We start from the raw sequence: 85,545 nt of genomic DNA, 5'->3' as shown, positions 1-85,545 counted from the left end.
TTCGGATGGGGCGCCCGGCCCCGGAGAAAGCAAGACTACCGGGTTGTCCAGTTTTTCAATCGCCTGCTGAACCGTTTCGGCTGCGATATGATTTCGGTAAATGGTTACGTGGTGACCGAGTGAACGGAATTGATCCACCAGGTTGTAGGTGAACGAATCAAAATTATCGATAAAGACTATGTTCGCCATGATGTTCACTCCTGATGGGCTGCTTGAATGGCTGAGATAACCGCCTGGGCTTTACCGCGGGTTTCGTCGGCTTCCGATTGCGGGTCGGAATCGAACACCACGCCCGCGCCGGCCTGCACCTGGGCAATGCCGTTTTCAACGTAGGCTGAGCGAATCACGATACAGGTATCCAGCGTTCCTTCGCCGGTCAGGTAACCCACGGCGCCACCGTAACTGCCACGGCGGGCCTGTTCGACCTGACGGATCAGCTGCATGGCTCGAATTTTTGGCGCACCGGTTAAAGTACCCATATTCATACAGGCCTGATAGGCATGCAGTGCATCCAAGTCCTCTCGCAACTGGCCGACCACACGCGACACCAGATGCATCACATGGCTGTAGCGATCAACTTTCAGTAGATCGGCGACGTGGCGGGTACCAGCCTCTGAAATACGGGCAACGTCATTACGGGCCAGGTCGACCAGCATCATATGTTCTGCGTTCTCTTTTTTATCGCTACGCAGCTCAAGCTCAATCCGGCTGTCGAGGTCAAAGTCAATCTGGCCGTTAGGATACTTGCCCCGGTGGCGGGTACCGGCGATGGGGTAGATTTCTACCTGGTTAGTGTCGGTCTCATATTTCAGTGCACTTTCCGGAGAGGCACCAAACAGGGTGAACAGTTCATCCTGCATATAGAACATGTAAGGGCTGGGATTACTTTGCTTGAGCTGTTTATAAGCAGCCAGTGGTGACGGGCAGGGCAGGGTAAAGCGGCGCGACGGAACCACCTGGAAGATATCGCCTTTTACCACGTACTGCTTAAGATCCTGTACTACCTGACAGAACTCTTCATCGGAGATATTGGTGGCAACGTCAACCTCGGTCAGTTTGTTGGCGTTCGGTAGCGGTTTGAGGCTCTGGCACTGCTGCGCGATCTGGTCTAACCGTTCGGTCAGCATCGCGCAGTTTTGTTGGTTATCGCCAAACAGGGTGGCATGGGCAAAGCAGGTTTGTTGTTGGTGGTCGACCACCAGCATGGTTTCCGCCACGTAGAAGACATAATCCGGGCACTGGTTAATGCTGTCAGCACCACCCAGCGGCTCAAAGTTGGCAACCAGGTCATAGGCAAACAACCCGCCCAGGAACAGGGCAAACTTATCGTGTCCGGACAGATCAAAGCTGTGCTGGACCAGGCGCAGGGCGTCGAAGCTGGACGCTTCACGTAAACGGGAGTCTTCGTCCAGACTGTCGTCAGGCTGACCAAAAGTCAGGATCAGTTGATTTGGCTCAGGGCGTTCTGCAATACCATCCACCAGATTGTGGCTGATGATATCCAGAAGCTGACGGCCGTTATCACTCAACGCGTTCATGGTCACCTGATGACCATTGCACACGATACGTACCGCAGAGTCGACGATCAGTAAGCTCTTTAGATTCTGTTTTGAGTCGATTTCAGCCGACTCCAATAACAGGCTATCGGTTTTGTTCTCGCACAGAGTGTGAAACAAGCGGGTCGGATCCTGGGTATAGGGCACCGTATTATCGATAGTGGAAATTGCTGCTTGCTGTTTTATTTGTATGGCCTTGTTCACAAGACCTCCTCAATTCTTTTTGACCTGCTTTGTACATATTGGCACAAAGCGTAACCATGCCCAATTAGGATTTTAACCATTCTGTTGAATTTTTATGCAATCAAATTGGGTATGACGAAAAAATGAAAAAAGCCCGCGTTGTAAGCGGGCTTTTCGGATTCAATTCTATAATTTAGAAGTACACGTTAGCCCACCAAGAACTTGTCCAAGTGCGCCACCAGTTCAGCTCAACATTGACTGCAGAGCGATTGATTTGCCGGTTTTGGTTAAATTCTTGTAACATGTTGAGCCTTAAGTCAGGTACTTTGTTGTTGCGTACTAGTTAACTAGTGCAAGCGGTTAAAGTCAAGCGAAAAGATAGGAATTAATGAGAATTGATCTACACAGTCACACTACGGCGTCCGATGGGCGATTTAGTGTTGAACAATTAATCGACAGGGCGGTGGGTTTTGACATCAATGTACTGGCGATTACGGATCACGATACAACAGAGGCGCTGGCTCCGGCCCGTCGCTATATCGAAGACAAACAGTTGCCTATCCGGCTAATTAATGGCATTGAGATTTCAACTTGCTGGCAAAATAAAGACATTCATATTGTCGGGCTGAATATTGACCCACAGCATCCACAATTAACCGCGTTAATTGAGCAGCAACAGCAGCGCCGGGTAGCACGCGCGGAGCTGATGGCCGAACGCCTGGCCAAAGTGACCCAGCCAGAGTTGTTGCAACAGGTTAAAGGCATCGCCGGTGATGCACCCATTACCCGGGCCCATTTTGCCACCTGGCTGGTCGAAAATGGCTATGCGAAAACTATGCAACAGGTGTTTGTAAAATATATGACTCGAGGAAATCCCGGCTATGTGCCGCCAAACTGGTGCAGCATGGCAGAGGCTGTTGGGGCGATTCATGCTGCGGGAGGCAAAGCGGTGTTAGCCCATCCGGGGCGTTACCAATTAACGGCAAAGTGGGTAAAACGTCTGCTTACGGCGTTTGTTGAAGCGGATGGTGATGCGATGGAAGTGGCACAACCGCAACAAGCGCCTCAAGAAAGACGCAACTTAGCCGATTATGCTATACAATACAAACTATTAGCATCACAGGGCAGTGACTTTCATTATCCCTCTCCCTGGATGGAACTGGGCCGGAATCTCTGGCTGCCCGCTGGAGTGGAGCCCGTTTGGACCGATTGGGGATTAGACTCTTGATCCGCATTCACTTTCCCAATCGCTATAGAGTCGAGAGACTCGATAATGAGGAATGACAATGAGCCAATTTTTTTACGTACACCCTGATAACCCACAAGCACGTCTTATCAGTCAGGCAGTGGCAATTATTCGCAATGGCGGCGTGGTGGTTTACCCAACCGACTCAGGTTATGCGCTGGGTTGCCAGTTGGAGAATAAGCAAGCGCTGGATCGTATCTGCCAGATCCGTCGTCTGGATGATAAACACAATTTCACGCTGTTGTGTCGCGATCTGTCGGAATTGTCGCTGTACGCCAGGGTAGACAACACTGCGTTCCGGTTGTTGAAGAACAACACGCCTGGCCCATACACTTTCATTTTCAAAGGGACTAAAGAAGTTCCGCGCCGCCTGATGAACGCCAAACGCAAAACCATCGGTATCCGGGTGCCCGATAACCGTATCGCACTGGATCTGTTGGAAGCGATGGGCGAGCCAATGATGTCGACCTCGCTTATTTTGCCGGGTAATCAACATACCGAATCAGACCCGGAAGATATTCGTGACAAGCTGGAGCATGCGGTGGATGTGATCCTCAATGGTGGCTACCTGGGTGAACAGCCGACCACGGTGGTTGACTTTAGTGACGGTGAACCCGTGATTGCCCGCATTGGTGCCGGAGACCCGACGCCGTTTGAATAAGGTTATAGGCAGATAACCACTGCAAAATATAATGCTTTTTTGGTGATCATTTGCGATAATGTGCGGCCGCAAAATTGCCGCATCTTTATCGACGTCTGAGAAGACGACACATAGGTAACTAAATGAACGAAAAACTACAGAAGGTATTAGCACGAGCAGGTCATGGCTCTCGCCGAGAGTTGGAAGCGCTGATTAAGGCCGGACGCGTCAGCGTCAACGGTGTCGTCGCCAAGTTGGGAGAACGACTTGAAGACGAAAACGCCGTAGTCCGCATCGACGGACATGTTGTATCGGCCAAAGCACAAGAAGAAGTGATCTGCCGCGTATTGGCTTACTACAAGCCAGAAGGTGAGCTGTGTACCCGTCACGATCCTGAGGGTCGTCGCACTGTATTTGACCGTTTGCCAAAAATTCGCGGCTCACGCTGGATTTCGGTCGGCCGTCTGGATGCTAATACTTCAGGTCTGTTGTTGTTTACCACCGATGGCGAGTTGGCCAATCGTCTGATGCACCCGAGCCGTCAGGTAGAGCGTGAATATCTGGTGCGCGTATTCGGTGAAGTGAATGAACACAAGATCCGTCACCTGGTAAACGGCGTTGAACTGGACGATGGTCTGGCTCGCTTTGAAGACGTGGTTTATGCCGGTGGTGAAGGTATGAACCATACCTTCTATGTGGTGATTAACGAAGGCCGCAACCGCGAAGTTCGTCGTTTGTGGGAATCTCAGGAGTGTACCGTCAGCCGTCTGAAGCGGGTCCGTTACGGTGAAATCTACCTGGACAAAAAACTTCCTCGCGGCGGATGGATGGAGCTGGACCTGAAAGAGGTCAACTATTTGCGTGAGCTGGTAGAGCTGCGTCCTGAAAAACAAACCATGCTCGACCTGAACAAAGACAACACCTCTCGTAAGCGTGAACGCGCCCGCAGCCAGAAGATCCGTCGTGCGGTGAAACGCCATGAAGAACGGGTGAATAATCCACAGGGTCGCGGCAGCAGTAATTCCACCAAACGCCGCAAGCCTGCTGGCAATCAAGGTGGCCGCAGTCAGAATCGTCGCGGCGGTAAACCGCAGCAGTAACATTATCCGGCGAGTTTTCGCCAGTCTGGCTGAAGCGCCAAATAAAAAAACGCAGCGAAAGCTGCGTTTTTTGTATCGGTTAAACCACTCAGAGCGTTTGATTGAGCTGGTAATAACGACCTTGCTGCTGCATCAGTTGCTGATGGCTACCGTATTCGACAATTTCACCCTGTTCGATCAGGCAGATCGCATCCATCTTATCCAGGTGAACAAGCCGGTGGGTAATAAACAGCACCGTTTTGTTGCTGAAATGCTTAGAAAACAGCGCCATAATCTGCTGCTCAGTCTGCTTGTCCAGCCCTTCGGTCGGTTCGTCCAGCAACAGGATAGGGGCATCATGCAGCAGTGCGCGGGCAATGCCGATACGACGTTTTTCAGCGCCGGACAGTTGCCGTCCGCCGTCACCCAGCCAGCAATCTAGGCCTGGTGCATCCAACAGTTTGCCAAGCCCGACTGACTGGAGTGTGCTTTCCAGCAGCGCATCGTCGGCATCAGCTTTCGCCATGGTCAGGTTGTCGCGTAAGCTACCGTTCAGGATATCGACACGCTGACTGACCACCCCGACGGCACTGCGCAACTGGCTTTCGTTCCACTCGGTTAATGGCCGGCCTGCGATAGATACCGTGCCTTGCTGAGGGTCCCAGTAGCGGGAGATCAGCTGGATTAAAGTTGACTTGCCGGAGCCAGTCTGACCGACAATAGCGACTTTCTGCTGGGCGGCGACGTCAAGGTTGACCTGCTTTAATGCCGCTTGTTGGCTGTCCGGGTAACAGAACTCGACGTTATTAAAGGCGACAGAATAAGGCTGGTCAATCTCACTAACCTGGTCGGAGAAACGCACCGTCGGTTCGGACAGGATCACTTCGTTGAGTCGCTTGGCAGACGTTAGGGTCTGGCCAAGGTGCTGGAAGGCACCGGCTATCGGCATCAACAGCTCAAAACTGGCCATGGTAGCAAACGCCATCATCGCCACCATAGGATCAGGCGCCTGTCCGGCGACACCGCCAGCAGCCAGCCAGAGGATCAACACCAGCGCCCAGCCGTTTGCCAGCATCAACAGTGCCTGAGCCAGACCGCTGAAATGGGCGTTAACTTTCTGGTTTTGCAACAAACTGGCCTGGGCGGCAAAGATTTTGTCGCGATAGGCTTTTTCTGCGCCAAACAGAGTCAGCTCACTGTAACCCTGTAACCAGTCCAGTGTGGTGATACGCAGTGCGGCTTTATTCTGAGTCAGGTCGCGGCCGTTATTTTTACCCAGCCGGTAAAACAGTATCGGCCAGGTGATCAACAGTACCAGCAGGATAGCGCCCAGCAGCAGACCGAGTTGCGGATCGAACCAGGAAAGCAGGGCGGTAATGGCAGCAATGCCCAACACGCCAACGGTGACCGGGCTGATCAGGCGCAGGTAAACGTGATCCATTGCATCAACGTCGGCGACCAGGCGGTTTAGCAGGTCAGCATCACGCAGACTACCGATCCGGCCAGGGATCAGAGGTGCTAGTTTTTTAAAGAAAAACAGCCGTAAATCGGTCAGCAGCTTAAAGGTGGCGTTGTGGCTGACCACCCGCTCACCCCAGCGACCGGCGGTGCGGCCGATCGCCATGCCGCGAATAAAGGCACCCGGCAGCATGTAGTTAAAGGTTTCCCGCGCCACGGTCAGGCCAGCTACCGCTGCAGCGGAGATAAACCAACCGGACAGGGTCAGCAGGCCAATCGACGCAAACAGGGTGAACATGGCCAACAACATACCCATTGTCAGGCCGAACCAGTGTTTTTTGTACAGTTTTAGGTAAGGGAGTAAATCACGCATCTAAGTTTCCCTTCTGTTCGACATCAGTTTGTTGACTGGCTGCCAGCATCTGCTGAAACAGGCCTTGTTGCTGTTGTAAAGTGGCAAAATCGCCGCTTTGCACGATGTGACCATCCTGCATGACCAGAATCTGGTCCACCTGCTGTAAGGGTGCCAGCTGGTGCGTCACCATCAGGCTGGTTTTGCCTTGGATCTGCTGCGACAAGCTCTCCATTACCAGTCTTTCACTGCGGGCATCCAGGCTTGCCGTCGGCTCGTCGAGCAGCCAGAACTGGCCGTTTTGCAACATCGCACGGGCCAAAGCCAGTCGCTGCGCCTGACCCACAGACAAACCGCCGGAGCGGTCAGAAATCGGGTAATCCAGACCATGACGGTCGACAAATTCATCCGCCTTGGCGTCTTTGACCACCTGTTGAATCTCAGCATCGGATACTTGCCTTTTACCCAGAGTAATGTTTTCACGGATGCTGCCATGCAGCAAAAGAGGGTTCTGGCCAACCCAACTAATGTTTTGTCGCCACTGGGCGATGTCCGTCTTATTCAGCTCCTGCCCGTTAATGGTCAGGCTGCCCTGATACGGCAGAAAACCAAGCAGGGTATTAACCAGGCTGGTTTTGCCCGCGCCGCTTGGGCCTACCAGGGCGGTGGTTTTATCCAGCGGCAGGGTAAAGCTAAGCGGCCCGGCCAGCTTCTGACCGTCCGGGCTGAAAATTTCCAGCTCTTTGGCTTCAATGGTGACCTGTTTACTATCAGAAATCGGTTGATTGCCACCGGTCAGCGTCGCCGCATCGATCTGCAAAAACTCCACGATGCTTTCCGCGGCGCCCACCGCTTGCTGCTTGGCGTGATAGTAAGTCCCTAAATCGCGCAGTGGCTGATAAAACTCCGGTGCCAGGATGAGGATAAACAGTCCGGCTAACAGAGATACGCCGGCTCCGTAATGGCCGAAGTCGAGCTCTCCGATATAGCTGAAGCCAAAGTAAACTGCGGTGACTGCGATAGAAACCGAAGTAAAAAATTCCAGTACCGCTGAAGAGAGGAAGGCGATTTTAAGCACGTCCATGGTTCGGGTACGAAATACCTCTGAGGCACCTTGCATGATTTCCGTTTCGGCTTGAGTACGGTCAAACAGGCGAATGGTGGTCATCGACTGCAGGCGATCATAAAAATGGCCGGACAGACGTTGCAGCGCTTTGAAGTTTTTGCGGTTGGCATCAGCGGCTTTCATGCCGACCAGTGCCATAAAAAACGGAACCAGCGGAGCCGTCAGCAGGAAAATTAATCCAGCCGCCCAGTTGACCGGAAAGACCACGATCAGAATGACGAATGGGATCATCACCGACAGTGACATTTGTGGTAAATAGCGGGCGAAGAAGTCGTGCATATTTTCCACTTGTTCCAACACCAGGGTAGCCCAGGCGCCAGCCGGTTTGCCCTTGATGTAGGCGGGGCCAAGCTCACGAAGCTTATCTAAAATTAACTGGCGAATGTAAATACGGATTTCCGCGCCGCAGTGGAAACCGGCAATCTCACGGCCCCAGGCACAACCCGCGCGTAAGGCGATGATCACTGCCAGACCGGCGAAGTGAGGTAACAGGGTGACTTTGTCGACCTGGTCAATGATCAGCTGACTCAGAATAGTGGCCAGCAGAGCAGCCTGACCCAGCAGTAACACGCTTGACAGCAAACCCAGACCAACAGCCAGCATCATCCAGCGTTTGGCCAGTTTGCTCTGCTGTTTAAGCCAGGCATTCAAACTGCGTTGTTTCTTTTTATCCATTTTAGAAAGGCTTAATGAGAATTGTTATAGGAGAAAGCGGGCATTATACAAAAGAAAACCCAGCGGGAATACCGCCGGGTTTTAAGGTTTTGAATCTGGGTACAAAAAGGTGACTTAAGCAACCGATTCCTGACTGTCCAGATAGCGCTCGGCGTCCAAAGCGGCCATACAACCGGTTCCCGCCGAGGTAATGGCCTGACGGTAGGTGTGATCCATCACGTCGCCAGCGGCAAATACGCCCTCGATACTGGTCTGAGTAGCGTTGCCTTCCAGGCCGGACTGCACCTGAATATAACCGTTTTTCATCTCGAGCTGGCCCTGGAATATGTCGGTATTTGGCTGGTGGCCGATGGCGATAAACACGCCCATGACATCCAGATCTTCAGTGGCATCAGACTGAGTGTCTTTAATGCGTACTCCGGTGACCCCCATGTCATCGCCCAACACTTGATCCAGAGTTCGGTCGGTATGCAGGATGATATTCCCATTTTCTACTTTGTCCATCAGGCGTTTGAGCAGAATTTTTTCTGCGCGGAAGCCTTCACGGCGGTGAATCAGGTGCACTTCCGAGGCAATGTTAGCCAGGTAGAGCGCTTCTTCCACCGCGGTATTGCCGCCGCCAACCACGGCCACTTTCTGGTTACGGTAAAAGAATCCGTCGCAGGTGGCACAAGCCGATACGCCGCGGCCTTTAAAGGCTTCTTCAGACTCTAGGCCTAAGTATTTAGCCGATGCACCGGTCGAAATAATCAACGCGTCACAGCTGTATTCACCGCTGTCGCCTTTAAGGCGAAATGGACGCTGGCCCAGTTCTACCTGATTGATATGGTCAAAGACGATTTCGGTTTCAAAGCGCTCTGCGTGCTCTTTCATCCTGTCCATCAGGGCAGGACCGGTGAGACCTTCCGCATCACCTGGCCAGTTTTCCACTTCGGTGGTGGTGGTCAACTGACCGCCTTGTTGCATACCGGTAACCAGTACCGGTTTCAGATTGGCGCGCGCTGCGTATACCGCGGCGGTATATCCCGCTGGGCCCGAACCAAGAATGAGTAAATTACAGTGTTTGACGTCGCTCATTTGCGCTCCATTCACGATGACGTTATACGTTCGCCGTTTTGCCAACCTGATCTGCGAGATATGACAGGCAAAAGCGGGATTCAGATAACCATCGATTGTAGGTAAATCGCCGCGGGATTTAAAGCGTTGCTGAGCAATGCCGATCAATAATTTTGTTATAGATTAGAACGACTGCAATAGTCTGTTTAAGCCGTATAAATCACTGGAATCCCCTGTGGGGTATAGACCCGCCGATTGCTGCCAGTGATCCGTACTGGTTTTTGCATCTGTCGATGAAGAAAACTGGTGGATATCACCACAAAATAGCCTTTAACCAGATATACATCTTAAAAATTAATGTAATTTGGAATTATAGATGGTGAAAATTTGATTTTGCCAGATAAATGCGTATGCTTGGTTGTTAATTGCTTGTTAACAAAAACAGCAGGAAATGTAATGTGATTAAGGAGTAGATGATGTTACATCAGCACGAAAAAACCCTACATTTGACTCAGCTAAGCCAGGACGCGATTGCTCAGTTATCGCCATCTTTTGCCGAACTGCCCAACACAGATCACGCCGATGGCCAGTACCGCCTGCGTCGTTACTCCGTGGTACGTTACCTTGATGGCGTGGTCGTGGAGCAGGACAAACATGACTTTGTTCAGAGTGACGATATTAACCGTTTTCAGGGTAACGTAGTTCGCCAGTTTGAACCCATTCTGCGCTCGACACTGACCAGTGAAGGCATGCGCGAAATGTGTGAGCTGTTTATGGCCAGCAATGGTTTATCCAACGGCCAGGAAATCGAAATCCACCAGATCAGAATTGCTGCCGTGTTTGATGAAACTCAAGTCGCCCCAGAAGGCGTCCACCAGGATGGCTTCGACCATATCGCTTTGGTCAGTATCAACCGTCAAAATGTCGAAGGCGGTGAAATAATGCTTTATCAAGATCGTCATGAAGCGCCGTTCTTCCGTAAGGTACTGAATAATGGTGAAGTGGCTCTGCTAGATGATGCCAAATTGTGGCACAACGCTAGCCCGATCCGGTCGATGAAAAACGGCCAGCAAGGTCATATGGATCTGTTTGTATTAACCGCAAAAGGTGCTGAGCATGCATTTCACTCCTGAACAAGCCAGAAGCCAATTCCGGGCATTATCGCAACGTCATAATGACTTGCCGGTGACTTTTCTCGACGGCCCCGGTGGCTCGCAGGTGCCGACCAGCGTGCTGGACGCCATGTGTGATTATCTGGGCCAGTACAACGCCAATCTCGGTGGCCACTATTTTTCCAGCCGGATTACCACTGAGCTGATGCAACGTGCTCGTGAGTCGGTACAGGCGCTGCTCAATGCCGAATCGTCCGGCAATATTGTATTTGGCGCCAATATGACCTCGTTGACGTTTCAGCTCAGCCGGGCGATCAGTCGCGACTGGCAACTGGGCGATGAAGTGATCGTCACCGCGCTGGATCATTACTCAAACGTCTCCAGCTGGCAGCAAGCCGCCGAAGACAAGGGGGTTACCCTTCATCAGGTGCCGGTGACTGAAGCGGACTGCAGCCTGGATGTGGATCACCTGATCAGTCTGCTGAACCCGAACACCCGCCTGGTGGCGCTGACTTATGCATCCAACACCACTGGCAGTATTGTCGATGTGCATAAAGTCGTGCAGGCGGCCCATAAAGTTGGCGCGCTGGTGTATGTGGACGCGGTCCACTATGCGCCGCATCACCTGATTGATGTGCAGGCGCTGGGCTGTGATTTCCTGGCCTGCTCGGCATATAAGTTTTTTGGCCCCCACGTCGGGATTGCTTATGTTGCCCCGCAATGGCTGCATGCATTAGAGCCCTACAAAGTGGAACCTGCAACCAACATTGGCCCGGGCCGCTTTGAAACCGGAACCCAGAGTTTTGAAGGCTTAGCCGGGGTGATCGCGGCAATCGACTATCTGGCCCAGTGGGGCAAGCCGGGCGATAAGCTGCGTCAGCGCCTTGCAGACAGTTTTCGTGCCTATAACCAGCACGAGCAAGCGCTGAGTGAGCGTTTCCTGGCGCGTCTGGCCAAGCTGGATGGCGTTAAACTGTGGGGCAGGGATGTGGCAGACAGTGAGTTACGTACGCCGACATTTGCGCTGACGTTCGAGCGTTTCCCGCCGGAATTGGTGGCTCAGGCACTGGGTGAAAGCAATATCTGTGTCTGGAACGGCCACTTCTACGCTCTGGGACTGGTGCGCCAGTTAGGGCTGGAATCCACTGGCGGTGTGGTGCGGATTGGCTTTATGCACTACAACACCCTGGAAGAAGTCGATCGACTGTTCGACGCACTCGAATCGCTGTAGTAGTGGAATTGGATTGAAAAGCCGCCCTCACCAGATGGTCAGGGCGGCTTTTTTAGATTTCGCCACTAGCTAACTCATTTTTGCTTCTACTGCTTTGGGTGAATAGCCAATAGTGTCACAGTTCAACTGATCCGAATGTAACTTGTAACTATAAATTTTTATATACAATGAGACTAGTTTAAACGCTTTATAGAGTGTTGGTATTGCTTGGGCGTTTGCCCAAACTCACCTTTAAATAAACGAATAAAGTGAGAAATATTGTTATACCCGGTCTCATAGGCTGCATCAGTCACCGACATGTATGACAAATGACGTTGTGCGGCTTTAAGGCGTGCTTGAGTCAGATACTGTTTGGGAGTTTGTTCAGTCATCATTTTAAACCTTTGCGAAAAGCTTGAAAGCGACATCCCCACTTCTTCTGCGACCTGAGACAATGACAATTGCATCCCCTCAGTTGAACTCATTAAGCGTATTGCGCGATTAATCGGATGAGTTTGACTTACAGTAATGATACTTTGGCACGTATTGCTCCGCAGAAGCTCAAATACTAACTCTTGGCCTGTCAATTCTATCAAAAACTCCATGCCCGCTTCTTGTTCATGAAGAATATCCAGCATCCTTTTATGCAGTGCCTCCACCCGTTTCTCGATAGGGTTGACCACAAAGCTCTTTGAGTCCAGAGCGCTCAAGGAGCTATCGACTTCTAAGTAATCGGACACACGCTGAGCTACTTTTTCTATGAGCAGTTGGTTGAACTCATAAACCAAAGCCTTGGTGTATTCTGGCATCTTCATATGGATATTGGAGTTTGGTGAGAGTAATACAAACTCGTCGCTTTGATAGTCAAAGGCTTCTGACTGGTTAACTCGTACGGATTTTTTCCCCTGTATTATGGTGCAAAGGCGCGGTGCTTCATATGAATGATATTCATCATGAAAGTCTTTAGGGAGAGTGTAATAGAGTAATTTGATCTGACCTGCATTCAGCGCATACTCTCGCTCTGCGATGCGACCAAAGTTGCGTAACGCGTGCATAATTGGTGTTTTACTCCGATTATGATGGAGGGAGTCATAATAGGCAGGAGAAAATATTTCGGTATTGATCTGGGTTAGATTACCCTACATCATTTATAAACAAAACTGCAGGCTAACTTTTTACCTGCAGTTTCAAAACCTTAGTCGAAGTCTTAGGCCTTATAATGCCGCGGCTAAGATGCCAACAATCTCTTCATGTGTAGCTTGTTTCGGGTTAGTGAAACCACAAGCATCTTTGAGCGCGTTTTCTGCTAGCACATCAAAATCATCAGATTTCACGCCGAGATCTTTCAGACCTGCAGGAATATTAACGTCTTTTGATAGTTGACGAATAGCGTCTAGGCCTGCGTTTGCAGCTTGTTCATTACTCATACCAGTCGTGTTGACACCCATTGCACGTGCAACATCAGCTAAGCGTTCTGGTGCAACATGAGCATTATATTGCTGAACATGAGGAAGCAATACTGCGTTACAAACACCATGTGGTAGGTCATAGAAGCCACCTAATTGGTGGGCAATGGCGTGAACGTAGCCAAGAGACGCATTGTTAAATGCCATACCTGCCATAAACTGTGCATATGCCATATTATCACGTGCTTCTAGATTGTTGCCGTTGGCAACCGCCTCACGTAAGTTCGCTTGAATCATTTCAATCGCTTTTATTGCAGATGCATCTGTTACTGGTGTAGCTGCTACAGAAACGTAGGCTTCGATTGCGTGGGTTAGCGCATCCATACCTGTTGCTGCTGTAAGTGAGGCGGGCTTGGCTAACATTAGCTCAGGATCATTTACTGAGATAATTGGCGTGACGTGTTTGTCAACGATAGCCATTTTAATATGACGGGCTTCGTCAGTAATAATGCAGAAACGGGTCATTTCTGATGCGGTGCCAGCAGTCGTATTAATCGCTATAAGAGGAAGTTGCGGCTTTTTAGACACATCCACTCCTTCGTAATCTTTAATTTCGCCGCCATTGGTCGCTAGCAGAGCAATACCTTTTGCGCAGTCATGAGGAGAACCTCCACCAAACGAGATAACGCAATCACAACCATGTTCTTTTAACAACGCTAGACCATTGTTTACGTTTTCAATGGTTGGGTTAGGTTTAGTTTCGTCGAAAACCACTGTAGCGACTTGCACATCGTCAAGTAACGTTTTCAGTTTGTTTACCGCCCCAATTTTGTTTAGAACGTTGTCTGTAACAATCAGAGCTTTACGAAAACCATGACTTTTAATGACTTTTACTGCATCAGCAAGGCAACCTGCCCCCATTAGGTTCAAAGATGGAATATAGAATGCGTTTGACATGCACTACCTCGTTTAACTTTAAAAAAACTATTTATCTAAGGCCAATGAATCGGCCCGATCTACTGAACTCAGGTTAGCAGCGGTAGTAACTTTGAAACTAGCGCTGATTTTATAGAAATAGTCGTTTTTTTAGTTAAGCAGTTCGATGTGACATAACTATTTGATATTTAAGTGCTAGATATATGAGAAGGACTTCAAAGAAGTGGCAATATAGGTCGAACAAGGCGCAGTTGGGGTTGAAAATTAACTAGCAGAAAATTAATAAATTTTTGAAAGGAGACCGGCTTTGACTAACTTAGTTCATGAGTAAATCCTAGCTAAAGCGATCAAAATTCAGACGATATATTGAGTTTCGGGCATTTCTAGCCCTGCGAGCCTGCTAACTTGGTTGAGTAAGTGTTGTTCCCATAAGTAATACCTAAATTACTTATGGGTATTGTGCAGAAATTCAGACCTCAACCCTGGAATGAACCAATACTACGAACCATGTTGACATATTGATTATCAAGATTGGTATTCATTATATTTTTGTGGGAGGGGCAAGTTAGCGAGAAGTGCTATGAAAAGCAGTGAGAACTTGCGTTTTTCCGCTTACACGGGCGAGCATGCCGCCCGTGGGTAATCATTGTCGCTGTCTATTCGCTATCGCTGACTTCCACTTCGTATGAGGTGAATTTACGGATATTGATCACGCCAGTATCAAATATCAGGTATTGCCCTTTGATGCCTTGCAGGATGCCGCTGACTATCGGGTTCTTATCAAAGTTGTGCGAGACAATTTTCACCGGATGCTGCTCCACCGGGTATTGAATGGCAGTGATTGGCGCATCGAGGATTTCTATCGCATCGTCACCAAACTGCTGTCTGATTTCGGCGATTTTGTCTTCCACCAGAGGCAGCAGAGTGGCAAATTGCTGTTCCAGTGGCAGCGGTTCGCCATCGCCTTTCAGCAGCGCTCGCCAGTTGGTTTTATCGGCGATATGTTTGGCTAGCTCAACTTCAATCAAACCGGAAATCCGGCGGGTTTTCACTTTAAATATCGGCATTCCCTGAGTGGCGCCCTGGTCGATCCAGCGGGTCGGGATCTGATTGTGGCGAGTGATGCCAACTTTCAGGCTCGAGGTGTTAGACAGGTAAACATAGTGGTCGATCATACAATTCTGTTCGCCCCATTCCGGCTCGCGGCAGGTGCCTTCATGATAGTGACAGGTTTCGGGTTTCATAATGCACATATCGCAGCTGGCGAGCTTTTTCATGCAGACGAAACAGTGCCCCTGAGAATAGCTCTTCTTGGTTTTTTTGCCGCACGAGCAGCAAAAGATATTGCCGGTATGGCTAAGGACTAACTGCTTTCCAATATAAGGGTCCAGGTCGATCAACTGATCGCCGACCGGTAGCTGATAGTGAACGGTTTGGTCTAAGTCAGAACGCAGTTTGTTGAGCGTTCCTGTGGCTAGTATTGGCATGACATTACTCATAGTTATTCTGATTGGCCCAGTGTAACAAAATTTCCGTTTTTGCTCAGGGTGCATCGCGGCTTTTCTCCATAGCTCTGCAGGTTTTCAGTGCCGTGAGAAACTATCCCGCTGCAGGGTACCAAGCTCGCTATGTAATTGTTCTCGCCGGTGTTGCGCATTTATCGATCTGACTCTGAAATTTCAACACTGGTGAGATAAGTAATAGTATTAATCGTCAAGACCGGTCATATAATTGTGGTTAAGTAAAACCAATCCCGTCTCGAGTAACTTTATAGCAATCAGGGTGTTCCGTTGAAGGTAGTGCATAAGTCAGTCATAGTCCTGGTGGTTCTGACCATAGCCGCGATACAGATTTATAACCTGTATGGCGATAAGAAAGTGTACCGAGTTTCGCCGGAGCGATTGATTTTTCTGCCCACTGACGACAGATACAACCAAGGCACCTCAACGGCCACCATGACGGTTGAAGATGACAAAGTCGTCATTGACTGTGTACTGCGAAGCAGTCCTTATCCCTGGCCCTATTGTGGGATCTCTATACATGTTGACCAGGACCCGACGGTGGGGCTGGACTTATCCAATTACCATACCGCTAGGATCAATATCGATTTTGCCAATCTCGATGATGGTAGCCAGCCACGGATGCGCTTCTATCTGCGCAACTATAATCCGGAATATTCGGTACCGGACAACGAATACACTCATAAATACAACGGCTTAGAGTATCAACCTGGCGTGGGGCGGGGCGCGATTGATATCCCTATCAATCACTTACAGGTAATGACCTGGTGGCTGGCCGACAACAGTATCTCTATTGACCACTCCGGGCCGGAGTACAGCCGGGTGAACAAAATTGAATTCGCATCCGGTTCGGCGGCCGGGATCGGTCGCTATCGGATGACGATACATAGTATTGAGTTGGTCGGCTCCTATATCCAGGCCGATGACTTTTTCCTGTTGCTGCTGGGAGTATGGGTGAGTTTGGCGATCGGTTTTAGTGTCAACGAGATACGTCGCAGTCGCCGTCTGGTCATGCAGGCCCACTCGCGCCACAACCATCTGAAAACGATCAATGATTCCCTGCGGGCACAAAATATCCAGTTCGCGGAACTGGCCCATCGTGATGCGCTGACCGGAGCGATGAACCGCCATTCTGTGAAAGACTGGTTTGATGCCTTACTCGACAATCACTATCCACGCAAGCCTGTGATGTCGATTCTCTATCTGGATTTAGACCATTTTAAACGGGTTAATGATGATTATGGTCATTCGATAGGCGATGACATTTTGCGCGAATTTACCATGGTGGTGTTAAAAGAGTTAGACAGTAGCCATAAGCTGGTGCGTTGGGGAGGGGAGGAATTCGTCGCCTTCTGTCCAAACCTGACCTTAGAGCAGGCGCTGGATACCGCTGAGAAAATCCGCCGCGCGGTCGAGCAGCATTTCTGGGTCCATGGCGATCCGCTAACCACCAGTATTGGCGTAGCGCAGCTCAGTAATGAACGGCTGACCGAAACCTTAGCACGGGCTGATGATGCGCTGTATAACGCCAAAGGCAATGGCCGCAACCGGGTGGAAAGTGGGGTAGCTGCATAGTGCCAGGTTCGGTTATCGTCTCCATTTGATGACAGTACCTGGTGACAGGCAGAATCAATACGGGCTATTGGTTCTGCTCAGCTGACATGTTCTCTAGGGCAGGTTCGATTACCGCTTCTTCGGTGTCAGTCGAACTGGCCAATGCGTCTTCATTGCTGCTGGGAATCGGCTCTTTTGGACCGAGGAATTTCGGCTCAGCCCCGATGATGTAAAGATCCAGGAAGGCTTTGGTGCGAGCCAGCACTTCCCGCAGGCGAATCTTTAGTCCTGACTTAGTTTGCGGCCCGGGTACCGCGAGACATTTCGCATTGATGTTGTGGTAATTGGAAATAAACAATGCCCGTTCACAGTGGAACTGCTGAGAGATAATCAGGAAATTATCGGTGTCGAAAATCTCTTTGGCCCGCACGATAGAATCCAGGGTACGAAAACCGGCGTAATCCAGAAAGATGTTCTGCTCCGGGATGTTGGCGGCCAGCAGATCACGTTTCATGGTCCAGGGTTCGTTGTATGAGCGATGAGCATTGTCGCCGCTGAGCAAAAAGTTATCGACTTTATGCTGCTGATGACGCTCGATCGCGGCGTCAATGCGGTGGATATAGTAATCGTTGAGAGTTTTACCCAGGTATTTGCTGGTTCCGAGCACCACGGCAACGTTAAAATGTTCTACCTGATCGAGACTCTCAATCACGTCCCCTTGCGCCTGCAGGCTTACCCAGCGATCGATCAACACCACAAAGCTGACCATCAACAGCATGGTCATGGTCAGCCAATAGATAATGCGTTTGCGTTGTCGTCGGCAGAAGTACTTTGCCGAGCGTAGCCTGAGTAACAAGGTCACTAAATTTGCCGATTTCTCTGTGCCCACATCCCTATGATAATAAAGCATGCTAGCACGACTGAAAACATCATACCAAGGTGGAGGTTTCTAAGCGTGCTGGTAAGGTACGGGGTTGCTTTAATAATCACCAGTCCGTAGCCAAAGGCGTTCACCAGCACAAACACTAAGGTACGGACAATAAAGTGCTGGTTGCGCATCAGTCGGCGTAACAGGGCGTTGATCTCACCGCCCAGCATAACCAGGCAGCAGGCGATCAGTGCTGCAGAAATTTCAGGCAGGTAAGGGGCCAGAAATTTTCCGGCTGGAACCAAATAATCCATCATAAGTAAAAAGCCCCAGGTTAGCTGGGGCATGTCCTCTTGTCAGAAAATTAAAATGCAGTGCGTTTGTAGCGACGGTAAACTGGTTGCCAGAAGAGGTCTTCAATTTTCGCTTCCAATGTTTCGTCGGTAATCTCCGGCGCAACGCCCTGCTCAATGGCTTTTTTCGCTACTGCAAAGGCAATTTTCTTAGACACTGAGTGGATCGCTTCTAAAGGTGGTAACAGAGGACCACGGCCATTAATGGCCATTGGCGAACAGGTCGCCAGTGCTCGGCTCGATTCCATCAGCATTTCGTCGGTCACGCGTTTGGCTTTCACTGCCAATACGCCCAGGCCGATACCCGGGAAAATGTAGCTGTTGTTGCACTGGGCGATATTGTAGGTTTTGTCCTCAAACACCACCGGATCAAACGGGCTGCCGGTTGCGACCAGCGCCTGACCTTTGGTCCAGCGAAGGATGTCGCTTGGTGTCGCTTCAACCCGGCTGGTCGGGTTAGACAGCGGGAAGATGATCGGACGTTCACAATGCTTATGCATCTCTTCGATCACTTCCTGGGAGAACAGTCCCGGCGCGCCGGATACACCAATCAGTACTGTCGGTTTAGCGTTGCGCATCACGTCCAGCAGCGAGAAACCGGTACCTTCACTCTGCCACGCTTTGGTCGCTTTGTTTTTTTGTACCAATCGTTGCTGGAAATCCAGCAGATTCGGCATACCCTGTTGCAGCAGTCCCCAACGGTCGACCATAAAGACTTGCGAGCGGGCCTGCTCATCGCTGATCCCTTCAGACACCATTTGCGCGATGATGGCTTCGGCAATGCCGCAGCCTGCTGAACCTGCACCCAGGAAGGTGACACGCTGCTCAGATAGTTTGCTGCCGGCAGCCTGGCATGCGGCCAGTAATGAGCCGACCGTTACTGCGGCGGTGCCTTGAATATCGTCGTTGAAACAGCAGATACGGTTTTTGTAGCGCTTGAGCAACGGCATGGCATTTTTCTGGGCAAAATCTTCAAACTGAACCAGTGCTTGTGGCCAGCGGCGTTGGATCGCCTGGATCACTTCTTCGACAAATGCATCATATTCTGCGCCGGTAATACGCGGATGACGCCAGCCCATATACATCGGGTCAGCAAGTCGCTGTGGGTTATTGGTGCCCACGTCCAACACAATCGGCAGGGTATAAGCAGGACTGATGCCACCACACGCGGTGTAAAGCGACAGTTTTCCGATAGGAATGCCCATCCCACCGATACCCTGGTCACCCAAACCGAGAATGCGTTCACCGTCGGTAACCACGATCACTTTAACGTTGTGGTTGGCGGCGTTATTTAACAGGTCATCAATTCGATCCCGGTTAGCGTAAGAGATAAACAGGCCGCGCCCACGACGGTAAATATTGGAGAAGTTTTCACAGGCGGCACCAACCGTTGGCGTATAGATGATCGGCATCATTTCAGAAATGTGATTCTGAACCAGGCGGTAGAACAGGGTTTCGTTGGTGTCTTGAATATTACGCAGATAGATGTGCTTATCCATGTCATTTTCAAAATGACAGTATTGCTGGTAGGCACGTTCCACCTGTTCCTGAATAGTTTCAGTATTTTCCGGTAGCAAACCTTCGAGGTTAAAAGAACTGCGTTCTTCGGCACTGAATGCGCTGCCTTTGTTTAATAACGGAGTGCTGAGAAGTGCCGGGCCGGCGTAGGATATGTAGAGCGGGCGTTTATTATCGTTCGTCATTGGGAGCCTATGAAAGGGGAAAACAGGACGCAAAAATGATAAGGATTAGTAACTGAGATGTAAATAGACCGAAGCTCCAATATCACGCAAATTCGGGTACAATCCGATGTTAATTTCAATACCCGGATTACTTTCATGCATGACCTGCCCATTGCCGCTCTTAAACAACAAGTGAAAACAAACCTGCAACGGCATCACCTGGTGGTTGAAGCGGAGACAGGTTCAGGAAAATCAACCTGTTTACCGCTCTGGGCCGGGGAGCAGGGCAGAGTCTTAGTGGTGGAGCCGCGACGGATAGCCTGTACTTCTCTGGCCCAGTATCTGGCGGCCCAATCCGGGCTGCCTTTGGGAAAGCAGATTGGTTACGCGATCAAGCTTGAACAGCGCTTTAACGAGCAGACGCAAGTGGTGTTTGTCACGCCCGGGGTGGCGCTGCGCTGGTTTGCTGATAACCGACTGGCGGATTTTGATATCGTGATGGTGGATGAGTTTCACGAGCGGCGCTGGGACTGTGACTTGCTGGTCGCCTTGTTGCATCAGGCCCAGTCGCATCGGTTGATCGTGACCTCTGCGACCATGGAAGGTGCCCGGTTATCCGGTTATCTTAATGCCAAGCGTCTGATCGCCGAGGGCAGGAACTTCGCAGTATCGGTGCAGTACCTGGCGAGCGAAAGCCACCATATGCCAGATAGTCGTGGCCTTGAGCGACGTGTGGTGGCGGCAGTGGAAACCGCCCTGCAGCAAACCAGCGGGGATATTCTGGTGTTTTTGCCAGGCCGTAAGGAGATACAGCAGTGTGGCTCTGCTTTGTCGCATTTCGACGATATTCTCATCACGCCACTGCACGCCAGTGTCTCTGACGAGGAGCGGGACCGGGCATTAAATCCGCAGCCGCTACGTAAAGTGGTATTGGCCACCAATGTCGCCGAGACTTCACTGACGATCCCTAATATTTCCGCAGTGGTAGACAGCGGACTGGAGCGCAGAAATATTCAGCGTAATGGCCGCACCACCCTCAGCTTGCAAGCCATTTCAAAAGCCAGTGCCGCTCAGCGCGCCGGCCGGGCCGGGCGGGTAATGGACGGAATATGTTACCGCCTCTATGGTCAGCATGCGGCGCTGGAAACCGTCACGCCGCCCGAGCTGCAGCGTGAATCACTGACAGAGGCCATGCTGGCAGCCGCGTGTAGCGGATTTCCGCTTGATCAACTGAGCTTTCTGGATCCTTTACACGATAAATCACTAGCCAGCGCCCAATCCATGCTGCGCGATTTGGCGGCGATTGACGACTGTGGCTTAGCCACCGAGCATGGCCGCAAAATCTATCCACTGCCGGTGGATACCCTGTTTGCTGACCTGATCAGCCGAATGCCAAGCCGGGCGCTGCAAGAAGCCATGGTCGACCTGGCGGCCGCGTTGTCGGTTCCGGCGAGATTGTATCGTCTGTCTGCAAACAGTGACCTGCTGGAGCGATTGGATCAGCAAGAACCACTGGGGTGCGATGCCCAACTGGTTATCCAACTGGTGCGGGGCAATGATTTTGACGGGGTGAGTGTTGATTCCGATGCCCTTCGCGAAGCGCGTGGACTGTCAGAGCAGATGCGCGAGGTGTTCGAGCTACCTCAGTTGTCGGTGGCATCCCGGTTTGACCGCAGCCAACTGGTCAGCGAAATCGCCCGTTTGCATCCGGAACTGCTGTTTGTTCGGCGGGAAAAACGGCGCGAAGCCCTGGCCAATGGCGAGATGGAAATGACGTTAGCCAGAGAGGGCCGGATGAAACCAGACAGTGAAGCCTGCCTGGTGTTAGATAGTCACAGCTTACCGGGCAGAGGCGTAAAGCAAACCCTCAACTTGGCCACGGTCGTCGTGCCCGTTCCGCTGACATTGATTGAACAGCTGGCACTGGGGCAATGGCAGCAAGGCGAAACTCTGTTCGACGGACAGATTCCGCTGACGGAAATGCAGCTGGTCTATGCCGGTCGCACGATAGTCCGGCGCCAGTGCCAGGCAGAAGGGGAGCGGGCAATCAAACCTATGCTGGATGCTGTGCTCACCGAGCAGGTCCTGCCGGGTTTAGCGACAAAACGTCGTCGCGAAATCGAACACTGGAAGCTGTATCTGGAACTTGGCCTGGCAGAAAGTGACGCAGACAAGGAGCTCAGTTTTGAGTCCTGGTTTACCCAACTGTTGATGCAATTAGAGCTACAAAACCTGGACGAATTGGCGCTGTTTGATGAACAGGACTTTCCTTTCGACGGTATACCGGATTGGCAATACGACGAGTTCGCCGAGCGTTACCCATTTGAATTGGCGCTGGGTGACCTTAATCTTACCGTAAACTATTTCGCATCCCGGAAGCTGGTAGAGGTGGTGTATCAGAGTGGATTACGCAGAGGTGAGCCCAAACGCTGGGAGTTACCGAAGTGGAATGGCTGGCGGGTACAATACCGCAAAGCGAGCAGGGTGGTGCAAGTACGCTAGCTGGTTTATTTTACCGGTAGAAATATTAACCAGTTACACTCAAACCTGATCATCCTTGTTCCAGAATTGTTATCACTCTGCGTTTTATATAGCGGAACATCCGAATTTATGGGTATAAAAGATGATTGTTTTATATCCTATTGATATATGCATGGTGATGTTCGATAGTTAGCTTATGTCGGTGAACATTGGTCGGAGAAAACGAATGCAAAATCAATCCAAAGCGTGTGTTGAATTTGACTATACCTCGTTTTTAGGGGCCAACTGCCGTAAAAAATGGACCTTCCTTGAAGCGATCACTAGCTTTTCACCGGTGTTTGGCACTGTGTGGAAAGATACCATCAAAGACACTCAAAGTGTTGAAGATCGTCTTTGGGATCATGCCATGAAGTCCTTGTCTGCTCAGCATACTGATGAAGCCAATCTGATGGCGTTGATCCGGTTAGCAAAGCTAGAGGGAATTGAAGAGATCAAGCTGGTGATGCCTTATACCCTAGACAGTGAGCAAATCGAACTGATTGAGCGCATGACTCACACTAATATCCGTTATCGTGATCAGGACGAATTTACCATCATCCTGTAACTTCACTGTTTTCAATTAAATCTAAATACAGCGAGTTTGCCTGCTGAGCTCGGGCAAATCATTCGTCAGCCCGGTATGAATTCCCGTTTAGACACTGCCCGCAATTATTTAGGTGAATTACTATATAGGTGAACTATCTCGGCAACACGCTGACCAGCGTGACTGCTTAGCAGCAACTGATTCATAGGCTTTAACCGATAAAAGAAAAGCCCCAAAAGGGGCTTTTAAGTGTTTGAGTTGTTTTGAGCTACGTTTAGCTCGCGGTCTCGATTACAGTACTGCCGCAATACCTTTACACAGCGGTAGCATGTTAGAACGAGTCATACCGGCAACACTGATGCGGCCAGAGCCAACAATGTAGATACCAAATTCTTCTTTCAGGCGGTTAACCTGATCTTTGTTCAGACCAGAGAAAGAGAACATACCGTTTTGACGCTCAATAAAGCTGAAGTCAGCTGTTACGCCTTGCTCTTTCAGGGTGGTAACAAACAGCTCACGCATATCCTGAATACGGTCACGCATCTCTTTTACTTCGTTTTCCCACTCCTGACGCAGTTCTGCGTTGTTCAGAATGTGAGTCACTACCGCACTGCCGTGCGCTGGTGGGTTGGAGTAAATAGAGCGGATAATGGCTTTTACTTGAGAGAATGCGGTCGCTGCGACCTGTTCGTTTTCGGCTACCAGAGTAAAGGCACCGACACGCTCGTTATACAGACCGAAGTTCTTCGAGAATGAGCTCGCAACCAGAATTTCTTTGTTGTATTTGGCAAAAGTACGCAGGCCAGCCGCATCTTCTTCAACGCCTTTGGCAAAGCCCTGGTAAGCGAAGTCGAACAGTGGCAGCAGTTGCTTCTCGGCAACCAGCTTCGCCAGTGTTTCCCACTCTTCGGCAGTCGGGTCGATACCGGTTGGGTTGTGGCAACAGCCGTGCAGTAGCACGATATCACCTGCAGACGCTTGCTCCAGATCCGCCAGCATAGCGGCGAAGTCTTTGTCTTTGGTTTCGGCGTTGTAGTAGCTGTACTGAGCTGTCTCGATACCTGCAGCGGTAAATACGCCGTTGTGGTTAGCCCAGGTTGGGTTACTGATCCAGATTTTTACATCGCCCAGCTGACGTTTGATGAACTCGCCAGCTACGCGAAGGGCACCGGTACCACCAGGAGCCTGAGCGGTTTTGGCGCGCTGACTGGTGACGATTTCAGCATCCTGACCAAACAGCAGCTTCTGTACAGCCAGACCGTATTCAGCAGTGCCTTCAATGGTCAGATAAGATTTGGTTTTTTCGGTTTCTACTAAAGCGGTTTCCGCTTTTTTAACCGTTGCCAGAACAGGCGTTTCACCCTGTTCATTTTTGTAAATACCAACACCAAGGTTGATTTTTTCAGTGCGGGGATCCTTTTTAAACTCTTCAGTTAGGCCAAGGATTGGGTCAGCCGGAGCGGCAACTACTTTTTCAAACATAATCGTCATCCATGTGTATCGAGGCGTGATAAAACTAAATCCGGTTAGTTATACCTGTATGGCAAATCAGAGACAATACGTAGCGACAAGAAAAAGGCAAAAACTTGCCAAAACGGAAGTGTTTTCGACTTAGCGTCGATTTTTGCCAGAAATCTTGCATAGAAACGCCGAGCTGAATGCGATTGTTATACGGATGTTAAAGCGGTTTGCGTAATTTCTACCCTCTCGGTTTCATGATTGAATTTGCCGCTGGGTCTTTAACTATATGAACCAGAGGAGAAAAGTACTGGTTACGCCTGGATAAACCAACTGATTCTGTCATCAACAATGATACTTTTAGCCGGTTTAAGACTGAAAACGACTATATAGTGGTATTTTTAGTGGAGGTAGTTTTCACCATTGAGGAATAGTTGCTGTTTACTCCGGGTAGAAAAACACACTCCCTAATAAGCTAATAACACCCCTCCAGATCACCAACCCTTTCAACAATAGTGACTTTTTGTATATTGAATCGAGTGCATGATCAAGAAAATAGAAGAACTTAGTTCCAAAAAATACAAATAGTTAATTATTATAATATCATTACCCGTTATTGGTGGCGCCAGCGAAATTCATTTCATACGGTGAGCCTCAAATCCCACGCTTGCTAGGGCACCAATTCGGAACTGTTGCCAACCCAGGAGTTACGCATGAGTATCAATGCGCATAATTTTATAGTCGATAAGTTGGCAGAAGTGGTCAAAGACAAGCAGCGTCGGCAGCGCATGATGGTGAATGCGATCACTGTATTTGGCTTGGTCTTTCTGGTGGTATTTTGCGTCAACAGCTTTCTGAAAGGGGAGCAGATGCTCGGCAGCATACTGGCAGTGTTTTCCGGCTTGGCTGTATGCAATGTCTATGTGATGAACCGCTGGCGTACCGCCGGACTTATTGGCCTGACCACGATCATCTATTCACTCGGGGTGATTCTTACCGTGACCGGTGGCTATCAATCGACTGGGATTCTCTGGGTCTATCCACTGGTGGCTATTGCTATTTTTATCAACCCGTTTCAAATCGGCTTGTTGCTTAATGCGCTGTTCTTACTGATATTAACCTGGGTGATGTTTTTTAGCCCCTACCAACAGTTATCTGAAGCACTGTATACCGATGTATTTGCTGTACGAGTGGTGATCACTTTAATTGGCCTGGCTGGGATGTGCCATATCTTGATCTACTTTCAGTCCAAGGCCGATGAGTACATCATCAAAATGCATGAAGAAGATGTGGTTAAGCTGGCTTATTTTGACTCGCTGACGATGCTGTCGAACCGGGTTACCTTTCGTTCAATTCTGTACCATTCCATCCAGCGGCACAATTTCCCTGTGTCGGCAATCATCTACATCGATTTGGATAATTTTAAAGACATTAATGATGATTATGGCCATGACTGCGGAGATAAGGTACTGGCAGATTTTGGCAAACAGTTGCGCCAGGTTGCGCTGCGTAATCTCGGAAATGATCTTGGCCCTTATGATGTAGGCCGGTTAGGCGGTGATGAGTTTGCAATTTTCATTGCTGACGCCGAAGATAAAGTCAGAGTTGAGCGCCTGGCCAAACACGTTTTGGCAATCTTTGCCGAGCATCAGCTTGAGAGTTTAAAAGGCCTGAAACACCAGATGGGTGTCAGCCTCGGAGTGGTGTTTGTCGATAATGAAAAAGCCGATCTGATTGAGAGTATCTCAGTGGCAGATAGAGCCATGTACCAAGCCAAGCAGGCGGGCAAGGGAAGAATTACTATCGTTAATGGCTCGGTAGCCAATGCCACTGCTTGAAAACTGTTTCTTGAAAACTATAGTATAGCTTGGTAACTATAGCTTGATAGCCAAGGGCTTACCACTAGCAGTTTGGTACGGTCGCGAGGTCCGATTTCGCTTCAATAGCCGGATTACACAATCAAAAAAGCCGAGCACTAACTGCTCGGCTTTTTTTTGTATTGTGGCTAACAGCGACTTAGAAGTTAGCACTACGTGGCGTACGTGGGAATGGGATTACGTCACGAACATTACCCATACCGGTGACGTAAGAGACCAGGCGCTCAAAGCCCAGACCAAAACCCGCGTGTGGTACGGTGCCGTAGCGGCGCAGATCGCGATACCAGCCCATGTGCTCGGGATCGATTCCCATCTCAACCATACGGGCATCCAGTACGTCCAGACGCTCTTCACGCTGAGAACCACCAATGATTTCACCGATGCCCGGTGCCAGTACGTCCATCGCTGCCACTGTTTTGCCGTCTTCGTTCAGACGCATGTAGAAAGCTTTGATGTCTTTTGGATAGTTTTTAACAATAACCGGTGCTTTGAAGTGCTCTTCCGCCAGGAAGCGTTCGTGCTCTGAGGCCAGATCGATACCCCATTCCACCGGGAATTCGAACTCTTTGCCAGATTTGAGCAAAATGTCGATAGCGTCGGTGTAATCCACCTGCGCAAAATCAGACTTCACAAACTGTTCCAGACGAGTGACAGCGTCTTTGTCGATACGCTGGGCAAAGAACTCTAGGTCATCGCGACGCTCTTCCAATACCGCTGCGAACACGTACTTCAGCATGTCTTCAGCCAGCTTGGCGACATCGTCCAGATCTGCAAACGCGACTTCTGGTTCAACCATCCAGAATTCCGCCAGGTGACGGCTGGTGTTGGAGTTTTCCGCACGGAAAGTCGGGCCGAAGGTGTAAACCTTGCTTAGCGCACAGGCATAAGCCTCAGCGTTCAACTGGCCAGATACGGTCAGGAAGGTCTCTTTACCGAAGAAGTCTTCGTTGTAATCGACGTCGCCTTTTTCAGTACGTGGCAGGTTTTCCATATCCAGCGTTGAAACACGGAACATTTCACCGGCGCCTTCGGCGTCAGAGGCGGTGATCAGCGGCGCTGATACCCAGTAGTAACCCTGCTCGTGATAGAAGCGGTGGATAGCCTGAGACAGACAGTTACGCACGCGCGCCACGGCACCAATCACGTTGGTACGAGGGCGAAGGTGGGCGACTTCACGCAAGTATTCGATTGAGTGGCGAGTCTTGGCCATTGGGTAGGTATCGGCGTCTTCCACCCAACCGACAACTTTAACGGCTGTGGCTGCCAGCTCGAAATCTTGGCCTTTCGCCGGAGATTCAACGATAGTGCCGGTCACTTCTACCGAGCAACCGGTAGTCAGCTTGAGAACTTCATCGTCGTAATTATTCAGATTATTTGGGACCACGGCCTGAATCGGGTCGAAACAAGAGCCGTCATATATGGCAAGAAAAGAGATTCCAGCTTTGGAATCACGACGTGAGCGGATCCAGCCACGGACAGTCACTTCACTGTCGACTGCCAGTTTACCTTTCAACACGTCAGTTACAGGCGCGTAAGTCATTTAATTATCTTCTCCATTGAGGTAAAAACCAACCCAATCAGCTACCTGTGCTGTATCAGTATAAAAAACAACCGAAACATTGAGTTGGATACAACTTTTCAGATTTAGCCGAACATATTACCTCGCTATTTGACAGCTTCAACCTTTATTCGCCATTCGGGCCAGAAATTGTCAAATCCGGGAAGCATATCCAGATGCTTCCCGGCCAATGGCTATAGTGCGAGATTATCGGTTTAACAGAGAGAATTGATTCAGCAGCGTCTCCAGTCGGTCAGACAGTGACTGCAAGTTTTCGCTAATTTGACGGCTTTGCGCCGCTGAGGTGGAGGTTTCATTAGCGTGTTGGGTAATCACTTCAACTTTCTCTGACACTTCGCTATTAATGGCTGTCATCTGTTGTGACTGCTGTTGAATGCTCTCGGCGCGGTTCAGCGCCTGCTGCATTTCGGTCACCACCTCAGTCATGGCAACGGAAAGCGATTCTATATCGGTGGAACGCTGGTGGGCGCTGTTACAGACGGCGTCGACCGATTCCATTGACGCTTCGCTGTCGCTCTGGAACTGGCTGATAATGGAATCGATACTGCCGGTGGCATCTGCGGTGCGACTGGCCAACTGGCGTACTTCATCGGCAACGACCGCAAAGCCTCGCCCCTGTTCTCCGGCGCGGGCGGCTTCTATGGCAGCATTAAGCGCTAATAGGTTGGTCTGGTCAGCAATCCCTTTAATCACCTGGAGAATATTGGAGACTTCGCCGGTTTGGGTGTTCAGGTCTGCCATTCGCTGTTTTACGCTTTCGATGTCGCCGACCAAGCCTTTGATGTCGACGCTGGCACTGTGGGCGCTGGCGGCGCTGGTTTCCACCACAATCGATGTGTGTTTGATCAGGTCGGACGCATTGATGGTGGCGCTGTCAACTTGTTGTTGCTGAAGCTGCATCTGTTCGATATTGGCCTGTACGCTTTGGGTATCCCGCTGCTGATTATTGGCAGCATTATCAGTGGCCTGCGCGACTTTCGTCAGCTGGGTCGAAGCGCTGGCCAGAGCATGCGAAGTCTCCTGCACATCATGCAGACTATCGCTCACCGTATCCAGGAATGAGTCTATGGCATTGGCCAGCTGTCCGACTTCATCACGACGCTCTGAACCAAGACGCAGGGCCAGGTTTTTGCTGCTGCTAACCTGCTGCATAAAGCGGGAGGTTTTCTGTACCGGACGAACAAACATCTTACGGGTCAGAGTCATGGTAATGGCAAAACCGATAAATGCGATCGCTGCCATAATGGCTACCGCTATCATAGTGCGCTGGCTAATCAGGGAATTAATGTGGGATAGGTTGTATTCCAACCGGATAGCACCGAGCACTTCGCCTTCCGGTGCCATATGGCAGGCAACACAATTGGTGCCGCGGTAGTTTTCACTCGCTTTCATCGGCAGGGCGACCACCAGGCCGGTGCCCCAGTCTGCTTTATAGGGCTCGATAATCATTTCACCTTGCAGTACCCGGCGGTCAATATCATCTTGAGGAGACTGATAGGCTTCACCATCACCAAACAGTTTGCGAACCGGGTCGCCACGCAGCACCCGCACTTGCTCGATACCATCTTGCGCCAGGGCTTTTTGTCGCAGTGTCTCTTTTTGCGCCATGGTACCGGTGAGCATCATCATATTCAGGCTGTCGAAATAGTTGCTCGCTTTGTCATGTAACTGTTCACTCAGTACCGAGTTAATCAGGTCACGTTGTTGCAGATATTGGTAAGCGGTAGAGACCGAAAGAACCAGGGCAAAAACAGTCAGAAGGATGGCTAGCAACTTAGTGGTAATACTGGAAGTCATTTTTATAATTATCTGTCTTTAAAGGTAATTGCAGGGAAATATAAACGTTCTGACTTATAACAAGAAAGTGGTAGCGGAAAGAGTGTGACCCCACTCAAAACAAGGTTTATGTAAATGTGATGTATACACGCTGTTTCTGATACGGGTTGTAATGCAACATTAATACTACATCTGGCCAATCCTGGTTATTTATACCATTCACAATGCCAATCAAGAGGGGTTTCTGCTTGAGTCTTGACAGCAGATTCCTTAGTATTGCCTGTCCTAAATTAAGGCTGAGAACCAATATGAAAACAGAGTTATATAAAGAGTTTATGTTTGAAGCGGCGCATCATCTGCCACACGTGCCGGAAGGGCACAAATGTGGTCGCCTGCACGGACACTCTTTTTTGGTTCGCCTCTATGTGGAAGGCGAGGTGGATCCGCACACAGGCTGGGTAGTGGATTTTGCTGAAATTAAAGCGGCTTTCAAGCCAATCTACAATCGCCTTGATCACTATTATCTGAATGATATTGAAGGGCTGGAAAATCCCACCAGTGAAGTGCTGGCAAAATGGATCTGGAATCAGCTCAAGCCAGAGCTGCCGCTACTGAGCAAAGTAGAGATCAAAGAAACCTGCACCGCGGGTTGTATTTATCGCGGCGAGTAAAAAGAAAGCCTTTCCGACGGACTCTCTGCCAAACCGCAAGACATTAAAAAACCGCCTTTAAATAAGGCGGTTTTTTCGTTTAAAGCCATTGATTAACAGGCGCAATAACCAATGGTTAGCAGACCACTTTAATTGCCAGTCCGCCTTGTGAAGTTTCGCGGTACTTAGCGTTCATATCTTTTCCGGTTTCCAGCATGGTTTCGATAACCTTGTCCAGCGAGACACGCGGGTCAGACGAGCGGCGCAGTGCCATGCGAGATGAGTTAATCGCTTTCACGGCGGCAATACCATTACGCTCAATGCAAGGAACCTGCACCTGTCCGGCAACCGGGTCACACGTCAGGCCCAGGTTGTGTTCCATGGCGATTTCCGCAGCCATACAGACCTGCTCCGGGCTACCGCCCATCAGTTCTGCCAGGCCTGCAGCTGCCATTGAACAGGCGACACCGACTTCACCCTGACAACCCACTTCTGCGCCAGAGATAGAAGCATTGCGCTTATACAAGCCACCGATCGCACCAGAAGCGGCGAAGTAGCGGATGTAATCTTTTTCTGTCACGGTTTGGATGAACTTGTCATAGTACGCCAGTACCGCTGGAATAATGCCACAGGCACCGTTAGTGGGTGCAGTGACCACCCGGCCACCGGCAGCATTTTCTTCATTGACCGCGAAGGCGAACATGTTCACCCAATCCACTACGGACATTGGGTCGTTAGTGGTTTTTTCCGAGGTGATCAGTTGCTGACGCAGTGCCGCAGCGCGGCGAGGTACGCGCAATGGACCCGGCAGAATGCCTTCGGTCACCATGCCGCGTTCCATACATTCCCGCATGGTCTTCCACACGTTGGCAAAATATGTACGTGTTTCTTCATCGGAGTGCAGCGCAGCTTCGTTTTTCATGACCAGGGTGCTGATTGACAAACCGCTCTGTTTACATTGGTTCATCAGCTCTTCGGCAGAGGTAAATTCGTAAGGGGCCTTGATTGGGTTAGCGTCTTCTTTGCCGAAGCTTTCTTCATCGACAATAAAACCGCCGCCTATTGAGTAATACGTTTTGGAGTATTCGATTTCGTCATCAATCCAGGCATGGATCTGCATACCGTTCTCATGCAGTTCCAGGTTGGTGGTATGGAAATTCATTCCGCCGTCTTTAGGAAAGTCGACAGTGTGGCAATGTAGGCCGACTGGTAAACGGCCGGTTTCTTCAACGCGAGCGATAAAGCCCGGAATTGAATCTATGTCCACTTTTTCTGGCGAGTTGCCTGCCAGACCCATGATGATGGCAATATCAGTGTGGTGACCTTTCCCTGTCAGTGATAATGAACCGTAAACATCGACGGTGATTTTAGTGATGTCGCGCAATTTTCCCATTGAACGAAGATCATCAATAAATTGTTTACCCGCTTTCATCGGACCCACGGTGTGGGAGCTGGAAGGACCAACGCCGATTTTGTAGATGTCAAATACACTAATCATTTCGATTACCTCACAATCGAGCCTCCGCCAAGGTATTCGGGGAGGCTCTTATTATCGTTATATTTTCATATAACCACGCTGAATCAATCAGCCGTGATTAAAGGGCGCCGTAGATTACCGAAGTAATGGCGGCAAGGCCACAAATAGTTGTGAAAATCTGTGCTAAAGCGCTGGTTTTGTATTTTGCCATTGCAGGTACTTTCTGCATTGCAAATACCGGCATCAGGAACAGGATAGCGGCAATCATTGGCGCACCCATGGTTTCAATCATGCCCAGGATACTTGGGTTGATGATGGCAACAATCCAGGTTGTGACGACGATAAAGATAAGAGACATCTTCTCGATTTTGCTAACCGGAGTCTCAGAGCGAGATTTGATCAGACCAACCAGACCTTCATGCGCTCCCAGGAAGTGACCGAAGTAGCTTGAAGTAATCGCCGCGAATGCCACGATAGGGCCCAGGTAAGAGATCATTGGCGATTCGTGGATGTTTGCCAGGTAAGACAGAACGGAAATGTTTTCTGCTTTGGCGGTGGCCAGCTGTTCAGGAGACAGAGACAGCACTACAGAGAACACGAAGAACATCACGAAGCCCATCAGCATCATGGCTGCACCGCCGGTTATAGCGTCAGTTTTCTGTACCGCTTTGTCACCGTATTGCTGGCGCTGATCTTTAGCGAACTGGCTGATGATAGGGCTGTGGTTAAATGAGAACACGATGATTGGAATCGCCAGCCAGATGATGCTAGGCATTGCACCCCATTCAGGTGAAACGCTCATCATTGAGGTGTTCCATTCAGGGATCAGGTAGACAGACAGAGCCAGCAGGATCACAACCAGTGGGTATACCATGGCAGAAGTGGCTTTAAGCATCAGTTCCTTACCGAATACTACACCGCCGGTCATGGCTGCAATAAGGGCACCAGACAGCAACCAACGAGGGATAGACTCCATACCAATCTGGTTAACCAGGAAAGAGTCAACCGTGTTGGTGATGCCGACACCGTAAATCAGAACGATAGGGTAGATCGCGAAAAAGTAAGCAAAGGTGATCAGGTTCGCGCCGGCCTTACCGAAATGTTCTTCTACAGTATCGGTAATATCCGCATCCGGGTTTTTAGCTGACAGGACAAAACGGGCCAGAGATTTGTGTGCAAACCAGGTCATTGGCGCTGCGATTAGCGCAAGAATTACTAATGGCCAAAAGCCGCCAGCACCTGCTTTGATTGGTAAGAAAAGAACGCCGGCACCCACTGCGGTACCAAACAGGGAGAGACACCAAGTAAAATCTTTATAGGTAAACTTACTTGACGACTGAGTGACCGAAGTCACAGTAGTTGTGTTATTCATACAAAATTACTCATTTATGGGAACAGGAAATAAGTTGAGCGAATTTTGCAGTGTTTATTTACATAAAAAGTAGATCTAGGTCATGTTACGCGTGGGGCTACTTATTGATCTATCAAAAACCTGTTCTCAATCACGAAAATGATGTGCCACACCCTAAAATTACTTATTTGTATAATTAGATAAACTAATGCGAAATGTCAGGGCCGGGTCAACTGAAAATGCCTTCGAGAAACATTCGCAAATAATTGTTATCGGCTATGAATGAATGTTTCTTTATGGGGTGGGTGATGTGCATTTGGTTTACAAAAATAAGGCTACAACTCATGGCCGAGTTGACGTTGTAGCGCGTGGATAATTTGTGCCGTGACACCCCAGATAAAATGGCCCTGGTAGTTGATGCCAAAGATACGATGCAGCTGGCCGCCGACATTAAACGCAGAGCTGTGTAGATGATACGGATCTAATATCACTTCAATTGGCACTTCAAAGATTTCAGCCACCTCGTTAACGTCGATATCGGGCTGATAATCGCTATTGATAAACGCCAGGTAAGGAGTCACGGAAAAGCGGCTGATGGTGGTCAATTGTGGCATGGCGCCAAATACATCGACCAACTTCGGGGCAATACCGACTTCTTCAAAAGTTTCTCTTAGCGCAGTGTCCACTAAGCTGGCGTCAGACTCTTCATACCGCCCGCCGGGAAAGCACACCTGACCCGGATGATGTTTCAGGTGCTTGGCTCTTTTGGTAAACAGTACCTGCAATCCTTGCGGACGTTCAACAAAACCGATCAATACCGCGGCTTTACGTAGCGGCTGGTTGCGAAGGTGGGCCACCCGACGCAATACATCGTTAGGATATGGTTGCGGGGGACGCATCTGAAATTTCTGAATTAGCGTGCTTTTGTCCAGCGAAGACACAACAAACTCCCGATTGATTCGCAGTATTAATCTTTTGTTATACAACAATGTTAATGGATGTGCACCGAATGGCCGCCGGATCTGGCTGATGACCATGGCTGATAGGAGCCGGATAGATAGAGAGGAATGATGATAAATCAGAGAACTAACAACGGCACGCGTGGTGCCGTTGTCAGGTTTAGTCTTTTAGTGTGGGCAGAATACGGCTGACTTTATCCAGCGTTTCCTGATACTCAGACTGGCATTCGCTGTCGGCGACTACACCACCGCCCGCCCAGGCGTAAAGAGTTTGCTGATTGGCGACCAGGGTGCGGATGGTGATGCTGGTATCCATCCGGCCATGTCGGCTGATGTAGCCGATGCTGCCACAATAAGCGGAGCGCCGGTTTGGTTCCAGCTCTTCGATGATTTCCATTGCCCGCACCTTTGGCGCACCGGTGATCGAGCCGCCTGGAAAACTGGCGCGCAGTAGGTCGGTGGCATTATAGCGGTCATCCAGCTTGGCACGAATGGTGCTCACTAAATGGTGCACCGCCGGGAAGCTTTCCACATCAAAAAGCTTCGGTACGTGGACGCTGCCAGGCTTGGCTACCCGGCCGATATCGTTGCGCAGCAAGTCCACGATCATCAGGTTTTCGGCCTGATCTTTTTCGGCGCTGGCCAACTGCTCTGCCATTCGTTTATCTGTAACCGGATCAGCCGAGCGTGGACGAGTGCCCTTAATCGGTTTGGTTTCAATATCCTGCTGATTGAGTTGAATAAAACGCTCTGGCGACACGCTCAAAATTGCCCCTTGTTTCAGGCGCAGGAAAGCAGAAAATGGCGCGCTGTTGCTCGCTTCCAGCTTGCGGTAGGCCTGCCACTCACTGCCTTGGTAACTGGCAGAAAATCGCTGCGCCAGATTGATCTGGTAGCAGTCGCCAGACAGCAGATATTCCTGCACCTTTTCAAACTTGGTTTGATACTCGGCCCGGGTCATATTGGAGTGCCAGTCAGAGGTCAGTTTAAACGGGGAAGGGGGTGGCGCGCTTTGCTCCGTTAACCACTGCCAATGCTGTTCAACTTCAGTGCCAACTACCCAGGCCTGTTGTCGCTGGTGGTCGACCACCACCGCCCAGCTGTACAGCCCGACGGCCATATCATCGAGATCGATATCCTTCTCTGCCAGCTCTGGGAGTGTTTCTACCCGGCGGCCCAAGTCGTAGCTAAACAGACCCAGCACACCGCCAACAAATGGCAACTCAGTGTCAAACTGTATCGATGGTAGCATGCGTTGTTGCAGTTCATTGATCAGCTCAAACGGGTCCTGGTCGCTGATCTGCAGTTGACCATCTATCTCGATATAGCTGCTGTTACCCCGGGTAGTGAGCGTGGCGACCGGCTCGGTAACCAGGATATCGAACCGGTTATCGACATGGCCAGTGGCAGCAGAACGCAGCAACATTGACCCGCATTTGGATTCGATCGGGCTAAATAGCTCTGGCGCGAGGTCAACTCGGTAAGGAATTGATTTGATTTCAATCGATTTTTGGCTGTTGTTATTCATTTGTTTAATTTGTGACAAAGAGTTCGTTCACCACGTGGCGCATAGCGGACAGCAAGAGTATCATATCCAAAACTCAGGCTGCTACTGCCTTGTGTCACCCCAACCAACTGCCATAGAGCCAGTGTCGGAAACAAGCCAGCAGTCGCAAAAGGAAGCATAACTATAAAGAGGCATGCAATGACGGTAATTCGCAAGCAAGATGTGATCAGCAGTGTTGCTGACGCACTTCAGTATATTTCTTACTACCACCCTTTAGATTTTGTCCAAGCCCTAGAACAAGCCTATCACCGTGAAGAAAGCCAGGCAGCGAAAGACGCGATTGCCCAGATTCTGATCAACTCGCGGATGTCGGCTGAAGGCCACCGTCCTATCTGCCAGGATACCGGTATCGTGACCTGTTTTGTGAATGTCGGTATGGGAGTCCAGTGGGATTCAACCGATATGACGGTACAACAGATGGTCGATGAAGGTGTTCGTCAGGCGTACACCAACCCGGATAACCCGCTGCGTGCCTCAGTGCTGATGGACCCGGCAGGCAAACGCATCAACACCAAAGACAACACCCCAGCGGTGGTACACATCAATATGGTGCCGGGTGATAAGGTTGAAATTCAGATCGCGGCCAAAGGCGGCGGCAGTGAAAACAAAACCAAGATGGTGATGTTGAACCCGTCTGATGACATCGCTGAATGGGTTGAGAAAACCCTGCCAACCATGGGCGCAGGCTGGTGTCCACCGGGCATGCTGGGCATAGGGATTGGCGGGACGGCAGAAAAAGCAGCCGTGCTGGCAAAAGAATCTCTGATGGAGCACATCGATATTCAGGAACTGATCGAGCGTGGTCCACAAAATGCAGAAGAAGAACTGCGTTTAGATATCTTCAACCGGGTGAACAAGCTGGGTATCGGCGCACAGGGCCTGGGCGGCCTGACTACTGTAGTCGACGTGAAAATAAAAACCGCACCAACCCATGCGGCCTCTAAGCCGGTGTGTCTGATCCCGAACTGTGCAGCTACCCGTCATGTGCATTTCACTCTGGACGGCACTGGCCCGGCGGATCTGCAGCCACCAAAACTGGAAGACTGGCCGCAAATTACTTGGGAAGCGGGCGCCAATACTCGCCGCGTGAACCTGGACACTGTCACCAAAGAAGAAGCACAGCAGTGGAAAACCGGTGAAACCCTGTTGTTGTCCGGTAAGATCCTGACCGGACGTGACGCGGCGCATAAACGCCTGCAGACGATGCTGGATAACGGCGAAGGCCTGCCGGAAGGCGTTGATTTGCAAGGTAAGTTTATCTACTATGTCGGCCCGGTTGATGCCGTGGGTGATGAAGTGGTTGGCCCTGCCGGACCGACAACCTCAACCCGGATGGACAAATTTACCGACATGATGCTGGATAAAACCGGCATCATGGGCATGATTGGTAAAGCGGAACGTGGTCCTGCGACAGTAGAATCGATCAAAAACCACAAAGCGGTGTATCTGATGGCTGTCGGTGGTGCAGCATACCTAGTATCGAAAGCGATCAAGAAAGCCCGCGTGGTGGCGTTTGAAGACCTGGGTATGGAAGCGATCTACGAATTTGAAGTCGAAGATATGCCAGTGACCGTCGCGGTTGACTCACAAGGCGTGAACGCTCACCAGGTTGGTCCGGACACCTGGAAAGTGAAAATCGCTGAAATGGAATAACATCCGCAGCCAAAACAGGGCAAGTGGCTTGGAAGCTGCCACCACTTGCCCTAAGCTGAATTACAAAAAGTTAATTAAAAATCAGGAGAATATATGCCACGTTTTATTCAGTTTTTACAAATTTTGTTTGCTGTAGTGATCGGTGGTTTTCTCGGCTACGACCTGATTCTGCACGGGGTCAGCATTTTTGATGATAAATACGTCATTATGACCGGTGTGTTGTTGCTACTGTTGGAATTGGCTCTGTTTGTCATCTTCAAGCTGATTGAAGACGATTAAAGCCAGTTTACCGCTATAGAGAAAGCTAAGCCTCTGATATTTATCAGGGGCTTTTTTTAACGTCTCATATTAAGATAATGGGGATATCAGTGTAGAGAGGGGCAGCAATGAAACGAATTGGCCAGGAAGTGAATGATCTTATCAATCGTGGTTTGGATGCCCACTTGCGCGTTGCGGTAACCGGGCTTTCCCGTGCCGGGAAAACCGCATTCATTACCTCTATGGTCAATCAACTTCTGCACACGTCGACTCATGACAACCTGCCGCTACTGGATGCGGCAAGAGAGCGTCGTCTGATTGGCGCGCGCAGGGTGCCGCAATCCAACGTGATGGTGCCTCGCTTTAGCTATGACGAAGCCATGGATCATCTGCAGTCTGATCCCCCTCAGTGGCCAGAGCCCACCCGTGATGTCAGTGAAATACGGCTGGCCATCAAATACCGTTCCCAGAAACGAACCCGAAAATTGTTGGGTAAGGCATCCACTCTCTATCTGGACATCATTGATTATCCCGGTGAATGGCTGCTGGATCTGCCGTTACTGAGCATGAATTTTGAACAGTGGAGCGAAAGCCAGCTCACCAGCATGTGTGATGTTCGTAAACCGCTGGCCGACGCGTGGCAAGCGCAAGTCGCCGAGCTGGATTTAGCCGCTGACGCCGATGAGAAACAGCTCCAGCAGCTTGCAGATCGATACACGGACTACTTACACCAATGTAAGGCGGCCGGATTGCACTGGGTCCAGCCGGGCAGGTTTGTGTTGCCGGGTGAACTGGCTGGAGCGCCGGTACTGCAGTTTTTCCCGTGTCGGCTAAAAGATCAGGACAGCGCGGGAAAACAGAGTAATTACGCGATGCTGAAAAGCAGGTATCAGCAGTATCAACAGAAGGTAGTGAAAGCCTTCTATAAAGACTTCTTCGCGACTTTTGACCGCCAGATTGTATTGGTGGATTGTCTGACACCACTCAACAGCGGTGATACCGCGTTTCAGGATATGCGCGCGGCGCTGGAACAAATCTTAACCAGCTTCCGCTATGGCCGGAATCACCTGCTGAACCGGCTGTTTTCACCCAAAATAGACAAGGTACTGTTTGCCGCCACCAAAGCCGACCATGTAACGCCGGAGCAACATGCCAACCTGGCCAAGTTACTGCAGCAGATGATCCATCCCGCCTGGCAACATGCCGCTTATGAAAATATTGATATGCAGTGCCTGACGATGGCGTCGGTTCAGGCGACGCAAAGTGGTTTTATAACCTCCGGAGAGACGACAATGGCTGCTTTGCAAGGCGTCACTTTGCAGGGCGAACCGCTGACGGTATTTCCCGGTGATGTACCGGGCAAACTGCCCAGTGCTGAATTCTGGCGGAATCAGCGGTTCGATTTTACCGCGTTTCGTCCCGGTATCAGCGACCCGGACCAACCGCTGCAACATATTCGCCTGGACAAAGCGCTGCAATACCTGTTGGGAGATAAACTGCGATGAAAGAAATTAAGTCAAAACAGGTGTTTGACCGCCCGCTGGCTGATAAACCTGAAGAGGTTAATCTGAATCCGCAGCAGCAGTTTGAACCGGCGCAGAAATTTACCCCGGTACAGGTAGAGCAGCAGCAGGACAAGCCGCTGGAAAAACAACTCGAGCAGGTGTTGCGTCCGGCAAAACGTTCACGCTGGTGGCTGAAAGGTATTCTGACGGGCTTTGTTGGCCTGACCGGCTGGCAGCTACTGGACAACCTCTATCAGTCTTACCTGGCTTCCGACTGGTTGTCTCTCGGCTGGTCTGGCTTGGTGGCGCTGGTGGCCTCATTAGGCGTTGGGGCACTGGCGAAGGAGTTATGGCGTCTGCGAGGGCTGAAGCACCACTTCAATGTCCAGGAGCAGGCGGAACAACTGCTCAGCAATGACGGTGTTGGCCAGGGCGAGTCATTCTGTCTGCAACTGGCCAAAGAGTGTGGCGTCAGTGAGGAGTCACCCTATTTTGACCGCTGGAAAAACAGCCTGAATGCGGCTCACAGCGACAGTGAGATATTGCAACTGTACGATGCATTGGTGGTGGCCAAACAAGATCAACAGGCAACCAAAATCGTCAGCCGTTACGCTACGGAAGCGGCTGCTATGGTCGCGATCAGCCCGTTAGCGCTGGCCGATATGCTGCTGGTGGCGTGGCGCAGTTTCCACATGCTGGACCAGCTGGCGAAGGTATATGGGGTTGAACTGGGGTACTGGTCGAGACTGCAACTGTTTAAGACCGTGCTGGTGAATATGGCGCTGGCCGGGGCCAGTGAACTGGTGATCGACGCTGGCATGGATCTGGTCTCGATGGATTTGGCCGGTAAAATTTCCGCCCGCGCCGGTCAGGGCTTAGGGGTTGGTCTGCTGACGGCCAGGCTGGGACTGAAAGCGATGTCTCTGCTGCGGCCTCTGCCGTGGCAAGCGGGCAAGGCAGTGAAAATCAGTACAATCCGTAAGCAGATAATGGAGAAACTTGCAGCAATAACAGTCAAATAGCGCTTTATGTGATTTGCTGTGGCGGAGTTTTCTTGACGGTTTATAGAGGTTAGGCGAAACTACTGTCAACTTTTCCTGACACCTGCCAAATTAGGGATATCTCCGTGCGTCTAGAAGTATTCTGTGAAGATAGATTAGGCCTCACTCGTGAACTGCTGGATATTTTAGCGTCCAAAAGTATCGATCTGAGAGGCATCGAGATCGATGTATCCGGCATTATCTATCTTAATTGCCCCGATATTGACTTTGATACCTTCAGCGAGCTGATGGCGGAGATCCGCCGCATTGCCGGGGTGAAAGACGTACGAAAAATCCAGTTTATGCCGATCGAGCGGCACAATACCGAATTGATCGCGCTGCTAAACAACCTGCCGGATCCGGTCCTGGCCATCGATCTCAAGGGCAATGTCGATATGGCTAACCACGCCGCGATGAGTCTGTTTGGGGCTGACGGCGATGGTCTGATCGGCCAGCCGGTCAGTAACCTGATACCAACTTTCAATTTTGCCAAGTGGGCCGAAGGGCAGATTTCACGCAAAAGAGAAAAGCTGGTGATCAATGGTCTGGATTATCTGATGGAAATCATGCCGGTTTACATCAGCGGAGAATCTGAACAGTCGATTCTGGCCAGCACGGTAATGACCATACGCAATGCCTCGCAGGTGGTTCACTCTGATCACATGTTACCTGAACACAATGAGCTGGGTTTTGAACACTTTGTTGGTGTGTCCAACAAACATAAGGGTCTGATAAGCCAAGCAAAAAAACTGGCGATGCTGGATCAGCCGCTGCTGATCGAAGGCGAGACCGGTACCGGGAAAGAGATGTTGGCCCGTGCCTGTCATCATCGTTCACCCAGGGCCGGTGAACCGTTCCTGGTATTGAGCTGCGCGTCCATGCCGGATGATGTGGCCGAAACGGAACTGTTTGGCCATGCGCCGGGTTCGTTTAATCATCAGCAAGGTCATAAAGGTATCTTTGAACAGGCCAATGGCGGAACGGTTTTCCTCGATGAAATCGGTGAAATGAGCCCGCACCTGCAAATTAAATTGCTGCGCTTTTTACAAGATGGCACTTTCCGCCGGGTTGGCGAAGAGCACGAGGTGCACGTTGATGTCAGAGTGATCGCCTCTACCCGCTATCAATTGTCAGAGCTGGCCGATTCCGGTTCGTTTCGGGAAGATCTTTACTATCGGCTGAATGTTTTAACCCTGAGTATTCCACCGCTGCGGGAGCGCAGTAATGATATCGCCCCACTGCTGGATCTATTTATCACTAAATACATCAATCAGCTGGGGATGCAGCGACCAAAACTGGATCCGCAACTGCTCGATCAACTGGCCCATTACCCATGGCCGGGCAATATGCGTCAGTTAGAAAATATGGTGCTGCGTGCTCTTACTGAGCTGCAGGATGAGACGCTGACACTGGAACTGTTCCATTTGCCGAAGATGGAAACGGTCAGTTCACCGTCGGCCACCATTAATATCGACGGCTCGTTGGATGACATCATGAAGCATTATGAAGCTCAGGTGTTGGAACGTCTGTATCAGACTTTCCCTTCCAGCCGCAAATTGGCAAAACGACTAAATGTATCGCACACCTCAATTGCCAATAAATTGAGAGATTACGGGATTCGCAAAAACTAATGGAACCAGTCAGTACCCCTCAGCGAGTGTATGAGGTGACGGACGAGTTTACCGTTCGCACCGCCGAAATCACCGACGCTGAAAAAATCGTCAGTTACTTTAAGCAAAACAGAAACTACCTGAAACCGTGGGAACCTAAGCGTGATGAAATGTTTTTCACCATCGAAGGCTGGCAGCAGCGGTTGTTTAAACTCAGTGAACTGCATCAGCACGGGTTGGGTTACTACTTAATTATCGTCGACAGGCAGAGCCAGGATGTGCTCGGCACCATCTCTTTTAGTCAGATCAGCCGTTTTCCGTTTCATGCCTGCAGTGTTGGTTATTCGCTGGGTGAGCAGGCTCAGGGCAGGGGAATTATGACCCAGGCACTGCGCCTGGCGGTGGACTATATGTTCACGATTCAGAATATGCACCGTATCATGGCCAGTTATATGCCCAGGAACCAACGAAGTGAGGCGGTATTGCAGCGGCTTGGCTTTCAGCGCGAGGGATTAGCGCGTGACTACCTGTTGATTAACGACAAATGGGAAGACCACGTATTAACCTCGCTGGTAAACCCGGACTGGTTCCCAGAATAATATAGAGAATGACAATGAATCAAAGGCTTGAAAAACAATTAAACCTGCTGATGGAACTGGATCGGCTGAAATCAGTTCTGCGTCGCACCCGAGTAAAAAGTGCCGAAAAACGCCTTGAGAACAGTGCAGAGCATAGCTGGCATGTGGCGACGATGGCCATTTTGCTTGAAGAACACGCCAACCAACCGGTTGACATCGGCCGGGTGGTGAAAATGCTATTGTTACACGATGTGGTCGAGATCGATGCCGGCGACACTTTCGTTTACGACTCAATAGCGGCAGAGCAGCAGGAAGAAAAAGAACGCCAGGCAGCTGAGCGACTGTTTGGTATGCTGCCAGAAGAGCAGGGCGAAGAACTTCTGACCCTGTGGCATGAGTTTGAGAATGCCGAATCGGCGGATGCCAAGTTCGCCAAGGCACTGGATAGAATCATTCCTATGCTGCTTAACTTTCACAATGAAGGTCAGAGCTGGAGAGAACACGGTGTCACACGGGAGCAGGTGTTAACGGTGAACCGTCGTATTGAATATGGTTCGCAGGCGCTGTGGGAAAAAGCCCAACAGATGGTAGAGTTCGCGACAGAACAAGGCTGGCTAAAAGCCTAATTTAAGGAATTACTATGTCATACCTGCCTTTGGACAAATACTCTCGAAAATGGATCTTTACTCATCAGTCGATGCCCGTCCCCGAGGCCGATCTGGAACAGATTAAGCCACTGGAAGCTGCTCGTGCGGCTCAACTCTGGGTTGGTAATATCAGCGCGCAAAGCCCGGATGCTGAGCGGTTTAGTAGTAGTGACTGGCCAATGAAGGCCCAAAGCTGGCAACCCGATCCGGTGGACTGGATGGATGCCTGGGACAGCGATGCCCCCGACATGCCGGAAGAGATCCTGCAACATATCGATTGGCAGGATGATGTGACCGTGTATTTCTGCTATGAGAAATACAATATTATCGAAACCAAATGGTCAATATTTAAGCGCCACTGGAAAAATTTCCTGTTCTTTGATGACGGGCCAATATTAATTGCGCGAAGAAGAAAACAGGCGCTGTGGTTTCAGAATGACGGTATGGTTAAATTAGGCAATAGAGAATAAGTGCTCGAGATATATCATACTGTAATGATTAAATATTAATTAAAGGTGGTTTCGGCCACCTTTTTCGTCTCTGCCTACTAAGAAAATAAATAGCTTTAACAATATAAACGTGTGCTAATAAAGCAAAGGTGCATATAAATTATGTTCATATTGTTAACTAGTTCAAATTATGACCACCTTATTGATGGAATAAGCTGTTAAAACTGGCCTGGTCACTTAATCTACAGGTAGGGCTAGGTAGAATAGGTCAATAAATAAGCGATATATCGGGGGTTATAATTCAGGATCACTTATAAAACTGGCTTCATTACATTCATAGGTATTCAGCCAGGTAAATAAATACTCCTTATAATTAATGTGACAATAATTCCATAAATTGGCACAAATAGTGCGTAACACAATCACAATGGTATTATTTTGACCAGTGAAACACCATATATAGCGTGAGCTTTATAATAGGAAAAAGCAGTGGACTCATTAGTATCACAATTAAAGAAGGATTTTTATGCGCAACTAAGCGCACTCCAGGCTTACACCTTGCCACAGTCTCAGCCCACTTTGTCTTTGCTCACTAAAGAAGAGTTGGCGGAACTGGAAAACATCTGGGTCGAGCTGAAAGTCTGGAAGAAAAAGCAAACCCACTAATAAAAATAACCTTCTACTAGTCGATACTACACCTCAGCGGGCTTGGTCTTCTGGGGTTTTTTCTTGCCTATCACCTTTAATGTTATATTATAACATTTTAATTATGGCCTAAACGTTGAAAAGCGAGGCGATAATCCCCATAGTAAGTCACGAAGTGACACTTAAGATGCCCGGCAGTGGTGCGTAAAAAGACAATAATTTTAAAGTGAGTTTAGCTATGGCAGAAGTAAGAGCCAGAGTCGATTTGAAAGTCGGTGCCCAAAGCGATATTGACGCAGAGATTTTATCTTTCCGTGGCTTGTCGACCGAGAAAGAACACATCGCCATCGTATTCAAACAGGCTGATTTAAACCAGGACGTTCCGCTAGTGCGTATGCACTCCGAATGCCTCACGGGAGATGTTTTTCACTCGTCACGCTGTGACTGTGGAGAGCAGCTTGAAGAAACCATCAACAAAATGGCTTCAGTCGGCGGCATTATTCTTTACTTGCGTCAGGAAGGGCGCGGGATTGGCTTGTACAACAAAATTGATGCGTACAAGCTGCAGAGCCAGGGCATGAACACCTACGAAGCAAACAATCACCTTGGCTTTGGTGATGACTTGCGTGATTTCTCCGAAGCCGCTCAGATGCTGGATGCTCTCAAAGTTAAGCAGATCCGTCTGGTGACCAATAACCCGAAAAAAGTGGCTGATCTCAAGCAACACGGGATTGATATTGTAGAAGTAGTCAATACCTCGGCACACATAAAATCGGGCAATGAAAATTACCTCAAAGCCAAAGCTTCCCACGGCAAGCACGATTTAAAGTTTTAGTGCCGTTTTAACCTCAAAATTCAGAACGATAGAAGCCTCACTTATGTGAGGCTTTTTCTTTATAAAGCTTGCAAATAAATTGTAACTTTGTATTATTCGCATTCGAAAGTGCAAATGAGAATAATTAGCACTCAGTAAATGTAAATTCTTACAGCTCAACAAGGATGCGTAAATGACCGTTCAAAAAGTAGTGGTAGGCTCTATAGCTACGTCTTTAATCGCGTTTAGCGGTTCAACTCTGGCAGCAAATGTTACCCAGCAACAAGTGGTCGAACATTATGCGGACCTGGCTCACGCAGTGTATGCAGATGCCTTAACTACTGCGCAGCGAATGGACAAATCCATCGATCTCTTCCTGGCACAGCCGTCAGAAGATACGCTGTCCGAGGTGAAATCGGCCTGGTTTGATGCCCGTGTACCTTATCAACAGTCTGAAGTGTTCCGTTTTGGCAACCCTGTGGTGGACGACTGGGAAGGGCAGCTAAATGCCTGGCCACTGGATGAAGGATTGATCGACTACGTATCGGACGACTACCAGTATGAGCTGGGCAACGTCGGCGCAAGCGCCAACATCATCGCCAATAGCCAGTTGCAGATCGGCACCACTAAGCTGGATATCAGCACCATCACGCCTGAACTGATCGCCAGCCTGAATGAGCTGGGTGGTTCTGAAGCGAATGTAGCCTCGGGTTATCACGCGATTGAATTTCTGCTGTGGGGGCAGGATTTAAATGGCACTAATAGCGGTGCCGGCCAGCGTCCTTACACGGACTATGTTGTCGGTGAAGCCTGTACTAACGGTCATTGCGATCGCCGTGCAGCCTACCTGAAAGCGGTCTCCCAGTTGCTGGTACAGGATCTGACTTACATGGAAAAACAGTGGAATGCCGATGTAAAAGCGAACTACCGTCAAACGTTGCTCAGCGACAGTGCGGAAAACGGCCTGCGTAAGATGCTGTTTGGTATGGGGTCGTTGTCACTGGGTGAGCTGGCCGGTGAACGGATGAAAGTAGCACTGGAAGCAAATTCTACTGAAGATGAGCACGACTGTTTCTCAGACAACACCCACAACTCGCATTACTACAACGAGCAGGGTATCTACAACGTATACACTGGTCTGTATAAAAAAGACGATGGCACTCTGCTATCAGGACCAAGCATTCACGATCTGGTCGTTCAGAACGATAAAGCGGCAGCACAAGAGATCCAGAAACAGTTCGATACCACCCGCTCACAGGTTGGCCAGTTAGTCCGCTCAGCTGAGAAAGAAAACCAGCATTTTGATCAGTTGATCGCAGCATCAAATGCTAAGGGTAATGCGCTGGTTAACCGCACCATCACAAGCTTGGTTGCTCAAACCGCTGCCATTGAACAAGCCGCCGGCATTATCGGTATCGACAGCCTCAATCCTGATACCGCAGACCATGAATTTTAATGGTCATCCTGTTTAAGTTTAGGGCTCCTCGGAGCCCTTTTGTCGTTCAATTTACACCTGAGAGACGGGTATGAAATTTTCTGTTGTTGCCTCTCTATGGCTTGTGTCCTGCAGTCTTGTCTACGCATATCAGCCGGATTCGGGTGGTGGTACCAGTGTCAGTAAACAAGGTGCCAATGCCTACTCCCAGCCGGCGGCCAACCTGCCGCTGGCAAAAAGACTCGATTTTAGTGTTGGGAACAGCTTTTTCCGTAACCCATGGGTTCAGGCACCAGCCTCGACCGATGCCAGAGATGGCCTTGGCCCGTTGTTTAATACCAATGGCTGCCAAAACTGCCATATCAAAGATGGTCGTGGTCATCCACCTGAGCCGGGAATGGATAATGCCGTGTCGATGTTGGTGCGGCTGAGCATCCCGGCTCAAACGGACCAACAACGGGCCGCGTTACAACAGTCAGGAGTGGTGCCGGAGCCTACTTACGGTGATCAGTTACAGGATTTTGCCCTGCCGGGTCAGCAGCCGGAAGGCAAAATAGAGCTGGCTTATCACTATCTCCAGGAAACTTTTGCCGACGGTAGTGTAGTTGAACTGCGGCGTCCCAACCTGACCATCAGCCAGCTCGCTTACGGAGACCTGCACCCTGATACCATGATGTCGGCGCGGGTGGCGCCGCCGATGATTGGGTTGGGCCTGCTTGAATCAATACCGGAATCGAGCCTACGAGAGTGGGCCCAGCAACAGGCGGACAGCAAAACAGGTATTTCAGGTAAGCTGAATATGGTGTGGGACAGACAGCGCCGGCAAACTGTGGTGGGGCGGTTTGGCTGGAAAGCCGGTCAGCCTAACCTGATGCAGCAAAACGCCGCAGCCTTTAACGGTGATATCGGTCTGACCAGCCGTCTGTTCGAACAGGAAAACTGCACCAGCAGCCAATCCTTATGTGCCAGTTTACCCAACGGTGGCCAGCCGGAAGTAAGCGATAAGGTACTGAAATTTGTTGAGTTCTACTCGCAACATTTGGCGGTCCCCAAACGGCGCAACGGTCAGGACCCGCAAGTGAAGCATGGCCAGGCGCTGTTTAGCCAGGCAGGGTGCGACTCCTGTCACCGGCCATCGGCGGTAACCGATCTACGGGATGATTTACCTGCCATTTCCCAGCAGAAAATCGCACCTTATACCGATCTACTGCTGCACGATATGGGACCGGGACTGGCAGACCATCGCCCGGAGTTTTTGGCCACAGGCAGTGAATGGCGCACAGCGCCGTTGTGGGGAATCGGTTACACCCGTGAGGTAAATGGCCACAGCTATTTCCTCCATGACGGCCGGGCTCGCAATTTGCTTGAAGCGGTGCTTTGGCACGGCGGAGAAGCGCAGTCAGCCAAACAGAGCGTGCTCAATTTTGACAAGAAAGAGCGTCAGGCGCTGCTTGCGTTTCTCAACTCTTTGTAAGGAATAAAGATGAGATTATCTACCGTTACCAGCCTGGGGCTAGGTGCGATGTTGCTTACCGGCTGCCAGACCACAGCACAACCCGCACCAGAGGTATCACTGGTTGCTGACAGCAGCAACCATATCAGCCAGGGCGTCTATTTAGCCGAGTTTCAGGCCACTAGCCGGCTGGCCAGTTCGGCGCAGCAGCTCAGTCAACAGTGGCAAAACTACTGTCAGCAAAACGTTTCGGATACGGATTTGCAGCAGAGCTGGCAACGGACAATGTCAGCCTGGATGGCGCTGCAAGGTCAAGAACGCGGGCCGAATGCGGCACTGGACTTGAGCTGGCAGATGCAGTTCTGGCCGGATAAAAAGAACACCACCGGGCGTAAGCTGACCCAGCTGCTTAAGCAAGAGGGGCTGGTTGACGCTAACTACATTGGCCAGCAAAGCGTTGCCGTTCAGGGCTTAGGTGCTCTGGAGTGGCTGTTGTATGACAGCGAGTCGCCGCTGAAAACTGACCCTAACGCCTGCCAGACCGGTGAAGCAATCAGCGAGTTTCTGGCCGCTAACGCCAGGCAAATTGCCATTGCCTGGCAAACCAATCCATGGCAGCGGGATTCAGATAACCAATGGTACGCCGAGTACATTGCGCTATTGTCCAATCAACTCGATTACAGCATGAAAAAGTTAAGCCGCCCGCTGGCTAACATCGGACAGCCACGGCCGTATTTTGCGGAATCCTGGCGTTCAAAAACATCGATGGCTAACCTGCAGGCCAATCTAGTCGCCATGCGCAGCTTATATCTGGCTCAGAATGGGCTGGATGAAATATTGCGCCAGCGGGGGCGAATTGATTTAGCCGACAGTATTAAACTTCAGTTCGATCATACCTTGGAGAACTGGCCGCAGCAGAGCAGTCTGTTTGACATGTTGAACAGTCGCGAAGGCTACCGAAGTGCCCTCAGCCAATACAATAAACTGGAACAGCTCAAGTTTATGATTCACGAAGAAGTCGCCGTGGAACTCGGCGTAGTAATAGGATTTAACGCAACTGATGGTGACTGATCAAACCCGACGCAATTTGCTTAAAGCCGCGCTGATGGGAGCCGCTGTACCGGCGATGCCTTTTGGCTGTGCTTCCGTTTTTAATGACAAAAATGCGGCGCCTGCACTGATTGGCTGTTCAGTCTCAGGGCGCGATCGCTACAGGGCTGTGGTCGCGGATGCGTTGGGACAACCGCTGCACACTATCGCGCTGCCAGGACGTGGCCACGGCGTGGCCATTCATCCGTCCCGTCGTCAGGCGGTGGCTTTTGCCCGCAGGCCCGGGCAGTTTATGCTGGCGTTTGATTACGCTTCCGGTGAAGTGATCCAGCTAAACCTGGCCAGTGAGAAACGCCATTACTATGGCCACGGTGTGTTCTCTAATGACGGGCGCTGGCTGTTTGCTACCGAAGGCGAGCGAGCGACCAGTCGCGGCATTATTGGAGTGTACGATGCGCAGCACAGTTACCAAAAGGTCGACGAATTAACGGGCTTTGGTATCGGTCCGCATGAAGTGATCGTTATGCAGGATGACACCTTGGTGATTGGCGTCGGCGGGGTGCACACTAAGGGCAGAACGGCGTTAAACATTGACAGCATGCAACCCAGTCTGAGTTACCTTTCGCCGACCGGGCAACTGTTGGATCAGGCCCGCTTGGCGGATCACCACCTCAGCATTCGCCACCTGGCCCATGATGGAGCAGAAACAGTGCTGTGCGGACAACAGTATCGGGGTGAGCCAGACGCCTATCCAGCATTGTTGGCGATGCATAAACGCGGCGGTGAGATTCAACCGCTGCTGGCTGAAGAGGAGCAGTGGGCGCGATTTAATCACTATATCGCCAGCATTGCCGCTACAGAAGATTGGATCCTGGCGACCTCACCACGAGGTAATTGTTATGGCATCTGGTCGAAGCAGACCCGTCAGTTGGTTGAACTGGCAGCGCTTGCTGATGCATCGGGTGTTGTCGTCAGGCGAGGCCGATTTCAGGTAAGCTCTGGGGCGGGACAGGTAGTCGATTTGTCCGGGCCCAATGCACCAATCATTACTGCTAGTCCGGTGATGTGGGATAACCACTGGAACGCTGTTTAAAGCTCGTTGAGGGCGTCGGCAGAGTGACTGCCGGCGAACTCATCTCTGAATATTTTCAATGCGGCTGCACTTAATTTAACCTCCATTCCAGAAATCATTCCTTGCCAGTGTGAATCCAATAAGATTCGATTAGCATACCAAAAATTTAATAACATCAGAGCCTTAAGTGTAGCGGGTGTGAATAACAAATCAGTGAAATGCAATCAGGCTTCTATCGTGTAGTTGCTATGCAAACGATCTTAAAGTTGCGATAGCGTCTCATTCACTGCTGTATTCCTGCTACATTACCGGACAATGTTTGCCATAATTACCAAGTCGAGGACAAGGTAAGGAGACCGTTCATGTCCAAGTACCGTTGGTTGCTATTGTGTCTGGTTATCGTGGTAAACCATGCTTGGGCGTTGGAACGATTTGAGCGGCTAGGTTGGTTTGAATCCAACGCAAAGGTAAACGAATTAGTCCAATATCCAAGTCTGGTCGAACAGGTTTATCGTGAAAACGACGACCATATGATTTGGCTCGACATCCAGCAAAGTAGTCAACTCGAGTTTCAACTCGAAATCATAAAACGCGCCGGGTTCAGCCCGCTCTTTACGCGTCAGCTCAGCTACCTGCAATATTTTCGTGACAGCAACCGTTGGTTCGAATACGACGTGTTAGCCACGGATACTCTACTGCTTTACATGAGCTACGCGGAACAAGCGCCTAAACTGGGCGAACAGTGGTTTTTCGACCACAAGTTAACCAAGCGTCTGGCACCGCCGAGTCATGACGCCATCATGGCGCTGTATACTGCGATGGAGCTACAGCAACTGGATGAACTGGTTGAAGCTTATACCCCTATCTCCGACAACTATCAGGGTTTGGTTGAAAACTATCTGCAACTGAAACATTTTAGCGAAGCGGATTTACCGGTCTATCGTCAGCGTGGACTGGCAAAACCCGGCGACAACCTGACCGGACGCGATAAGCTTATAACCCGGTTGCAGGTCGTGGGGATTGATACCAGCCAGATACGAACCGATGTATCCTGGTATGACGATACCCTGGAGCAGGCGGTTAAACAGTTCCAGCGAATGCATGGTTTGGAAGTGGATGGCATTATCGGCCCGTCGACTCTGCACTGGCTCAATCTGACGCCAAACAAGCGGATGGCAACACTGGCCTTAAACGCTGAGCGTAGCCGCCTGTTACCGGCGCAGAGAGATACCCTTATCGTTGTCAATGTGCCGAGCTTTGAAATCGAGTTCTGGCAGGAGGGGCAGTCGGTGTTTCACTCTAAAGTCGTGGTAGGGAGAACTACGCGTCCAACCCCGATGATGACAGTGAACCTGGATGCGCTAATCCTCAATCCTACCTGGAATGTGCCGTATAAAATTATGGTGAAAGACATTTTGCCGCATATTAAGCGCGACGTGACTTACCTGCAGCGGCATAATATGCAGCTTCTTACTGCCTGGAATGCACTGGAAGAGATCGACCCGGCGATGATTGACTGGTCGATGGTCAACCCGCGTAATTTCCCGTATAAAATCAGGCAACTGTCCGGTAATAGCAATGCGTTAGGTTTGTATAAGTTCCATACTCCAAACGACAGAGCCATTTTCTTGCACGATACTCCAAGCAAGTCATTGTTCAACAAACCTGTCAGGGCTTTCAGCTCAGGTTGTATTCGAGTACAGAATGCCCAGCAGCTGGCGCAGCTGTTAGTTGAAACCCAGGGTTTGGAACAGTTTGATTTGGCACAAGCCCAGCCAAACAGTTCGATACCGTTAAAAAGGCGTATACCGGTTCATATTATCTATCAGACCGCCTGGTTTGAAGCTGGAACCATTCACTATCGGGACGACATCTACCGACTGGATACTGGCGATCATAAAAGCGGCTAAGTTAGTGCCGTTTTTTTGACGCAGGTCTAATTTTTTATTTTGTTATTTTACTCAATAACTAAGCACGAAATTTCCCCTATTTGGTTAAAACTTGCACGATTTATGCATTTGAACTTCGCAACAGAGTTCGGTACTGTCCGGTATCGAAATGAGCGAATCCAGACGTAACAAAGGTAAATTGTGCAGTATTCTCGACGTGAGTTCTTAAAGTTGGCCGGTAGCGGCCTTGTTGTTTTGGGATGTATGCCGGGTGTTGTTCATGCAACGTATCCTGATCAGCCGAGGGTTTTGGCACTGAATAATCTTCATACAGGTGAAACATTAGAAAGTTGCTACTTCAATGGTCAAAATTATGTCACTAGCGAACTGGCCAAGTTAAATCATCTTTGTCGCGATTTCCGCCGTGACGAAGTCCATCCTATGGACAAAAGACTGTTTGACCAGCTGACTCAGATTCAAAACCTATTGGGCACCGAAGCTGAAGTACAGATCATTTCCGGCTACCGCTCTCCTGCGACCAATGAAGCGCTGCGTGCTAAGTCCAGCGGTGTTGCAAAGAAGAGTTTCCATATGCTTGGTCAGGCGATTGACTTCCGGATTCAAGGGGTCGAGCTGAAACGTGTCCGTGCTGCGGCACTCAGTCTGAAAGCTGGCGGGGTAGGCTATTACCCATCAAGCAATTTTGTCCATATTGATACCGGTCCGGTCCGTAGCTGGGCATAAGGTTGGATTTGTAAAACGTTGCCGGTAGTGTCATAGTTCAGCCAACTCAGACAGTGATAAGGTTTAACTATGTCTCTTCAGTATCAAGTAATTCCGGTAACCCCGTTCTCGCAAAACTGCTCAATCGTCTGGTGTGATGAAACCATGCAAGGCATCGTGGTTGACCCAGGCGGTGACGTGGCGGAGTTGAAGCGACAAATCAAACAGTTAGGTGTAGAAGTGGTTAAGCTGGTTTTGACTCATGGCCACTTGGACCATGTTGGTGGCACCGAACCACTGGCCGCGGAACTGGGCGGTGTCGAGATCGTCGGCCCGCACAAAGCCGATGATTTCTGGCTACAGGGACTGGAAGGGCAGAGTCAGATGTTTGGCTTTCCACTGACCAAAGCATTTCGTCCGCAGCAATGGCTTGAAGATGGTGACGTTGTCACCTTTGGTAAGCAGCAATTGCAGGTCCTGCATACGCCGGGCCATACTCCAGGGCATGTGGTGTTGTTCAGCCAGCAAGCGAAGTTAGCATTTGTCGGCGATGTGCTGTTTAACGGCAGTATCGGCCGCACCGACTTTCCGCAAGGGGATTTCAACACCCTGATTAACTCCATCAAAACCAAGTTGTGGCCACTGGGCAAGGATGTTCGATTTGTTCCTGGCCATGGGCCGGAGTCCACATTTGGTTATGAAAGAGCCAACAACCCATTCGTGGCGGATGAGATGCCGCTCTACTGATCATCTATCTGTTTTGGTTCTGGTTCTGCTGCAGCCAAGTAGCGGCGGGCCAGGCCAACAAATTCTTCTGCACTTCTGTCCAAATCCCGAACCGCAATAAAAATATCATAGCCGTAAAATCGCCGTTGATAAGTCATTCGATTCGCCAAAATGGCTAGCAGCCCCTCATAGATCTTGCCTTGGCTACCGCTATACGGCCTAGCGTCAAAGACGATATTTTCAAACTGAGCCTCCTGGCCAAGCTGTTTCGCGCCCAGGTAGAGCAGTGCCCGTTGGCCAAGCAGTATTTCGGCCGCAACACGCGGACAGATCCCATCCAGGTAGGGTGAGTAGTGCTTTAATTTAATGCCTATCCAGGGGAGCGGGGTTTGCCAGCCGTCCTGATCATACTGGCAGATACCGATCTGGCTGATATTGGTCCACTTGACCACCCAACCGCCTTTATAGAGGTGTTGCTGGAAATGTGTGGCGGTGAGGGTATAGCTGACTCGGCTTCGGACGATCAGGATGTAGATATACATTGCCAATAGCAGAAGCACGGTTAACACCAGTGCCAGCTTGGGCGAACTAGGCGCGATAATAATAACGACAATTCCGCAGCAGCCAGCCAGCGCCGCCAGTGCCTTGTTGGTGACCGGTCCAAAAGTAAATGGCTGGTTGCTCAAGTGTCGCGTATGCATGCTAATGTGATCCGCCGCTGCCTCATCTAATCGTGACTATCTCATTCATTTATATGCGTTCTTTTGTATGTGAGATCAGTTAACTGCCTTGATTAAATTGTAGACGTAACTAGGTTTATCGCGCATTTTTACCAGTAAAGCGCTCAGTAACCCTACAAATTGATGGCAAATTTTGCTATAAAACGCGCTTTGATTTTCACCACTGCGTTTGATGCAGTGAATTGGAGAAATACCAGATGAGACTTGCTCATAAGCGCAAAGTGCAGCAAAAACTACAAAAGCGCCTAAAAGTGACTGTGGCTAACCTTGCCACTGCTAATGCCGCTAAACCGTCAACCACAAAGACAGTATCGGCACCGCCAGCCCCAGCACAGCAAGCGCCAGCCAAAGTGGAAACCAACCTGGCTCTAACTCCTAAGCAGCAGCAGGTACTGGAAATTGTTGCCGCTAATGCCGAAGGCATTAACCCTAAGGGTATTGGTCTTGCGGCAGGGCAGGAAGACAGCAAAGCGGCTTCATGGGCCACAGGTGCACTGAAAAAGCTACTGGAAGAAAACCTGGTGGTAAAAGAGCAACTGGCTGCTAACAAAGTTATCTACAAAGCCATCTAAACCCGGCGTTGATGATAAGAAGCCTCAGCCTTGTGCTGAGGCTTTTGCATTTTGGCGTAGGCAAAATGTTAACAATAGTCACATTTTTCACAACATTATCGAAAACATTGCCTGGCAATGTTACGTACGTAGTATTCGATTTGTTTTGTGTATTTCTGTGTATATCTAACTGAATAATAAAAACAAAATATCAATTTGAGTTATAGCCTACGTATTACTACGTAATGCTTAGGTCTAACCTTTAAATCAACTAACCACCAATACTGCGTGTTCACGCCGATGTCATCTGATTCGTAAATCTACCATGATACGTCTAAACAATAGTGTCAAAAGACACAAAACAACCAAGGACGTGAAACATGAGTTTGATTCAACAATCTCTTAAACGAATAGCCAAAGGTACAGCGATAGCAGCGGCACTTGCGCTTATGGCGACTTCCGCACAAGCCGCGGAGAAAGTTTACCGCTTAAAACTGGCGGAAACTTGGGGACCGAACTTCCCGATATTTGGTGATGCCACCAAAAATATGGCTAAGATGGCGGAAGAGATGTCTAACGGACGTCTGCAGATCCGCATCGATTCAGCCAACAAACATAAAGCACCGTTCGGTGTATTCGACATGGTCAAATCCGGCCAATACGATATGGGCCACTCAGCTTCCTATTACTGGAAAGGTAAAGTGCCAAATACGCTTTACTTTACTTCTATGCCGTTTGGCATGTTGCCAATGGAACAGTACTCGTGGTTCTACTACGGCGGTGGTATGGAACTGATGGAAAAAGTCTATTCGCCGCATAACATGCTGTCATTCCCAGGTGGTAACACCGATGTTCAGATGGGTGGCTGGTTCCAGAAAGAGATCAATTCCGTGGAAGACCTGCAAGGCCTGAAAATGCGTATTCCTGGTTTTGCCGGTGAAATCCTGGCTGAATTGGGCGCCAAACCAACCAATATCGCACCAGGGGAACTGTATACCTCTCTGGAGCGTCGTACCATTGACGCACTGGAGTGGGTAGGGCCATCACTGGATTTACGCATGGGCTTCCACAAAATCGCACCGTACTACTACACCGGTTGGCACGAGCCAGCAACCGAGCTGCAGTTCCTGGTCAACAAACGTACCTGGGACAGACTGCCGGATGATCTGAAAGCCATTCTCAAAGTCGCAATGAAAACGGCTGCCTACGACATGTTTGCACAGTCTACCTATGAAAGCGGTAAAAACTGGGCAACGATCAAGTCTGAGTACCCGAACGTAATGGTGAAAGACTTCCCACCTGCGGTAATGGATGCGTTGCGTAAAGCGAACGACAAGCTGCTGAAAGATAGCGCTGCAGAGGACCCGCTGGCTAAAGAAATTCAGGAATCACAGGCTAGTTACTTGAAACAGGTCCGCTCCTGGACCGATATTTCAACTCGTGCTTACCTGAACAACCAAGCCAACGCAGAATAATAACTCACTATGTGCGGCAGTCTGACTGCCGCACTCTGCCCAAGAATCCGAATTTAGGCTCTGTTTGTCTGGTTTAAAACGGAGCCATGTGACCAATTCCATGGAGTACGGAATGCGAAGTCTTATCTATATCGAGCGCTTGTTTAATCGCTTTGGCGAGTTTCTCGGCTGGCTCTCGAGCGTGCTATTTATTCTATTGCTCGCCAATGTCGTCTATGACGTGGTGATGCGATATGTGTTTAACGATGTCTCTATCGCTTTTCAGGAAATGGAATGGCACCTGTTTTCCACTGTGTTTCTGCTCGGTATACCTTATGCGATTAAAGCAGGCGGGCATGTGCGGGTGGATATTTTCTATGAGCGGCTGTCATTTCGCGCTCAGGCGATAATCGATCTGTTTGGTTGCGTACTGTTTTTATTTCCCTTCTGCCTGCTGGTGGCCTGGTACGGGATTGACTTTGCCAAAGAGAGTTATGCTCTCGGGGAAACGTCCGGCGACCCTGGCGGTTTACCCTATCGCTGGATAATCAAAGCCATGATTCCGGTTTCCTTCTTGTTTATGGCCATCAGTGGCGTAGGCCTGGTGGTGCATTCACTCAATAAAATATTCAATCCGCGCCTGGTTTTTACCAACAGCAAAGATGGCAAGTAGAAGGGTAGTATCATGATCGGAATTGTAATGTTTTTTGTCGCACTGTTTGCCTTGTTACTGGGCTTTCCAGTCGCGTTTACTTTTGGTGGCATCGCATTGATTTTCGGTGTTTGGTCAGAAGGCATGGATATGTTTGCCTTCATGCCGTACCGCATTGAATCAATTATGAAAAATACCGTACTAATGGCGGTGCCCTTGTTCGTCTTTATGGGTTTGGTATTGCAGAAAACCCGCCTGGCTGAACAACTTTTAGAGTCGATGGGTCGTTTGTTTGGTGGGGTGCGCGGCGGTATCGCCATTTCAACCGTGTTGGTGGGTGCATTACTTGCAGCATCTACCGGGGTAGTAGGGGCATCGGTTGTGGCTATGGGACTGATCTCTTTGCCGGTCATGCTCAAATACAACTATGACAAAGGCCTGGCCTGCGGCACCATTTGTGCGTCCGGCACACTGGGGCAGATCATCCCCCCATCAATCGTGCTGATCCTGCTTGGTGACGTATTAGGCGTTCCGGTTGGTGACCTGTTCAAGGCGGCGCTTTGGCCTGGATTGGTGCTGGTGGGCGCGTATGTTGTTTATATCCTGATTTATGCCAAATTGAACCCGATGGCGGCCCAGGCACTGGAACGGGATGAGTCTATCAGTCGCCGTGAAGAGGTGATCACGGCACTGAAAGCTGTTATTCCGCCGCTGACGCTGATTATCGTGGTGCTGGGCTCGATCTTTGCTGGTGTGGCAACCCCCACTGAATCGGCCGCACTGGGTGGCGCCGGTGCGATTGTCCTGGCAGCGCTGTATCGTCAATTCAGCTGGAAAATGGTTTATGCATCTGCCAAAGAAACCGTCAAAGTCACGGCGATGGTGTTCGCCATCTTGCTGGGTGCGACTGCGTTCTCAATGGCTTTTACCTATACCGGCGGCGACCTGTTAGTCGAAGAGTGGATGACGGCGATACCAGGTGAAAAGTGGGGCTTTTTGATCATTACCATGCTGGTTATCCTGGTGCTGGGCTTCTTTATCGATTTCGTCGAGATCTGTTTTATTATTGTCCCAATGATCTCGCCAGTGGCCGAATTGCTGGGTATTGATATGACCTGGTTTGCGATTTTGATCGCCATGAACCTGCAAACTTCATTTTTGACTCCACCGTTTGGCTTTAGCCTGTTCTATCTCAAAGGGGTGGCACCTGCGGGGGTCTCAACCAAAGATATCTATCGCGGTGTGGCGCCGTTCATCGCCATTCAGATTGTGGTGCTGATCAGCCTGCTGGCCTTCCCGCATCTGTATGGAATGTAGCGTTATTCACAGATTATTGCCGTAAGCTTTCACGATACGGCGCTTACTTGCTACATTGAAACTGCTCCCCTGCAAAAAAGGGGAGCAGTTTTCATTATGGGGAAAGGATGCCTCTTAAAGCCAAGCTAATATTATTGACCATAGTGCCTTTGCTGATCGTAACGTTGTCTATCAGCTGGATATCCTTGTATCAGTCAAAATCACTTGGTCAGAGCGAAATAGAAATCTTCCGTGCCAGCCTGTTCAAATCAAAGGAACGCGCACTGCGAGACAGCATGGAGCTGGCGATCAATGCCATCTCCCATATCTATAATTCAGACCAGTTGGACGAAGCGAGTGCTAAGCAGCAGGTGAAAGCGATCATTTCCCAGCTAAGTTATAGCAATGACGGTTATTTCTTCGTCTATGATGCCGATGGCGTTAACCTGGTTCATCCGGCGATGCCAGAGTTAATTGGTAAAAATCTGCTCAAGTTGCAGGATGAAACCGGCGATCACCTGATTGAAGAGCTGCTGTACCAAGCCCAGTCTGGTGGTGGTTTCCATCAATATTTATGGAAAAAACCGTCCAGTGGCGAAGTGGTGCCTAAGCTCAGTTACGCTACCTGGTTGGATAAATGGCAGTGGATGATCGGCACCGGGCTGTACATCGATGACATCACCGCCGAAGTCGCTTTCATGCAACAGGCGATCAACAGCAACATCGAGACGACGTTTTTCTCCATTGTGGTGATTGTGTTAGTGACCGTCGCGGTGATCATAGTGTTAACGCTGGCTATCAACCTGCATGAACATAAGCTGGCCGATAAAAACCTCAAAGAGCTGGCGTATAAAACGGTGATGTTTCAGGAAGACGAAAAGAAACACTTGGCCAGAGAGCTGCACGACGGGATTAATCAGCTACTGGTCTCAAGCAAGTGCCATCTGGAGCTGCTGGGCAACCAACTGAACGACAGTGACACGCGCTGTCATCTGGATAAATCCCAGCAATCGCTGATGACGGCGATTAACGAAGTCCGGCATATATCTCACCAGCTTCGTCCCAGTGTGCTGGATGATATCGGGCTTGAAGCCGCTCTGACCAGTTTACTGCAAGATTTCCGTTCTCATTCAGGAATTGAAATCGAGTCATTAATGGATACTCAACAGGGCAAACTGCAGTCGGAAGTGGCGACCACTTTGTATCGGGTCACTCAGGAATCACTGAATAACATAGAGAAACACGCCATGGCCAATAAAGTGACCGTGATCCTGCAGCAGATGGGCGCCATGCTGCAGCTCATTATCCGTGACGATGGTGTCGGGTTTGGTGTGAATGATAAAAGCAATCGGCGCGGTATCGGTCTGCGTAATATGCGTGAGCGGGTAGAGTTTATCGGTGGTGACTTTGAATTGATGAGCGAGCCGGGGTTTGGCACCGAAATCATAGTGTTATTAAAACTGGATGGAATAGTAGATGGATAGACCGATCTCAGTATTGATTGTGGACGATCATCAGGTGGTGTTGGAAGGGTTTATGGCCCGTCTAAGTCTGGAACCTGAGATCGAAGTAGTTGGCACCGCCAGTAACGGATCCGAGGCTATTAGCGAAGTCGAGCGGTTAAACCCGGATGTGGTACTGATGGATGTCAGTATGCCGGTGATGAACGGTATAGAAGCCACCCAACTGATCAAAGAGGCCAATCCGGCGGCTAAAGTGCTGATGTTAACCATGCATGATAACCGGGAGTACATCATGCAGGTCATGCAGGCTGGCGCGGTTGGCTATATGTTGAAAGAGATCAGCGCAGAAAAAATGGTGCAGGCGATCAAAACGGTGAATCTGGGCTCAACCTACTTTTGCGAATCGGTCACGCAGACACTGTTTACCCAAGCCGATATTCCGGTCAAATCTTCGCTGACTACCAATCCACTCAGTCGGCGAGAAGAGGCCATTCTCAAGTTTGTTGCCCAGGGGCACAGCAGCAAAAAAATCGCCTCACTGCTCAATATCAGCTACCGGACAGTTGAAACTCATCGGCAAAATATCAAGCATAAACTGAAGCTAAACAATACCGCCGAGCTCGCCAAATACGCGTTGGAAAAGGGCCTGATTCATTAAAGCAGACGATATTCACTAAAATATTGTTATATATATCAAACTGCTGACTTATTCGAATTATCAATTGTATCAATTAGCGTAATATCAGTATCAATAACAACAACTAAGAATCCATTCTTTATGACAGCTTTTAGTCGCACACCGCAGCTTACCTTTACACTCAGAACCAAAACGGTTTTGATCTTTTCAGCGGGTCTGCTTGCCATCATTCTGAGCTGTCTGTTTATTACCCGATATTTCTTTCTGATCAGTCTTGATGATTTGGAACATTCTCAGATTGAAAAAGACAGCAATCAGGCTTTTGCCGTGATTGAAGACATCGAATCCGACCAATTGGAACTCTCTTTTGACTGGGCAATCTGGGATGAGACGTATATTTTGCTTCGCTATGGTGACCACAACTTTGCCAAACGCAATTTATCAGAGGAAGGACTGGATGCGTTGCAGCTGGATATCATCGCTTACCTGAAACCTGATCTGCGCTTGGTCGAAGCGGGTTACCGAAATATGGATAACAGCACCTTCCACCAGGTTTTAAAAACCATGCTGGAAGCTGACGGAGTCCAAGCATTTTTGCAGCAAAGTAAGACGGTCGCTGATGATGACCTCAGCGCTCTCTCAGGGATTGTGCGCCACTACGATGAACTGTGGGTGATGACGCTGACCCCGGTACGCGATAGTGAAGGCAAAGAGAAATCAAACGGTTGGCAGATATGGGCTCAGCATATTTCTACCCGTTTCCCTGATAATTACCAGGGGTTGCTGACTGCAGACAACCAGATCGTCATGAGTGATGAAGCGCCATACCATGGAATTATCGGTGAAGATTCCGAACCTCTGCATATTCACAAAAGTGAAAAAACCTTGTCCGCGATGCGTCCGTTGGTGGATGTCAGCGGACAAACTGTGGCTTATCTCAATACGACCGTTCCCCGTCTGTATTACCTGAAAGGTAACCGGCTTTTCGCCACACTGATATTTTTGTTTGCCGTGGTGTCCGGTGTTATCGCGGTATTGATGACCTGGCTGTTTCGCAGCCACGTCAGTGATCGCTTTTTCCATCTCGAAGCCGAAATTTCACAGTTGTTTGGCGACAGCAAGATTCCCCAAGCAAAAGCGAAAGATGAATTTGAACGTATTTCAGATATGGTGGAGCAACTCGCTCGGGCCTCGTCGGTGGCTGAGGACAAGCTGGCGGAAACCATTCAAAAATTTGATGCCCTTTACCACAGTCACAACCTTGGCATGTTGTTGGTCGTCGACCAGATTATTGTCGATTCCAACCCAACCATGGAACATATGCTGGGCTACGTAAAACACGAATTGCAAGCGTTGGATCTATGTCGCTTATACGAGCAGTGCGACTCGCAAGGTGGTTTCAATGACATGCTCGACAAAGCGTTAAGTAAAGGGAAATCCCGCTTTGAGACCAGCATGCAGCGTAAAGATGGCCTGATCATCCCAGTGCATGTTGAAGTTGCTTCAGTGGAGCAGAAAGGTCAGTTGGCGTTAATGTTATCTATTAAAGACCTCAGTGAGCAGAAGCAACAGGCCGAGTTGATAGAAACCCTGACCAATCGCGATCCTGTGTCAGGTCTGCTTAACCGGCCGTCGCTGATCCGAGCCTTCAAACAACGCCTGATGGATCAGCAGCAGGCAACAGCGGGGCTGTATTTCACCTTTACCCGCCTAAAAGAGATCGCCGATCTGCAAGGGCACGAGTTGTATGATGACATCATTATCAGCATTTCAGCGGAACTGAACCGTCGCTACCCCAATGCCGAGATCGGTCGTATCAGCGAGTATGAATTTTTTGTGCTTGATGAGAGCCAACATCTGAACGAGCGCAAAACCGAGCTGGTGCACAAGTACGCGGATCTCGCCGTGGTGTCCAATATTGAAATGGATTTAGGTCTGCGTGCGGCATTTATTGCGACGCAATACCTACAGGATGGTTTTGATTCGGTTTTGCAAGTGGTGCAGTTTGCAACCCAACAGGAAACCGGTAAATGGAATACTCCACTGTGTATCGTGGATGATCGGACGATAGAAGAAGCGAATGCGGCATACATGCTGGTACGGGATATGCCGGCTGCAATTCGCAATGGCGAAATCTACGCTCAATATCAACCGATAGTGGATAGCCAGACTGGTAAGATTACCGGTTTTGAAGCTTTAGCCCGCTGGGCCCATCCAAGTCTGGGTTTTGTATCACCGGTGAGCTTTATTCCGCTGGCGGAACGTCATAATCTGATTGTGGAGCTTGGCGAAAGTATCTTGGATCAGGCGGGTCAGTTTATTGAAAAGATCAGCCGGCAAATGCCACACGATGAATTTCCGGTCACCATTCATGTCAATCTTTCCAGTCCGCATTTTTATCACACCTCGCTGGAGGGCTATTTGCAGCAACTGTTGGCCCGCTATCGAATAAAACGCGATCAACTGACGCTTGAAATCACCGAGAGCATGCTGATTGGTGCTGAATCTGAAATCATTGAGCGAATGGAAAACATCAAACAGCTTGGCGTGCAATTGGCGCTGGATGACTTTGGTACCGGTTATTCCTCATTCAGTACTCTATGTAACTTCCCGTTAGATATCGTCAAACTCGACAAGTCCTATGTTTCTCCGCTGGAACATAATGCCAAAGCTCAGGTGTTGGTAAAAAGCATCGCCAGTATGTCGCGGGAGCTGGGTTTAGTTACCGTTGCGGAAGGGGTAGAGACGGCATCTCAACACCGTAAACTGAAACTGTGGGGGATTGACGAAATTCAGGGCTATTACTTTTACAAGCCAATGGACGAATCAGACATCATCACTATGCTCATGGATAGATAAAATAGCAGCCGATACAATTTTGCCCGGACGCCAAGCCGGTCAGGCTAACCAGATAGTGTGCTGGTTATTTATACAGTAATTTCTTGCAATCTAGTGGTTACTCTTTATACTGTTTATAAATACAGTATAAAGGAGGGCAAACTATGTTGTGGGACACTATCGAACGTGTAAATCGTTTACGTCAGCAGTCAATGAACAATCCAGAATTTGTCGCCTCTGCCAAAGCGCATCAGCAGGCACTGGAAAAACAGGAAGACGCGGTACCGGATCATAGCGGTTCCCGGCGCAGAGTAAAATCAGCGAAAACCTTAGCTGATATTTATAAGCCGGTCGAATTTCGCTCCTCTGCCGATCATGAGTATCACTAGAATTCACATCAGGCCAGCGTTACGCTGGCCTGTTACTATGTGCTGCAAAGTCGTTGCACCGTGATGAGACATCGATAGAGTTACCCGGCCAGACGGTGAACTATACTGTTCATTATTTAATGAAAACAGAGGGATAACCGAATGGAAATCAACTGGGTAGAGTGGTTTGGTTACCTGGCGTCATTGGTGGTGCTGATCTCGCTGACCATGTCGTCAATTGTAAAGCTGAGAGTGATTAACTTTATCGGCTGTCTGTTGTTTGCGGCCTTTGCCTGGCTAATCAATTCTTATCCGACCATGCTGATGAATCTTGGTATCGCCGGGATTAACGTTTACTACCTCAATAAAATCCTTAGTACTAAAGAAGAGTTCAAGCTGATTCCAGCCACGCTGGGGTCTGAATACTATCAACATTTTATCGCAACCAACCGCCAGGACATTGCTAAGCAGGCTACCGAACAACAACTGGCGGAAGCCGATACGGCATTTTATATATTGCGCAACAATAGCCTTGCCGGTGTGTTAGTGGGTAAGATGGCCCAAGAGGGCGTCATGGAGGTGATCCTTGACTACGTTACTCAGGAATATCGGGATTTTAAAATTGGTCGATACTGCTTTGAGCGCCACCCGGAAGTAATGCAAAACCGCGGTATTCACACTTTGCATGCCTGGTCATCAGACCCAAGCCACCGCCACTACTTACAGACAGTCGGCTTTACCCCCAGTCAAGCCGACCCCAACCATTTTATTAAGCACTTGCAGACATCTTGAATAGCGACAAAGTAAATAGCCGCTTTCCGAGGTTAGCTTGCAGCTGGCGGATTGCAGTTAATTGACGCGGTTATCCCCGGTGCTGAAAGCAATAGTCGGACTGATTTCGGTAAATGAACGACCAGACTCCTGCTGCCATTGGCAAAACGCTGCTGTTGCAGCATTCAGACTGCGCTTGGTCTGCTTACCGCCTTCGATAATTTTTTGCTGCCGTAAGTAAGCTTCCACATCACCGGACAAAATAAAGGTATCCACTCCCAGGTGTCGTAGGGCATAAGGGCCGGTGTTGCCACCGAGTCGATTGCCGTGATTCTTGAGGTACTGCCACAAATCTGTGATTTGCTCGGCTGGCCAGTTGGCAACCATGTTACCGAAAGAGCCGTGTTCTGCGCGTGCTTGATAGATCATTTGTGCATTGGCGGGGATCGACATCACTTTAGCCAGATGACGAATGATTGAGCGGTCGCTGGCTTTCTGTTCCCAATCTTCCACCGAGAGCATCAGTAACGGATCAATTCTGAACTGGAAAAACAGCTGCTCAAAGTTGGGCCATTTGTCTCTGACCAGTTGCCAGGATATACCACTCTGGAATATTTTCATGGTCATTTCCGCCAACCAGCGATCTTCAGGGATCGATGCGATTTGTTGTTGTGTAAGCGGCTGAGATAACAGTTGCTCTAACTGGTTTTCTCCCCCTTTACGCTGGGCCGCACGCTGATATATCTGATCGAATTTTTCCACCATTTCTTCCTTGGTCAAACGAATTTATCTGTCTGAATCTTAGCTAACAATAGTAGCAAACTGCGACGAAAAACTAAGCGGGAAAATCAGCTTTATTTGAGCAAAGTGATGGTTGCGTCAGCCGAAACCTGCCAAAGTCAAACTTCTGGATAAACCATTCGTTTTACGCATAGATATTGATTCGCGGTATTTTATCAGGCTCGCTAAGCTTGGCTCAGAACTTCCCTCACTGAGAAATATTATGAAAAAATATTTGCTATTACTTAGCCTGGTGTCCTCTTCAGTTTTTGCCGTCTGTGAAGAAGGCAATACCATCACAGATGCTGTTGAAGGAGCTGTGATCGGTGGTGTAGCAGGTGCAATTGCTGGCAACGCTTCAACGGGCGCTGCGATTGGTGCCGCTGTCGGCGTGGTTGACGGCGCCTATCAGGATGTTGAGTGTGATCGCGCGATTCGCGATGAGATAGAACGTGAAGCCTGGCGTGGTGAAATCGAAGACGAAATTATTGCCCGTGAGATTGAGGATGAAGTCATCAGTCGTGAAATAGAAGATGAAATCATCGCGGGTGAGATTGAAGATGAGATTATTGCCAGAGAGATCGAAGATGAGATCATCATATCGGAAGTAGAAGATGAGCTGGATGACTGGTAAACCTTCGCGGTTAAATCAGAGTCTGAAAGGCAAAGCATCATCCCCAATCAAATATCCTTCAGAGATAACAATAACTCACCCCTTTTACGGGGTGAGTCTCCTAAGCTGGCATTTTCCGGGCACATATGCCCGGTTTTTTTATGTGTGACGAATCAGTTGTAAGCCGGCAGGCAATGCATCGCCATAGACTTTCTTCGACTCTGTGGCGGATAATTCACTGACTTCATTCATCAGTGTTAACCAGGACTGAGGCGCTTTACACTTGATCAGTTTGTCGACGATCTGCTGGCGCAGATCCGGATTGATATCATACAGGCGGTCGCCGGTTTTCCTCGCCATCATCACTGCGGCAAAAGCAGCATCCGGCTGTTTGAGCCAGTTTTTGTCCAGTAATTTTGGTAGCCACTGTTCTATCTGCTCTCTGGGGAGAACCTTATGCTGACTGCCATACAGCATGGTCCGCGAAGCCAGACGTCCCAGAGCCCACCAGTGAGCCTGCTCAAACTGCTGGGTGTGACAGGCTTTGTTTAAAAACCAACTAGCCAGCAGGGCTTTGTCTTCCAGCTCCAGGTGTTCCAGTGACGCGGCCAGCCGGACCATCGAATCGTAACCCATATCCTGGGCGGCTTTAGCCGATTTGGGATTTTTCATCGCGCCGGGGTGCAGGTACTTGGCGATATCAGCCAGAATGGTTTCCTGCTGCTCCTGGTTGAGTCCGCCAGCCAGCCGGCGCCAGAATACCCACCAATCGGTCCAGCCTTGTGGGTTCTTAAACTGAATCCCTTGCTGATACAACGGCCAGATCTGATCAATACGCCACTGATCGGTGGCGTCACCAAAACCTGGCCGCAGACTGTATCCGGCCAGGCGAAACCAGTTTTTCTCATGCGCTTCACTGCGCCGGCGACGTTTTCGGCCCTGAGACAGCGTATCGAACAGCGGCCTCAAGGTGGCAAACGTCCATTGGTCGCGTTTGCCGAGCCGTTTTTCTAGTGTTTTCGCCAGGGTTTTGATTTCATTGCCCTGGACACTGTTCTTGTTACCGCTGTAAAGGCGGTTAACCAGTTCCAGGCAGGGTTGCAGATTCGTCGCTGCTTCAGCCGTATCGTCGGATTCCGTACCGCCACGGCGCAGTTCAAACTCAAGTTGCCAGCGGCGCTGGTCGTCATCGCTACTGACACATTCCAGCTTCAACGTACCGAGCTCAGTCAGTTGACAGGCTAACTGAACCTCAACGCGCTCCTTTTGGTTGGCCTGCAGTACCGCACCTTCGCTATCTAAGGTACTGATATACGGTGGGAGGGGGTGAAAATGCTCCGACGTTGCCTCGACCATCAGCCCATTTTGTACGCTCTGGTTTTGTCCGACCGTATCGTGTGGAGTGGTGAGCAGATTAAAGCGCACCGGTTCCCCCAAGGTCAGAGCAAAACGTCGGCCACTGAGCCGAATTTCTTGTCCTTCTTCGGTCCCTTTGGCCAGTAAACAGAGCGCTTTACCCGGCGATGATTTTTCTGGCAGGTGCAGAAAGTAAGACCGAGCCGCGCCGCCACCAATTTTAAGCTGCGCCCCCATTCTGGCCTTGGCATAGGCGACCGCGCCGTAAGCTACCGAGAGATCCGGGTGGGGGTTATCAAGCAGGGTCACCGGCTGGCCGCGCCAGGCGCTTAACAGCTCGGTCAGTCGCTCGGTGACCAGGTCGCTGTTAAATACGCCGCCGTTAAGCAGCACCGCCACCGGAAGCGATGCCGGACTGTTATCTGTTTGCCCCAAAGCCTGCTGGCTGGCAATCGTATGCTGATGCAAAAACTCGGCGATATGCTTACTGACTGCAGGGTCGGCGACGTACGGCAGGCCAAACTCCACTACAGCACCACGGCGTTTGTCGGGCAACTCCTGATAAGAGGTAAGGGGAAAGAAGCCCTCCAGAGCAATCTGCAGTACTTCCTGACGACTTAACGCAACACTGCGGGTACCACCGAGCAATTTAGAGCCGCTGCCCAGCATGGTCACTTTGATCTCTTCCGGAGCCTGGCGGGACAACAAACGCTCTTTGGCCTGGCGGGTTTGCTGAATCAGCTTGGATAAATTGGCGGCATTGAGTTTTTTGCTTTGACTAAATCTCTGTTCGGCCAGGTGGGCCAATGCCAGATCCAGGTTATCGCCGCCAAGCATCAGGTGATCACCGACCCCGATGCGATTCAGTTGCAGCTGTTGTTGCTGATACTGGGCTGAGATCAGGCTAAGGTCGGTGGTACCGCCGCCGACATCACACACTAAAATCAGCGGCAGGCTGTGCAGCATGTCATCAGCCTGGTCATGATAACGTCCATACCAGTCGTAACAGACTGCCTGAGGCTCTTCCAGCAGCATGATATTATCAAGGCCGGCGAGTTGTGCCGCTTGCAGTGTCAGGTTGCGCGCCGCTTCGTCAAAGGAAGCGGGAACGGTAACCACCAGCTGTTGCTGCTCCAGTTTATCGCCTGGGTGACGGTGGTTCCAAGCCTGCCGGATATGATTGAGATAGCTGGCACTGGCAACCACCGGAGAGACTTTTTCTACTTCATCTGAACTCACCCAGGGAAGAATTTCAGACTGTCGGTCGACACCGGGATGCGATAACCAGCTTTTCGCGCTCGATACCTGACGCCCGGCCACTTTGGCGCCTAAATCACGTGCCCAGGCACCGATGATCAGCTGTTCAATATCTCCGGCAACCGGTTGGTGTTGCCAGGGCAGAGTCAAATCCTCCTGGCTAAACTGGTTTTTGGCCGGGTGGTAACGGAATGACGGTAACATTGGCCGGCGCACGACTTCGCCGGGGCCGATAAGCTGATCGATTTCAAATATATGCACAGGCTGCTGGGCCAGCGGTGACCCGTTTTCACAGTAGGCAATAACGGTATTGGTGGTGCCTAAATCGATACCGACCAGATAGCGTCCGGATGACGTCGACATAGTGGTTGCCTCATAAATCTGTAGGGTGGCTTAGAGAGCCGTATCAGGATGATTTACATAAAAAACGGCCCGTAGGGGCCGTTATTATGCTCGGATTAGTGGCTGTCGCGGCTGTCGTCGCGAACATCAAATTCCACGTGCCATTTCTGACCGTTATCGCTGGCGATCGCTTCCAGATACAGGGTGCCCAGCTCGGTCACTCTTGATGCCAGGCTGACTGGAACCACTTCTCCCTGTTGTCGTCCATCAGCCACCGGTAGAGTCACCTGAATCTCTGGCAGTTGTTCCAGTTCGTCTTCTTGCCAGTGGTCGAGATGAGTACCCGCCAGATCGTCACGCCGGACGGTGGAACCGAAAAACTGAAAATGGACCGGCTGTCCGATCACCAAACCAAACTGCTGATTGGGAACCTGTGCGCTGGAGCCTTCTTCCATTCCAAACGGTGCCACACACACCGCTTCCAGCGGCGGAGCCATACCTGGAATGGCCGGCATGGCACTTTCGATGCCCACGTAATACGCGGAAGCGATACCACCGCGAATTCGAACGCCTTCGCCCCGGCGTACGGCGCCGTAGTAGGCCGCACCGCGAGCGACAGCGAGATCCAGATCGCCGCCTTGCAGCTGTTTCACCGAGGCTGAGCCGCTGTCAGCCAGCCAGCTGTTAATTGTATCCAGCAGACGTGACGCCAGCAGGTCAGATTTCAGTACGCCGCCGTTGAACAGGATTGCCGTGGGCTTAATAAAGTCATGACTGCTGGGCTCGGCAGACATGCCAGGCATTCCAGGCATATTGGCAAACGGGTCAAATTGCGCCGACTGCTCAGCGGTTCCGGCACCAGTGGCATTGGCTTGCTTGGCCAGAAATGCTGCAATGTGACGCGTGATCCCGGCATCCTGTGCATAAGGCAGACCCATTTGAGTCAGTGCGCCGCGCGGTTTCTGCTGTGGATGTTCACTGATGCTGATCGCAGGGAAGAAGCCATCGACCAGTGTCTGTTGCACCTCTTGTTGCGTCAGTTCGGTTTTCAGTGTTGCACCCAGCAGTTTTGAGCCGCGGCTCGGGACCACTATCGGTATTGATTGCAGCTCAGGATCATTTAACAGCGCTTCTTTGGCATCACGACAGGCATGGGTGATCGCCTGAATTTGCCAGGGCTGCAGATCTTTACCCTGCTCGGCGAGTTTCACTTTCAGTCTGAACGCCAGCGCCAGATCCATGTTGTCGCCACCAAGCAGAATATGTTCACCAACGGCGACCCGGTTCAGGTTCAGGTTACCTTGTTGCTCGGTCACTTCGACCAGGGATAAGTCGGTGGTACCGCCGCCGATATCGACTACCAGGACGATGTCGCCGACTTCGACCTGATCCCGCCAGCTATCGCCGCGGCTATCAATCCAGTGATACAGCGCCGCTTGCGGCTCTTCCAGCAGCGTCAGGTTTTGCAAACCGATATTGCGCGCGGCTTCGGCGGTAAGATCACGCGCCGACGGATCAAACGAGGCCGGTACGGTGATGATCACTTCCTGCTCTGCCATCGGATGGCCTGGATGAACGTGGTTCCAAGCGGACTGTAAATGATCGAGGTACAGTTCCGTCGCACCAAGAGGAGACACTTTTGCCACCTCGTCCGGACTGCCTGCCGGCAGAAAAGCATCGCGACGGTTCAGACCACCGTGGCAAAGCCAGGATTTGGCACTGGCGACCAGGCGAATCGGGGTTTTCGCGCCAAGATGACGGGCAATCGCTCCCACCAGCGCTTTAGGTTCGCTGCTCCAGGGCAGCACGCGTGCAGCCGGATTCAGTTCGTGTTCGTGTGGCTGATACAGGAACGACCCCAACTGCGGTTTGTTTTCTACCGTGCCCGGCGCAGTCAGTTGCGGTATGGCCAGCACCTGCACCTGTGGGTTGTCTGCCTGATTATCCAGGTAGGACAACACGCAGTGGGTGGTTCCCAGGTCAATACCAATGCTGTATGGCAAACCGTTTTGCGGAAGTTGGGTCATTACAGTTCTACCTCTGCTGGAGCGATGATAGAGGCGTCATAATTCTTGGCCAGTTTTGGCAGTCTGATGTCTGTGGCTTGCCAGCCTTTATGAATCAGAGTGCCCGAGTAGGGGGCACTGCCCATGACATTACCGGTCAGGCGAATCTGTTGGGCGTTAAAGCCGTCTTCGATAGTAATGCGGCTCTCTTCGTCTTCGGACCGGATCGGCTGCAGTGTCAGGTATTCGCCCAGTACTTTTTGACCGCCAGAGTGGATTACACGAGCGGCAGCACCGACCTCATCGTCAGAAAAGTGGGTGAGGTCTTCCTGTAGGAAATCGACCAGACGGGCCTCTTGCTGCAGAATAGAAAGCAACTGCAGTGCCGAGTCAGTTGAGGCAGTAGCGAGATTCGATTCGACTTCTACCACCTTCTCGACCACTTTCTCCACTTCGACGACTTTTTCCACTTCGACAATTTTTTCTACCGGCTTTTCTACCTCAACGATTTTTTCGACCGGTTTCTCTACCAGTTTTTCCACCGTTTTAGGTTTACGCAGCGCAGCAACCACCAGTAGTGCGACTGAAGTGGCGGCCAGACCGGCGTGCAGCATATCGAAAGTTTGAGGGATCATTTGTAAATCGAAGTTCATAATGAATTCTCTTGATAGATGACTTTTATTGGCGACGTATGTCGCATCTTTATCTGAATAGGCGCTAAATTGGGCCGAATGGTAACATATTCAAGTCAGAACATAGTGACAATCGTACTTTTGGCCGCTTAACTCGTCGCTTAGTGGTGGTATTTTCACCACGGTGAACACAAAAGAGGCAGCCTGTCATGGTAATACAATAGACAGTCTCGACCAGGTTGGCTAAAACTGCCAAATCGGGCGGTCGTGAGAGGCTTTTTTCCTCCTGCTGAGTCGAGTTTTTCGCTATTGTCCGGTAGAATGGCGCGCTTTATCATTCGAACGTCAATCGAGTTGGCAAATTCTGGTCTGAAAGGGGAACCATGAATCATAACCGGATAGTCTGTTTTGATCTGGAAATGTGCTGTTGGAATCAAGATGGCATTGGCACTACGGGCGAAATCATCGAAGTTGGCCTGGCAGAAATCGATCTGGTCAAAGGGCAGATCGTCAAACGCGCTCAATACTATGTCAAACCCGAGCGCGATTCAGTATCGCCGTTCTGTACTGAACTGACCGGAATCTCCCAGCGCACGATCGATAAGCAGGGCCGGCCGCTGGCTGAAGTGGTCAAATCCATGGTGAAAAACTTTGGTGGTACCAACAAAATTTACGCCAGTTGGGGGCGTGATGACCTGATACTGCAGAGCGAGTGTGCGGAAAAAGGCATTGATGCGCCGTTTTGTGAATTCATTAACCTGGCGACCCTGTACCGGATTCAAAACCGCTTGAAAGACAAACGGATTGGCCACCGGGCCGCTCAGGAAGCCAAACAGATCGAATGGGAAGGGCGGCAACATTCCGGATTTGTCGACGCCTATAACCTGGCCAAGTTGGCTCTGACGATGCTGTAATATCGCTGATGGGGTACTTGTTGGGTTTTTAACAGTATCACTTCAGAGTTGTTTGAGCATCCAGACATCACAACGGTTATGGATGGTGCCGTCCAGAGGGGCGCTTAGGTGCTCGAATCCGGCACGTTCATACAGTTGAATCGCAGCGGTCATGCTTTTTAAGGTATCCAGATAGCAGCGCCGATAGCCATGTTGACGGGCAAACTCCAGGCAGCGCTCGGTCAGTTGGCGGCCAATTCCCAACCCGCGGCTCTCCGGTAGCAGAAACAGTTTTTTCAGCTCACAAAGTTCGGCATCACCAGCGAAAGGGGCCAGCCCACATCCACCGACGATGCGGCCGTCAAGCAGTGCCACTAGGTAAAGCGAACGGTTTTCAACACCATAGTGGCGGCTCATGGCATCCACTTCCGGGTCTCCCGGACCAAATCCTTCACCGACCGCTCCGAACTCAGCGCCCACGGCTTTGATTATTTCACTGATTGCTGGGTCAAATTCAGCTTCAATTGCTCTGATTTCTATGCTCATTATTGCCTCTGTGGTGAGAAAAGCGCGCAGACGATGCTATTTGAATGGCTAATCAATAGCAGATTTCACGACACTTCACTATGCAAAAACACCAATTATGACAATCTCAAGTCGTTATTCGTGCCGAATGGCGGAAAACCTTGCTGAAATTCAGGCGAATTTGCCGCTGAAGCGAGATTTCAATTTGGCTTTAATAGCCGCATTCGTTACTATGTACAGCTATTTGAAAGTACCGAAAATTCCCAAGTGGAACACCTGATGGACACTACCAGAGGGTAGATGAGGAAACAATGCAACATCTAGAAGAGATCATTGCTAACGCGACCGCTGCTATCGATGCCGCGCAGTCGCTTGTCGCACTTGATGAAGTGCGTGTTCAGTATCTGGGTAAAAAAGGTGAGCTGACTGCTCAGCTTCAAAGCCTGGGTAAACTGCCACCGGAAGAGCGCCGTACTGCTGGTCAGGAGATCAACAAAGCAAAAGGTGCTGTTCAGCAAGCTATCGCCGCACGCAAAGATGCGCTGCAGCGTGCCGAGCTGGAAGCGAAACTGGCCGCTGAGACCATCGACGTAACCCTGCCGGGTCGTCGCATTGAGAACGGTGGTTTGCACCCGGTTACCCGTACCGTTGAGCGAATCGAGAAATTCTTCGGTGAGCTGGGCTTTAACGTTGAGTCTGGCCCTGAAATCGAAGATGCCTTCCACAACTTCGATGCGCTGAATATTGCCGAGGATCACCCGGCTCGGACTGATCACGATACTTTCTTCTTTAATCCTGATCTGATGCTGCGTACCCATACTTCAGGTGTTCAGATTCGTACCATGGAAAATGGCAAGCCGCCGTTCCGTTTCATCGCACCTGGCCGCGTTTACCGTAACGACTACGACCAGACGCATACGCCAATGTTCCACCAGGTGGAAGGTATGCTGGTAGATGAAAACGTCAACTTTGCTCAGCTGAAAGGCATTTTGCATGATTTCCTGACTAACTTCTTTGAAGAAGAAGTGGAAATCCGTTTCCGTCCGTCTTACTTCCCATTCACAGAACCTTCTGCTGAAGTTGACGTGAAAGGTAAAAACGGCAAATGGCTGGAAATCCTGGGTTGCGGTATGGTGCATCCGAACGTACTGCGCGCAGTGGGCATCGACCCTGAAAAATACTCTGGTTTCGCGTTTGGTATGGGTATCGAGCGTCTGACGATGCTGCGCTACGGCGTAAACGACCTGCGTGCATTCTTTGAAAACGATCTTCGTTTCCTGAAACAGTTCAAGTAATCCAGAGGTTTTAACACTATGAAATTCAGCGAATCATGGCTTCGTGAGTGGGTAAACCCTGCGGTATCTACTGACGAACTGACACATCAAATTACTATGGCTGGCCTGGAAGTCGATGACGTCCTGGCTGTTGCCGGCACTTTTAGCGGCGTCAAAGTTGGTCACGTGGTGGAGTGCGGTCAGCACCCGGATGCGGACAAACTGCGCGTAACTAAAGTGGACGTTGGCGAAGAAGAACTACTGGACATCGTCTGTGGTGCGCCAAACTGTCGCCAGGGACTGAAAGTTGCGGTTGCGACTGTCGGCGCAGTCCTGCCTGGTGATTTTAAAATTAAGAAAGCCAAACTGCGTGGTCAGCCTTCTCACGGCATGCTTTGTTCATTCACCGAACTGGGTATCGACGTTGAATCTGACGGTATCATGGAGTTGGCACAAGACGCGGTAATCGGTACTGATTTCCGTGACTTCCTGGGCCTTAACGACGTGACGGTCGACGTTGACCTGACGGCAAACCGCGCTGACTGTTTCAGCATTCGCGGCCTGGCGCGTGAAGTCGGTGTACTGAACCGCGCTGATGTAACTGAACCAACGGTTACTGCGGTTGCCCCGGCTATCGATGACACAGTATCGATTGAAGTGAAAGCACCGGCAGCGTGTCCTCGCTACCTGGGTCGCGTGGTGAAAAATGTCAACGTGAAAGCGGAAACGCCGCTGTGGATGCAGGAAAAATTACGTCGCTGTGGCATCCGTTCCATCGACCCGGTTGTCGACATCACCAACTATGTATTGCTTGAGCAAGGCCAGCCAATGCACGCGTTTGATCTGGCGAAGATCGACGGCGGTATCGTAGTCCGTATGGCTGAGCAGGGCGAAAAACTGACGCTGCTTGACGGCACCGAAGCGGAACTGAATTCAGACACCCTGGTTGTTGCCGACCATAACAAAGCGCTGGCGATTGCCGGTATTTTTGGCGGTGAAGACTCTGGTGTCACCGGTGAAACCCAAGATGTATTGCTGGAATGTGCCTTCTTCGCACCGGATCATATCCGTGGACGCGCACGCAGCTACGGCTTGCACACCGATTCGTCTATGCGTTTTGAGCGCGGTGTGGACTACGCCCTGCAAACCAGCGCTATGGAACGCGCCACTCAGTTACTGGTAGAGATCTGTGGCGGTGAAGTGGCTCCGGTTGTGGCGGTAGAAGCTGAGGCCGAACTGCCGACGGCAAATGTGGTTAGCCTGCGCCGTAGCAAACTGGATAGCCTGCTGGGTCATTCAATTGCGGACGCAGACGTGGTCGAGATCCTGACTCGCCTGGGCATGGCAGTAGAAACCACCACCGACGGTTGGGTTGCGACTGCGCCGACCTGGCGTTTTGATATCGCTATCGAGCAAGACCTGATCGAGGAAATCGGCCGTATCTACGGTTACGACAATATCCCGAACCAGCACCCGGCAGCGGCGCTGAAGATGCACGATCACGTTGAAGCGAATCTGCCTCTGAAACGCGTTCGCGACCTGCTGGTTGACCGTGGTTACCATGAAGCGATTACCTACAGCTTTGTTGAACCAGAACAGCAAAAACTGACTGTACCTGGCGTAGAGCCGCTGGTACTGCCGAACCCGATTTCAGCGGATATGTCGGCCATGCGTCTGGGTCTGATCCAGGGGCTGCTGAACACGGTTGTGCACAACCAGAAGCGTCAGCAACCACGCGTGCGTCTGTTTGAGTACGGCCTGCGTTTCATTCCGTGTGAAAGTGCGGAAAATGGCATGCGTCAGGAGCCGATGCTGGCAGGTGTTATTGCCGGTAGCCGCAGTGAAGAGCACTGGGATATTGAAACCAACACGGTTGACTTCTTTGACCTGAAAGGGGATTTGGAAGCGATTCTGGAACTGACGGCGCAAGATAAAGCTTACAGCTTCACTGCCGCCAAACATCCAGCGCTACACCCTGGTCAGTCGGCCGCTATCGTTGTCGATGGTAAGGAAATCGGTGTTATCGGTACTGTCCACCCTGAGCTTGAGCGCAAATTCGGTCTGAACGGCCGTACTATCGTATTCGAAATCGAATGGTCGGCTATCAATGCTCGCATCATTCCAGAAGCGGTAGCACTGTCTAAGTTTCCTTCGAACCGTCGTGATATCGCGCTGGTGGTGAAAGACTCTATTGCTTCTGGCGATGTGGTTGACGCCTGTCTGGAAACTGGTGGCGAATTCGTTAAAGATGCCAAGCTGTTTGATGTCTACGTCGGCAAAGGTGTCGAGGAAGGGCATAAAAGCCTGGCAATCGCCCTGACGTTGCAGTCAGTCGAACGTACTCTGGAAGAAGCGGAAATCGCAGCCAGTGTCGATGCGATTGTTGCCCATGTGGCTGACAAGTTTGGCGCTAGCCTGCGTGACTAACGCTTGATAACAAATGTAAAACCCGCCAGTCAGGCGGGTTTTTTTTCGCTTTTGTTAAGGCTAAGGGCTACAACCACAACTGGTCGATAGTATCTTTACTGTCGAAATTGTGGCGCACCTGAGCCTGCAACAGTTCAGCTGTCGCAATCGCATCGGTGAGCGCGTGGTGGGGCGTGTACGGAGGCAGACCATAGCGGGTACGCGTTCGTCCCAACCGTACCGATTCGGGTTTCCGGCCTTTGATTCGGTTCCACAGTCCACCAGCTACCTTGTGCTGTAGCTGAGTCTCTATCGCCATAGTGTCGACAACCGGAAACTCAATACCTTCCTGTATTCGGTTCCTGAGCGCCCGGTCAAAAAACTCGCGCTCAATGCGGCGGTAGTGAACTACCGGAATCGTACCGGCCATCTGTGCCAGGATCTCCGGAAAAGTTTCCGTGAGATCCGGCGCGTCCATTACCGCACTATGAGTGATGCCGTGAATCACGACCGATTCTTCTGCCAGATTCTGTTGTGGTCTTACTGTCCAGTGTTTCGCCTGATTGAGATAAATCCGATTCAAGTTAAACGGCACCAGACCTATGGTAATAATGTCGTCCTTATTCGAATTAAGCCCGGTAGTTTCGAAATCGATCGCCAGAAACCTGACTTCTTCCAGCGGCGTTGACGGTTCGGGCAGTCCGGCTTGGTAAAACTGTTTTAATGCCGGGTGGCGACTTATTTTCTCCAGCTGGGCAAATTTTCTGGGCCAGTCAATTTTAGGCGGCTGAACAATTTTCTTTAACATATTTGCCTCAACTGAATTTCTTGCTGGCCTGGTAGCGGAATTTCAGAAAATTCTGCGCGTTACTTAAGATCTGAAATGCGTCTTTCAGGTTGCGACGTTCAAAATCCGACAGGTGTTCCGGCTCAATATTGTTGTCAGGATCGATATTGTTTTCTACGTCATACGCCTGATGACGTATCCGCACCATTGAGATAAATTCTAAGGCGTCTTTCAAATCCTGAGCTTTGCCTCTGGGGAGAATACCGGCGTCAATGATATCGTCCAGACGTTCAAATGAGTTCCGCGAGCGTGAGCCCACTGCCAGAGCGTGAACCCGGATCAAATCAGCCAGCGGGGCGGTACCTCGTCGTTTGAGGTTGATGGAGTTATTGTGCTGTCCGTCTTTCTCCATCACAAAATTCTTAAAGAAACCCAGTGGTGGGGTGCGGTTGAGAGCGTTGCGTGCCAGGCAAGCCAGGAAGCGGTTGTTGCGTCTGGCGCGTCGGACGATAAAGCCGTTCAGTTGCTCGGCCCACTTCAAGCGGCCGTAGACTCCGTCGAGATCAAAGAAAATCGATGCATTCAGCAGCGCCTTTGGATTGGGGTCATCGATCCAGTCGGCAAAGCAGGCTTCCCACTCTTGGCGGGTCATGCGCCAGATAGGGTTGGTGGCCATGATATCGCCGGTACAATAACTGTAACCACATTTATCCAGGCCATCACAGACAATTTGCGACAGCTGGGCAAAATAGCCGTCATGCTTTTCAGCGTCGTAGCTGTCATCAAGAATGATGGCGTTATCCTGGTCTGTTACCAGCAACTGCTCATCGCGTCCCATTGAGCCGAGTGCGAGAAAACAGTATGGGATGGGAGGTAAGCCGAGCTGTGCTTCTGCAAGTTCGATAATACGTTGTTTAAAGCTTCGGCCGATAACTGACATGGCGCTGCCGACCATGTGAGAGTTCGCATCTTCATTTACCAACCGGACAAAACTGTCTTTGACTTGTTCAGACAGCAACGCCAGGTCTTCTACGGACTGTTGCTGGAAGATACTACTGACCAGCAACAGGGAGTTTTGTGATTCGTAGCGGACAATATCGGTGGCTTCTATGATGCCGATCGGCCGCCTGTCTTTGAGGACCGGCAAGTGATGAACGTTATAACGCAACATCTGTAGCATAGCTTCGAACACATAGGCATTGTGGTCGAGGGAAATCACTTCGGAAGTCATCACGGTATCGACGCAGTCTTGCGGATCCCGCCCTTCTGCTAGTACGCGGGTACAGAGATCGCGGTCGGTAATGATGCCCAGTAGCGAGCTGTGTTCGTCTTCGTCGTCGTCCTGGATATCCGGGTCGATTATCAGTAATGAAGAGACATTTTCATTGGCCATTTTAATGGCGACTTCCTGAATGGTATCGGTTTTGTGAGCCACCGGAACATCACGCTGGATTAGCGTTCTGACTTTGGAAGTAGTCAGGTCATTTTCCTGCTGGCTACTTGATACTGCGTGCCTGAGACGGGCGCTGTCTTCCACTTCAACAAAATCGGCAAATGATTCATGTTGCTCATATAACTGTTGAAAAATCTCTTCCGGAATACAGTAGAGCAGGGTGTCTTCAATCGCCTTAACCGGGAAGCGGACTTTATTATTGGTCAGTAATCCCATTTGGCCAAACACGTCACCCTGATCGAGACGGTTATACAGTTCTCCTTTACGTCGATACACTTCGACCACACCACTGCGCACCACGTAGAGGTCGTGGATATGGTCTCCGAAATGGATAACGGGGGTATCCTGACGGTAATAGGAAATTTCGACATTGCGAGTGACATGCTCCAATACCTCATCGGGCAGGTCATCAAAAGGGGGATACTGGGCGAGAAATGTTTGGATCTCTAGTAGCTCGGCTTCCATCGTCATCATATTGGCTGCTTTGTATGGCTTGCTGTTACAAGCATACTACATCAAACGACTTTAGAATTCAGGAACAGATGGTCAGGACTTATCCTGTTGATTTAATTGGTGGGAGCTGGCGCGGTTTGCCAGTGGGCAATCTCATTAAAAAACAGTACAAAAAATGCCGGCATTAGCCGGCATTCGTTGCAATCGCGCTGTAGCTTACTAAAGCGTAATTAGTCTTCAATCAAATCGTACTGGTCACGCAGAATCTGAATGATTTCCTGTTTCGGGTTGTCACTCAGTTCGATTGGTTTGCCGGTAATTTTCTCCGCGATACCGACGTAGGTTTTCGAGACGTCCATTAACGCGTCCAGCGGCAGGGCATTGTCGCGAGCCAGAGCTTCACGCTCAGGCATCCGCTCTTTGTTGAGCAGAATATCGGGATCCGGGAAGTAGTTCAGCAGGAACTGACGAAACCCTTCTTTTGAGTTTTCGACAATCTTGCCCGCCTGGTATTGCTGTGCATCCCAGATGCGAGAAGAATCTGGTGTGCCCACTTCATCCATATAAATCAATTTCTCGTTGCCAGCAGCATCATTAACATAGCCAAACTCAAATTTAGTATCGACAAATATTTGTCCAACCGCGGCCAGCGCGTCACTGATGACATTGAAGCCTTGCTTTAGCAGTTTTTCATACTGATCGATATCGTCGCGAGAACTAAAGTTAAACGCAGCGAAATTTTGCTCGATGTTTTCGCGGGTAATGTTAACGTCGTCGGCTTCCGGTACGCCGGGAATGCCTTTTAAAATGCCTTTAGTTGACGGCGTGACTAACAATTCTGGCAACAGCTTATCTTTTTCCAGACCTTCCGGCATTTCAATGCCACAGAATTCGCGTTCACCTTTTTCGTAAGCGCGCCACATAGAGCCAGTAATGTATTTGCGACAGATAGCCTCGATTTTAATCGGTTTGGCTTTTTGTACGATCCAGACAAATGGGTGTGGAATGTCCAGGATATGGCTGTCTGCCAGACCCGCCTGTTTAAACAGGTCAAACCAATGGTTGGAAATCGCGTTCAGCGCGGCGCCTTTACCCGGAACTCCTTTCAAGTCACCTTCGCCGTGCCAGATGCAGTCAAATGCAGAGATACGATCGCTGATCACCATGATGGCCAATGGTGCATCCGAGGCAACATCATAGCCTTTTTCTTCAATCAGGCGTTTGCTGTCCTGTTCGGTTAACCAGTATACCGAACGTACTTTACCGCTATGGACAGCTTGATGGGTACGAATGGGGAGATCGTCGTTGACGGCGAGAACTTGATCAGCAAGGCTCATGAAGACATTCCTATGTTATCCAACGTGATACAGCACTATTCCAGTTGATCACTAAGGCGGAATAGCGAATATGACGGGCATAATACCAGAACTATTTTCTGTCGCTAGCGAAAAAGCAAACGTTTGCTTGATTTTCTGTTGCCGGGATAAAAAAGCCTCCCAAAGGGAGGCAGAAAGACAGTTGGAATTCGCTGAACTTGTTAATGATACTGAGTTGCTCTGCCTTCAACGAAGAATACCTGACACTGATATTGTGAGCCTAAATCCACCAGTAGCGCCTGATCAACAGTACTGATTGCCGTTGAGGCAACGATAGCACTGGCATTTCCGCTACGAATCGCTTTTACCACGATTTCAAATTCAGACAGGGCGTGGGACGGTTTCATTTGAATGATTTTATTACAGCAGATATCGACAGCAGCCAGCTGGTCGTAATGAGGACGTGGGCACTCTGCGGTAAACAGGATCCACTGGTTTTGCATTGACAGGCTGGCCAGTTGGCTGAGAACACCGTGATCCACAGCCATCGGCTGAGTTGCACGGGCCAGTACATTGTATTTGGAATAAGTGCGTGGCTGAGCTTGAATCATGGTTACTGTTCCTTTATACATGCTGTGTGTATATACAGTAGTTTGTTTCCGCTTGCTGATCAAGAGTTTTTTGTTGGTTTTTTGCCCTATCTGAGTGAGATGAATCATCATTGGAAAATAATGATTTATAAATCAATGGCATAGATTATAGAGTGGCGGTGGAAATTTAAGCGCCAAATGAGAGGTCAAGCGAGCGAATCGAATTAGATCAACACTGTATACAGTAGTTTTAAGTGATATGGCGACAGGCTAAGCAGGATGGTGCAATAGTTAAGAGGGGATTTAGCATCTTGTTAGTGCCTATTAATGGTATGAAGCATGGGAGGAACTCATTAGCAGATATTAAGCGACAGAAAACAAAAAGCGCCAACCTGTATGGTGGCGCTCGGTTCTCAGTAGAGCAGGTTTTTATTGATGCAGATTGTCTCTTTGCCTTTGCTGCAACTCTGCAATGTTGAACTGACGTACATCGAGAGTGGCTAATTCATAACACTCTTTACAAGAGTAGTTGGATTTGCCGTCAATATAATCGTGCTTAGTGAGAAGGCTTGGCTTTTTACACCAGTCACATACACCTTCAATCGTAAACATTACGTTCTCCTCACTATGATTAACGTTGACAATTGTCACAGTCAATTATGACACAGTTCGGACAGCAAAGTTAATTCTATGTTACTAAGTTTGAGAAAGAGATCGATTGCATGCCCTTTAAAATAGGGGGCTGACACTTAAATTGATGAAACTATCACCAGAAATGTAACCATTTATTAACCAGACGTGTCAGCTGGCAAAAACCGCTTCTATTTAGCGGCGAACCTGCGCAAGAACAAGTTTGACTGCCGCGTTCAAACGCTTCATTTCTTCATCGCTGCCTTTTACATCCGGGTGGTAAATCTTGCACAGTTGCTTGTAGCGCTGTTTGATCTGTTTTTTATCTGGCAGATCAGACGGTTTATAACCCAACATGGCACAGGCAAGGTCCTGCTTAGTTACGGCTGGCACTGGCTGAGCTGGGTCGTCAGGGCCGGAGGCCGCTGACTTACCCGGCTGCTGACTCGCAGACTGGCGTTTTTTCAGTTGACGGTAAAGCAGTTCTAATTGCCGCTTTTGCTGGGCGATCAGCCGTTGTTGTTCGTTCAGCTGTTGTTGGGTTGCGGTTACGTCACGGTCAGCCGTTTTAAGCAATCGTTCACTGATTCGACGTTGTCTCAGGTAGAGTGTCAAAATAGTCATCAGAGCCAAAACCAGGCCAGCAGTCATGGCCAGCAGGCTGGTATTGCTATTGGACTCGCTGTCGGACAGAGCGGATAGCGTGGAAGTGTTGCTGAGCAGCGTCGATTCCTGCTCAGTGATATTGGCAACTTGCTTGGCACGCTGCTGATTGAATTGTTGTTCCAACAGCCTTGCATATGCTTGTTCTGCATGAGTACTTTTATCCGCCGCCAACTGGTACCAAATCTTGGCTAACTCTGTTGGCGATGGCGAAGTCGCACGTGTTTCCAGTAACTGGCCAAGCTTAAGCTGAGCGTCGGTGTCATCTTTTACGGCAAGAGAGGTGAGCCAGTACATTGCCTGGGTTGAATTGTGCTCAATATCTTTACCATTGAGCAGCTGGTCAGCGAGGGTGAAGGTTGCTGCACGGTTTCCTTGCCGGGCCGCTTGCTTTAGCCAATAGAGCGCTTCTTCAGGTGAACGGTCTACCTGATCGCCGCTAAGATATAGTTCGCCTAAATGGTATTGTGCCTCAGCATCACCTTGTTTGGCTTGACCAATCAGATCGTCCACAGAGGTGGCAGCTGTAACGGATGTGGTGAACAGCAGCGCTAGCAAACAGATTTTCACGGTCGATTTTCTCGATGGCCGGGAAATGATAAAAAAGGCTTAGTGTCTGCATTAAACACTAAGCCTGTTGGGTTTATTTCAGCGGTAGGATCTTGATTTCTACCCGGCGGTTACATGCCCGTCCTGAAGAGGTGTCATTGCTGCACAGAGGGTAACGCTCGCCATTACCGCGTGCAATAGCACGTCCTGACGCAACACCTTGAGATACCAGATAACCGCGTACGGATTCTGCACGACGCTCAGACAGAATCTGGTTGGTGGTATCACCGCCAGTGCTGTCAGTATGACCATCGATTACCAGGCTGGTATCTGGGTATTCAACCAGGATACGGGCAACGCCACGTAAGGTATTATGGATGCTAGGATCCAGTTGGTAAGAGTTGGTGGCAAAACCAATGCCGTTTTCCATCCGCAGTAGCAGCTGGTTTTCGCCCACACGTTGCACTTGAACGCCTGAGTCGAGTAATTCTTTGCGAAGTGCCGCTTCCTGTTGGTCGAAGTAGTAGCCAATACCACCACCGACGGCTGCACCACCGGCAGCACCAATCAGGGCGTGTTGACGGCGTTCAGTCGCATTATCACCGGTGGCTAAGCCAACAGCAGCGCCAGCCAATGCACCCATCAGGGCACCTTTGGTCGCATCGTTGGTTTCAGTTTCACCAGTAGTAGCACTTTGACGTTGAGTTGCCTGGCAGCCGGTCAGAACCAGGGCAGCAATAGTGGCAGCAAGAGTGATTTTTTTCACAATCTTTTCTCCATGTAATTGTTTTTTCAGGTCGCAATAAACGCTAACCAAGCGGTTATGTCAATGTTAAAACTATAAATTGACGCAATGTTTGCTTAACTCGACCAAATTTGACCGACGCTGAGTTTGGCCGGCCTATGAAAGCCTGGTGCTATTTTAAGAGCTTCGGGGCCTGTGCCCCAGCGACTGGACGATTTACAGAGATTTTTCGGCCTTTTTTCAAACCAACCTCATAGTCTTGGGTGAGATTTTTCATCGCCTCACGTAATTGCTGCTTAAAGGTTTCTCTGTCGATGTTTTTGAATTCTTTATCGATGTAGTTATTAATTTTGTTGGCAGACTCTTCATCCGGGGTAATGACAGGCAGTTTTTCCAAAGCGCCTTCCACCCAGCCAGACAGGAAAGAGTTGACCCGACGGTTCACTTCTGCACTGGACGTGCCGCTACCGGCAAAGCTGTTGCGGAACTGACCGGTCTGACCGTTCATCTCCCGATAAATGATGTCGAAAGCGAATGCAGCGAAGATGGCGCGGTCGGCTTCACCGATGAATTCGACCCGTTTAAGCCCTTTGTGATTAAGCAGGACTGCTTCGACACCGAATTTAGTGTTGATACCACGGATCACACGCAGCAAGGTTGAGCTGATATTGGCAGGTAGCAGATGTTCGGACTGAGTTTTGCCCATTTTGATAAATTCAATATCATCTTTATCCAGGCCATATTTTAACATCAGCCGGTGGGCCATCTTGATGGCATTGGCGGCTTCATTGACGTTGGCGGAGTTACCTAACTCCAGGCACTTGGCAATTTTTTTCAGGGCTTTTTGCTTATCCATCGACAACAACTACTACTAATGACGGTAACTAAATAAAGTCGGCCATTTTAACGTGAATTCGCTGAAAACGAAATATTAATAGTCAATTGTCTGACCCGCCTGTGACGGGTCAGGATAAATTGGATGGGATAGGGGAAGATTAGATGCCAAGTTCGTCCAGCAGGTCGTTGGCAAGATCGGCGTCAGTTACGCGGCTGGCAGTAGATTGACTGGCCATTTTCTGTTGCGTCTGCGCCAGAATGGTATCAGGACATTCGTCCTCATCGATCTCAAATTCTTCCAGCTGGATAAACTCGGTTTTATCCATCGCCAGCTCCAGGTAAAAAATATTGTTGCTCTCGGTGGAGAAGGTCACCCTGCGTGCTTGCGGCCGATCCAGGTTGGTATCGACCGACAGAATCACCTGTTTGTTCAGCGCCAGCATTTTAGGCTGGTTCTGGGTGATATTGGTCTGCAACTCTTTACGGACTTTATTGGTGAAGTCGCCAACCAGCTGGTTCATCAACTCACCGAGCACGTCTCCCACTTCATCTGAAGTGTGCAGTACTGCCAGTTCGTCCTCTGGCATACCCATATTCCTCATATAGGTGGTGTACAGTTCCAGTGCCGCTTTTGAGGTAAAATTGATCACAACCAAACCAGAGAAGCCGCCGTCGAACAGGACAAAACAGCCAAAATCGGGTTTCAGGCTGGTTTTGGTAATTTTTTGCACCATTGCCGAGTAACTGATGTGAGAATTAGTGGCGGAGCTGAGGACTTTAGATACTGACTGGCAAAGTTTTAGTAGAATGTCTTCCGTGGTGATGATTTTGTTTTTCTTCATTATGGTTCTCATTTAACGACTATGTTGCTTAATGGTGTGTGCGATCATTCAGGCGAGAAAACGTAGAAAAGAAAGCATAAGTTTCATTTTGGCATTCAGATTCTGATTTGATCACCTTTTTAAATGTTGTAAAGTGACGAAATTCAAAAGATTAGTATTTATTTCCCAGAGCTGAGCGGATCAGCGCGATAGGGGCAGGAAGCAATGTTACCAAGACTACAATCCAACTCTAATGTTGACCCTTTGGTTGTCAGTTACTTAAAAGAGCTGCAACAGGCCGGTTTTACTGGCGATATCGAAACTCAGTATTCCAGCCGTCTGGCGGTCGCGACAGACAACAGTGTTTATCAGCAGTTACCCCAGGCGGTCGTACATCCTAAATCGACTCAGGATGTGGCGCTGATCGGTAAAGTTGCCAATCAGGAGCAGTACGAGCGGGTCAATTTTTCTCCGCGAGGCGGTGGTACCGGCACCAACGGTCAGTCTCTGACCAAGGGGATTGTGGTGGA

The 85,545-nt window shown here is 50.1% G+C and carries 75 protein-coding genes and 1 other annotated feature; of the genes, 41 read left to right on the top strand and 34 right to left on the bottom strand.

Annotated elements, in window-relative coordinates; genetic code table 11:
- From ACQY6F_RS04245 to ACQY6F_RS04235, 3 genes are all read right to left on the bottom strand, one after another.
- Window positions 1–189 (bottom strand): glutamine amidotransferase-related protein (locus tag ACQY6F_RS04245; protein ID WP_428772447.1); only part of this gene is annotated, 189 nt, incomplete at its 3' end.
- Between the two features lie 5 nt (window positions 190–194).
- Window positions 195–1,760, bottom strand: coding sequence for an anthranilate synthase component 1 (locus tag ACQY6F_RS04240; RefSeq protein WP_428772446.1), 1,566 nt, complete (start codon window positions 1,758–1,760; stop codon window positions 195–197).
- Between the two features lie 123 nt (window positions 1,761–1,883).
- Window positions 1,884–1,986, bottom strand: a sequence feature (Trp leader region).
- Window positions 1,933–2,043: a Trp operon leader peptide gene (locus ACQY6F_RS04235; protein ID WP_428772444.1), complete on the bottom strand. Its 111-nt coding sequence runs from the start codon at window positions 2,041–2,043 to the stop codon at window positions 1,933–1,935. (Overlaps the previous feature by 54 nt.)
- Window positions 2,044–2,127: 84 nt before the next feature.
- Here ACQY6F_RS04235 and rnm point away from each other — a divergent pair, with 84 nt between their 5' ends.
- The 3 genes from rnm to rluB all read left to right on the top strand — a co-directional run bounded on the left by rnm (window position 2,128) and on the right by rluB (window position 4,725).
- Entirely contained in the window at window positions 2,128–2,967 is an 840-nt protein-coding gene (rnm, locus tag ACQY6F_RS04230) for an RNase RNM (protein ID WP_428772442.1), read from the top strand.
- A gap of 58 nt (window positions 2,968–3,025) precedes the next feature.
- The gene (locus tag ACQY6F_RS04225) at window positions 3,026–3,646 is read left to right on the top strand and encodes an L-threonylcarbamoyladenylate synthase (protein WP_428772440.1); all 621 of its coding nucleotides are present in this window, start codon (window positions 3,026–3,028) and stop codon (window positions 3,644–3,646) included.
- A gap of 122 nt (window positions 3,647–3,768) precedes the next feature.
- Complete coding sequence (gene rluB, locus ACQY6F_RS04220; protein WP_428772439.1) at window positions 3,769–4,725, top strand: 23S rRNA pseudouridine(2605) synthase RluB; 957 nt, start codon at window positions 3,769–3,771, stop codon at window positions 4,723–4,725.
- 88 nt (window positions 4,726–4,813) lie between these two features.
- Here the strand turns inward: rluB and cydC are convergent, their stop codons facing one another.
- From cydC to trxB, 3 genes are all read right to left on the bottom strand, one after another.
- A complete protein-coding gene (gene cydC / locus ACQY6F_RS04215; RefSeq protein ID WP_428772437.1) occupies window positions 4,814–6,535 on the bottom strand; it encodes a heme ABC transporter ATP-binding protein/permease CydC in 1,722 nt (573 codons plus the stop codon).
- The gene (gene cydD, locus ACQY6F_RS04210) at window positions 6,528–8,315 is read right to left on the bottom strand and encodes a heme ABC transporter permease/ATP-binding protein CydD (RefSeq protein WP_428772435.1); all 1,788 of its coding nucleotides are present in this window, start codon (window positions 8,313–8,315) and stop codon (window positions 6,528–6,530) included. Before cydD ends, cydC begins: the two co-directional genes overlap by 8 nt.
- A gap of 114 nt (window positions 8,316–8,429) precedes the next feature.
- Window positions 8,430–9,392 (bottom strand): thioredoxin-disulfide reductase, encoded by a 963-nt coding sequence (gene trxB / locus ACQY6F_RS04205; RefSeq protein ID WP_428772434.1) that lies wholly within the window; start codon window positions 9,390–9,392, stop codon window positions 8,430–8,432.
- Between the two features lie 452 nt (window positions 9,393–9,844).
- Here trxB and ACQY6F_RS04200 point away from each other — a divergent pair, with 452 nt between their 5' ends.
- Together ACQY6F_RS04200 and ACQY6F_RS04195 are read left to right on the top strand one after the other, a co-directional pair.
- Entirely contained in the window at window positions 9,845–10,504 is a 660-nt protein-coding gene (locus ACQY6F_RS04200) for a 2OG-Fe dioxygenase family protein (RefSeq protein WP_428772432.1), read from the top strand.
- On the top strand, window positions 10,488–11,714 hold the full coding sequence (locus ACQY6F_RS04195; protein ID WP_428772430.1) for a cysteine desulfurase-like protein: 1,227 nt from the start codon (window positions 10,488–10,490) through the stop codon (window positions 11,712–11,714). The genes ACQY6F_RS04200 and ACQY6F_RS04195 overlap by 17 nt, the downstream gene beginning before the upstream one ends.
- A gap of 173 nt (window positions 11,715–11,887) precedes the next feature.
- Here the strand turns inward: ACQY6F_RS04195 and ACQY6F_RS04190 are convergent, their stop codons facing one another.
- The 3 genes from ACQY6F_RS04190 to ACQY6F_RS04180 all read right to left on the bottom strand — a co-directional run bounded on the left by ACQY6F_RS04190 (window position 11,888) and on the right by ACQY6F_RS04180 (window position 15,522).
- Window positions 11,888–12,748 carry a helix-turn-helix domain-containing protein gene (locus ACQY6F_RS04190; RefSeq protein WP_428772429.1) on the bottom strand — a complete coding sequence of 287 codons (861 nt, stop codon included), beginning with the start codon at window positions 12,746–12,748 and terminating at the stop codon, window positions 11,888–11,890.
- Between the two features lie 159 nt (window positions 12,749–12,907).
- Complete coding sequence (gene yiaY / locus ACQY6F_RS04185; protein WP_428772427.1) at window positions 12,908–14,056, bottom strand: L-threonine dehydrogenase; 1,149 nt, start codon at window positions 14,054–14,056, stop codon at window positions 12,908–12,910.
- 635 nt (window positions 14,057–14,691) lie between these two features.
- On the bottom strand, window positions 14,692–15,522 hold the full coding sequence (locus tag ACQY6F_RS04180) for a DUF2797 domain-containing protein (RefSeq protein WP_428772425.1): 831 nt from the start codon (window positions 15,520–15,522) through the stop codon (window positions 14,692–14,694).
- Window positions 15,523–15,825: 303 nt separating this feature from the next.
- On the opposite strand from ACQY6F_RS04180, the gene ACQY6F_RS04175 reads away from it, so the two are divergent.
- Complete coding sequence (locus ACQY6F_RS04175) at window positions 15,826–17,130, top strand: GGDEF domain-containing protein (RefSeq protein WP_428772424.1); 1,305 nt, start codon at window positions 15,826–15,828, stop codon at window positions 17,128–17,130.
- A gap of 64 nt (window positions 17,131–17,194) precedes the next feature.
- On the opposite strand, the gene ACQY6F_RS04170 is transcribed toward ACQY6F_RS04175, so the two are convergent.
- From ACQY6F_RS04170 to ACQY6F_RS04160, 3 genes are read right to left on the bottom strand one after another with little or no spacing between them, the layout of a single operon-like run.
- Window positions 17,195–17,998, bottom strand: coding sequence for a SanA/YdcF family protein (locus ACQY6F_RS04170; RefSeq protein ID WP_428772422.1), 804 nt, complete (start codon window positions 17,996–17,998; stop codon window positions 17,195–17,197).
- Complete coding sequence (locus ACQY6F_RS04165) at window positions 17,971–18,294, bottom strand: DUF3392 domain-containing protein (protein ID WP_428772420.1); 324 nt, start codon at window positions 18,292–18,294, stop codon at window positions 17,971–17,973. Before ACQY6F_RS04165 ends, ACQY6F_RS04170 begins: the two co-directional genes overlap by 28 nt.
- 47 nt (window positions 18,295–18,341) lie before the next feature.
- On the bottom strand, window positions 18,342–20,033 hold the full coding sequence (locus ACQY6F_RS04160; protein ID WP_428772418.1) for an NAD-dependent malic enzyme: 1,692 nt from the start codon (window positions 20,031–20,033) through the stop codon (window positions 18,342–18,344).
- Window positions 20,034–20,168: 135 nt separating this feature from the next.
- On the opposite strand from ACQY6F_RS04160, the gene ACQY6F_RS04155 reads away from it, so the two are divergent.
- Window positions 20,169–22,514: a helicase-related protein gene (locus tag ACQY6F_RS04155; protein ID WP_428772417.1), complete on the top strand. Its 2,346-nt coding sequence runs from the start codon at window positions 20,169–20,171 to the stop codon at window positions 22,512–22,514.
- A gap of 205 nt (window positions 22,515–22,719) precedes the next feature.
- Window positions 22,720–23,097, top strand: a complete 378-nt coding sequence (locus tag ACQY6F_RS04150; protein WP_428772415.1) for a transporter — start codon at window positions 22,720–22,722, stop codon at window positions 23,095–23,097.
- Between the two features lie 270 nt (window positions 23,098–23,367).
- Here ACQY6F_RS04150 and ACQY6F_RS04145 read toward each other — a convergent pair whose 3' ends face one another.
- Window positions 23,368–24,558, bottom strand: a complete 1,191-nt coding sequence (locus ACQY6F_RS04145; RefSeq protein ID WP_428772413.1) for an amino acid aminotransferase — start codon at window positions 24,556–24,558, stop codon at window positions 23,368–23,370.
- 689 nt (window positions 24,559–25,247) lie between these two features.
- Here ACQY6F_RS04145 and ACQY6F_RS04140 point away from each other — a divergent pair.
- Complete coding sequence (locus ACQY6F_RS04140; protein WP_428772411.1) at window positions 25,248–26,372, top strand: GGDEF domain-containing protein; 1,125 nt, start codon at window positions 25,248–25,250, stop codon at window positions 26,370–26,372.
- Between the two features lie 178 nt (window positions 26,373–26,550).
- Here the strand turns inward: ACQY6F_RS04140 and asnS are convergent, their stop codons facing one another.
- A complete protein-coding gene (gene asnS / locus ACQY6F_RS04135) occupies window positions 26,551–27,951 on the bottom strand; it encodes an asparagine--tRNA ligase (protein WP_428772410.1) in 1,401 nt (466 codons plus the stop codon).
- Between the two features lie 225 nt (window positions 27,952–28,176).
- Window positions 28,177–29,787, bottom strand: coding sequence for a methyl-accepting chemotaxis protein (locus tag ACQY6F_RS04130; protein ID WP_428772408.1), 1,611 nt, complete (start codon window positions 29,785–29,787; stop codon window positions 28,177–28,179).
- 287 nt (window positions 29,788–30,074) lie between these two features.
- On the opposite strand from ACQY6F_RS04130, the gene queD reads away from it, so the two are divergent.
- Entirely contained in the window at window positions 30,075–30,437 is a 363-nt protein-coding gene (queD, locus tag ACQY6F_RS04125) for a 6-carboxytetrahydropterin synthase QueD (protein WP_428772406.1), read from the top strand.
- Window positions 30,438–30,552: 115 nt separating this feature from the next.
- Here the strand turns inward: queD and ACQY6F_RS04120 are convergent, their stop codons facing one another.
- The 4 genes from ACQY6F_RS04120 to pabB all read right to left on the bottom strand — a co-directional run bounded on the left by ACQY6F_RS04120 (window position 30,553) and on the right by pabB (window position 35,731).
- Complete coding sequence (locus ACQY6F_RS04120; RefSeq protein ID WP_428772404.1) at window positions 30,553–31,914, bottom strand: L-serine ammonia-lyase; 1,362 nt, start codon at window positions 31,912–31,914, stop codon at window positions 30,553–30,555.
- Window positions 31,915–32,011: 97 nt separating this feature from the next.
- A complete protein-coding gene (locus ACQY6F_RS04115) occupies window positions 32,012–33,265 on the bottom strand; it encodes an aromatic amino acid transport family protein (protein ID WP_428772403.1) in 1,254 nt (417 codons plus the stop codon).
- 314 nt (window positions 33,266–33,579) lie between these two features.
- The gene (locus tag ACQY6F_RS04110; protein ID WP_428772401.1) at window positions 33,580–34,185 is read right to left on the bottom strand and encodes a CoA pyrophosphatase; all 606 of its coding nucleotides are present in this window, start codon (window positions 34,183–34,185) and stop codon (window positions 33,580–33,582) included.
- Between the two features lie 178 nt (window positions 34,186–34,363).
- Window positions 34,364–35,731: an aminodeoxychorismate synthase component 1 gene (pabB, locus tag ACQY6F_RS04105; RefSeq protein WP_428772399.1), complete on the bottom strand. Its 1,368-nt coding sequence runs from the start codon at window positions 35,729–35,731 to the stop codon at window positions 34,364–34,366.
- A 177-nt stretch (window positions 35,732–35,908) separates the two neighbouring features.
- Here pabB and ACQY6F_RS04100 point away from each other — a divergent pair, with 177 nt between their 5' ends.
- From ACQY6F_RS04100 to ACQY6F_RS04020, 17 genes are all read left to right on the top strand, one after another.
- Window positions 35,909–37,423, top strand: coding sequence for a fumarate hydratase (locus tag ACQY6F_RS04100; protein WP_428772398.1), 1,515 nt, complete (start codon window positions 35,909–35,911; stop codon window positions 37,421–37,423).
- Between the two features lie 93 nt (window positions 37,424–37,516).
- A complete protein-coding gene (locus ACQY6F_RS04095; protein WP_428772396.1) occupies window positions 37,517–37,702 on the top strand; it encodes a hypothetical protein in 186 nt (61 codons plus the stop codon).
- A gap of 107 nt (window positions 37,703–37,809) precedes the next feature.
- Window positions 37,810–39,186: a YcjX family protein gene (locus tag ACQY6F_RS04090; RefSeq protein WP_428772395.1), complete on the top strand. Its 1,377-nt coding sequence runs from the start codon at window positions 37,810–37,812 to the stop codon at window positions 39,184–39,186.
- Window positions 39,183–40,208, top strand: coding sequence for a YcjF family protein (locus ACQY6F_RS04085; RefSeq protein WP_428772393.1), 1,026 nt, complete (start codon window positions 39,183–39,185; stop codon window positions 40,206–40,208). Before ACQY6F_RS04090 ends, ACQY6F_RS04085 begins: the two co-directional genes overlap by 4 nt.
- Window positions 40,209–40,312: 104 nt before the next feature.
- Window positions 40,313–41,857: a transcriptional regulator TyrR gene (tyrR, locus tag ACQY6F_RS04080; RefSeq protein WP_428772391.1), complete on the top strand. Its 1,545-nt coding sequence runs from the start codon at window positions 40,313–40,315 to the stop codon at window positions 41,855–41,857.
- A complete protein-coding gene (gene rimJ, locus ACQY6F_RS04075; RefSeq protein ID WP_428772389.1) occupies window positions 41,857–42,435 on the top strand; it encodes a ribosomal protein S5-alanine N-acetyltransferase in 579 nt (192 codons plus the stop codon). Before tyrR ends, rimJ begins: the two co-directional genes overlap by 1 nt.
- 14 nt (window positions 42,436–42,449) lie before the next feature.
- A complete protein-coding gene (locus ACQY6F_RS04070) occupies window positions 42,450–43,040 on the top strand; it encodes an HD domain-containing protein (protein WP_428772387.1) in 591 nt (196 codons plus the stop codon).
- Between the two features lie 14 nt (window positions 43,041–43,054).
- Window positions 43,055–43,531, top strand: a complete 477-nt coding sequence (locus ACQY6F_RS04065) for a DUF2947 domain-containing protein (RefSeq protein WP_428772386.1) — start codon at window positions 43,055–43,057, stop codon at window positions 43,529–43,531.
- A gap of 468 nt (window positions 43,532–43,999) precedes the next feature.
- Entirely contained in the window at window positions 44,000–44,176 is a 177-nt protein-coding gene (locus ACQY6F_RS04060; protein WP_428772385.1) for a hypothetical protein, read from the top strand.
- Between the two features lie 217 nt (window positions 44,177–44,393).
- The gene (locus tag ACQY6F_RS04055) at window positions 44,394–44,990 is read left to right on the top strand and encodes a GTP cyclohydrolase II (RefSeq protein WP_428772383.1); all 597 of its coding nucleotides are present in this window, start codon (window positions 44,394–44,396) and stop codon (window positions 44,988–44,990) included.
- A 172-nt stretch (window positions 44,991–45,162) separates the two neighbouring features.
- A complete protein-coding gene (locus tag ACQY6F_RS04050) occupies window positions 45,163–46,425 on the top strand; it encodes an imelysin family protein (protein WP_428772381.1) in 1,263 nt (420 codons plus the stop codon).
- A 70-nt stretch (window positions 46,426–46,495) separates the two neighbouring features.
- Window positions 46,496–47,878 (top strand): di-heme oxidoredictase family protein, encoded by a 1,383-nt coding sequence (locus ACQY6F_RS04045; protein ID WP_428772379.1) that lies wholly within the window; start codon window positions 46,496–46,498, stop codon window positions 47,876–47,878.
- A gap of 9 nt (window positions 47,879–47,887) precedes the next feature.
- Window positions 47,888–48,928, top strand: a complete 1,041-nt coding sequence (locus tag ACQY6F_RS04040) for an imelysin family protein (RefSeq protein WP_428772378.1) — start codon at window positions 47,888–47,890, stop codon at window positions 48,926–48,928.
- The gene (locus tag ACQY6F_RS04035; protein WP_428772376.1) at window positions 48,918–50,000 is read left to right on the top strand and encodes a DUF1513 domain-containing protein; all 1,083 of its coding nucleotides are present in this window, start codon (window positions 48,918–48,920) and stop codon (window positions 49,998–50,000) included. The genes ACQY6F_RS04040 and ACQY6F_RS04035 overlap by 11 nt, the downstream gene beginning before the upstream one ends.
- Window positions 50,001–50,341: 341 nt before the next feature.
- Complete coding sequence (locus tag ACQY6F_RS04030) at window positions 50,342–51,889, top strand: L,D-transpeptidase family protein (protein WP_428772375.1); 1,548 nt, start codon at window positions 50,342–50,344, stop codon at window positions 51,887–51,889.
- A 180-nt stretch (window positions 51,890–52,069) separates the two neighbouring features.
- Window positions 52,070–52,612, top strand: coding sequence for a DUF882 domain-containing protein (locus ACQY6F_RS04025; RefSeq protein WP_428772373.1), 543 nt, complete (start codon window positions 52,070–52,072; stop codon window positions 52,610–52,612).
- A 69-nt stretch (window positions 52,613–52,681) separates the two neighbouring features.
- Window positions 52,682–53,338 carry an MBL fold metallo-hydrolase gene (locus ACQY6F_RS04020; RefSeq protein ID WP_428772372.1) on the top strand — a complete coding sequence of 219 codons (657 nt, stop codon included), beginning with the start codon at window positions 52,682–52,684 and terminating at the stop codon, window positions 53,336–53,338.
- Here the strand turns inward: ACQY6F_RS04020 and ACQY6F_RS04015 are convergent.
- The gene (locus ACQY6F_RS04015) at window positions 53,332–54,018 is read right to left on the bottom strand and encodes a DUF2982 domain-containing protein (protein ID WP_428772370.1); all 687 of its coding nucleotides are present in this window, start codon (window positions 54,016–54,018) and stop codon (window positions 53,332–53,334) included. The two genes, ACQY6F_RS04020 and ACQY6F_RS04015, sit on opposite strands and share 7 nt — an antisense overlap.
- Before the next feature lie 236 nt (window positions 54,019–54,254).
- On the opposite strand from ACQY6F_RS04015, the gene ACQY6F_RS04010 reads away from it, so the two are divergent.
- From ACQY6F_RS04010 to ACQY6F_RS03970, 9 genes are all read left to right on the top strand, one after another.
- On the top strand, window positions 54,255–54,629 hold the full coding sequence (locus ACQY6F_RS04010; protein ID WP_428772368.1) for a MarR family transcriptional regulator: 375 nt from the start codon (window positions 54,255–54,257) through the stop codon (window positions 54,627–54,629).
- Window positions 54,630–54,988: 359 nt separating this feature from the next.
- On the top strand, window positions 54,989–56,083 hold the full coding sequence (locus ACQY6F_RS04005) for a TRAP transporter substrate-binding protein (protein ID WP_428772366.1): 1,095 nt from the start codon (window positions 54,989–54,991) through the stop codon (window positions 56,081–56,083).
- A 112-nt stretch (window positions 56,084–56,195) separates the two neighbouring features.
- Window positions 56,196–56,735: a TRAP transporter small permease subunit gene (locus ACQY6F_RS04000; RefSeq protein WP_428772364.1), complete on the top strand. Its 540-nt coding sequence runs from the start codon at window positions 56,196–56,198 to the stop codon at window positions 56,733–56,735.
- A gap of 12 nt (window positions 56,736–56,747) precedes the next feature.
- A complete protein-coding gene (locus ACQY6F_RS03995) occupies window positions 56,748–58,031 on the top strand; it encodes a TRAP transporter large permease (RefSeq protein WP_428772362.1) in 1,284 nt (427 codons plus the stop codon).
- A 107-nt stretch (window positions 58,032–58,138) separates the two neighbouring features.
- A complete protein-coding gene (locus ACQY6F_RS03990) occupies window positions 58,139–59,494 on the top strand; it encodes a cache domain-containing protein (protein WP_428772361.1) in 1,356 nt (451 codons plus the stop codon).
- Entirely contained in the window at window positions 59,487–60,131 is a 645-nt protein-coding gene (locus tag ACQY6F_RS03985) for a response regulator (RefSeq protein WP_428772359.1), read from the top strand. Before ACQY6F_RS03990 ends, ACQY6F_RS03985 begins: the two co-directional genes overlap by 8 nt.
- Window positions 60,132–60,251: 120 nt before the next feature.
- Window positions 60,252–62,969 carry a bifunctional diguanylate cyclase/phosphodiesterase gene (locus tag ACQY6F_RS03980; protein ID WP_428772357.1) on the top strand — a complete coding sequence of 906 codons (2,718 nt, stop codon included), beginning with the start codon at window positions 60,252–60,254 and terminating at the stop codon, window positions 62,967–62,969.
- Window positions 62,970–63,112: 143 nt separating this feature from the next.
- A complete protein-coding gene (locus ACQY6F_RS03975) occupies window positions 63,113–63,337 on the top strand; it encodes a hypothetical protein (RefSeq protein ID WP_428772356.1) in 225 nt (74 codons plus the stop codon).
- Between the two features lie 141 nt (window positions 63,338–63,478).
- Window positions 63,479–64,108: a hypothetical protein gene (locus ACQY6F_RS03970; protein WP_428772355.1), complete on the top strand. Its 630-nt coding sequence runs from the start codon at window positions 63,479–63,481 to the stop codon at window positions 64,106–64,108.
- 57 nt (window positions 64,109–64,165) lie between these two features.
- Here ACQY6F_RS03970 and ACQY6F_RS03965 read toward each other — a convergent pair whose 3' ends face one another.
- Window positions 64,166–64,852: a DNA-3-methyladenine glycosylase I gene (locus ACQY6F_RS03965; RefSeq protein ID WP_428772449.1), complete on the bottom strand. Its 687-nt coding sequence runs from the start codon at window positions 64,850–64,852 to the stop codon at window positions 64,166–64,168.
- 238 nt (window positions 64,853–65,090) lie between these two features.
- Between ACQY6F_RS03965 and ACQY6F_RS03960 the strand changes: the two genes are divergently transcribed.
- A complete protein-coding gene (locus ACQY6F_RS03960) occupies window positions 65,091–65,501 on the top strand; it encodes a glycine zipper family protein (protein ID WP_428772354.1) in 411 nt (136 codons plus the stop codon).
- 138 nt (window positions 65,502–65,639) lie between these two features.
- On the opposite strand, the gene ACQY6F_RS03955 is transcribed toward ACQY6F_RS03960, so the two are convergent.
- The 3 genes from ACQY6F_RS03955 to ACQY6F_RS03945 form a co-directional block, all read right to left on the bottom strand.
- Complete coding sequence (locus tag ACQY6F_RS03955; RefSeq protein ID WP_428772352.1) at window positions 65,640–68,456, bottom strand: Hsp70 family protein; 2,817 nt, start codon at window positions 68,454–68,456, stop codon at window positions 65,640–65,642.
- Window positions 68,457–68,551: 95 nt separating this feature from the next.
- Complete coding sequence (locus ACQY6F_RS03950; protein ID WP_428772351.1) at window positions 68,552–70,462, bottom strand: Hsp70 family protein; 1,911 nt, start codon at window positions 70,460–70,462, stop codon at window positions 68,552–68,554.
- A complete protein-coding gene (locus ACQY6F_RS03945; protein ID WP_428772350.1) occupies window positions 70,462–71,094 on the bottom strand; it encodes a DUF2760 domain-containing protein in 633 nt (210 codons plus the stop codon). Before ACQY6F_RS03945 ends, ACQY6F_RS03950 begins: the two co-directional genes overlap by 1 nt.
- Window positions 71,095–71,456: 362 nt before the next feature.
- Between ACQY6F_RS03945 and ACQY6F_RS03940 the strand changes: the two genes are divergently transcribed.
- On the top strand, window positions 71,457–71,987 hold the full coding sequence (locus tag ACQY6F_RS03940; protein ID WP_428772348.1) for an exonuclease domain-containing protein: 531 nt from the start codon (window positions 71,457–71,459) through the stop codon (window positions 71,985–71,987).
- A 42-nt stretch (window positions 71,988–72,029) separates the two neighbouring features.
- On the opposite strand, the gene ACQY6F_RS03935 is transcribed toward ACQY6F_RS03940, so the two are convergent.
- On the bottom strand, window positions 72,030–72,512 hold the full coding sequence (locus tag ACQY6F_RS03935) for a GNAT family N-acetyltransferase (RefSeq protein WP_428772346.1): 483 nt from the start codon (window positions 72,510–72,512) through the stop codon (window positions 72,030–72,032).
- 290 nt (window positions 72,513–72,802) lie between these two features.
- Between ACQY6F_RS03935 and pheS the strand changes: the two genes are divergently transcribed.
- A complete protein-coding gene (pheS, locus tag ACQY6F_RS03930) occupies window positions 72,803–73,786 on the top strand; it encodes a phenylalanine--tRNA ligase subunit alpha (RefSeq protein ID WP_428772344.1) in 984 nt (327 codons plus the stop codon).
- An 18-nt stretch (window positions 73,787–73,804) separates the two neighbouring features.
- The gene (gene pheT / locus ACQY6F_RS03925; RefSeq protein WP_428772342.1) at window positions 73,805–76,192 is read left to right on the top strand and encodes a phenylalanine--tRNA ligase subunit beta; all 2,388 of its coding nucleotides are present in this window, start codon (window positions 73,805–73,807) and stop codon (window positions 76,190–76,192) included.
- 67 nt (window positions 76,193–76,259) lie between these two features.
- On the opposite strand, the gene ACQY6F_RS03920 is transcribed toward pheT, so the two are convergent.
- The 9 genes from ACQY6F_RS03920 to ACQY6F_RS03880 form a co-directional block, all read right to left on the bottom strand.
- Window positions 76,260–76,979: a 3'-5' exonuclease gene (locus tag ACQY6F_RS03920; protein WP_428772341.1), complete on the bottom strand. Its 720-nt coding sequence runs from the start codon at window positions 76,977–76,979 to the stop codon at window positions 76,260–76,262.
- 7 nt (window positions 76,980–76,986) lie between these two features.
- Entirely contained in the window at window positions 76,987–78,876 is a 1,890-nt protein-coding gene (locus ACQY6F_RS03915) for a putative nucleotidyltransferase substrate binding domain-containing protein (RefSeq protein WP_428772448.1), read from the bottom strand.
- A gap of 218 nt (window positions 78,877–79,094) precedes the next feature.
- Entirely contained in the window at window positions 79,095–80,201 is a 1,107-nt protein-coding gene (locus tag ACQY6F_RS03910) for a phosphoribosylaminoimidazolesuccinocarboxamide synthase (protein ID WP_428772339.1), read from the bottom strand.
- Window positions 80,202–80,401: 200 nt separating this feature from the next.
- Window positions 80,402–80,791 carry a SulA-like leucine-rich domain-containing protein gene (locus tag ACQY6F_RS03905; RefSeq protein WP_428772337.1) on the bottom strand — a complete coding sequence of 130 codons (390 nt, stop codon included), beginning with the start codon at window positions 80,789–80,791 and terminating at the stop codon, window positions 80,402–80,404.
- A gap of 408 nt (window positions 80,792–81,199) precedes the next feature.
- A complete protein-coding gene (locus ACQY6F_RS03900; RefSeq protein ID WP_428772336.1) occupies window positions 81,200–81,382 on the bottom strand; it encodes a hypothetical protein in 183 nt (60 codons plus the stop codon).
- 213 nt (window positions 81,383–81,595) lie between these two features.
- Complete coding sequence (locus ACQY6F_RS03895; RefSeq protein WP_428772334.1) at window positions 81,596–82,633, bottom strand: hypothetical protein; 1,038 nt, start codon at window positions 82,631–82,633, stop codon at window positions 81,596–81,598.
- A gap of 73 nt (window positions 82,634–82,706) precedes the next feature.
- Window positions 82,707–83,378: an OmpA family protein gene (locus tag ACQY6F_RS03890; protein WP_428772333.1), complete on the bottom strand. Its 672-nt coding sequence runs from the start codon at window positions 83,376–83,378 to the stop codon at window positions 82,707–82,709.
- A gap of 151 nt (window positions 83,379–83,529) precedes the next feature.
- Window positions 83,530–84,213 (bottom strand): DUF2786 domain-containing protein, encoded by a 684-nt coding sequence (locus ACQY6F_RS03885; protein ID WP_428772332.1) that lies wholly within the window; start codon window positions 84,211–84,213, stop codon window positions 83,530–83,532.
- A 139-nt stretch (window positions 84,214–84,352) separates the two neighbouring features.
- Entirely contained in the window at window positions 84,353–85,036 is a 684-nt protein-coding gene (locus ACQY6F_RS03880; protein WP_428772330.1) for a DUF3334 family protein, read from the bottom strand.
- 204 nt (window positions 85,037–85,240) lie between these two features.
- Between ACQY6F_RS03880 and ACQY6F_RS03875 the strand changes: the two genes are divergently transcribed.
- Window positions 85,241–85,545 (top strand): FAD-binding oxidoreductase (locus ACQY6F_RS03875; RefSeq protein WP_428772329.1); only part of this gene is annotated, 305 nt, incomplete at its 3' end.

Source organism: Vibrio sp. (genome assembly GCF_050299255.1).
Classification (GTDB): Bacteria; Pseudomonadota; Gammaproteobacteria; order Enterobacterales; family Vibrionaceae; genus Vibrio.
This window is presented reverse-complemented; position numbering and strand designations above follow the sequence as displayed.

Excerpts from the sequence above, each read along its gene's own strand:
- ACQY6F_RS04070 (WP_428772387.1), top strand. The coding sequence starts at position 42,450 with ATGAATCAAAGGCTTGAAAAACAATTAAACCTGCTGATGGAACTGGAT.
- ACQY6F_RS03880 (WP_428772330.1), bottom strand. The coding sequence starts at position 85,036 with ATGAAGAAAAACAAAATCATCACCACGGAAGACATTCTACTAAAACTT.
- ACQY6F_RS04050 (WP_428772381.1), top strand. The coding sequence starts at position 45,163 with ATGACCGTTCAAAAAGTAGTGGTAGGCTCTATAGCTACGTCTTTAATC.
- ACQY6F_RS04155 (WP_428772417.1), top strand. The coding sequence starts at position 20,169 with ATGCATGACCTGCCCATTGCCGCTCTTAAACAACAAGTGAAAACAAAC.
- ACQY6F_RS03940 (WP_428772348.1), top strand. The coding sequence starts at position 71,457 with ATGAATCATAACCGGATAGTCTGTTTTGATCTGGAAATGTGCTGTTGG.
- ACQY6F_RS04235 (WP_428772444.1), bottom strand. The coding sequence starts at position 2,043 with ATGTTACAAGAATTTAACCAAAACCGGCAAATCAATCGCTCTGCAGTC.
- ACQY6F_RS03975 (WP_428772356.1), top strand. The coding sequence starts at position 63,113 with ATGTTGTGGGACACTATCGAACGTGTAAATCGTTTACGTCAGCAGTCA.
- ACQY6F_RS04010 (WP_428772368.1), top strand. The coding sequence starts at position 54,255 with ATGAGACTTGCTCATAAGCGCAAAGTGCAGCAAAAACTACAAAAGCGC.
- ACQY6F_RS04200 (WP_428772432.1), top strand. The coding sequence starts at position 9,845 with ATGATGTTACATCAGCACGAAAAAACCCTACATTTGACTCAGCTAAGC.
- yiaY (WP_428772427.1), bottom strand. The coding sequence starts at position 14,056 with ATGTCAAACGCATTCTATATTCCATCTTTGAACCTAATGGGGGCAGGT.
- ACQY6F_RS04145 (WP_428772413.1), bottom strand. The coding sequence starts at position 24,558 with ATGTTTGAAAAAGTAGTTGCCGCTCCGGCTGACCCAATCCTTGGCCTA.
- ACQY6F_RS04150 (WP_428772415.1), top strand. The coding sequence starts at position 22,720 with ATGCAAAATCAATCCAAAGCGTGTGTTGAATTTGACTATACCTCGTTT.
- ACQY6F_RS03985 (WP_428772359.1), top strand. The coding sequence starts at position 59,487 with ATGGATAGACCGATCTCAGTATTGATTGTGGACGATCATCAGGTGGTG.
- ACQY6F_RS03935 (WP_428772346.1), bottom strand. The coding sequence starts at position 72,512 with ATGAGCATAGAAATCAGAGCAATTGAAGCTGAATTTGACCCAGCAATC.
- ACQY6F_RS03955 (WP_428772352.1), bottom strand. The coding sequence starts at position 68,456 with ATGTCGACGTCATCCGGACGCTATCTGGTCGGTATCGATTTAGGCACC.
- trxB (WP_428772434.1), bottom strand. The coding sequence starts at position 9,392 with ATGAGCGACGTCAAACACTGTAATTTACTCATTCTTGGTTCGGGCCCA.
- rluB (WP_428772439.1), top strand. The coding sequence starts at position 3,769 with ATGAACGAAAAACTACAGAAGGTATTAGCACGAGCAGGTCATGGCTCT.
- ACQY6F_RS04115 (WP_428772403.1), bottom strand. The coding sequence starts at position 33,265 with ATGAATAACACAACTACTGTGACTTCGGTCACTCAGTCGTCAAGTAAG.
- ACQY6F_RS04180 (WP_428772425.1), bottom strand. The coding sequence starts at position 15,522 with ATGCCAATACTAGCCACAGGAACGCTCAACAAACTGCGTTCTGACTTA.
- ACQY6F_RS03920 (WP_428772341.1), bottom strand. The coding sequence starts at position 76,979 with ATGTTAAAGAAAATTGTTCAGCCGCCTAAAATTGACTGGCCCAGAAAA.
- ACQY6F_RS03900 (WP_428772336.1), bottom strand. The coding sequence starts at position 81,382 with ATGTTTACGATTGAAGGTGTATGTGACTGGTGTAAAAAGCCAAGCCTT.
- queD (WP_428772406.1), top strand. The coding sequence starts at position 30,075 with ATGAAAACAGAGTTATATAAAGAGTTTATGTTTGAAGCGGCGCATCAT.
- ACQY6F_RS03960 (WP_428772354.1), top strand. The coding sequence starts at position 65,091 with ATGAAAAAATATTTGCTATTACTTAGCCTGGTGTCCTCTTCAGTTTTT.
- ACQY6F_RS03885 (WP_428772332.1), bottom strand. The coding sequence starts at position 84,213 with ATGGATAAGCAAAAAGCCCTGAAAAAAATTGCCAAGTGCCTGGAGTTA.
- pabB (WP_428772399.1), bottom strand. The coding sequence starts at position 35,731 with ATGAATAACAACAGCCAAAAATCGATTGAAATCAAATCAATTCCTTAC.
- ACQY6F_RS03905 (WP_428772337.1), bottom strand. The coding sequence starts at position 80,791 with ATGATTCAAGCTCAGCCACGCACTTATTCCAAATACAATGTACTGGCC.
- cydD (WP_428772435.1), bottom strand. The coding sequence starts at position 8,315 with ATGGATAAAAAGAAACAACGCAGTTTGAATGCCTGGCTTAAACAGCAG.
- ACQY6F_RS04085 (WP_428772393.1), top strand. The coding sequence starts at position 39,183 with ATGAAAGAAATTAAGTCAAAACAGGTGTTTGACCGCCCGCTGGCTGAT.
- rimJ (WP_428772389.1), top strand. The coding sequence starts at position 41,857 with ATGGAACCAGTCAGTACCCCTCAGCGAGTGTATGAGGTGACGGACGAG.
- ACQY6F_RS04090 (WP_428772395.1), top strand. The coding sequence starts at position 37,810 with ATGAAACGAATTGGCCAGGAAGTGAATGATCTTATCAATCGTGGTTTG.
- ACQY6F_RS04160 (WP_428772418.1), bottom strand. The coding sequence starts at position 20,033 with ATGACGAACGATAATAAACGCCCGCTCTACATATCCTACGCCGGCCCG.
- ACQY6F_RS04165 (WP_428772420.1), bottom strand. The coding sequence starts at position 18,294 with ATGATGGATTATTTGGTTCCAGCCGGAAAATTTCTGGCCCCTTACCTG.
- rnm (WP_428772442.1), top strand. The coding sequence starts at position 2,128 with ATGAGAATTGATCTACACAGTCACACTACGGCGTCCGATGGGCGATTT.
- ACQY6F_RS04030 (WP_428772375.1), top strand. The coding sequence starts at position 50,342 with ATGTCCAAGTACCGTTGGTTGCTATTGTGTCTGGTTATCGTGGTAAAC.
- ACQY6F_RS04120 (WP_428772404.1), bottom strand. The coding sequence starts at position 31,914 with ATGATTAGTGTATTTGACATCTACAAAATCGGCGTTGGTCCTTCCAGC.
- ACQY6F_RS03995 (WP_428772362.1), top strand. The coding sequence starts at position 56,748 with ATGATCGGAATTGTAATGTTTTTTGTCGCACTGTTTGCCTTGTTACTG.
- pheT (WP_428772342.1), top strand. The coding sequence starts at position 73,805 with ATGAAATTCAGCGAATCATGGCTTCGTGAGTGGGTAAACCCTGCGGTA.
- ACQY6F_RS04020 (WP_428772372.1), top strand. The coding sequence starts at position 52,682 with ATGTCTCTTCAGTATCAAGTAATTCCGGTAACCCCGTTCTCGCAAAAC.
- ACQY6F_RS04055 (WP_428772383.1), top strand. The coding sequence starts at position 44,394 with ATGGCAGAAGTAAGAGCCAGAGTCGATTTGAAAGTCGGTGCCCAAAGC.
- ACQY6F_RS04005 (WP_428772366.1), top strand. The coding sequence starts at position 54,989 with ATGAGTTTGATTCAACAATCTCTTAAACGAATAGCCAAAGGTACAGCG.
- ACQY6F_RS04045 (WP_428772379.1), top strand. The coding sequence starts at position 46,496 with ATGAAATTTTCTGTTGTTGCCTCTCTATGGCTTGTGTCCTGCAGTCTT.
- ACQY6F_RS04040 (WP_428772378.1), top strand. The coding sequence starts at position 47,888 with ATGAGATTATCTACCGTTACCAGCCTGGGGCTAGGTGCGATGTTGCTT.
- ACQY6F_RS03945 (WP_428772350.1), bottom strand. The coding sequence starts at position 71,094 with ATGAACTTCGATTTACAAATGATCCCTCAAACTTTCGATATGCTGCAC.
- ACQY6F_RS04130 (WP_428772408.1), bottom strand. The coding sequence starts at position 29,787 with ATGACTTCCAGTATTACCACTAAGTTGCTAGCCATCCTTCTGACTGTT.
- ACQY6F_RS04035 (WP_428772376.1), top strand. The coding sequence starts at position 48,918 with ATGGTGACTGATCAAACCCGACGCAATTTGCTTAAAGCCGCGCTGATG.
- ACQY6F_RS03965 (WP_428772449.1), bottom strand. The coding sequence starts at position 64,852 with ATGGTGGAAAAATTCGATCAGATATATCAGCGTGCGGCCCAGCGTAAA.
- ACQY6F_RS03990 (WP_428772361.1), top strand. The coding sequence starts at position 58,139 with ATGCCTCTTAAAGCCAAGCTAATATTATTGACCATAGTGCCTTTGCTG.
- ACQY6F_RS03980 (WP_428772357.1), top strand. The coding sequence starts at position 60,252 with ATGACAGCTTTTAGTCGCACACCGCAGCTTACCTTTACACTCAGAACC.
- cydC (WP_428772437.1), bottom strand. The coding sequence starts at position 6,535 with ATGCGTGATTTACTCCCTTACCTAAAACTGTACAAAAAACACTGGTTC.
- ACQY6F_RS04065 (WP_428772386.1), top strand. The coding sequence starts at position 43,055 with ATGTCATACCTGCCTTTGGACAAATACTCTCGAAAATGGATCTTTACT.
- ACQY6F_RS04140 (WP_428772411.1), top strand. The coding sequence starts at position 25,248 with ATGAGTATCAATGCGCATAATTTTATAGTCGATAAGTTGGCAGAAGTG.
- pheS (WP_428772344.1), top strand. The coding sequence starts at position 72,803 with ATGCAACATCTAGAAGAGATCATTGCTAACGCGACCGCTGCTATCGAT.
- ACQY6F_RS04015 (WP_428772370.1), bottom strand. The coding sequence starts at position 54,018 with ATGCATACGCGACACTTGAGCAACCAGCCATTTACTTTTGGACCGGTC.
- ACQY6F_RS04195 (WP_428772430.1), top strand. The coding sequence starts at position 10,488 with ATGCATTTCACTCCTGAACAAGCCAGAAGCCAATTCCGGGCATTATCG.
- asnS (WP_428772410.1), bottom strand. The coding sequence starts at position 27,951 with ATGACTTACGCGCCTGTAACTGACGTGTTGAAAGGTAAACTGGCAGTC.
- ACQY6F_RS03950 (WP_428772351.1), bottom strand. The coding sequence starts at position 70,462 with ATGACCCAACTTCCGCAAAACGGTTTGCCATACAGCATTGGTATTGAC.
- ACQY6F_RS04100 (WP_428772398.1), top strand. The coding sequence starts at position 35,909 with ATGACGGTAATTCGCAAGCAAGATGTGATCAGCAGTGTTGCTGACGCA.
- ACQY6F_RS04225 (WP_428772440.1), top strand. The coding sequence starts at position 3,026 with ATGAGCCAATTTTTTTACGTACACCCTGATAACCCACAAGCACGTCTT.
- ACQY6F_RS03910 (WP_428772339.1), bottom strand. The coding sequence starts at position 80,201 with ATGAGCCTTGCTGATCAAGTTCTCGCCGTCAACGACGATCTCCCCATT.
- ACQY6F_RS04190 (WP_428772429.1), bottom strand. The coding sequence starts at position 12,748 with ATGCACGCGTTACGCAACTTTGGTCGCATCGCAGAGCGAGAGTATGCG.
- ACQY6F_RS03970 (WP_428772355.1), top strand. The coding sequence starts at position 63,479 with ATGGAAATCAACTGGGTAGAGTGGTTTGGTTACCTGGCGTCATTGGTG.
- ACQY6F_RS04095 (WP_428772396.1), top strand. The coding sequence starts at position 37,517 with ATGCCACGTTTTATTCAGTTTTTACAAATTTTGTTTGCTGTAGTGATC.
- ACQY6F_RS03915 (WP_428772448.1), bottom strand. The coding sequence starts at position 78,876 with ATGGAAGCCGAGCTACTAGAGATCCAAACATTTCTCGCCCAGTATCCC.
- ACQY6F_RS04000 (WP_428772364.1), top strand. The coding sequence starts at position 56,196 with ATGCGAAGTCTTATCTATATCGAGCGCTTGTTTAATCGCTTTGGCGAG.